This window comes from Paraburkholderia sp. CNPSo 3281 (assembly GCF_024206515.1).
Classification (GTDB): Bacteria; Pseudomonadota; Gammaproteobacteria; order Burkholderiales; family Burkholderiaceae; genus Paraburkholderia; species Paraburkholderia nodosa.
In genome coordinates, this window is record NZ_JAMBPS010000007.1 from 114,901 (window position 1) to 230,243 (window position 115,343).

The window sequence follows — 115,343 nt, forward strand, 5'->3', positions numbered from 1 at the left end:
TGCTGTCGAGCCACAGCCGCCTGCACGGCAGCAAGTCGTATCGCGTTCCATGGCTGTTCGACGACGAAGCCGTGGAGGTGGTGCGCCATTTCACCGAATGGAAGTCACGCCTCATGCCGTACCTGTTCGACGCCGCGCAGCAGGCGGTCGATCGCGGTACGCCGATGCTGCGCGCCATGCTGCTGGAGTTTCCCGGCGACCCGACCTGCGATCATCTGGACCGTCAGTATCTGCTCGGAGATTCGCTGCTGGTGGCGCCGGTGTTCAACGCCGCGGGCGACGTGGATTTCTGGCTGCCTGGGGGGCGCTGGACGCATCTGTTCACCGGCCGGCCAGTCGAGGGCGGCAGGTGGCTGCGCGAGCGGCACGGGTTTCTGAGCCTGCCGGTCTACGTGCGGCCGAATACGCTGCTCGCGATCGGCGCCGAGGACCAGCGCCCCGATTACGACTACGTATCGCGCAGCGAGCTGCATCTGTTCGAACTGGCCGACGGCGCGAGCGCCGCCGCGACGCTGCGCGACCAGCGCGGCGCGCGCGTGACCCACGTGAGCGTGACCCGGCGCGGCGATACGCTCAACGTGCGCTACGACGGCGTGAAGGGATCGCTTCCGCTCACGCTGCGGCAATGGCCCGAACTGCGCGACGCCGGCGGGTTGAATTCGCAAGCTGGGGAACTGGGCGTGGAGGTGCAGTTGCCGGCGGGCGACGGAGAGGTCGTGTTGCGCGTTCAGCCTTAACAAGGGGCAACGCGAGGCGTTGCGAGCGCCAGATACGCAACTGGCCCGCCATCGCAACACACTGCGATGGCGGGCCAGAAGGCAACAACGACAAAGCGCGGCTATTCAGCCGGGCAGCTTACTGCGCTGCCTGACCGGCTTGCGACGAACCGTTGTTCACGCCGCCCACTGCGCTGTTTTGCGCAGCGACGCGAGCTTCGGCAGCTTGAATGTTCGCCGGATATTCATTGGGGTTCGAACGTGCCGGATTGAAGCCGGCCTTTTCGACCTGGATCATGTCTGCGCGGACTTGCGCGCGGGTCACGGGCTGGTTCGACTGGGCGAACACGGCAACGGGAGCGGCGAGGGCGGCAGCGATAACGACGGCTTGGACGAGCGATTTCATGACTAACCTCCAGATTTACGTTCTTCTTTAGCTGCCTACAGGGTTGTAAGCAGCGGTGAAGTCAGTGTAGGAGGGTCGGAGATTAGGGTAAATACCTAATATCCGAATTCACTGTTTCCGCCAGGAGAACAATCCGGGCATAAGCGTGGCGCAAGCCGAGGATTCCCCGAACGCGACGGCAGCAGCGAGTGGGGTCAGACCATGCTGGGCTCGACGCCGACCGTTTCGACGAACTCGGTCTTGCCCATGCCGCGCGACTTGGCCCGGTACATGGCGCTGTCGACGGCGCGCATCAAGGTTCGCGCATCGAGCGAGCGGCTGCCGCTGCCTTGCGTGAGCAGGCACACGCCGATGCTGCACGACACGGTCACCGGATAGCCGCCCACGGTGCGCATGTTGGCGAGAATCGCGTGGATGCTGTTGGCGACGGTAAGCGCGTCGTTCTTGTCGTAGACGTGACGCGCCAGCACCACGAACTCGTCGCCGCCCAGGCGTGCGAGCGTGTCGCCTCGCCGCATGCGGCGCACCAGTGCGGCGGCGAAGCTGCGCAGCAGTTCGTCGCCCACCGCGTGCCCGAAGGAGTCGTTCACTTCCTTGAAGCCGTCGAGGTCGACGAGCAGCATGGCGGTGCGCTCGCCCTCACCGGCGCGCGTAAAGAGCGTGCGTCCAATGGCTTGCTCGAGCCGCACGCGGTTGTAGAGCCCGGTGAGCGGATCGGTCGACGCCTGGCGTTCCAGCCGGTAGACGAGCACCGCCAGATAGACGGACGTCGCCACGATGCTCAGCGCAATGCCGAGCGCGGCCGTGATATTGGCGCGCCACCATGGTTGCCAATGCATCAGTCCCATGATGCCGACGAGCGCCACCACACAGGAAAGGCCCAGCATGCGCTGGCCATAGCGGCAGCCCGCGCCGACCAGAAACCAGAAGGCCACCCACAGGAGCGGCAGCGCGGCCGTTCCGCCCACGGCCAGCGCGGCGGTGACGATGGCCTGATCGGCGAACGTGGAGAGCGTGAGGCGCAAGAGCGAGCGCGTTGGCGCGACGGTGACCGCCACATACGTGATGACGCCGAACGCCACATAAGCGGTGACCGCCAGCAGCGTGGCGTAGACGTGGGTCGAGCGATAGATCGAGCAGGCAACGAGGTAGGCGAGAAGCACGACGGAACCGAGCGTGATGCGCAGTACGGCCTGCTCTTTTTCTGGGTCCTTCGGAAATGCGCGAAACAACGCCTTCCCGGGCCAGGAATGTGTTTCCATTTCGCCCATGGCTGCCACCCCCGCTCTCATTCTGTATTTTGTCGCCCGGTAGTGTACCCCACACGTATTGCGTGTCGAGGCGCGAAAAAAACGAAATTTCAACGCGCATGGTGCCGATACGCAATGCAAGGCAACTTCGCGCCGGATGACCGATACTGTGACGCGCATCGCGTGCAATCCATCGGTTCCGAATACGCTCGATCAATCCATTCAAGGAGGCGTCATGGGTAGGGAAGGTCTGGAAAAGCAGGGCATGTCGTGTGAGCGGCTCGCGCGCATCGAACGTTTTCTCGAAGAGAACTACGTCTCGACCGGCACGCTCGCGGGCGCCGTCACCCAGGTGTGGCGGCGCGGCGAACTCGCGCTGAACTCGGTGCTGGGTCTCGCGGACCGCGAACGGCGCACGCCGATGGCCGAGGACTCGATCTTCCGCATCTACTCGATGACCAAACCTATTACGTCGGTGGCGATCATGATGCTGGTCGAGGAGTGCAAGATCGCGCTCGACGACCCCGTCAGCAAGTACATCCCGTCGTGGGAGAAGCTCGGCGTGTACGCGGGCGGTTTCATGGAGAGCTTCCAGACGCGCGCGAGCGCACGCCCGATGCGCGTGGTCGACCTGTTGCGGCATACCTCGGGCCTGACCTACGGCTTTCAGCAGAACACCAATGTCGATGCGGCGTATCGCAAACTGAAGGTGGGCGAGCTTGCGACCGCGGGCACGCTCGACGAAATGATCGAGAAACTGGCCACGCTGCCGCTGGAATTTTCGCCGGGCGAGGCCTGGAACTATTCGGTTTCCACGGACGTGCTCGGCTATCTCGTCGGCAAGGTCAGCAGCATGGCCTTCGAGGACTTTCTGAAAACGCGGATCTTCGAGCCGCTCGGCATGGTCGACACGGCCTTTTACGTGCCGCAGGAGAAGGTGTCGCGCTTCTGCGCCTGCTATGCCATCGGCGCGCTCGGCTCGAAGGTCGTTTCCGAACAAGGTCCTGAGCTGCAGGACGATCCTCACACGAGCCCGTATCGCGAGCCGCCGTCGTTCGTTTCGGGCGGCGGCGGCCTCGTATCCACAGCGGCCGACTACATGCGGTTCGCGCGCATGCTGCTGCGGGGCGGCGAACTGGACGGCGTGCGGCTGCTGGGGCCGAAGACCATCGCGCTGATGACCGCCAACCATCTGCCGGGCGGCGTCGACCTGCCGCGCCTCTCGCGCTCGATGTTCACCGAAGCGGCTTACGAAGGCGTGGGCTTCGGGCTCGGCTTCGCCACGACGATTGCGCCCGCATCCACGCTGATTCCGGGCAGCGCGGGCGACTTCTTCTGGGGCGGCGCGGCCAGCACCTTCTTCTGGGCCGATCCTCGCGAGGACATGGTCGTGCTGTTTCTCACCCAGCTGTTGCCTTCGACCGCGTACCCGATTCGCCGGCAGTTGCGCACGCTCGTTTACAGCGCGATTACGGAGTGCGAAAGCTAAGCGGCGCGCCTGGCGTTCGCGAATGGCAATGAAATGGCAAGAGGCTTGCCGGCGGCCTCTTCTCCGTTTCCCTCACCGCAATACCTTCCCGATATGTGGAAGATAGATTCCTGATATCGACGGATTCTCTCGTGATTCGTGAGTGCGTAGCATCTGCTGCGGTGCAACTCAATCTTAAAGAGAGAACGTCATGACCCGCCTGAATCTGGCTTCGATTCGCAAAGACGCCTTTGCGATGCCTGTCCACAATCCCGCCTATCCCCGGCCGCCGTACCGTTTCATCAACCGGGAATATTTCATCATTACCTACGAGACCGATTTCGATGCGCTGAAAGCCATCGTGCCGGAGCCCTTGCGCCCGGAAAACAATCTTGTGCACTACGAATTTATTCGCATGCCGGATTCGTCGGGCTTCGGTGACTACACGGAAACCGGTCAGGTCATTACGGTGCGCGATCAGGAAGGGCGCCTCGGCAACTACACGCATTCGATGTACCTCGACGACGAAGGCCCGATTGCCGGTGGCCGGGAAATCTGGGGTTTTCCGAAGAAGCTGGCGAGACCGACCTTGAGCATCGATGGCAACGACACGCTGCTCGGCACGCTCGACTACGGCACCCAACGCGTTGCAACCGGCACGATGGGCTACAAGCATGTGCCGCTCGATATCGAGGCCGAACGCAGGAAGCTTGCAGAGACGCCGAACTATCTGCTCAAGGTCATCCCGCACGTTGACGGTTCGCCGCGCGTCTGCGAACTCGTGCGTTTCTACTTGCGCGACGTGAGCGTGCTCGGTGCGTGGACCGGTCCGGCGGCGCTCGAATTTCATCCGCATGCGCTGGCGCCTGTGGCCGATCTGCCGGTGAAACGGGTGGTCGGCGCGCGGCATCTGATTGCTAATCTCACGCTGGATATCGGCGAGGTTGCGCTCGACTATCTGGCTCAAAGCGAAACCGTGAAGCTCGCGGTCAACGAATAAGTTTGCGTGGATTTACGCGAAGGGAAGCAACATGTCTTTGCACAACAAAGTGGCGTTCGTGCTGCCGCACTACGACGAAGTCGCTCTGGTGCTTCAGGGCGGCGGCGCGCTCGGCTCGTACCAGGCCGGCGTGTACGAAGGCCTGGCCGAGATGGGTGTGCATCCGGGCACGATCTCCGGCATTTCGATCGGCGCGCTCAATACCGCCATCATCGCCGGCAATGCGCCGGAAAACCGCGTGGCGGCGTTGCATGGATTCTGGAACCGGATCTGCCACCCACGCGACTGGGTCGGTGGTCTGGGTGCCTGGATGCCGCCCATGTTCGGCATGCACGATTTCACGCGCAAGTGGGCGAGTGGGTGGGCGGCCGCACGCGCCCTGACCGAGGGCCAGCCGGGGTTTTTCTCGCCGCGCGTGCCGTTGCCGGTCGCCGGGCTCGGCAAGCAAAACCCCAACGTGGTGAGCTACTACGATACGGCCGCGTTGAAGGAGACGCTGCGTGAGTTCGCCGACTTTGACCGCATCAACGACGGCGACGTCCGTGTTTCGGTGGGCGCGGTGAACGTGCGGACCGGCAACCTGGTGTACTTCGACAACACGAAAATGCGTTTGAAGCCCGAGCATTTCATGGCATCCGGGGCGTTGCCGCCCGGCTTCCCGGCGGTCGAGATCGACGGCGAGTATTACTGGGACGGCGGGCTCGTGTCGAATACGCCGTTGACCGAGGTGCTGCGCGATGCGGACCATAAGGATGCGCTGGTGTTTCAGGTCGATCTCTGGAGCGCGCGCGGCAATGCGCCTGGCGACTTCTTCGACATCTCCGCGCGTGCCAAGGACATCCAGTATTCGAGCCGCACGCGCGCGGTGACCAGTATGCTGGCAGATCGTCAGAAGCACGCCCGATTCATCAAGGAGTTGCTCGCGCACATTCCCGCCGAAGTGCGCAGGACCGATCCGCTGTTTCGCCTCGCCGAAGAGGCGGCCGACGGCAGCGCGATCAATGTGGTGCACCTCATCTACAAGAACAAGCCCTATGAAGGTCACTATAAGGACTACGAGTTCAGCATCGACACGATGCGGGAGCATTGGGACAGCGGTCTTGAAGATATTCGCGATTCGTTTTCTCATCGCGAGTGGTTCGACGTGCCGAGCCGCGAGCGGGGTTTCGTGACGCACGACGTGCATCGCTTGCCCGGTTCCGTGCCGCAGGATGATCGTGACGCGCTCATCCCGCCGCTCGCGGAAGTGCGGAAAATCGCCGACGGCGAGCTGGCGATCGAAGCCCGCGAACCGGCTGGAGAGGGCGTATCGTGAGTAAGGAGCTGTTTCGGTGCGCGGTGCGCTGCCTGTGCGAGGAAACCCTGCGGACGCCGTGGGGCTATATTTTTCGCGGCATCGCCATGATCGCGCTGGCGGTTTCGCCGGCGATTATATGCGCCTACCTCGCACAGGCTTCAACACGGTGGGACCTGTTCGAGCGGTCCGGATCGGTCATCACCATCACGGGCCTTTTGTTGGCGTCGCGCCGCTATCTCGAGCATACCGTGACGGATCTGGTGGTGGCCCACGCAAACCAGGCTGCCGGATTCAAGCCGCATCACGCATTGAGCGAGGTACTCGCGGCCAGGCGCGGACTGACGCTTTCCGCGTTCGGCACGCTCATCTGGGGCTGGGGAATATTTCTGCGCTGGTGGAGCTTCGGCGTGCTGGCGTTGTGGATGGCATTCGTGGTCTACCGGGCATTTCACGACCCGGTATTGCAACGCTCCGGCGATGACGATTTGCCGTGACGAGTTGGGGCGGCGCCCACGCCTGGCAGCCGCCATTTTCCGGCGCGAGGGCAGAACTCAGTGACGCTTGCTCAACATCTCCAGCAATGCCTTGGCGGCCGGCCCCGACGACGCGGGATTCTGGCCGGTGAGCAGCAGCCCGTCTTCGAGCACATACGGCTGCCAGTCGGGGCCCTTCGAATAGTTGCCGCCCTTCGCCTTGAGTTCGTCTTCAACGAGGAACGGGACCACCTTGGTCAGGCCGACCGCTTCTTCTTCGCTATTCGTAAAGCCCGTGACCGACTTGCCGTTGACGAGCGGCTTGCCATCGGGACCCTTCACGTGCCGCAGAACCCCGGGCGCGTGGCAGACGAGATCGACAGGCTTGCCGGCTGCGATCGTGCGCTCGATCAGGCCGATGGAGTCCGGGTCTTCTGCGAGATCCCACATCGGACCGTGGCCGCCGGGGTAGAAGACGGCGTCGAATTCGTCATGGGCGACGTCCTTGAGCTTCGCCGTGTTGCCCAGATCCGCCAACGCGGCCGGGTCGCCTTCGAAGCGACGTGTCAGGTCGGTCTGAAAGTCCGGCTCGTTGCTCTTGGGATCTAGCGGAGGTTTGCCGCCCTTGGGCGACGCGAGCACGATCTGCACGCCGGCGTCCTTGAACACGTAGTACGGCGCGGCGAGTTCCTCGAGCCAGAACCCGGTCTTGCGTCCCGTATTGCCCAGTTCGTCGTGCGAAGTCAAAACCATCAGAATCTTCATGACGTTCTCCTTGAATGCGTTTACACAACTTCAGGTTGCAGAGAATTCCGGTCAACGCCCCTGGCGTGCCGAATCCGACTAGCGAACTGCCATCAAGGCAAAGCAGCAAGATGAATCATGGCGTTCACGTTCACGGGAAGGACAGGCGTGCGGGTATAGGGCCGGTAGATGATATCGCCGCGACGGATCGTTTTGCCGCTCACTGCGCACACGCCCGCCCGGCGTGCCTTTGCGCAGACCCAGATCTGATAGCCGTAGTGGCATGAGGCGGAGCACCAGCGCAACGCAACGGTTCGGGGGGAGAGGCGGTCGAGCAGCGTGACGACGGCCGCGCAGGGCGCCTCGCCCGTCGCATCGCGCCCGTTGCGGATGTTGCGGCTTTTGCGGCACCTTCCGTCGTAGCGGTGCGGCTCGGCGATGCGCGGGCCGGGTGCGAGATCAGCGGGGCTCGGGGTCTGTGCGTGGGGTTCCGTCGCGCACAGCCTGTCGAGCAGCAGGAGTGTCTGCTCCCATGGGTCCGGGCGCGAGGCGTGTTTGTTGCCCGCCGCTGCGCCCGCGTTCGCGCCGCGGTTGCGCGAGCGTGTTCGAAGTCCTTCGTCCGTGTTCATGCGAGGCCTCAGATGAAGATTGATGGCGCCACGATGCAACCGGTGCAATTGCGCGCAAAAGCCCGCTCTCGAGCGGGCCGCGCGCGTTCACTTGATGAGTCCCTTCTGTCTTCGATAGACATCGGTAGGCAGGCCGCCCCATCCCCAGTTTTCCGTTGGCACTTCTTCGATGACGACGAAAGTCGCCTCCAGCGGCTTGTTCAGCACGTCGAGCATGAGCTGGCTCACGCCCTTGATGAGCTGGGCCTTTTCTTCCGCCGTGACGGAATCCGCGCCGGGCCGTGTGCCCTCGCGTGTAACCTGAATTGTGACGATCGGCATTGCGCTTTCCTTGATGGTGATCGTTGCAAGGAGCGCCGGCGAGCGGCGCTCCTCGTCGGCCCGGTGGGGCCCGGTAGTGCGCAGCGCGCCTTAGTGGCCGGCGACCTGGCCGCCGTCGACGTGGAGGATTTCGCCCGTCACGAAGGGCGCCGAGTCGAGATAAAGGATGGCGTTCACGATGTCGCTCATCTCGCCCATATGGCCCATCGGATGCAGCGCGCCGAGCGCGGCGTGGGTTTCGGGCGCGTGCATCGGCGACTTGATGATGCCAGGCGATACCGCGTTGGCGCGAATGCCGCGCTTGGCATACTCGATCGCCAGCGAGCGCGTGGCGGCGGCGAGACCGCCCTTGCTCAGCGAGGCCAGCACCGACGGCACGCCGTCGATCGCGTGATCGACGAGCGTCGTCGTGATCGTGACGACGTGGCCGCTCTCGTGCTTTTCCATCTCCGCAATCGCGAGCTGCGTGATATGGAAGAAACCGTCGAGGTTGGTGCCCTTGATCGCCGCGTAGTCTTCCGCGGTGTACTGCGTGAACGGCTTCGCCACGAAAATGCCCGCGTTGTTGACGAGCGTATCGACGCGGCCAAAGCGCGAGACGGCCGTTTCGATGACACGGCGAGCCGTGGCCGGGTCGGCGATATCGCCGGCCACTGCGACGAGATCGCTATCGTCAGTCTGTTTGATGTTGCGCGAGGTCGCGACCACCTTGTGGCCGAGTGCGCGGAATGCCCTGGCCGCTTCGGCGCCGATGCCTTGCGATGCGCCAGTGATCACGACGACTTTGGGGGATTGACTCATATGAACCTCGAAGTAAGTTGGACTCTGTTTTTGATCGGGTTTGCTGCTCCGATGACGACCAATTTACGCATCCATGCCCCCGGTTTGAATACAGGACGCGGACAAACAGTTGTGAGTCACAGGAACAAATGAGGGCGAGTTGGGCGCGATGACGCGCGGCGAAACAGGCCAGGCCAATGACGCCCGTTTCACTTTGGATAACTGACTAAATGGGACCGGCCTGGCCGCGTGTGGGCTCACGCGCGGCTTGCTGCGAGGCTCAGGAGGCCTGCGTGCGCGGATCGTGGTCGAATTCGAGCCTGATCCCGCCCGGCTCGTACACCATGGTGTGGCGTTTCGGCCCCGGGCCCAGGTTCTCCGGCGCGAACTCGATTGTCACGCCCGGCCAGGCGGACACGCGCGAGAAGATATCGTTGAGGGCTTCTTCGCTGCCTACGCGCAAGGCAAGATGATGCAGGCCCACATGGGTCTTGCGGTCGAACTCGACCAGGCGGCCCGGATCGGTCACTTGCCAGAGGGTCAACATGACGTGTCCGTCCGAAACGAACGCAGCCGGATAACTGGGTCGCTCGCCAACCTGTTTCCAGCCCAGACAATTCACGAAGAAGTCACGTGTGAGGTTCAGGTCGCGCACGGTCAGCCCGACATGATCGATGCCCAGCGTAAGCGATTTGTCAGTCATGTTTCGATTCTCCTGAAAAAAGAGTGCGCCGATCCGGACTTCCGCACCTCACGGATCCAATCTCTGCCGAAACAATATAGCGGCCAGGAACGACGTCGATTATCGCTTGCCGTTCACATCACTTTTTACATGATGTATCGCGTCGCCTGCTGAAGGGCGCTCGGGTGCTGGATCGAGGCGCCGGCGCGTCTTTCTGTGGCCGCGGAAACTTCCTTGCACACATCTGCAATGTCAGATATATTCCGCATCAGATATCGAGGAGGGCAATCGATGAACGATCCCGTCAATGAAGATTTCGAGCGCACGCAGAAGCTGGTGTTCGTGCTCGGTCAGGCGCACCACCTGATGGCCACTGAACTCAGGGCAGGGCTCAAGGACGCCGGGCTGAACCTGCAGGAGCGCGGCATTCTGCTGACGTTGGCCGGTGGGAGCGCGAAAACGCCGGCGGCATTGGCGAAGCTCCTTGGCGTCCACCCCGCCCGGATGACCCGGGTGCTGGACAAGCTCGAAACCAGTGGGCTCGTGGAGCGCGCGCGCAATGGCACGGACCGGCGCCTCGTGGACGTCTCGCTGACACGCGAGGGCCACTCGGTCGCGGCCCGCAACGCAGACGTAGCGCCTGGCGCCTGGAGCGAGCGGCTCTCGCACTTCTCGAGGTCCGACTTCGACGCCTTGAGCACGCTGCTTTCCAGACTGCTGCATGGCTAGGGCGGCCTTTTTTTTGCCCAATTATCAGACATGTCAGATAACGGCCCGTGCTTGACGGGACATTCGCATCCAGACGAGAGAACCTAACATGAATCCATCGACCAACCCAGGCGGGCTACCCCAGCTGACGGGCGCGAAGTTCGCGCTCGGCACCTTCGCCGTGGCGCTCGCTACTTTTATGAACGTGCTGGATTCGTCGATTGCAAACGTCGCGATTCCCACGCTCTCCGGCAACCTCGGCGTGTCGATCGACGAAGGCACGTGGGTCATCACGCTGTTTGCCGCGGCCAATGCGGTGTCCATTCCGTTGACCGGGTGGCTGACGCAGCGCGTGGGCCAGGTCAAGCTGTTCGTCTGGGCGATCCTGCTGTTCGTGCTCTCGTCGGCAGCCTGCGGTCTGGCGCCGAACCTGCTGACGCTGCTGGTGGCCCGTATCGTTCAGGGCGCCGTAGCGGGGCCGCTGGTGCCGTTGTCGCAAGCGTTGCTGCTCGCCTCCTTCCCCAAGGAAAAGAGTTCGAATGCGCTGGCGCTGTGGGCGATGACCGCAACCGTCGGACCAATCGCGGGTCCGGCGCTCGGCGGCTGGATCACCGACAGCTACAGCTGGTCATGGATCTTCTATATCAACGTGCCGGTCGGCCTGTTCGCGGCCGGCGTGATCTGGGCGATCTACCGCGACCGCGAGACGCCGGCACGCAAACTGCCCATCGACAAGGTCGGGCTGATTTCGCTCATCGCGTGGGTCGCGCCGCTGCAGATCATGCTCGACAAGGGCAAGGACCTCGACTGGTTCAGCTCGCCGGTCATCTGGGTGCTCACCATCGTCGCCGCGGTCAGCTTCGTGTTCTTCCTGATCTGGGAATTGACTGAGGAAAAGCCGATCGTCAACCTGCGGCTGTTCGCCAAACGCAACTTCCTCGGCGGCACGATTGCGATTTCGGTCGCGTATGCGATCTTCTTTGCAAACCTCGTGATCCTGCCGCAGTGGATCCAGGGCTTTCTCGGCTACCGCGCGGTGGATGCGGGGCTCGTCACAGCGCCGCTGGGGATCTTCGCCGTGATCCTCGCCCCGGTGATGGGCAAGCTCATGCCGCGCTCCGACCTGCGGGTGCTCGCCACCCTCGCGTTCGTTGGCTTCGCCGCCGTGTTTTTCATGCGCTCGAACTACACGACCGGCGTGGACGCGTGGACGCTGATTTTGCCGACGCTGCTGCAAGGCATTCCCACGGCGCTGTTCTTCACGCCGCTCACCGGCATCATCCTGTCGGGTCTGCGGCCCGACGAGATTCCGGCGGCCGCGGGCCTGTCCAACTTCGCGCGCATTTTCGCCGGCGCCGTGGGCACGTCGCTCATGAGCAACGCCTGGAACGACCGCACGATCCTCCATCACGCCCGGCTCGCGGAGCAGACGAGCGTGGAGAATCCGGCGTTCACCGGCGCCATCGCGCACCTGCATGCGACGCTGGGTGGCGGCATTCCCAAGGCCACGGCCTTTTACGAAGCCTCGCTCAACGCGCAAGCCACCATGCTGGGGTTGAACGACATCTTCTGGATATCGGCGGTGATCTTCGTCGTCATCATCCCGCTGATCTGGGTGACGCGGCCGGTCAAGGGCGGTGGCGCGGGCGCGGCAGGCGCTGGCGGACACTGAATTCAGCAGTTGAACCCGGTTCAGACGGCAAACCTGATGGCAAAGCTCGCGTGTTTTTCTTGACAGTATCTGACACTGCAGATATTGTGCTGTTCAACACGGAGGATGTCGCGATGGACCACTACACGACGAGAAATTTCATGCTCACGGAAAGTGTCGGCTTCAGAATCGTCAAGGCGCGCAATCTGGTCGTCGCGGAGATGGACGCGGCGCTCAAGGACCTCGACATCACGGGCCAGCAAATGGGCATTCTGCTTTCGGTGAAGCAGGGTGTGGCGACCACGCCGTTCGAACTGTCGAAGCTGCTCGGCATCGATACGGGCCTCATGACGCGGATGCTGGACAAGCTGGAAACCAAGGGTCTGCTCGAGCGTTCGCGCGACGCAGACGACCGTCGTGTGGTCAATCTGAACCTCACCGCAAAGGGGCTGGAAACGGCGGACCAGATTCCGGACGTCGCGCCGCACGTGTTGAACGCACGCCTGCGCAAGTTCACCAAGGCGGAGTTTGCCGAACTGAACCGCCTGCTTCGCAAGTTCACAGACGACTGAACGGTGCGGCCGTGGTGCCGCGCTTTTTTTCGACCATTAATCTGATATGTCAGAAAATGAAATCTCAGACTTCTAAAGCAAGCATCGGTACCCGTACGCTGAAGCTGGGCGTGTCGGCGATTGCAATGGCCACGCTGGCGGCTTGCGCCAACTACGCGGGCATCCACAGCGACAAGCAGATGGCCCAGCCGCAACAGTACGAGACGGCGCAGAGCCTGCCGCAAGAACAGGGGCACTGGCCGTCCGCCGATTGGGTCGACCAGTTCGGCGACGCGCAGCTGAAGGCGCTGATTGCCGAAGCGCTGCAGGGCAGCCCGAGCGTCGAGCAGGCCAAGGCGCGCGTGGCCCAGGCGCAGGCCTATAGCGAAACCGCGAAGGCGGGCACGCTGCCGCGCGTGGACGCCAGCTATACGCTCACGCGCCAGCAGTACAGCAGCACGGCGCTGATTCCGCCGCCGTACGCCGGCTCGTGGCAGACCGAAAACAAGGGCTTGCTGACCGCTTCCTACGATCTCGACCTGTGGGGCAAGAATCGCGAGGCGCTGCGGGCAGCCGTTTCGGAGACGGCCGCGAGCGAGGCCGACGAGGAAGTCGTCAAGCTCACGCTGGATACCTCGATCGCACGCACCTACAACCAGCTGGCGCGGCTCTATGCATTGCGCGACATCGCGCAGGAAGAAGTCACGCGCCGCGAGCAGATCGACCGCATCACGGCGGGCCGCATTGCCACGGGCCTCGACACGCAGGTGGAGCGCAAGACCGCGCAGGCGAACCTGGCGACCAGCCGCTCGCGGGTGAGCGCGCTCGACGGCAGCATTCTCACGACGCGCTACCAGTTGGCCGCGCTGATGGGCAAGGGCCCCGACCGCGGGCTCGCGATCACGCGGCCGACGCTGGGCGTGGGCGACGAGGTGCGTTTGCCGGACAACCTGCCCGCCGACCTCGTGAGCCGGCGCCCGGATATCGTTGCGGCCCGCTGGCGCGTGGACGCGATTACGCATGAGGTGAAGGAAGCGAAGGCCGAGTTCTATCCGGACATCAACCTGAGCGCCGCGCTCGGTCTCGACGCGTTCGGCTTCGGCCGCTTCCTGACCGCCGCGAGCCGCACGGCCTCGGTGGGCCCCGCGGTCCACCTGCCGATCTTCGACGGCGGCGAGCTGCGTGCGCAGTTGAAGGGTCGCTACGCCGAGTTCGACTACGCGGTGGCCGCTTACGACCAGACGCTCATTGGTGCGCTCAGCGGCGTGGCCACGCAGCTCGCGCAGATCCATTCGAGTGATGCGCAGCTCGTCGATGCCCAAACCGCGCAGCAGGCGGCACGCGACGCCGACCAGCTCGCGATCACGCAATACAAGGGCGGCCTGACCAATCAGCTCACGGTGCTCAACGCCGACGTCACGGCACTGAACGCCGACGAAGCCATCGCCAACCTGAAGATGGATCGCCGCGACGAGCAGATCGCGCTGGCTTCGGACCTGGGTGGCGGCTATGTCGACACCTCGGCCGATACCGGCCACCACGCGGACGCTGCCGCCCAACCCAACCCTCAAGCCAATTCCGTCATTGCCGCCGCGCGTTGAACGGCATGTTTGCAAACCCGTCAGGAGAACTGAAATGAGCGAAACGATCACGACCGACCGCGAGCCGGTGGATCAACGCGACGAGAAAAAAAACGGCGCGCAAGCGGCCCCGGCCAACAATGACCAGCAAGCCACGCCCCCGGGCCGCCGCAAGCGCCTGATCGCGCTGCTCGGCGCCTTCACCTTGATCGCGGGCGCGGCCTATGGCGCGTACTACTTCACGGAAGGCCGCTTTCACGAATCGACCGACGACGCCTACGTGAGCGGCAATCTTGTGCAGCTCACGCCGCAGGTCACGGGTACGGTGGTCGCCGTCAACACCGACGACACGCAGATCGTGAAGGCGGGCGACCCGGTCGTGACGCTCGATCCGGCCGACGCAAGAATCGCGCTGGCCGATGCCGAAGCGTCGCTCGGCCAAACCGTGCGACGCGTGAGCGGCCTCTATGTCAACAACGACTTTTATGCGGCGAACGTGGCGCAACGCGAATCGGACCTGGCGCGCGCCAACGACGATCTGCGCCGCCGCGCCGCGGTGGCGGACTCGGGCGCCGTTTCCGCCGAAGACATTGCCCACGCGCGCGACGCCGTGCAGGCCGCACAGGCCGCGCTCGACGCCGCACGCCAGCAGGGGGCGGCGAATCACGCGCTGACCGATCGCACGTCGGTCGAACAGCATCCGGACGTGCAGGCGGCCGCCTCGAAAGTGCGCGCGGCCTGGCTCGCGTATGCGCGCGATACCTTGCCCGCGCCGGTGACGGGTTATGTGGCGCAGCGCCAGGTGCAGGTGGGCGAGCGCGTGTCGCCCGGCACGCCGCTCATGGCGATCGTGCCGCTCGACGGCGTGTGGGTGGACGCGAACTTCAAGGAAGTGCAGCTCAAGCACATGCGCATTGGCCAGCCGGTGACGCTCACTGCCGATGTCTACGGCTCGAGCGCGAAGTATCACGGTCGCATCGAAGGCTTTTCGGCGGGCACGGGCAGCGCCTTCGCGACACTGCCGGCGCAGAACGCCACGGGCAACTGGATCAAGATCGTGCAGCGCCTGCCGGTGCGCATCGCGCTCGATCCACGCGAACTCGCGGCGCGTCCGTTGCGCATCGGCCTCTCGATGACGGTGGATGCCGATACGCGCGACGACTCGGGCTCGCAGCTCGGCGCGGCGCAAAATACGCGCTATCGCACCGATGTCTTCGCACAGTACGACGCGCAAGCCGACGGCGAGATCGAAAAGATCATCAAGCAGAACGAAATGGCGGCGCCTGCGACTGCATCACAACCCACGCCGCAACGTGTGGCGGCGCGCGCTCATAAGGGAACCGCGGGCTAAGCGAGTCTGGCGGCGCCCCGGCAAAGCGCTTGCGCATCCGCAGCAAGCGCTTTGGGCACCGCCTCGCGCAGGTCATCCATGAACGTCTTGATCTTGGCGTCGAGGTACTTGCGCGAGGCATGCACCGCGTAGGCGGTGAGCCGCTGCAGACGATATTGCGGCAATACACGCACCAGCGCGCCGCTATCGAGCATGGCGAGCGCCGTCGACATCGGCAGCGCGCCGATGCCCACGCCTTCGCGAAGGGCGACGCTTAGCGCATCGGGAAGATTGATTTCGACGGGCGCCTTCGGGAACGCCACCGTCTCCCGGCCGTTGGGGCCGTGCAGATGCCAGCGATCGCGCGGAAAGAACGTCGTGACGAACTGCAGGCACGTGTGAGCCTCCAGGTCGTGCACCGTGCGCGGCACGCCGTGGGTATCCAGATAGGCGGGTGCCGCACACAGCACGTTATGGACATCGCCGAGCCGGTGCGACACGAGCCGCGAGTCCGGCAACTCCGTCGTACTCAATTGAAACATCACGTCGTAGCCGGCCTCGATGATATCGGGCGTGTGCTGCGACAACGTCAATTCGATCGATACCGCGGGATGCCGCTCGCGATAGCGCACGAGCGCCGGGACCACATAGGCCTGGCCGAAGCTCGGTGACGCATGAATACGCAGCCGTCCGGAGGGATTGACCTGCGCATTGGCCGCCTCTGCCTCTGCCTCGTCGACACACGCGAGGATGCGCTCGCATCGCTCCAGATAGCGCTGACCCGCCTCGGTTAGCGAGAGCCGCCGCGTACTCCGATGCAGCAGGCGCGTGCGCAATTGCGACTCGAGTTGCGAGACCGCCCGCGACGCATTGGCGGTTTGAATATCCAGACGCGAGGCCGCGCCCGTAAAGCTTCCTTCTTCCGCTATGCGGACGAAAATCCGCATCATGTCCAGCTTGTCCATTACGCGTCTTCCACGGATAGATCTGTCTCGCACGCAGCTACGACGCAAACTCGCGCCACGCCAGATTCTCCTATAAATGCAGGGAAATCTGTTCGGCGAATGTCCGTATCACTTCTTCGTTACGTGACAGAAACATCCATTGTCCGACTCGCGTCGAAACGAGCAGTCGCGCTTCGACCAGTACGGCAAGATGCGCTGACATAGTGGACTGCGAGAGTCCGCTGCGTGCCTGGATGGCGTGTGCGGGCACGCCGCGACCCAGATCGACATGGCCCTCTGGAAAGGCATCGGCGGGGACCTTCAGCCACGCGAGGATGTCGCGCCGCAGGGGATTGGCGAGTGCTTTGTGAATCCGGTTCGCGTCTATCATGGCGTTCCTTGCGCGTGCAAGCCGTGCTTCAATGCGGCTGCATCAACAGCGTTCTGGCGATGGTTCCCGCGGCACCTTCCCCAAGGTCTTCCCGCACGATCGACAGCGCCAGGTGAATGCCGGCGCTTGCGCCGCCCGATGAATAGAGGTTGCCATCCTTCAGGCAGCCGGGATTGGACATGACGTGCACCCGTGGATATTCGGCCGCGAGGCGGTGAGCGTCGCGCCAATGCGTGGTCAGCCAGCGGCGGTCGGCAACGCCGGCGCGCGCCAGCAGGAACGCGCCAGTGGAAATGCAGGCCAGCCTGCGCGTGGCGGCCCCGGCGTCGCCGAGCCACGTCACGAGTTCGCGATGCTCACGCGCCGAACTGACCACGGGAGACCCGGGCACCACGACGACATCGAACGGCGTGCTCGTTTCGAACAGGCATTCCGTGGTGCCCACCGCCGTGCCGTTGGAAGACAGCACGGGCCCAGGCGAGGTCCCGACGAGGTGCGGTTCATAAAACGCGCCGCCATACAGGCGATTCGCTGCATGAAACACATCCATCGGGCCGCTCACCTCGAGCAGTTGAAACCCCGCATAAAGCATCATCGCGACACGCATGCGCGGTTACCCCATGAACGCCTGCTCGACCAGCGCGGATTGCCGCGCGACGTGCGCCGAATGGTAGCCCGGCGCGGTCGATGCGCCGGCGTCAGGACCGGCGTAGGCCAGCTTCGCACCCGTTGGCAGCAGGTCGCGCAACTGCGGTTCGACGAAACTCCATGCGCCCTGGTTGCGCGACTCCTCCTGACACCAGACGACGGTCTTCAGGTTGGGATAGCGCGCGAGTTCGGCGGCCAACTGTTTTGCTGGAAACGGATATAGCTGTTCGACACGGATGATCGGCGTGTCGGCCGCGTTCGCGCGGCGATGCTCGAGCAATTCGAAGTACACCTTGCCTGTGGCCACGATCACGCGCTCGACGCTGGATGCCCGCGACGCCTCGACCTGCGTATCCGGCAGAACCTCGCGGAATGCGCCCTCGCTCAACTCCTCGAACGTGCTGACCGCTTCCGGATGCCGCAACAGCGACTTGGGCGTCATGACGACAAGCGGGCGGCGATCGGAGGCGAGCGCCTGCATGCGCAGCAGATGGAATAGTTGCGCCGGCGTGGTTGGCTGGGCGACACGCATGTTGTCCTGCGCGCTCAACTGCAGATAGCGTTCGAGCCTCGCCGATGCATGCTCGGGTCCCGCGCCTTCCTGCCCGTGAGGAAGGAACAGCGTCAGGCCGCTGCGTTGCCCCCACTTGGCGGCGGCCGCCGCGATGAACTGGTCGATCACCACTTGCGCGCCGTTGGCGAAGTCACCGAATTGCGCCTCCCAGATCACCAGCGCATCGCGGTTCACCGTCGTGTAGCCGTACTCGAACGCGAGCACCGCCGCTTCGGAGAGGATGGAGTTCGTCACATTGAAGCGGCCCTGCGCTTTGTCACTCGCAACACCGAGATGATCGAGCGGAATATAAACGCCATCTGGCCGGTTCATGCGCGTTTGATCGTGCAACACGGCGTGACGATGATTGAACGTCCCGCGCGCGCTATCCTGCCCGCTCAGTCGAACGCTAACCCCCGCGCCGAGCAGCGAAGCGAATGCCAGATGCTCGCCCATGCCCCAGTCGAGCGGCCGTGTTCCCGAGGCCATTTCCTGGCGCCCGGTCATCATCTTCTTGACCAGCGGATGGAGCGCAAGGCCCTCAGGAACGGTCGAAATCTGATGCGCGAGACGGCGCAGCGTTTCACTCGAAGGGGTGGGGTGAGAAGCCGGGCTCACCGCTTCCTCGCGTGAAGAGGCCGCGTCGGAGCCGTCGGTTTCGTTCGCACGCTTGAGCAGTTCACGCCGCGCGCTGACGTAGCCCTCTGCTTCTTCGGCCGTCAACACGCCTTGCTGGATCAGCTTCTGCGCGTAGCGGGTTCTTACACCGGGATGGCTGGCGATCGCGCGATACATCAGCGGCTGCGTGATGCCCGGCGTGTCCTGCTCCTGGTGCCCGAATTTGCGGAAGCACACGAGATCGATGACCACGCTCCGTCTGAACGCGGTGCGATAGTCGAGGGCAAGGCGCACCGCCATCGCGACGGCTTCGGGGTCGTCGCCGTTCACATGCAGGATGGGCGCCTCGATCATCTTCGCGATGTCGGTGGTGTAGAACGACGAGCGCGTGTCGCGCGGATCGGACGTCGTGAAGCCGATCTGATTGTTGACGACGATATGAAGGGTGCCGCCCGTGCCGTGGCCGCGCGTATAGGAGAGGCTCATGGTTTCCATCACGACACCCTGGCCGGACATCGCCGCGTCGCCGTGTATCTCGACCGGCAGAACCTCGACCCCGTCGGCGCTGCCCAGGACCTCGCCCTTGGCGCGCGCCATGCCTTGCACGACCGGATTGACGATTTCCAGATGTGACGGGTTGAACGCGAGCATCACTTCGACCGGTCCCTCGGGCGTATCGACCGAACTCGTAAAGCCCTTGTGATACTTCACGTCGCCTGCGGCAAGTCGGTCGGGATCCTTGCCATCGAACTCGTCGAACAGCGCACGCAACGGCTTGCCGACGATATTCGCCAGAACGTTCAGGCGTCCGCGGTGCGCCATGCCCATCACCACCGCGCGCAACTTTTTCGAAGCCCCGTAGCGGACGACTTCGTCGAGCATCGGAATCAGCGACTCCGCGCCTTCGAGCGAGAAGCGCGTCTGCCCGACGTAGCGTGCGTTAAGGTATTTCTCGAGGCCTTCTGCCGCGCTCAGGCGTTCCAGCAGCCGGCGTTGTTCCTCGGCCTGCAGCGACGGTCTGGCTCGCGTGGATTCGAGCTGCATCTGCCACCAGCGCCGCTGTCCGGCGTCGGTAAGATGCATGAATTCGGCGCCGAGCGTGCCCGTGTAGGTTTGCTCCAGCGCCGCGACGAGCGCTTGCAGCGTGGCGTCGTCGTCGAACAGGAACGTGTCGGCGGTGCTGAATGTCGTCGCCATGTCCGCGGCCGTCAGGCCGTAATAGGCTGGCGTCAACTCAGCGTAGGCGCGTGGCGGCGTCCACATCAGCGGATCGAGATCGGCCGTGCGCGTGCCGATCATGCGGAACGCGGCGATCAGCGACTGTACCGCGACCTGCTTGCGCGCAAGGCCAAGGCCGGAGTCGTTTGCGACGGTGGTATCGGCCTGGACGATCATGCGCGGCGGCCGCTTGGCAAGCTCCACAAAGCTGGAAATGACGGGGGCGTGCGGCTCGTCATCGCGATCGCTGCCGTCGATAGCGGGCGTTTCGCGCAGTGCATCGAACCACACCCGCCATTCACTGGTGACCGCATCCGGGTCAGCCAGGTAAGTTTCATATTGCTCTTCGACGTAAGGGGCGTTGCCCCCGAAGAGGAAAGAGCTCTGACGTTCTTTCAACATGATGAATCTGCCTTTGGTCGGTGTGCGGTCCAATGTCGGGCGCAACACGTGGAGTGATGGCGATAACGCCTTCCGGTCCGCCCGGGTTGTTTGCCCTGCCGCAGTCGTGAATAGAGTCTAGTTATGCGGGGCAGCGGGCGAAATGCGCGCGTGGTGCCGCCGCCTGCCAACTAGTGGATGTTTTGGGCCACGCTGCCGATTTGTTACACCGACGCAAAATACTTTTTCCGGGGACAGACTGCACCAGCTAATGACGATGCGTTAAGCTGCGCCACGGTCCTGGTTGGGACACCACCTCTGAAGGTCACGGCATGAAAGTCGCCATTGTTGTATTCGATGGTGTGCAGGCGCTAGATGTTGCAGGCCCACTCGATGTGTTCGCCGAGGCGAACACATTCCTCTCCGAGCATCAGCGCTACGAGGTGACACTCGTCGGGCGCGAGGCGGGCGCCGTGACCTGCTCGAACGGCATGCAACTGGCGGTCTCGCTTGGCTATGCCGACAGCGACGTGCAATGGAACTTGCTCCTCGTAGCCGGTGGGCCGCAGTTGCCCGACCTGCATCCGTCGAATGCGTTTCTGGCCTGGCTGCAAAATCAGGCGCGCAGTGCAAGCCGATTTGGTTCGGTGTGCAACGGCGCATTCGTACTCGCTCATGCAGGGCTGCTCGATGGCAAGGACGTGACGACTCACTGGTCGGATGCCGGCCGTCTCTCCAATGAATTCCCGCACGCCAATGTGCAGCCGGACCGGATTTTCGTTCGCGACGGGCGGCTGTTCACGTCGGCGGGCGTGACCGCGGGCATCGATCTGTGCCTGGCGCTGGTGGCGGAAGACTGGGGACACGAACTGGCGGTGCGGGTTGCGAAGCGGCTGGTGGTGTATATCCAGCGCGAAGGCGGGCAGTCTCAGTACAGCCCGTATATCGGCGCCGGTAAGGACGAGGACCCCATACTCAGCAAGGTGTATCGCTACGTGAGCGAACATATCACCGATACGCTTTCGATCGAGGCGCTGGCGAGCGCGGCTGCCGTGAGCCGACGCACCTTGTCGCGCATATTCGCCAAGAACGCAAAGGTCACGCCCTCCGTATTCGTCGAGCAGGTTCGCGTCGACACGGCGAGAAAGCTGCTGGAGGACACGGATGCACCGCTCAAGACGGTTGCATTCAAATGCGGCTTTCATAGCGCCACGCATATGCGCACGACGTTCTCGCGGCGCCTGAACGTCACGCCAAAACAATATCGCCTGCGATTCCGCGGGGAGGCGAGTGCGTAGCGACGATTGCCTGGCGGAGCCGGCGCGCGCCGATTGTGCGCCGTGTCTTCCCGATATCATCGAGCCCGGTCTGTCGATACTGTTTTGCGGGATCAATCCGGGCATGCGTGCGGTCGCCACGGGGCACCACTTCGATGGCAGAGGGAACCGGTTCTGGCGAGTGCTCCATCGCGCCGGCTTTACGCCGGAAGAATTTCGCCCCGAGAACGACCGTGAGTTGCTGCAGCATGGCTTTGGTCTGACTACGGCGGTCTCGCGCGCGACGGCACGCGCGGACGAATTGTCGAGAGCGGAGATTCAGGCTGCTGCGGCGCAATTCGAACGGAAGGTTCAACACTACGCGCCACGGTTTATCGCCTTTCTTGGCAAGATGGCGCTTGCCGAAATGTCGGGCAAGCGAGATATCCAGTGGGGTTTGCAGTCCAGCCAGTGCGGCGGCGCGTGTGCATGGGTTTTGCCGAACCCGAGCGGCTTGAATCGCGCATTCAGCCTCGACGCGCTCGTGAGCGCCTACCGCGAACTTCGCATAGCGGCTCAGATTTCCTCAGTTGTCGATTGAATGAATCAGCGACTGCGGATATTGTGCAGGCGCAGCGGGATGCCTTGCGAGTTCGCGCTTGCCTGGACCGGGCGTACCCTTTCGCCTTCGGTCGTCAAGCCGCTCGCGCATTGAAGATACGCATTGTTTCGCAGCGTTTCGGTCACGAACTCGACGAAGGACCGAATCTTTCCGCTCGTTCCGCGCCGTTCGACATGAAGCAGGTTGACCGGCGCCGATTCGGGCTCGTACGCGCGCAAAATGGGCACCAGATTTCCGGAGGACACTTCGGTTGCGGCCTGGTAAGACAGCAACTGCGTGATACCCACGCCGTCTTCCGCGGCCGAAATCGCGGCGGCCGCCAGATTGACGATCAATCTCGGCTGCAGCCGTACAGGAATCTTCGAGTTATTTTCGTAAAACATCCACTCGAACGGTTGGGAAACGCCGGTAAAGGAAACGCAGTGGTGGCCGACCAGGTCTCGCGGATGCATGGGCTCTCCATGCCCGGCGAGATAAGCGGGTGACGCAAAAGTTTGCCGCCGCACGGATCCCAGGCGCACCGCGAAAGTCGACGAATCTTCGAGATGGCCAATACGTATGGCGATATCCACGCCTTCTTCGAGCAGGCGCGTGGGACGATCGAGGTAAACGGCGTTCACGCTGACGTCGGGGTAGCGCAGCGTGTAGGCGTTGACGAGCGGGGCGATGAAGCGCTGGCCGAGTTGGACCGGCGCGGTAATCGTGAGCGTGCCCACCGGGTTGGCGGGATCCACGGCAATATGCGACTCCGCGTCGGTGATGCCATCGAGCAGCTTGCGGCAGGCCTCGAGGTAAGTGGCGCCCGCGTCCGTGGGCCGGACCGAGCGTGTCGTGCGCGCGAGCAACTGGGCGCCCAGGCGCGTTTCGAGCGAGTTGACCGCCCGCGAGACCGCCGCTCGCGACAAGCCGAATTTTTCGGATGCGGCGCTGAAGCTGCCGCGTTCGACGATGGCTACAAAAACCTCCATCTCGCGTAATCTGTCCATCTTGACTTCCCAATCTGAGTCTCTTGCAAACGGATAACAAAAGTAAAAGCCTTTCGGCGCCTACCGTTGCTGGTTCGTTTTCAAACCTTCGTTAATCGTGTCTACCGCGATTAACCCGCGGCCTGGATGCATACGTCGCGATTCTAAGCATCGTGTGCCGCCTGGTAGCGCCTCGCAACCTGGATTGGCTCAAAAGCGTGCAGAAATGACCCGTGCGTAATCAGTCAGGTTTGCGTTGCCGCAGCGCACACGCGCTGCCGGATCATGACCGGAGGGCCTGGCAAAATTCTCGTACTAGATGGCCCAAAATCAGACCAGGCGAGACTTTAAGAAATTGGGTTCATCTCTGACAATAAAGCACTCAGTGAACAGCAACAATGCGCGGCGCACCGACGGTGTGGTCATCGCATCGCGTGCGGACGCAGGAAGCTGAATTGCCTCGCAGTGAAATAGCTACATCAAACAGCACAGCTAACGAAACCAGAGAAGTTGCCGATCCTCATGACAACTGCTAACCCTTTGACGACTGGACCGGAAGCGGCAACGGCCCCGCAGGCGCAGGAGCCAGGCCCCGTACGCGAAGCCGTGGCGCCGACGCAGCCTGCCCCCGCGCAAATGGCGTTTACGGGGCGCATTGTCGTGGGCCTGCTCGGCATGTTGTTCGCTTCGTTGCTGGCTATCCTCAACGAACAGGTTACCGCGGCAGCGATGGCCGATATCCAGGGCGCGTTCCTGATCGGGCATGACGACGGGACGTGGCTGACCTCGCTCTTCGAAGCCGCCAACGTCGCGACGATGGTATTCGCACCCTGGTTCGGCATCACCTTTACGCTCAAGCGCTTCACGATCGGCGCTGTGCTCGCCACGATGTTGTTTGGATTGCTGTGCCCGTTTGCGCCGAATCTGGCGACGCTCTACGTCTTGCGTATCTTCCAGGGAATCGCGGGCGGCTGTCTGCCCCCCATGCTGATCATCGTGGCGCTGCGTTATCTGCCGCCCAAATTCAAGCTGTATGGGCTCGCAGGCTACGCGCTCACTGCGACCTTCGGACCGGCGCTCGGCACACCGCTCGCCGCGTTGTGGACGGAGTTCGTGAGCTGGCGCATGGCGTTCTGGCAAATCATTCCGCTCGGCGTGCTGTGCTGTATCGCGATTCAGCAGGGGCTGCCCGACGATCCAGTCAAGCTCGAGCGCTTTCGTACGTTCAACTGGATCGGGTTGATGACGGGCTTCCCCGCGTTTGCCATGCTCGTGACCGGGTTCTTGCAAGGTGACCGGCTCGACTGGTTCGAATCGGACTTTATCCGCGTGATGCTTGGCGGCGGCGCGCTGCTGCTCGTGGTCTTCCTCGTCAACGAGTGGTTTCAGCCCGTGCCCTTCTTCAAGCTCCAGTTACTCGAGCGCAGAAATTTCACGCATGGACTCTCGACCTTGCTCGGCACCGTGATCCTGCTGGTCGGCGTCGCGGCGATACCTGGGCAGTTTCTCGCGAAAGTTCACGCGTACCGGCCGCTGCAGACGGCGCCGCTCTCGCTGTTGCTTGCCGTTCCGCTGCTGATTACGCTCCCTTTGACGGCGGCGCTATTGAACACGCGGCGCGCCGATCATCGCTGGGTGATCGCTATCGGTCTGTCGCTGATGTTCACGACGTGCGCACTCGGCAGTTTCATGACGTCCGAGTGGATTCGCGACAACTTCTATGTGCTGCAGGCGCTGCAGATCATCGCGCAGCCCATGGTGATCATGTCGATCCTCATGGGCGTCACGACGGGTCTGCCGCCCGCGGAAGGCCCGTTTGCTTCGGCCATGTTCAATACGGTCAAGACGTTCGCCGCCGCCATCGCGACGGGTCTGATCGAGGGGGTGGGCACCGCGCGCGAACATTTCCATTCGAGCATGCTCGTCGACCAGCTGGGCAACCGCGCGCTGGTGGCAGGCCCCGGCCTCGATACCCCCTACGCGCTGGGGCAACTCGCGCACCGTATTCACGAGCAGGCCGTCGTGCTGACTTCCGCCGATCTCTACCGGGTGATGGCGTGCGTTGCGCTCGTTCTGCTTCTTCTTGTTCCGGTGCTGCCGGTGCGGATCTATCCGCCGTGGAGCACTACGCCGCCCGCTTCGAAATGAGGTCCGTTTTCCATGTCATCGACTAAACCCACCCCCACACCGTCCAGGCTGAAATGGCTTCGTATTGCGGCAGTCGTCGCCATTGTCGGCGTTGCTGCGTGGGGCGGCACGAAGCTCCTGTCTCACTCCAGTTCGGAATCCACGAACGACGCCTACGTCACCGCGGATTTCACGCTCGTCGCGCCGCGAGTCGCGGGGCAGATCACGGACGTACTGGTGAACGATAACGAGGACGTGAAGGCCGGTCAGCTGCTGGTGCGCATCGACGACCGCGACTATCACGCCGCGTTGATGAGCGCCGAGGCGGAGGTGGTGGGCGCGAAGGCGTCGGTGGCGAACTTCGAAGCGGAGATCGCGCGCCAGCCCTCGCTCGTCGATCAGGCGCGCGCCACGCTGCGCGCCGACGATGCGTCGATCGGCTTCGCGCGGGCCAACGCGGCGCGCTACCAGAATCTTTCCACGGCGGGTGCGGGGACCGCGCAGGAGCAGCAACAGGCTTCGAGCACGCTCGCCGAGCAGCTCGCGCAGCAGTCGCACGATCAGGCGGTGCTCACGGCCACCCAGCAGAACCTGGACGTCCTGCGCACCGAGCGCGACAAGGCAGCCGGTGCACTTCAACACGCCGAAGCGGTGCGCGAACAGGCGAAGCTCAACCTCTCCTATACGGAGATTCGCGCGCCGGTCGACGGCAAGGTGGGACGCCGCTCGGCGCGGGTCGGCGCATTCGTGACGCCCGGCGCCCCTGTGCTGGCCATCGTGCCGCTTTCGGATGCGTATGTCGTCGCCAACTTCCAGGAGAGCCAGATCACGCATATGCGGCCCGGCGAAAGCGTGCGGGTGACGGTCGACAGCCTTCCCGGCGTAGTGATCCGTGGCCGCATCGACAGCCTTGCGCCGGCGACCGGCGTGAGCTTCGCGCCGATCGCACCCGACAACGCAACCGGGAACTTTACGAAGGTGGTGCAGCGCGTGCCCGTCAAGATCACGATCGATCGCGGGCAGCCTGCTGCAGCGGCATTGAGCGTTGGGCTCTCGGTGGAAGCCGAAGTGGCCGTTGGCCGGGGCGAACAAGCGTCGGCCGAGGGAGCGGAAAGCAAATGAACACGAGCAACTATGCTATCCGCGCGATCTTTCTCGCGGTTCTCGCATGCCTGGCGTTCCTGACAATAGCCGGTTGCACGGTGGGTCCCAACTTCGAACCGCCAAAGTCGCCGACGCCCGAGGTCTTCAACCGCACGCAGACGGCGCAGGCGCCGAGCAAAGCCGTGGAAGGCCAGTTTGGTCCGGAATGGTGGACACTGTTCAACGATCCGGTATTGAACGGCCTGGAAAAGCAGCTCGCCGACGCAAACCTGGACGTGGCGGCGGCCTCCGCGCGCCTGCTGCAGAGCCGCGCCGAGCGCCGCGTGGCGGGCGCAGCCGAATATCCGACGCTCGACGGCGCCGCATCGTATAACCGCGAACGCGGCAGCGAAAACGGCATCCTCTCGCTGCTTGGCGTGACGCCGACGCAAAGTCAGCCGCAGTCGGCCTCCGGCAGCGCGCCTCTCGGCGTGGCGGCGATGCCGGGGTCCAAGGGTTCGCCCGCCTATAACCTGTATCAGGCCGGCTTCGATGCTTCATGGGAGGTCGATATCTGGGGTCGCGTGCGACGCAGCGTGGAAGCGGCGACGGCGCTGTCCCAAGCCTCGTATGAGGACCGCAACGCCGTCTTGCTGAGCGCGCGCGCGGAGCTTGCGCGCGACTATATCGAACTGCGCGACACGCAGGAACTCCTGCAGATCGCGCATCAAAACCTGGACATCGCCAACGACGCGCTGAAGCTCACGCAGGTGCGCGCGCATGAAGGCGTGACCACGGACCTGGATGTCTCGAACGCTTCGGCGCAGGTGGAGAATATCGAAAGCCTGATTCCCACGCTCGAATCGCACTCCGAAACGACGATCAATGCAATCGGCCTGCTGCTCGGCGAGGAGCCAGGCGCGCTGCGCGAGACGCTCGCTGCAACGCAGGAGGTACCCGTGCTGCCGGCGCAGGTCCCGATCGGCTTTCCTTCCGAACTCGTGCAGCGCCGGCCCGATATCCGCAAGGCAGAAGCGGACCTGCACGCGGCGACGGCGTCGATCGGCGTGGCGAAGGCCGATTTTTATCCGCGCATCATGCTCAATGGAAGCGCGGGCTTTCAGAGTCTTCAGCTTTCGAGTCTGGCCAGTTGGGCGTCCGGACAGTTTGTCGTTGGCCCTTCCATTACGTTTCCCATCTTCGAAGGCGGCCGCCTGAAAGGCACGCTCCAGCTGCGTGAGGCGCAACAGCAGGAGGCCGCGATTGCCTACAAGGAGACGGTGCTGCGCGCGTGGCAGGAGGTGGACGACGCGCTCGTCACCTACGACGCCGAACAGCGCCGCCGCGACCGGCTGGCCCAGGCCGTGACCATGAACGAGCGCGCGCTCTCGGTCGCGAGGGAGCGGTACAAGGCGGGGGCGCTCGATTATCTCGACGTGTTGAACGTGCAGAAGCAGTTGCTCGAAGCACAAAGCAATCTCGAGCAAAGCAGAGCCACGGCCGCTACGAATCTCATTACGCTTTGTAAGGCGCTGGGCGGGGGATGGGAGTCGACATACGGCGGGTAAGCCATAGCCAGAATGCCCGCTAGTCTCGCGCATCATCATTGTTCAGGACAATCGATGACGGTGCGGCGCTCGCCATGGCGCAAAGACAGGCGCGCGTGCAAAATCATTTCCGGATGAAGATCGCATCATGACAGGAGCGTCCGTCATGGATCTCGCTGGATATGAGCTGGAGCCGCTGCGCGACGACGGCGATTTTTCACTGTATCGCGCCCGCAAACGCAGCCATCCCGTCTCGGTGCTCGCGCTGGTGGCCACGCGAGCGGACCCGGTGGGCATGAAGCGCCTCGAGCGCGAATACGGACTCGCCGCGCTGCTCGATTCCAGCTGGGCGGCGCGGCCGCTTGCGCTCTACCGGCACAGAGAGCCGCCCATGCTCGTGCTCGACGACGACGGCGGCGAACCCCTCGATCGCTCGCTTGCCGGCCCGTTCGAACTCGCGCGCCTGTTGCGCATTGCCGTCAATCTGGCGAAGGTGGTCGGCCACGTGCATCGATGCGGCCTCGTTCACAAAGACATCAAGCCAGCGAATGTGCTCGTCGACAGCAGCGGCAACGTGCGGCTCACCGGTTTCGGCATCGCTTCGCAACTGCCGCACGAACATCAGCCGCCCGCGCCGCCCGAGATCGTGGCCGGCAGCTTTGCGTATATGGCGCCCGAGCAGACCGGCCGCATGAACCGGTCGATCGACACGCGCAGCGATCTCTATTCGTTCGGCGTCACGCTGTATGAGATGCTCACCGGGTCGCTGCCGTTCAAGGCCTCGGACGCAATGGAGTGGATTCATTGCCATATCGCGCGCAAGCCCACGCCGCCCCGGGCGCACCGCGACGCGATTCCGCAGGCGCTCGAGGGCATCGTGCTGAAGCTGCTCGCGAAGGCCGCCGAGGACCGCTATCAGACTGCTGCGGGACTCGAGGCCGATCTGCGCTCGTGCCTCGCGGGGTGGGAAGCGCACCATCGCATCGAGCTATTCCCGCTGGGGGAGCACGACGCGTCCGACCAGTTGCTGATCCCCGAGAAGCTGTACGGGCGCGAGGCGCAAATCGAAGCACTGACCAGCGCGTTCGATCGCGTGGTCGGCAACGGGTCGGTCGAACTGGTGCTGATCTCGGGCTATCCGGGCATCGGCAAGTCGTCGGTCGTGAACGAGTTGCACCGGGTGCTGGTCCCGCCGCGCGGTCTCTTCGCTTCCGGCAAGTTCGACCAGTACCGGCGCGGCATTCCGTACGTGCCTTTCGCGCAAGCCTTCCAGACCCTCGTGCGCAACCTGCTGAGCATGCGGGAGGCCGAGGTCGAGCCGTGGCGGCGCGCACTGATGGACGCACTCGGGCCCAACGGGCAACTGATCGTGAATCTGATCCCTGAGCTTGCGCTCATCATCGGCGAGCAGCCGGCTGCGCCGACGCTGCCGCCGCAAGACGCGCAAAATCGCTTCCAGATCGTATTTCGACGCTTTCTCGGTGTATTTGCGCGGCCGAAGCACCCGCTCGCCTTGTTTATCGACGATCTGCAGTGGGTCGATACGGCGACGCTCGATCTGCTCGCGCATCTCGCCACGCATCCGGACGTGCGGCACGTTCTGCTGGTGGGCGCCTATCGGGACAACGAGGTCGACGCTACCCACCCATTCGCGCGCACGCTCGAGTCGATTGCCCGCGCCGAAGGCAAAGTGCAGCAAATCGAGCTTGCGCCGCTCACGAGAGACAACGTGACGCAACTCGTGGCGGATGCGCTGCACTGTGACCGCGCGAGCGCCGGCCCGCTGGCGCAACTGGCGCATGAGAAAAGCGGCGGCAATCCGTTCTTCACGATCCAGTTTCTGACCGCGCTCGCCGATGAAGACCTGCTCACCTTCGACCCGCGCGTCGCGAAGTGGGGCTGGGAACTGCCGCGCATTCGCGCGAAGGGCTACACCGAGAACGTCGCCGATCTGATGGCGGCGAAGTTGAGCCGGCTGCCGCCCGCGGCACGCGACGCACTAGGCCAGTTGGCGTGCCTTGGCAACGTTGCCGAAGTCGCCGCGCTGACCTGGGTTCAGGGCGGCTCCGAAGAGAAGATGCACGCGGACCTGTGGGAAGCCGTGCGAACGGGCCTGGTCTTTCGCGAGGCCGATGTCTATGAATTCGCACACGATCGCGTGCAGGAGGCCGCGTACGCGCTCATTCCGGCCAACGAACGGGCTGCCGCGCACCTGCGCATCGGCCGGGCGCTGGCGTCGCGCACGCCGCCGGACGCTCTCGAAGAGGCGATCTTCGACATCGTGAACCATCTCAATCGCGGCGCGGCGCTGATCGTGGACGAAACGGAACGTGAGCAGGCGGTTGCCGTGAATCTCGTCGCGGGCAGGCGGGCCATGCGTTCGACGGCCTACGTGGCCGCGCGCGGCTATCTCGCGCAAGGCGTGGCCTTGCTGTCGCCCGCTGCGTGGACGCTGCGCTACGAGAGCACGTTTGAACTCTATCTCGCGTTTTCGGAGTGCGAATATCTGGTGGGCGACTTTGCAAAAGCAGATGCCCTGGCGGACATGATGCTAGCCACGGCGCGCTCCAGTCTCGATCGCGCCAAGGTCTACAGCTTGCGCATCGAGTTGTATCAGCTTGCCGGAAGATACGACGAAAGCTTCGCGGTCGCGCTCGTTGCGCTGCGCGGTTTCGATATCCACTTTCCTGAAACCGATGAGGCGATTCAGGCGGCGTTCCATGCCGCCCTGCACGACGTTCGCGTCAATCAGGCAGGCCGTTCCATCGGCGAACTCGTCGAGTCGCCGGTGGCGACGGACCCCGCGATCCACGCGATCGTCAATCTGCTCCTGCAGGCGATGAACTGCGCGTTTGCCGCGCGGCCCGCGTTTTATCCGCTCGTCACGCTCGAGGCGGTCAATCTCTCCTTGCAGCACGGCATGACCGATAACTCGAGTTTTGCGTTCGGCAACTACGCGCTCATGCTGGTCTCGCTGATCGGCGATATTCCCACGGCGGTTCAGGTGTCGGAGATGTCACTGAAACTGAACGAGAGATTCGGCAATCGGCACCTGAATGGAAAGCTGCTTCATCTGTATGGCGCCCACGTCAATTTCTGGCGCCGCCACATCGCCGCGAATCTCCCGGTGCTGGAACGGGCGACAGCCGAGTGCATGGAAGTGGGCGATTTCGTTTTTGCCGGCAACGTGGCGTTCAATGCCGTCTGGCAGTCGCTCGAGAGCGGGGCCGCGCTCGAAGACGTGCAGGCGATTGCCGAAAAGTACGCGGCGCTCATGCGGCAGAGCCACAACGACGCGGTCTACGAACTGATTCGGGTCGAACGGCAATGCGTCATTAGCCTGCGAGGCAGGACGGCCAAACCGTTCGATCTGAATGACGAGACGTTCGACGAAGCCGCCTGTTCCGAGGCGATCGTCAAGTCGAATTTCGGTTGCGCCATTGGCGTCTATCGAATCATCAAGGTCATGCTCGCGTTTCTCGATGGCCGCTATGTCGACGCGCTGGAGGCAGTGCAGCAGGCGCAAGCCGTGCTGAGTTCGGTGATGGCGCTGGCGATCGAACCGACCTTTCACTTTTTTCATATGCTCACCTTGACGGCGCTTTATCCCGAGTCCTCTCCCGAGCAGCAGGAAATTGACAAACGCCTGCTCGCAGAGACACTCGAGAAGTTTGAAACGTGGGCCGGACATTGTCCGGAAAACTATCAGAACCGCCATGCGTTGCTCAGCGCGGAACTCGCGCGTCTGGAGAGGCGCGAACTCGACGCCATGCGCCTGTACGAGGAGGCCATTCGCTGCGCTCGCGAGAATGGCTTTGCGCATCACGAAGGCATGGCCAGCGAACTGGCTGGCCGTTTCTATTTGCGCATGGGCCTCGCGACGAGCGCCGAAGGTCATTTGCGCAATGCGCGCCGGTGTTTCGGCGCCTGGGGCGCGCAAAGCAAGGTCGTGCAGCTCGACAGCGAATTCCCGCGCCTGGCCGATCTGGAAGGGAGCACGCTGACGTCGACGCTCAGCTTCGACTGGCGTCAGTTCGACGCAGCAACGCTGCTCAAGGCCTCTCACGCGCTTTCCAGTGAGATCGAACTGAAGCGCCTGGTCGAGCGCCTGATGACGATCGCGCTGGAAACCGCAGGCGCGGACCGTGGTCTGCTGATCGTGCCCGAGCAGCCGGACGGCTACCGCATCGAGGCGGAAGCGTGTGTCGACGGCAACGGGATCGAGGTGAAGCGCTCGCCGGACACCGGCGCGGCCACGCCCGCGGCGCTGCTGCGTTACGTCATGCACACGGGCAAGCGCGTCATCATCGACGATGCCGTGACGTCCAGTCTCTTTCCCGAAGACGCGTATCTGGCGAGCGGCGCCACGCGGTCCGTATTCTGCCTGCCGCTGGTCAGGCAGGGAAAACTCAGTGGGTTGCTGTATCTGGAGAACACCGAGACCTCGCATGTGTTCACCGCACGCCGCTCGGCACTGCTCGACTTGCTCGCCTCGCAGGCCGCCATTTCACTGGAGAATACGCGCCTGTATGCCGATCTTCAGGAACGCGAAGCAAAGGTCCGGCGCCTGGTGGACTCCAATATCATCGGCATCCACATCTGGGACTTCGAAGGCAATGTCGTCGAGGCCAACGACGCATTTCTGCGCATTGTGGGCTACACCGCGGCAGATCTGCGATCCGGGCAGATTCGCTGGCCCGATCTGACTCCGCCCGAATGGCATGAGCGCGACGAACGGGTGAAGGCGGAATTGCAGGCCACGGGTAGCGCCAAACCGTTCGAGAAGGAATACTTTCGCAAGGACGGCAGCCGGGTTTCCGTGATGGTTGGTGCAGCGGCGTTTGGCGACCGCGCGGGGCAGGGCGTCGCGTTCATACTCGACCTGACCGACCAGAAGCGCGCGCAACAGGACGTGCAAGACAGCGAACGACGCTACCGCGAACTCCAGACGGTGCTGGCGCATTCGAACCGCGTGGCGACGATGGGGCAGCTATCGGCGTCGATCGCGCATGAAGTGAAGCAGCCGATCACCGCCATCGCGGCGTACGCGAGTGCGGCCTTGCGCTGGCTCGCGGCCCGCCCGCCGAATTTCGACGAAGCGCGTCTCGCGCTCACCCGCATCGTCGCGGACAGCGACCGCGCCAACGGCATTGTCGACAGGACCCGTGCCTACTTCAAGAAAGAGCCGCTGCGCACCGACGGGCTCGATGTCAACGACATGATTCGGGAACTGATCGCGCTCGTGCGCGGCGAAGCCAGCAAGTCCGGGGTCGAACTCACGGTGCAACTCGCCGAGGGGTTGCCACGCGTTCAGGGCGACCGGGTGCAATTGCAGCAGGTCATGCTCAATCTGATGATCAACGCCCTCGAAGCGATGAGCGAACTGAAAGCCGGCGAGCGCTCGCTACTGATCCGAACCGGCAGGGCCGACGAAAACGAACTTTGCATTACCGTGCAGGATTCCGGACCGGGACTCGCCGCCGGCAATCTCGAGGGCGTATTCGAGGCCTTTTTCACGACCAAGCCCGACGGTCTCGGCATGGGCCTGCCCATCTGTCGCTCGATCGTGCAGAGCCACGGCGGCCGCTTATGGGTGACGCCGAACGTCCCCGGTGGCGCAAGCTTCCATTTCACGCTTCCCGCACAAGGCAACGCCTCGCTGCCAGCGCGTAGTTAGCGCCGCCCCGCCAAGTCATACGACCCTTCAGATCGCCACGATTTCCGCGTTGTCGCCATGGCCGGAAACGCGCCGGGAATGTCCCCAAACCGTCGCAGCTAGCCCCTCGGCCAGGAGCCGCAAAACGTAGACTGTTCTGGTCGGCGGTCAATGACTGCCGGTCCTGGCGGGGAGTCGTGGAGATACCCGGCCACTTGACTTGACGCGCGCTACAACGCGGGCTCTCTTCGATCCGCGCGCAGCGCCCAAACCCCCTAAAGGAAGGACGTATGAGCGAAGCAAACCAGGGCGCGGTGCGCCAACTGAAACATTTCATCGACGGTCAAAACACGGCTGGCGTGAGCGGCCGGTTCAACGACGTCTACGATCCCGCGCAGGGCCGCGTTACGGCGCGCGTGCCGGTTGCGAATCCCACTGAGGTTGCCGCCGCCGTCGCGGCCGCGAAAACCGCGTTTGCAGCCTGGAGCGAAACCCCGCCGCTCAAGCGCGCGCGTTTGATGTTCAAGTTCAAGGAACTGCTCGAGGCGCACCAGGACGAGGTTGCCGAACTCATTACACGCGACCACGGCAAGCTCTTCTCGGACGCTAAGGGCGAGGTGATGCGCGGCATCGAAATCGTCGAATTCGCGTGCGGCATTCCGAACCTGCTCAAGACCGATTTTACCGACCAAAGCAGCAGCGGCGTCGACAGCTGGAATTTGCGTCAGCCCGTGGGCGTGATTGCAGGCGTCACACCGTTCAATTTTCCGGTGGTGGTGCCGTGCTGGATGTTCGTCATGGCCGCCGCGACCGGCAACACATTCATCCTCAAGCCTTCGGAGCGCACGCCGTCGTCGTCGATCCGGCTGGCGGAACTCTTTATCGAGGCAGGCTTTCCCAAAGGTGTGTTCAACGTGGTGAACGGAGACAAGGGCACCGTCGATGCGCTGATTCAGCATCCCGACGTGGCCGCGATGTCCGTCGTCGCCTCCACGCCGGTGGCCGAATATATCTATGCAGAGGGCGCCAAACGCGGCAAGCGCGTGCAGGCGTTGGGCAGTGCGAAGAATCATCTCGTCGTCATGCCCGACGCGAATCTCGATCAAGCCGTCGATGCGCTGATCAATTCGGCGTATGGCTCGGCGGGCGAGCGCTGCATGGCGACCTCGGTCGCGGTGGCGGTAGGCAGCATTGGCGACGAACTGATCGAGCGTCTCGCGCCGCGCGTGCGTGCGCTGCGCATCGGCGCGGGCATGGAGCCCGATCTGGACATGGGGCCGCTCATCAGCGCCGCGCACCGCACCAAGGTGCTGGGTTATATCGATGCGGGCGTCGCCGCTGGCGCGAAGCTCGTGGTGGACGGGCGCGGCCATACCGTGGCCGGGCACGAAGAGGGCTTCTTCCTCGGCGGCTCGCTCTTCGACGACGTGCAACCCGATATGAAGATCTATCGGGAAGAGATTTTCGGGCCGGTGCTTTCGGTGGTGCGCCTGCCCGATCTCGCCAGCGCAATCGAGCTTGTCAACGCGCACGAACTCGGCAATTGCGTCACCCTGTTCACGGCCGATGGCGCCGCGGCACGCACGTTTACACGGCAGATTCAGATCGGCATGGTGGGCATCAACGTGCCGAGTCCGGTGCCGTCGGCGTGGCATTCGTTCGGGGGCTGGAAGCGCTCGCTGTTCGGCGATCATCACGCTTACGGCGAGGAAGCCGTGCGCTTCTACACGCGCTACAAGAGCGTGACGCAGCGCTGGCCCGACAGCATCGAGAAGGGCGCGGAATTCGCCATGCCCGCGTCGAAATAAGGTAAGCGCGGCGTGAAAACGCCGCGCGTTTGAAGATAGCCGGCGCGGGTATGGCCGGCTATCAGTCGCTTTTCAGCTTGCGCAATCGATCTTTCGATGCGGATGTTAGCTGGTCGTGATCTTCTGAACCCATTGGCTGCGCCAGCCGGGCGCTTCAAAGGATTCCGAAAAGTATTGGGTCTCGTGAACGACCTTGCCGTCACGGAATTCCATGATGCTCACGGTGAAAGCGGATCGCCCCTGGTAAGCGATGGTGTATTCGGTCACCCAGAGATTGCCTTCGCCCTGCATGCGTCTGATTTCGAAACTGGACGGCTTGCCGGGATGATGTCCCCGCAGGGCCTGCAGATTCCTGCGCCCGAGAATGCGTTCGCCCGACTGAGGGTAGTCGCAGATGGCGTCGTCGGCGTAGATGTCGTGTTCGGCTTCGAGGTCGCCGGCCGCCGACGCCTGCCAGTGCGCATTCAGCGCGTCACGTATGTTCGCGTGTTGCATGAAAAACCTCCGGGATAAAGTACGGCAGCACTTCGCTGTGCAACTCGTCGAGTACGTCGGCATACGGGCGCGGCGTGACTTTCGGATTCAGCGCGACGTGGCTGACACCCGCTTCGCGTGCCTGCTCGAGGAAATGCCTGAGCGAGCGGCTGCCGATAGCGAAGCCGCCCTTGATGGCGCGGAACGGGTAATCGGGCCGCGGGTGCAGATAGAGGTAGCCGCCAAAGGCAATCGGCCTGAAGGCTTGGCGGCCCATCGACTGGGCGACCTGGTCTTTCCAGCTCTGCACGAACGCGTCGAGCGCGGCGGGGCCGGGCACGAAGCCGAGGTAACCGTCCATGTGCGCGGCAATCCATTCGAGACTCTGCTGTGCCCGGCCGACGGCAATGGCCGGGGTACGTCCATAAGGCGGCTTGGGCAGCATGTCGAGCGTGCCGCCCGATTTGCCGAAGCGCGGCGAGGAGAACACCGGAAAAGGCTGCTCGCTGACCGTGCGGTAAGTCTCGAACGCGTCGCGAAACCGCTCGCCACGCGTATCGAAGTCGATGCCGAAGACAGGATACTCGGAAGGTCGATCTCCCGAAGACATCCCTAACAGCAGCCTTCCATTCGTCAACTGGTCGAGCGAATTCACCTGCTTGGCCAGCAAAAGCGGCTCGCGCATCGGCAAGACGATGCCGGTCGTGCCGAGGGCGATCTCGCTCGTCACTGCCGCGAGGCTCGCGATATACACCAGCGGTTCGAAGATCTGGCCCGCATCGCCGTACGCAGGGTCGTAGAACGGGATGTCGCGCATCCACAATGCGGCCACGCCCATCGCCTCGGCGCGCTGCGCCATGGCGACATGATCGCGCATGGTCGGGACGGGCGAGTCCGGATGCGTTTCGAGCGGCAGGATCAGGCCGACCGTGAGCGCGTCCTCGCGAAACACGCGGCGCCACGCGGGCTGCTCCGAAAGCGCGTGTTCGACGGGCGCGGAAGCCTTCATTGCATTGATTGCTGACATATCCATTGCGTTTCCCCTATTACCAAGCAAGGTTACGCACGATCGACGCTGGCAAAAACCACCTGAGATGAACAACAGTTGATACTCGCGGTCAATAACGCGGCAAATTCAGACGGCGGACATGCGCGTCTTGAGGCGCGGCGACATGAAGTCGAGAAACGCGCGCAGCTTGAGCGGCAGCGGCGTTTGGCCGGCATGGACGAGATGGATCGGCATGGGCGCCAGCTCGAAGGTTTCCAGAACCAGCTGCAAGCGGCCTTCCTGCACGGCGCTCGAGACCTGATAAGACAGAACCCGCGTCAAGCCGGTCCCGAGCGTTGCGGCGTCGATGGCCGATTCCGCCGTGTTCGTTACGAGCCGCGCGTGGATCGGCACGTTCTGTTCCGATTTCCCGCCGGAAAACGTCCACGCGCGCGACGAATTGATTCCCTCGAAACCGATGCACGCATGATTGGCGAGATCGGCCGGGTCGTGCGGCGTGCCACGCTCGGCGAGATACGCGGGGCTCGCGCACACCACGGGGCGCGTTTCGCCCAGGCGTATCGCAACGAGGCTGCTGTCCGGCAATTGGCCGATACGCACCGCAACGTCCACGTGGTCTTCGAGAAAATTGACGTTGCGATCGGTCAGCACGAGGCGGGCGTCAATCTCCGGATAGTGCGCGAGAAATGCCGCCATGACAGGGACGACGTGCAGCCGCCCAAAGACCACGGGTGCCGTGGCCACGAGAGAGCCTTTCGGGGCCGCATACTCGCCGGTCACGGCGCGTTCGATTTCGCCGATGTCCTCGAGAATGCGCCGGCACGAAGCGACATAGGACTCGCCGGCCTCGGTGAGCGAGAGGTGCCGCGTGGTGCGATGGAGCAGGCGGGTCTTCAGGTGCGCTTCGAGGTCGCCGACCTTGCGGCTGACGGTCGCCAGCGGCTGGCCGAGCTGCCGGGCCGCGGCTGACAAACTGCCTGCATCGACGACTGCGATCAGGATGGACATCCCTTCGAGACGGTCCATGATCTTCTCGATAACTGGAAGGGAGATTCCCGATGCTAACGGATTCGCTCCCGGTGCGAGCGCGGAGCGCCTTTACGCGGGTGGCTCAGGTGCTCACGCGGTCACAGCGTTTGCGAGTTCGCCCGACGTGCGCTCGCGCAGGCGCGGCGACGCGAAGTCGAGGAACGCGCGCAGCTTCAGCGGCAGGGGTGCTTGCCCCGCATGCACGAGATTGACGGGCAGCGGCGCGGCTTCAAACGCGTCGAGCACGACGCGAAGCTCGTTGGCGCGAACGGCGCGTGCAACCTGGTAGGACAGCACGCGTATCAGCCCCACGCCGAGGATCGCGGCTTCGATAGCGGCGTCCGCCGTATTCACGGCAAGCCGCGAATGAACGGGCACGGACTGCTCCGACTTGCCGGAGCCGAAAGCCCAGGCGCGCAGCGACGCGAGCGCCTCGAAGGTAATGCATTGATGGCCGGCGAGGTCCGCGGGCTCAGCAGGCACGCCATGCTTCGCGAGATAGGCGGGGCTGGCGCAAATGACCCGTCGCACCATGCCCACTCGGGTCGCGATCAAGGTGCTATCGGGCAACTCGCCAATACGGACCGCGACGTCCGCGTGTTCATCCATCAGATGAACTACGCGATCCGTCAGCAGGAGATTGATGTCGATCTCCGGATAGTGCGCGAGGAATTCCGCCACCACCGGCACCACGTGCAAGCGGCCAAACGCAACGGGCGCGGTGACCACGAGTTCGCCTTTGGGCGCGGCGTATTCCCCCGTTGCGGCGCGCTCGGCTTCGCCGATGTCTTCGAGAATGCGCCGGCAGGCGGCCACGTAGGCGCTGCCGGCTTCCGTCAATGAAAGCTTGCGCGTCGTGCGGTGAAAGAGACGCGTCTTCAGGTGCGCTTCCAGTTCCCCAACCTTGCGGCTGACCGTGGCGAGCGGCATGTCGAGGCGCCGTGCGGCAGCCGAGAGACTGCCCGCGTCGGCGACCGAAACGAGGATGGCCATGGCTTCGAGGCGATTCATGGACCCTATCAAATAGTGGAAGGATGAATCTTGATCGTGAGGGATTCTCTTCGGAAATGCAAGCGCGTAACGTTCGACCTCAATCTGGATTGCGGCAAACCGCTGCAAAGACCGGAGAAATTCAACGAACAAGGAGGTTGTCGTGAGCGGCTTACCCAGCACCCCAGAAAGTGCAGCTACGCCCGCCGTCGCATCGCGCGGCAAGATCGTCATGATGGCGATCATCGCAGGAGCAGTGATCACCAACATCTATTGCACGCAGCCGATCCTGCCGCTGATCGCCGCGGGCCTGCGGGTCAACATCACAACAGTCGATTTCGTCGCGGGAGCGGCGCTGCTCGGCTTCTCGACCGGCCTCGCGCTGCTGTTGCCGCTTGGCGACCGCTTCGACCGGCGCAAGCTCGTGCTCACCCAGATCGCCCTCGCACTCGTTTTTGCGGCGACGGCGGCGGTTGCGCCCGGCATCTGGGCACTGATCGCGGCTTCGTTTGCGCTTGGTATCGTGAGCTGCGTGCCACAGCAGCTCGTGCCCTTTGCCGCCGTCATGTCGTTGCCGAGCGAGCGGGGGCGTAACGTCGGCACCGTCGTGAGCGGCATCATGGTCGGCATCCTGGTCGGCCGCACGATCGCCGGTGTGATCGGCGCGGCGTGGGGTTGGCGTGCGGTCTACGGCGCGGAAGCCGCGTTCATGGTGCCGGTCTTTATCGCCGCCGCGACGCTTCTGCCGAAGGGCGTGCCGTCCACGAATCTTTCGTATGGGCGTCTGCTCGCTTCGTTGTGGCCGCTCGTACGCGACAATCGTCCGATTCGTGAATCGATGATTATCCAGGCGTTGCTTTGGGCCTGTTTCAACGCCTTCTGGGTCAATCTCGCGGCGCTGCTCAAAAGCGGGCCGTGGCACCTCGGCAGCGCCTGGGCGGGCGGCTTCGGCATCATCGGCGCAGCTGGCGCGTTCGCCGCATCGTTGGGTGGTAATGCCACCGACCGGGTGGGATTTCGCAAGGTCATCGGCGCGAGTATCGGCATTGCAACGCTTGCCTACCTGCTTCTTTCCGGCGCGGCCACGTCGCTCACGCTGCTGATCGTGGGCGTGATCGTGCTCGACATCGGCGTGCAGTCCGGTCTCGTTTCTAACCAGACTCGCGCTTTTTCGGTCGATCCGAAAGCGCAAGGCCGAATCAACAGCCTCTATATGACGGCCACCTTTTTCGGCGGCGCCTTCGGTGCGACGGTCAGCGGCTGGCTCATGAGCCGCTTCGGCTGGTCGGGCATCGTCGTCTTTGGTGTCGTGCTCGGGATCGTTGCTTCCGCCATCCACTGGATCGGTGCGCCTCGCGAGTCCGCGGGCCAGGTCCCATCAAACGCAGATTGATTCAGGGCATCGCGAATCTGCTTGCTGGAATCCGCCGCGCTCAGGTCGATGCCAGCTTCGAATACTGGAATTATTATGATTGGCATCGTGCGCGTGGCGCTGAAACGGCCTTATACATTCGTCGTTCTGGCCGTGTTTATCCTGATCGTTGGCGTTCTGTCGGCGTTTCGTACCCCTACGGATATTTTTCCTCCGATCAATATCCCGGTGATTAGCGTGGTGTGGCAGTACACGGGGCTTTCGCCCGACCAGATGGAAGGTCGCGTGATGGCTCCGTACGAGCGGGTGTTGACGACCACCGTGAACGGCGTTCAACACATCGAGGGCACCTCGCTTACCGGCTACGGTATCGTCAAAATCTTCTTTCAGCCGGGCACCAATATCGGTACGGCGAATGCGCAGGTGACGGCCATTTCGCAGGAGATTTTGAAGCAGTTGCCGCCTGCGGCAACGCCGCCGTTCATCATCAATTACAACGCTTCGACCGTTCCGATTATTCAGCTTGCGCTTTCGGGCAAGGGCCTCTCGGAACAGAATCTGGCGGACCTCGGCAAGAACCAGTTGCGGCCCATTCTCGCTACGGTGAACGGCGCTGCGATTCCGTTTCCGTTCGGTGGCAAGGACCGGCAGGTTCAGATCAACATCAAGCCGTCTGAACTCGAAGCGCGCTCCTTGTCGGCTGAGGATGTGCTCAATGCGCTCACTGCGCAGAATCTCGTGACGCCGGTCGGCACCGAAAAGATCGGTAACTACGAGTACACGCTGCAGTTGAACGATGCGCCGGCGACGATCGCGGCCATTGCGAACCTGCCGATCAAGTCGGCCAATGGCACCGTCGTGCATATGCACGACGTCGCCGACGTGACCGACGGCAGCCCGCCGCAGCCCAATATCGTTCACGTGGAAGGCAAGCGTTCGGTGCTGCTCACCGTGTTCAAGAACGGTTCGGCATCGACATTGTCGATTATCGGCGGCATTCGTCAGAAGGTTGCCGATGCAAAGGGCTCCTTGCCCGACGCGCTTCAAATCGATGCGATTGGCGACCAGTCGATCTTCGTTCGGTCTGCGATCAAGGGCGTGGCGCGCGAGGGCTTGATTGCCGCCTTGCTAACGAGCGTGATGATCCTGCTGTTCCTGGGTAGCTGGCGCTCGACGGTCATCATTGCGACCTCGATTCCGCTCGCGATTCTGGGGTCGATTTCCGTGCTCTCGGTGCTCGGCGAAACGCTCAATATCATGACGCTCGGCGGGCTCGCGTTGGCGGTGGGCATTCTCGTGGACGACGCGACAGTGACCATCGAGAACATCAACTGGCACCTGGAGCAAGGCAAGGAGGTCGAAAGCGCGATTCTCGACGGCGCGGCACAAATCGTGACCCCGGCGTTCGTCTCGCTGCTTTGCATCTGCATCGTATTCGTGCCGATGTTCTTCCTGAATGGCGTGGCGAGGTTCCTGTTCGTGCCGATGGCCGAGTCGGTGATCTTCGCCATGATTTCATCGTTCATTCTGTCGCGCACTCTCGTGCCGACGATGGCGAAATACCTGCTGAAGACCCAGACGCATGAACAGGGACATCGCGAGTCTTCCAGCGTGTGGGCGCGCTTTCACCGCGGATTCGAGCAGCGCTTCGAGCGCGTGCGCGCGAACTACGCCGCGATGCTCGAACGGGTGCTGGAACGTCGCCGCACGTTCGTGGTTGGCTTCTTTGCATTCGTTGTGGTGTCGTTCGCGTTGATGCCGCTGCTCGGGCGCAACTTCTTCCCGGACGTCGACGCCGGCCAGATCCTGCTGCATGTGCGTGCGCCCGTGGGTACGCGTGTGGAGAGAACCTCAGAGATTTTCGCCGAAGTGCAAGCCCAGGTTCGCGCCACGATTCCGCCGTCCGAACTCGGCACCGTGGTGGACAACATTGGACTCTCCACCAGCTCCATCAATACGGCCTACAACAACACGGGCACGATCGGCCCGCAGGACGGCGACATTCAGATCTCGCTGAAGGAAGGCCATGGGCCGACGGCCGCCTACGTGCGCAAGTTGCGCGAAACGCTGCCGCGCGCGTTTCCAGGCGTGACGTTCTCGTTCCCGCCGGCGGACATCGTGAGCCAGATCCTGAACTTCGGCTCGCCCGCACCGATCGACTTGCAGATTCGCGGCAACAATCTGCCGGCCGACTTTGCCTACGCCAACTCGCTGCTGCGTCAGATCCGCCACGTGCCCGGCGTTGTCGATGCGCGCATCGAGCAATCGCAGGCCAATCCGCAATTCAATATCGACGTCGATCGCGACCGCGCGTCGCTTCAGGGCCTGACCGAACGCGACGTGACCAATAGTCTCGTGGTGCACATGGCGGGTTCGAGCCAGATCGACCCGACCTACTGGCTCAATGCGGCCAACGGCGTGGAGTATTCGATCGTGCTCCAGACGCCGCAGTACAGCGTCGATTCGCTCTCGTCGCTCGTGAATCTGCCGATGAGCGGCGGGGCCGAGGCCAACGATGGCCAGATTCTCGGCGGGGTGGCGAGCATTCACCGCACGGCGAGCAACGAAGTGGTGAGCAACTACAACGTGCAGCCGATGGTCGAGGTGTTCGCCACGACCCAGGGCCGCGATCTCGGCGCCGTCGCCGCCGACATTCGCCACATCGTTTCGGCCAACGCCAAGGACGCGCCCAAGGGGGCGAAGGTCGTGCTTCTCGGCCAGGCGCAGACGATGAACAACGCGTTCGGCGGTCTGTCGTTCGGGATTCTGGGCGCCGTAGTGCTGATTTACCTGCTCATCGTCGTCAATTTCCAGTCGTGGTCCGATCCGCTCGTGATCGTGGCGGCCTTGCCTGGCGCGTTGGCCGGCATCGTCTGGACGTTGTTTGCGACGGACACCACGCTTTCGGTGCCCGCACTGACCGGCGCAATCATGTGCATGGGCGTGGCGACGGCCAATTCCATTCTGGTGGTGAGTTTCTGCCGCGAACGTCTGGCCGAGCACGGCGACGCGTTCAAGGCGGCGTTGGAAGCCGGTGCGACCCGGTTTCGGCCGGTCCTCATGACGGCGCTCTCGATGATCATCGGCATGGCGCCGATGGCATTGAGTCTTGGCGAGGGCGGAGAGCAAAACGCGCCGTTGGGCCGAGCGGTGATTGGCGGGCTGCTGTTCGCCACTGCCGCGACGCTTTTTCTCGTGCCCGCTATTTTTTGCATGATCCACTCGCGTCGGGGTCGCACTTCGACGGCCGCGCAGCTTACCGGAGATTCGATCCATGTCCTCTGAACCCACAACGCGCGGCGCACTCGCGCAACGTCAGCTCTCTTTTACCGGCATTGTCGGCGGTGCGCTCGCCGTCCTCATCGTGGTTGGCGGCGTCTCGCTTCGCATGAAGCATGAGCATCAACTCAAAGACTGGACCGAGGCGCAAGCCGTGCCGTCCGTGAATGTCGTCGTGCCCGCCCCGGAGGCGCCGGGTGGCTCGCTGGACTTGCCTGGCAGACTGGAGGCCTTCGAAAGCGCGCCCATCTACGCACGCGTGAGCGGATACCTGAAATCGTGGAGCGTCGACATCGGCACACCGGTGAAGGCCGGCCAGACGCTCGCCGAGATCGAGACGCCCGAACTCGATCAGCAGTTGATTCAGGCGAAAGCCGACCTCACGAGCGCGCAAGCCGATGCCGCGCTTGCGAAAACGACCGCCGCACGCTGGCAAAGTCTTTTGGACTCCGATTCAGTGTCGCGCCAGGAGGTGGATGACCGCACGCAGGACTACGTGGCGAAGCAGGCTCGCGTAGCGGCGGCGCAGGCCAATCTGGACCGGCTGGTCGCGACCAAGAGCTTCGCGCGGATCGTCGCCCCGTTCGACGGCGTGATCACCGCGCGCAACACGGACGTTGGCGCGTTGATCAATGCGGGTGGCGGGACGGGGCCGCAACTTTTCTCCGTATCGAGCGTGGACAAGCTGCGCGTGTACGTGCGCGTGCCGCAGGAATACGTGCCGGCGGTCAAGCCGGGGGGAACCGGCACTTTCACCGTGCCGGAGTATCCCGGCAAGACGTTCACCGCCACGGTCGTGGGCCTGGCCGACTCGGTGAACGCCGCATCGGGCACGTCGCTCGTCCAGTTGATGGTCGATAACCCCGGTCATGTGCTGTTGCCGGGTGACTTCGTCAATCTGCACTTTGCGCTGCCGGCACGCGCCGACGCGTTGCGGGTGCCGGCCAGTGCGCTGATATTCGACAACCGCGGGCTGCGGCTCGCCACCGTCGATCGCAGCGATACCGTTCGGTTCAAACCCGTTTCGATCGTGCAGGACCTCGGCAACGCGGTCGATATCGGCTCGGGGCTGGCGCAAAGCGACCGCGTGATCGATGCGCCGCCCGATGGACTCGTCGAAGGCGACCATGTTCAGGTGATCGCGCCTACGGCCAAAGGTGGCAAGCATGACTAAGTATCTAAAACTGGCCGCGCTGGTGAGTGCCGTGGCGCTCGCTGCGTGCTCGCTCGCGCCGCATTACGAGGTGCCCGAAACGCCCGTCGCGGCGCAGTACCAGACCCAGGGGCCGTGGACCGTGGCGAGCCCCGCTGACCAGCTAGACCGCGCGGGATGGTGGAAGCTGTACAAGGAGCCCGAACTCGACGACCTCGAGCAACGGCTGATCGCGAATAACCCCGACCTGAGCGCGGCGCTGTTTCACTATGAGCAGTCGCAGGCGTACATCAGGCAGGTCAAGTCGCAGATGTACCCGCAGGTTTCTGCTGCCGGCAATGTCCAGCGCGAGCGCGAGTCGGACACGCGGCCGTTGCGCAGCCCGACTGGGCCGACCGATTACAACTCGGCCACGCTGGGCGTCGAAGTCGACTACGAAGTGGACCTTTGGGGACGCGTGCGCGACTCCGTTGCCGCAAGCAAGGACGAAGGGCAGGCGTCGAAAGCGGATCTCGCGTCGACGCAGCTGAGCCTCGAAATCGAGCTGGCCCGAAGCTATATCGACCTGCGCGGTCTCGATCAGCAGATTCAGCTGATCGAGGGGACCCAGGACGCGTACCAGAAGGCGCTCGACTTGACCCGCAACCGCCATGGCGCGGGCATCGTGTCGGGTCTCGACGTGGCGCGCGCCAGCAACCAGTTGTCGTCGGTCCAGTCCGAACTCACCCAGGTCAGGGCCAGGCGCGCATTGCTGGAACACGCGGTGGCGGTGCTGGTCGGCGCGTCGCCTTCGGAATTCCAGCTCGCGCCGAGTACCGAATCCATCACGCTGCCCGTCATTCCGGTCGGGGTGCCGTCGACCTTGCTGCAAAGGCGGCCTGATGTCGCCGCAGCCGAGCGGCGCATCGCGGCGGCCAATTCAAAAATTGGCGTGGCACGCGCGGCGTATTTCCCGACGCTCACGCTCAGCGCACAAGGCGGCGTGCAAAGCTCGGTGCTCGGGAATCTGCTCAGCCTGTCCAGTTCGTACTGGGCGATCGGACCGTCGCTGGCGGTGTATCTGCTGGACGGCGGCAAGCGCCACGCGCAGCTGGATTCCGCGAAGGAGGCCACGGCCGAGGCGGGCGCACGCTATCGCAGCGTGGTGCTGGGTTCGTTCAGGCAGGTGGAGGACAACCTCACGTTGCTCGACGATCTGGGCACCGCGACGAATCAGCAGCAGGACGCTGCCAGTGCCGCCCAAACCGCGCTCAACCTGGCGCTCGCGCGCTATCAGCGCGGCGCGGTGAGCTATCTGGACGTGGTCGAGGCGCAATCCGCCCAGCTTGAGGCGCAACGCAGCGTAATCGCGCTACGCACGCGGCAACTCGATGCGAATGTCGACCTCATTCACGCGCTCGGCGGCGGCTGGACCACGGACGACCTGAAGGCCGGTTGAATTTCATACATCAAGGACAGCAACGTCATGAACCTGCTTGACATGATCGATTTCCCGAACAATCTGCGCGATCTGGAGGAGCGTGAGCTTCAGCGCCTCGTGGACGAGGTTCGGGAATTCGTGATCGAAAGTGTGTCGAGTACCGGCGGCCACCTGGCATCGAACCTCGGTGTGGTGGAGTTGTCCGTTGCGCTTCACTATGTATTCGACACGCCGCGCGATCGCCTGGTGTGGGACGTGGGACATCAATGCTATCCGCACAAGATATTGACCGGCAGAAAAGCGGGCATGGCAAGCGTGCGGAAAGTGGGTGGGATGGCCGGTTTCCCGGCGCGTGACGAGTCTCCCTACGACGCGTTCGGTGTCGGGCACGCCGGCACGTCCATTTCGGCGGCAGTCGGCATGGCCTTGGGCCTGCGCGGTCGAGACGCCCGCGTCGTTGCGGTGATCGGCGATGGCTCATTGTCCGCGGGCATGGCCTATGAAGCGCTGAATCACGCGGGGTCCTGCGAAGCGCTGCCGCTGACGATTGTTCTGAATGACAACCGCATGTCGATTTCACCGGCAGTGGGCGGACTGAATGATCATCTCGAGTCGCTGGTTACGCGTTGGCGCGACGAAGCGAAGGTCCCTCTAGCCAACCTGTTCGAAACACTGGGTCTGGATTACGTCGGTCCCGTCGATGGCCACGATATGGCGAAACTACTCGCCGCGCTGCGGGACGCGAAGACACGCAACCGGCCGCACGTCATCCACGTGGTGACGAAGAAAGGAAAGGGTTATCGACCGGCGGAACGCGAGCCCGTTGCTTATCACGGGCCCAGTCCGTTCAAACCTGAGACAGGGCTCGTGCGTCCGAGAGGCGGCAAGCTGACCTATAGCCAGGTATTTGGCCAATGGCTGTGTGACTCGGCGACGACGGATGAACGAATCTTCGGCATCACGCCCGCGATGAGCGAAGGGTCCTGTTTGACCGAATTCGAGCGTCGTTATCCGGATCGCTACATCGACGTGGGTATCGCGGAACAGCACGCTGTCACGCTGGCGGCCGGCCTCGCCGTTGAGGGTATGAGGCCCGTTGTCGCCATCTACTCGACGTTTCTTCAGCGCGGGTATGACCAACTGATTCACGATGTTGCCCTGCAGAATCTGCCGGTTTTGTTCGCGTTGGATCGCGCGGGGATTGCCGGGGGCGATGGTGCTACGCATCTGGGTGCGTTCGACATCGCGGCGCTGCGCTGCGTCCCGAATATGGTGGTGATGACCCCGTCCGATGAAAAGGAATGTTATCGCATGCTGAACACGGGTCTTGCGTGGCCTGGACCGTGCGCCGTGCGATACCCGCGGGCGACAACCGGATCTGAGGTCATTGAGCAGACAAAAGAGACGCTGCCGCTCGGAAGAGGCGTGATTTGCCGGGTGTCTGGCGAGCAGGGCGGCGCGCGGGTGGCGTTTCTGGCGTTTGGGCCCTTGCTCTCGGTCGCGATGGAAGTCGCAAAGGAGATCGATGCGACCGTGGTCGATATGCGCTTCGTGAAGCCGCTCGATGAAGATTTGTTGCTGACGGTTGCAAACGAGCACGAGGTGATCGTGACACTCGAAGAAGGCACCGTGATTGGCGGAGCGGGTGCCGCATGCGCCGAACGGATCGCGGCGGAAGGGTGGGCTGTACGAATGCTACGGCTCGGACTTCCCGACGAGTTCGTCCAGCACGGCGACCGTTCTGAACTGCTCCGATTGAATGGCCTGGGTGTCGCAGGCGTGCGGGCAGCGGTCATGGCATTCACCGAAGAGGTGGACGTACTCGACAAAGTTGGATGATCGCCTCGTGCCGCTGGTTTTGGTTACGCGATGTAAAGAGTGAATTGAGGCTGGCCTGGTTGGCGGCATTGGGCGTTGATCTTATAGTTATCCAGACTGGTTATCCAGACAGAGAGGTGAAAAATGAAGTTCGCGATGAAAACTGAAATCCGTACGGACGATCTTCCGACGATCGTGCATGCGATGAAGTCCGTGGACGCCGACGCGAAGGTCGATGTCGATGTTGGCGCGCAAACCGTGAGCGTCGACTCGTGGTTGATGCCCGAAGAGTTTCTGGTTGCGTTCTACGACGAGGAGCTGGACGTGGGCATTGCCGAATGGTAGGAGTAGGCAACGGTCAGCCGTCGTGGCCCGGATGCGACTCATCCTGGCCCACAGACCACCTAATTGCCGACGCACACCGCTTCAATCGTTGTCAGAATCTTCAGAGCCCTTTCTCACGGTATTTCCAGGCGCACGTCAAAAGAGTGCCGGGTGGACTGTGCTTCGTGCGGAGAACCCGCTGAAGCCGTCGTCCACGAACTGGTAGGGGACATACGCTGTTCTTGAGTCGGAAGGGAAATGATCTGTTATGTTTGGCCGCTGATCGCATCAGCGCCCGTTTCCGTGCGAGTCAGGTATGACCCAGAACCCAAAAATAGCTTCAGAAGCCCCCCATAAAGCGCCGCTTCCCGGCGAACCGATGTCAGGCGCCGACATCATCTTGCGCGTACTGAGCGAACAGGGTGTCGATACCGTGTTCGGCTATAGCGGCGGCGCGATCTTGCCGACCTACGACGCGGTGTTTCGTTTCAACGAACTGCATGCCGACGAGCCCGAGCGTCAGATTAACCTCGTCGTACCCGCCAACGAACAGACCGCCGGTTTCATGGCCGCGGGGTACGCGCGCGCGCGCGGAAAGGTTGGTGTGTTCATGGTGACGTCGGGTCCCGGCGCGACCAATGCGGTGACGCCGATTGCCGACTGCAATGGCGATTCGGTCCCGGTGGTCCTCATCTGCGGGCAGGTGCCGCGTGCTGCGATCGGCAGCGACGCGTTCCAGGAAGCGCCGGTGTTCAACATCATGTCGGCGTGCGCCAAGCAGGTGTTTCTGGTGACCGACCCGGACAAGCTCGAACAAACGCTGCGCACTGCGTTCGAAGTCGCGCGCACCGGTCGTCCCGGCCCGGTTGTCGTGGATGTGCCCAAAGACATCCAGAACTGGACCGGCACCTGGCAGGGGCACGGCACGTTGGCGTTTCGCGGCTATTCCGACCGGCTTCGCAAGGTGGCGAAGGGAGCACGTCTCGAAGAGAGCAAGCGCCATGAATTCTTCGATCTGCTGGCGCAAAGCAAGCGCCCGCTGCTCTATGCAGGCGGGGGCATCATTACGGCCGGCGCCACGGCGGAGTTGCGCCAGTTCGCCGAGCGCTACCGGATTCCCGTCGTGAACACGTTGATGGGGCTCGGCTCGATATCCGTGAAGCACGAGCTGGGGCTCGGCATGCTGGGCATGCACGGCGCGGCTTGCGCGAACTACGCGGTGGAAGATTGCGACTTCCTGATTGCCGTGGGCGCGCGATTCGACGATCGCGTCGCCGGCGGCCGCCCTCACGCCTTTGCGCCGCGAGCGCGCTATGTCGCGCACATCGATATCGACGAAGCGGAGATCAACAAGGTGAAGCGCGCGCACTGGACTCATGTGGGCGACGCGAAGGACACGTTGCTTTCGCTGATGAAACACGAAGCGCAGGTCCAGGCGCCTTTGGCGTGGCTCGACCACATCGCGGAGCTCAAACAGCGCTACGGCATGAACTACGACCGCCAGAGCCCGCTCATTCAGCCGCAATTCGTCGTGGAGAAGTTGAGCGAGATTACCGGCGGGCGGGCTATCGTCACTACGGGCGTGGGCCAGCACCAGATGTGGGCCGCGCAGTTCTTCGACTTCGTCGAGCCGCGAAGCTTTCTCACCTCGGGCAGCATGGGGACGATGGGCTTTGGCTTGCCCGCTGCGATCGGCGCCCAGTTGGGACGCCCGGATGCCCTCGTGATCGACATCGACGGCGACGGCAGCATGCGCATGAATATCGGCGATCTGGAAACCGCGACCACGTATGGCGTGCCGGTCAAAGTGCTGCTGTTCAACAATGTCGGTGACGGGATGATCCGGCAGTGGCAGCGTCTCTTTTACGACGGGCGCCTGTGTGTGAGCGACAAGTCGCTTCATCGAAAGGACTTTGTCATGGCCGCGCGTGCCGACGGGTTCGAGTTCGCGCAGCGCGTCGAGGCCCTGGGCGAAGTCGAGGAAAAACTCAGGGCTTTCGTGGCGTTTGACGGTCCGGCTTTCCTCGAAGTCATGATCGATCAGGATGCCGATGTGTTTCCGATGGTCGGGCCTGGCATGAGCTATTCGGACATGATCACCGGGCCGTTCATCCCGTCGAGGGATGCAGAGGAGTCCGGGGGCACGCGTGCAGGTCATCAAACGCCTTCGGACATGTTCTAGGCCAGTACGACCGCGCCAGTCTGCTCGTGAGGCGCATTTCGTCTTTCCGCCATGTAACAAAAGAAGTTCTGGCTACGGCGTTTATCGAGTCAGGCCGGAACCCTATAGTGACGCTGATGGCTGGGAGCGATGCGGGGCATGGGGTCCTGCGGGCCCTGCGTTGTCTCTTCATTTGAGCGAGCAAGAATGAAACTGATCTATGTTGGCGATCCGATGTGTTCGTGGTGCTATGGCTTTGGCAAGGAGCTTTCGGCGCTCGTCGCGCGCGTGCCGGATCTGAAACTGGAAATCGTGGTCGGCGGTATTCGCGCTGGCGCGACCGATGTTCTCGACGCAACCGGCAAGCGTTTCCGGCTGCAGCACTGGCAGCGCGTGGAAGCGCTGAGCGGCTTGCCGTTCAACCGCGAAGCGTTCATGGGGCGCGAGGGGTTCGTCTACGATACCGAGCCCGTGTGCCGTGCCGTCGTGGCGGCGCGCCGCTTCGCCAGTGGCGACGCCTTGCTCTCGGTGTTCCGCGCGCTCCAGAACGGGTTCTATGTGCAAGGGCTCGATACGACCGACGGTCGCGTGTTGAGTGAACTCGCCGCAACGGCGCTGGACGCCGTGGGCGTTCAGGTCAGTGCCGACGCGTTCTACCGGGCATGGGCGGCAGCAGAAACGAAAGAGGAGACGCAGCGCGATTTCGCCCGCGCACGAGCGCTTGGCGTCGCGTCGTTCCCGACCTTGCTGCTTGAAGAACAGGGCCGGACCTACGCCGTGCATTCGGGCTATGCGAGCGTCAACGCGCTCGAAGAAAGACTCAACGAGATCGAGGGGCCGCTTGCCTGATCGTGTTGGATCCAGGTTGTTCGAAGCGGGCTGCGCGAGCGATTGCGCAGCCCGCTTCGACTTCCCGGACCGAGGCTTGAATCCATAAGGAGAGTGATGCAATGAACGATAGCAACGAAATCGTCGAACTCGTCCAGCGCTATTTCGACGCCACCTGGCGCGGCGATGTGGAGCAGTTGAGAACGGTGTTCGATGCGCGCGCGCTCGTGGCGGGGGAGGTGAACGGCGAGCCCTACTACAAGACGATCGACGAGTATCTTGCGGGTGTCGCAAACAGGAAATCGCCGGCCGAATTAGGCGAGCCGGTCGAAACGGAACTGCTGATGCTCGATGTTCAGAAGAACATCGCGACGGCGAAATTGCACGTACGCATGCTGGGTTTCAACTACTACAATTATTTTTCGATCATGCGCCAGCGCGACACATGGCTCGTCATTACGAAGACGCTAACCAACGTGGCATAAGCGGCCGCCTCGCACCCACGCCCCGACGGCCCATCCAGGCCGGGGGCGCGGGCGATGCTCAAGCGCTTATTGGCCTGCGCTCTGGCCGCCGTCCACGTGCAGGATCTCGCCCGTCACGAACGGTGCCGAGTCGAGATAGAGAATGGCATTGACGATGTCGCTCATTTCGCCCATGCGACCGACCGGATGCATCGCGCCGAGCGTGGCGTGCGTTTCGGGCGCATGCATTGGCGACTTGATCACCCCAGGCGAAACCGCGTTGGCACGGATGCCCGCACGCGCATACTCGATTGCGAGCGACCGCGTCGCAGCGTTCAGGTCGCCCTTGGTGAGCGACGCAAGAACGGACGGGACTTTACTGTTCGCCTTGTCGGCAAGCGTGGTGGTGACGCTCACCACGTGGCCGCTGCCGTGCTTCTGCATCGCTTCGATCGCATATTGCGTGATGTGGAAGAAGCCGTTCAGGTTGACGTTCAGGATCGCGGCGTAGTCGTCGGCGGTGTACTGCGTGAAGGGCTTCGCAATGAAAATGCCCGCGTTGTTGACGAGCGTATCGACACGGCCGAAGTGCTCGATGGCGGCCTTCACCACGCGGCGAGCCGTGGCGGCGTCGCCGATGTCGCCGGCCACGGCGACATAGTTGGCCTCGGCGGCCGGCGTGATGGAACGGGCCGTGGCAACCACGCGATGGCCTTGCGCCCGGAACGCCTTGACGGTTTCCGCGCCGATGCCTTGCGATGCTCCGGTGACGATGACGACCTTGGAAGTGCTCATTGTGTGTCTCGCATTATGGGTAAGCTGGCCGGTTGGCCGTTCGAATCGACGGATCCGATGGGGATGCACTGTAGGCGCATCCGTTGCGAGTGCGAACACACACCATGGACAAAGAGTCTTGCGCCGCGAGAACAAATCGCGGCGGGATCGCGAGGCTGTGCACGCGGCGATCACTCAGGCGGCGGCCTCGGTAGTGTGGGACTGTTGGCGGTATTGCCGGGGAGTGAGCTTGAGGCGCCGTTGAAACACCATGCGCATGTGCGTAGCGTTATGAAAGCCACAGTCGAACGCAACGGTTTTCATCGGGATGTTGCGCTCCTGCAATAGCCGCTTTGCAGCACCGACGCGGACCTGATCCACGAATGCGGAAGGTGTCGTGTGGAGATACTTCGCAAAGATTCTCGATAGCGTGCGCCGGCTCACGTAGACCGCCTCGGCGAGTTGCTCTATCGAAAGCACATCGGAAAGATGGTCGTCGATATGGCGTTGTACTTTGCCGATAATCGAACTTTCATCGGTGAGCGGCGCATCGTAAGGATTTCGTTGGCAGGGCTCGCTCTGCAGATTGGCGCCAAGACGTCGTGCCACCTGTTCGGCGAGCTTCTGGCCCCAGTCTTGCGCGATGAGCGCGAGGCCAAGATCGAGTCCGGCGGCCGCGCCGGCAGACGAAATCAGGCGTCCATCGCGAATCAGGTTCTTGTCGGGACGGATGCGGGCACGCGGGAATTCGCTGGCCATCCGGCTCGCGTCGCTCCAGCGCGCGGCAATCTCCTTGCCATCGAGCAGACCGGCTCTCCCGAGCAGCCATGCGCCGTTGCAAACGCAGCCGTATCGCTTCGACTCGAATGCGCGGCGCCGCAGCCAGTCCAGCAAATCCTGTTTCGGCCGGGCATGCGTTGTGTGGGCGGCGCCTGTTACCAGCAGCACATCGATGTTTGCGCGAAAGTCGGCATAGGCCCATGGCACGCAAAGCTGCATCGCGTTCGAACAGGCAACCTCGCCTGCGTGCACGCCAATGAGGGGCAGCTGATACTGGCGCGTCTCGCCGAGCAACCGATTCGCTTCGGAGAACACGTCGAGCAGGCCCGCCATATCCATGGCCTGTACACCATCCAGCACCACAATAGCGACTTTCATTTTGCGCACCCAACCTGACCGATGATCCCGATAGCGCGATGACCCGCTGAAAGAAGGTTAAGCGTGCAGCGTCAGGCTGACCATTCTCCGAATGGCTGAAGCTGCATCTTGCTGGCATGTGGTCCCTCATACGCAGGGATGAGCCGTGTAGTTCCCAGGCGTGGTGCGCCAAAAGCCGCCGGGCTACCGGGCATGATTTATGGGGGCGCCTGCTTCAAAGGAAGACACGGCTTACCGTGCGCAAGCGGTGGCGATACGTCTTGCTATTGCTTACCATATGGCGAGCATCGGCACTTTTTCGCCATCACGAACTTTTCGAAGATCGAGCGATGAAACACGATAGCGTTGGGACGCGAAGTGAACAACTACCGGACTCGCTCGTGTACGTGATCGACGACGACGAGTCCATTCGAGGCGCGCTAACCAGTCTGCTCATGTCCGTGGGCATCGAGGTGCGTGCGTTCGAATCGGCTGACGAATTTCTCGCCGGGAAAATGCCGGACGTGCCGAGCTGTCTCATTCTCGACATCCGGTTGCGCGGCGAGAGCGGTCTCACGTTGCAGCAGGAAGCTTTTAAAGAGAGCATTCGATTTCCCATCGTGTTCCTGACGGGACATGGCGATATCGGCATGACAGTCAAGGCGATGAAAGCGGGCGCTTTCGATTTCATGACAAAGCCATTCAAGGATCAGGATCTGCTTGATACGATCGCCGCGGCGCTCAAACGCGATGGCGAATTGCGGCGCCAGGCGAGGCTCGTTGCGGGCATCCGTCAAGCGTACGATTCGCTCACCGCACGCGAGCGCGAAGTGATCGGGCTGGTGACGGAAGGTCTGCTAAACAAACAGATTGCCGACCTCCTGTGCCTGAGCGAAGTCACGGTCAAGATCCATCGGGCCCAAGCCATGCACAAGCTCAATGCGCGCTCCGTGGCCGAACTCATCAGGAAGTTGCAACAGGTGCAGCAAGCCCCCCAGAACGCGAGATAGGCATTGCCGTCTCGCTGCGTGTTCCCTTCGTCAGCGCGCGGATCTCGCCCCGCTAATACGGACTGTCGCAAGAATCATCCGAAGGTGTGATTGCTGGCCCCTCGGCGGGCCTGTATTTTGCAGAAAGATTCAACCTCTCTGCATCTTTCGATGGCCACCGGACCCCAGATAACACCCGCGCGCTCGTCTGCAACCATCGCCATGGTGGACGACGATGAATCCGTCCGGATGGCGCTGTCCAGTTCGCTGCGTTCGGCGAGCTGGAACGTCGTCGACTACGCGTCCGCCGGCCAGCTTCTGGGCGATACGCGCCGTTCGAAACTGAAACTCGTCGTTGCCGATATCCAGATGCCGGGCATGGACGGCTTTGCGCTGCTCGAGTCGATCAAGCGATGGAAGCGTCCGATCCCCGTCATTTTCATTACCGCGTACGCGAGCCGGGAAGTGCTGGAGCGCGCAAAACGTAACGGCGCGGCAGGCTTCTTCTCGAAGCCCGTGGATGACGCGGGACTTCTCGCACTGGTTAGTGAATTGCTGAAGACGTGACGTGGCCGCAGGTCCGGAATTCGGGCGCGGCCGGGTCTGACGCAAGCGGCGCTATGCCGGCCGCTCGTTCAGGCCATCCGAATGTATTAACCGCGCACGCGCCTGCATAAGGCATCACACCACATCGGACGATACCGTCGCACGGCTTGCGCGCCTACGCTTGACTCGTCGGCCAGGCAATAAACTTGTGAGGTGCGAGATGGATCAGCTTTACATGTTGCGCGCATTCGTCGCCGCTGCGCGGTATCAGAGTTTCAGCAAGGCCGCCGAATCGTTGAACGTGACCACCGGTTCCGTTTCGAAAGCGATCGCCAGGCTCGAAGAATGCGTCCAGACGAGAGTCTTGCTCAGGACCACGCGGTCGGTTTCCTTGACGGACGCCGCGCAATCGTACTACCTGATTTGCTGCCGTTTGCTCGAAGAGCTTGACGAGGCGAACCGGCGTATTGCGATGGAGCATGAGGTCAACGGCGGAAAGTTGCGGCTTGTCGTGCATCCTATGCTGGTGAGCGGAACGTTCTCGCGGTTGGTACGGCGCTATCGCGCGATCGCGCCTCATGTGAGTCTGGTAGTTTCCGTTCAGGATCACGCCACGAACCTGTTCGACGGCCGGTTCGATATCGCCATGCTTCCGCCTCAGCTCGTGGAGCAGTCCACGGTGATTCGCCGGACGCTATTGCGGTCGCCTCGCATTCTCGTGGCCTCTCCCGCGTATCTCGAGCAATACGGTGCACCGGAATCCGCTGCGAAGCTCGCCAGTCATTTTCTGCTGATCGATCCGGAAACGAGAAAGAAGAGTGCGGACTCCATCGATCTGCATGAGGGCGGCCGGAAAGTGAGCATAGCGCCCATGTCGTCGATGGAAGGCAACGAGGCGCTGCTGCGCGCGGCAGCGCTCGACGGCACCGGCATTGCCACGCTGCCGGAAGCCATGGTTCGCGAAGATATCGATATGGGGGATCTCGTGCACGTCCTGCCGGAGTGCACGGTATCGGATAGCAGCGTTGAACTGTGCCTCTTCTATGCTCACCGGGAACTGATCCCGGTGCGGCTCAGGATGTTCGTCGACTTCTGCACCGAGTTCTATCGGGCGCCCGCGAAGGCGGGTGCCGATGACGTGATACGCGTACCGCAACCGATCAAGCGAAGCGAAGCGCTCGCGATGATGGCATGACGGCTTCCCGCGAGAGGCAAGCGAGGGCGTTCAGCGCCGAAGAGGTAGCGAAGTCTTACGTATTGCACAACTGGATATTCGTTGGCAGTACTGCTTATGACGAACACGCCGGCTTCCCCGATACTCCCATGAAATGGAAGGATCATTCCCGCGGTTGCGGGATTCTCTTGACTAGTGAAAGTGATTAATCTGGCCAGGCTGTTTCCCCGGAGGCGTCGCCTCCCTCACCTTGCTAGAGAGATTGAAATGAAATTGCTTACTGCTGTCCTTTTTGCTTGCTCGCTGTCGGCCAGCTTCGCTGTCCACGCCGAATCCCTCGCTCCCGCGCATTCGGAAGCTCAACAAACGGCCCAGGCCGATACGTCCCGGGCGAATACGTATCAGGCGCCGCGGCGTCCGGCTACGACGCCGGCGCGGGACGCCAATACGTGTGTAGGCCCGGCAAGCTTCTGCAACCTGTTCTTTGGCAGTTAAGGCTGCCATGGGTTGGCGCCGCGCGCATCGATCGAACGCGATCAGGCACACACATCGGGATGAACGAGCAGTTCGCCCAGTGTGCGGATCGCCTCATCGATGCGCGCCGACCAGGGATGCCCGTAATTGAGCCGTATGCAGTTTTCGAATGCACGTGACGCGGAAAAGAGCGGGCCGGGCGCGACACTGATCCCGCGTTCGATCGCGAGACGATGGAGCGCCATGGCGTCGATGCGCTCGCGGAACGTGAGCCACAGAAAATAGCCGCCCTCGGGCCGCGTGTACTGCGTGCCTTCAGGCAGCCATCGGCGGATCGCCTCGATCATCGCATCGCGCTGCGTCTGCATGGCTAGCCGGATCTTCTTCAAATGACGCTCGTAGCCGCCATGCTCCAGGTAGTCGGCAATGCCGGCCTGGGCGGGAATGCTCGCCGAGATCGTCGTCATGAGCTTCAGGCGCTGCACGCGTTCTGCGAAGCGCCCAGCGCTCGCCCAGCCCACGCGATAACCCGGCGCCAGATTCTTCGAAAACGAGCCGCAGTGCATGACGAGGCCACGCCGGTCGAACGCGATGGCCGGCGGCGGATAGTTCGGCGCGTAGTGCAGCTCGCCGTACACATCGTCTTCGATGAGCGGGACCTCATGTTTCGCGAGCAGTTCGACTAGCGCTTCTTTCTTTGCCGCCGACAGCGTGACGCCCGTGGGGTTCTGGAAATTCGTCATGAACCAGCAGGCGCGGATGGGGTGCTTGTCCAGCGCTTGCGCCAGCGCGTCGAGGTCGAGCCCCGTGGCGGTATCGACGGGAATTTCGACCGCGCGCAGGCCGAGCCGCTCGATCGCCTGAAGCGCGGCATAAAAGCCCGGCGACTCCACAGCGACGATATCGCCGGGCTGCGTGACCGCCATCAGACAAAGGTTGAGCGCTTCCAGCGCGCCGTTGGTGATGATGATTTCCTCGGCCGGCTGCGAGATGCCGACCCGCATGTAGCGCAGCGCAATTTGCCGCCGCAGGTTCTCGTTGCCGGGCGGCAGATCGACCACCGTGCTCCACGGGCTCACGCTGCGCGCCGCCTGGCCGAGCGATTTCGCCAGGCGCGACAGCGGAAACAGCAGCGGGGAAGGGAAGGCGGAGCCGAGCGGCACGATGCCGGGGCGCTTGGCGGCATCGAGCACGGAGAACACCAGCTCGCTGATATCGACGGTGGCGGATTCGCCCGTCGTTGCGCGCGATTCCGTCTTGCTGGGCTTCGAGGGCGGCGCGACGTAGTAGCCCGAACGTTCTTCGGCGCGCACGAGGCCCCACTGTTCGAGCACGTAGTAAGCACGCGCCGCTGTGGACTGACTCACGCCGTGCTGCGCAATGATCTGCCGCAGCGACGGCATGCGTGAGCCCGGCTTCAGGTTGCCGGAGCGAATCTCGGCGGCCATGCTCTGCGCGAGGCGTTCATAGCGTGTCATGCGTCCGGGGTCTTCCAGAGAGGTCATGGATGGACTCGTGCTTCGATCGATTTTCTCATGGCGCACCGGACGGGAAATCCGGTCTGCTACGCTCAATTATGCGTCGACTGCTTCTATACGTGCTTGCGCCGGGGGCGGATCATTGCGGGCAGTGCGTATCGCAGTCCGGGTCTGTTCTCCCGGGATGCGCCGGGATTACTGCGCGAGTGCCTGGATCATCACCTAAACCCGCAGAGCTTGCGGCTCTTTTTGCCTGTAGCGTGGCAAGCCTTTCGCCCCGGTGCGCGAGTACCGGGGCGTTTCTTTTTCTGTTCGTTCGTTGCGCACAGGCAGCCAGCGCGTGCATTGGCTGCATCGCTCGAATCGTTCGTAACTGCTGCTTTTTTTGTGAGTGCGCAAGGTTGAAGATCACGGTATCCGATCGACCTGATCGACGTAACCGGAGTCAATGATGGAACTCGTTCGAATGATGCGCATGGTTCTGTGGAGCTTCTTCGGCGTGCGCAAGAGCGCGTCGCACGAAGCCGATCTCGCCAGCGTGAACTTCAAGTGGCTGCCGTTCGTGGCGGTTGTGCTGGCCGCGATGATTGGGGCTTGCATACTGGGTGTCGTGCTGCTGGTCGCGCATTCTACCGGAACCGCACAAGGCTTCTGAGCATCCGGTGCCGCCGAAAACATAAGGGGCGCAGGCGAATCATCGTGAGACGTGTGATTGTTCGGCGTTTCATAACGGTGATTTCGTCCGCGCCGCGTTGATCTTTGTGGTGCCGCGCGTAATCTCACTACCAGGAAGCGCTGCATTCACGCGACGCGATTTACCCAGTTTTCAGGCAAGGAGTGTGAGATGGATATCCTCAATCTCGCCCGGCAATCCGGCATGACAATTGTGCTCGACGCACGTATCGGCCAACAGGAATACCACTCCGTTCACAGCAGCGTGGCCGCGTTGGAACGGTTCGCCGCGCTGCTCGAGGCGCACAGGCAAGCCGAATCCGGCAAGCGTATCTGATTGAATCGTGACGGGAAGCGCCACGCTTCACTCAAACAGATTGCAGCCATCACGAAACATCATTTGAGGAGATTGTTGGTTCGACCTATTGTGAAGTTCACGAGAAGCGGCAGCCCCCGGTGGATCGACGGCGATATCACGGGAGAGGGCAAGCCGGATAGCTTCCATGAACGGAGACAATCGGATGAACCCCACGACCCTGCACGGGATTCGTAGCAATCCCGTGTTCGCCACGCTGGTCAAACGCCGGCGCAGATACATTGCCTGGCTGACGGCTATCACGCTGATTCCCTATTGCGGCTTCATTGTGCTAGTCGGATTCGCCCCCGCTTTGCTGGCCATCCGGCTTTCCGCAGACAGTATCGTCAATATCGGCTGGCCGATCGGCGTCGCGCTGATCGGCGGCAGCTGGTGCCTCACGGGCCTGTACGTTCGCCGCGCCAATGGCGAATTCGACGCGCTCACTGCCCAGATCCTGGCGGGAGCGAAACCATGAAGCGCGCCGGTCTTGCTCTCGTCTTCCCGCTGCTGCTGGGCGTCGCGACTCGCGCGGCGGCCGCGGAGGTCCTGCACGAGGTTGAACAGCGTCCCCTCAATCTCACGGCGATCGCGATGTTCCTGGTCTTCGCCGTGGCGACGCTGGGCATCACGTACTGGGCGGCGTCGCGCACTCGTTCCATGGACGACTTCTACACCGCCGGGGGAGGCATCACCGGATTCCAGAACGGCATGGCGCTGGCCGGCGACTATATGTCGGCGGCGGCGTTGCTGGGCGTGACCAGCATGATCTTTTTCCACGGCTACGACGGTGTGATCTACGCGATCAGCTTTTTCGTCGCCTGGCCGCTGCTGCTGTTCCTGTTCGCGGAGCGCATCCGCAATCTGGGCCGCGTCACGATCGCCGACATCGCGTCGTACCGGCTCGACCAGAACCGGATTCGCACGATGACCGCCTTCGGTTCGTTGACCGTTGTCTGCTTTTACCTGGTTGTCCAGATGGTCGGCGCGGGGCAATTGATCCAGTTGCTGTTCGGTCTTCCCTATAACGACGCGATTGTCGTGGTCGGCCTGCTGATGGTGGTCTATGTGACCTTCGGCGGCATGGTGGCCACCACATGGGTGCAGATCATCAAGGCCGCGCTGATGCTGTTCGGCGGCACGCTGCTGGCCGTTCTCGCACTGTACCGGTTCGGCTTTTCGCTGAACGCACTGTTCGAGCAGGCGGTCGCCGCGCACAGGAGCGGCATGCACATCCTGCTGCCGAGCAAGCTGGTGTCCGATCCCGTTGCGCTGATATCGCTCGCGATCGGACTGGTGTTTGGCACCGCGGGGTTGCCCCACATCCTCATGCGCTTTTTCACCGTGCCGGATGCGAAAGAAGCGCGCAAGTCGGTGTTCGTTGCCACGGGCTTCATCGGCTTCTTCTATCTGGTCATCATGGTGCTCGGCGTGGCGGCGATCGCGATTGTCGGCCGCAACCCGTCGTTCTATGTAGGTGGCCTGACCGGAGGCAAGCTGATCGGCGGCAGCAATATGCCGGTCATGCATCTCGCCCAGGCGCTCGGCGGCAATTTGCTGCTGGGTTTCCTGTCGGCCGTTGCGTTCGCGACCATCCTTGCCGTCGTGTCCGGGCTCACGATGGCGGGTACGTCAGCCATCTCGCACGACCTCTATGTGATGGTGCTCAAGAAGAACCGGGCCGATCCCGCGAGCGAGCGGCGGGTGTCCAGAATCGCGTCGGTTGGCATTGGCGCGGTCGCGGTGCTGCTGGGCATCGTGTTCAAGGATCAGAATATCGCCTTCCTCGTTGCACTGACGTTCGGCGTCGCCGCTTCGGTGAATTTTCCGGTTCTCGCGCTTTCGATGTACTGGAAGGGGCTGACGACGCGCGGCGCGCTTGCCGGCGGCATCGCGGGCCTCGTGAGCGCCGTCACGCTCGTTATTCTGTCGCCCGCCATCTGGGTCACGGTGCTGGGCCATGCGAAAGCGATCTTTCCCTACGATTATCCGGCCATCGTGTCGATGACCATCGCGTTCCTGTTCGCCTGGCTGGGTTCCGTCACGGACCGCAGCGAGCAGGCGCAGCGCGAGCGCGACAACTTCGGCGAGCAGGCCATCCGCGCGCAGACCGGGTTCGGCGCGTCCGGAGCGGTCAGCCACTAGAGAACGCCAACAAGGAGACAATCATGCAAATGCGTGACAACGGTCTGGGCTTTTCGCCCATCACGATCGCGCTGCACTGGATCGTCGCAGCGCTGCTGCTGTCGATCGTCGGATGCAGCATCGCGCTCATCCTTGGCGCGGATGACGCGCAACGACTGAGCCTCGTGCGTACGCAGAATCTGCTGGGCACCGTGCTGTTCGTCGTGTCGATCTATCGGCTCTGGGCACGGCTTTCTTCGTATCATCCGCTGCCGGTGGGCTCGCCGAACCCCGTCGAAGTGATCGTCAGCCGCTCCGTGGCGGTGGGCCTCGCGCTCGCCATGGTGCTGCTGCCGGTGGCCGTATGGCTTTCCAGGGCGGCAGCCGGTGTCGCCGTCGAGTTGCCGGGGGGATTGACGATCCCCACGCTCATCGAGCCCAGCGTGGCAGTGCAACGGGTCGTGGACATTCTCTTCGATATCGGGGCGACGGCTTTTCTGCTGGGCTTCGCGTTGCATCTGTTCGGAGCACTGAAGAATCATTTCGCGCTGGGAAATGACGCCCTCAAGCGGATGCTTGGCAAACACGTGGAGCTTTGAGCGATGAGCGAATTCAAATCGGCCTTTGGCGGCAACGCGGTCACGCAGCTGTGCGGCGTCCGGTATCCCGTCTTTCTCGGCGGCATGGCGGCGATTTCCGGCCCGAAGCTGGTTGCCGCGGTGGCGAATGCCGGCGGCATGGGGACGCTTGGCGGGCTGCGTTTGCCGCCGCTCGCGCTGCGCCGGTGGATACAGGAAACGCGGGAGCTGACGGACAAGCCCTTCGGCGTGAATCTCGTGCCGAAGTTCGGCGGCCCGACCGTGTTCGAAGCCCAGTTCCAGGTCGTGTTGCAGGAGCGGCCGCGCATGCTGTCGTTGTTCTACGCCGAAGACTATGCGGCGGACATGATCCCGCGCGCCAAGGATGCCGGCATGATCGTCATGGTCCAGGTGGGCTCGGTTGCGCTCGCCCGGCACGCGATCCGGAACGGCGCGGATATCGTCGTCGCGCAGGGTAGCGAAAGCGGCGGCCACCTCAACCGGGGGACGATCGGCGTCATGTCGCTGTTGCCCGCGATCTGCGAGGTCGCGCAGGGGCGTCCCGTGCTGGCGGCCGGGGGCATGACGACGCGCGACGACGTCCGGGCCGCGATGCTGCTCGGCGCCTCGGGGGTGCTCGTGGGCACCGCGTTCGTTGCGACCGACGAATCGAATGCGCATCCGCTCTACAAGCAAAAGATCGTCGAAGCCAGCGTGGACGACATCGAGTATCGCACCGGATATTCGTTCGGTTGGCCGTACGGCACGCCCCATTGCGTGATTCCCAATCGCGACAGGTGGAACCTGCTGCGTTTCGTTGGCGGCGGCGCACGCTTGATCGACAAACCGCGCATGGCGCAGAAGCTCTCGCTCTATGCGGGGCAGGGCGTCAGCAAGATCGGCAGCGTCGTGCCTGCGGCGGAGCGCATGGCAGAGCTGGTGGCGGGCCTGCCGGCGTCGGCGGATGCGGCGCATGCCCGGGCGATGCCCAATGGCCTGGTAGACGTCGCAAGCCGTGCGTTGGCGCAGGGGGAGCCGGCCGAGTGCCGCGCCGCATACTGACCCTGATGCGGTGTTCGGCGGCGCTCAGGCGGCCGCCGTCGAACGCCGCGTGCTCTTGCGATTCGTCGTACTCGTGCGCGTCGCTTTCGTGTTGTCAGTGGAAAGCGCGAGCTGGTCGCGCGCGAGCGCGACAAACTCGCTCAATGCCGGTGTCGCCAGTGTGCCGTTGCGGCGGATGAATACCGTCTTGACGTTGGCGAACTCGCGCGGAAGCGCGTGGAGGGCGATGGCCTGGCGCGCTGCGTAGTTTTGCGCAACGGCCTTTGGCAACAGCGTCACGCCCATGCCCGCGGCCACGCACGAGAGGATGCCGTCGAGCGTGCCCAGTTCGAGCACCTGGTTGGGCACGAGTCCGACCTGATAGAACCAGTGTTCGAGCGTGGAGCGATAGAAACAGCCCGTGCGGAAGACCAGCACCGTCTGCTGTGGCATGACATGGATGAGGTCGTCGAGCGAGGCGAACTCGCAGCTGCTCACGAGGACCAGTTCCTCCTGGAAGACCTCGTCTTGCGCGAGCACCGGATTCTGGTGAAGACCGCCGACGAATGCGCCATCGAGGCGATGACTCTCGACAGCCTTGATCAGCTCGGCGGTCGTGCCGGTGAGCAGTGACAAGTGGACCTGAGGATACTTCTCGCGGTATTTGGCCAATACCTGGGGCAGGCGTATTGCCGCGGTCGTCTCCATCGAGCCGAGCCGTAACGTGCCTGCCGGCGTTGCGGTGTCGAGCAGCGCGTTGCGGCTCTCTTCGGTGAGCTGGAGGATGCGCTGGGCGTAGCCCAGAAAGGTTTGCCCGGCCGAAGTGAGCACCACGCCGCTCTTTTGCCGGACAAACAGTGGCTGACCGAGTTCGGCTTCGAGTTCCTTGACGCGCATCGTGACGTTGGACTGCACGGTGTGCACTTTCTCGGCCGCCGCTGTGAAGCTGCCGTGCTCCGCCACCGCACAGAAAATCTTCAGTTGACGCATCTCCATGGCGAATTCCAGAAATCACAAATAATGATGGAGTTCATCATTTACCATCACTTTACTGGATCGAACGGCGCGAGCACAGTGTCGTAAACGCGAAGGGGAGGATGCGTGTGGCGATGACGACGACTACGAACGTTGAGTGCCTGTTCGGCGGGGGGATGGGTTATCTGGACCACGAAGGGCAGCGCAGCGGTATTTTCAAGCGGCGCATGGCCGGGCCGGTGCGCGTGGAAGCGCAGGGGATTGTCGGCGACGAACAAGGCGATCCGCGCGTGCACGGCGGCCCGGAAAAGGCTGTTCATCACTACGCGGCGGAGAATTACGCACGCATTGCGCAGGCGTTCGCGGAGTGCGTAGAGGCCCTGGTGCCCGGCAGTCTTGGCGAGAACATCTCGGCTTGGGGTCTGTCCGAACGCAACGTGCACATTGGCGATATCTACGAGGTCGGCAGCGCCATGCTGCAAGTTTCGCAACCGCGCAGCCCGTGCTGGAAGATCAATCATCGCTTCGGCGTTGAGCGCATGTCGATGCATATTGCAGAGGGGCGAATCACCGGCTGGTATTACCGTGTCCTAAGCCCGGGCGTGATTGCGCCGGGCGACGCCATCACGCTCGTCGAACGGCAAACGGAACATTTCTCCATCGACGAGTTCTGGAAGGTGCAGTTGTCGCATCGTCCGTCCATCGATACGTTGGTCGAGCTGATTGCCATTCCGGGCCTTGCGCCCGACTGGAAGCGGCGCCTGGGCGAGCGGGAAAAATGGCTGCGTGCGCGTCGATGACCCGTTCGGTCATGCTAGTGCACAGAGGTCACCCGCAGATACGCAAACAGCAGCGACAGCCCAACCACAATGATGCCCGTCGCAACCACGAGGCGATTGGCCAACAGTCGACGCATCGCAAATCTCCTAGACGAAGCTGTAGCGTTCGGAATGGTATCGGGAAAGCGGCACTTTCATTTCGCCGAGCGCGGACTCGATTGCATCCATCATCGGGTCGGGCCCACAAATGAAATATTCATGATCGGCATACTCGGGGGGAAGATGACGCCGGAACAATTCCGCGTCAATGCGACCGGTGTCTCCGTCCCAGCCATCGGGCGGATTTGCCAGCACGTAGGCAATCCGCAGATCGAGGCGAGTCTTCAGAGTGTCCAGTTCCTCGCGGAACGTGAGCGAGTCCCAGGTCTTCGCGCCGTATATCAGCACGAGCGGACGCTTGTCGCCGCGATCGGCGAGCGTACGGATCATGCTCATCATCGGGGTGATGCCGATGCCACCCGCAATCAGCACATGCATATCGGTTGGATTGCCGATCGTGAAAGCGCCATACGGTCCATCGAGATACACACGCTTGCCGACGGATATCTTGTTCACGGTACTCGTGAAGTCGCCGAGATTGCGGATCGTCATTTCGACGCGGCCGTCCGGCGCCTCCGCGCTCGACGAAAAAGAGAAGGGGTGTCCCGTGACCCTGAATGGTCCGCCCCACACGGTTAGCCAGCCGAACTGCCCCGGTTTGAAGCGCCAGCCTGCATGGCCGTCGGGCAGCATCACGAGCGTCGTTGTGTCGCCGCGTTCCGTGCGCACCTCCGAGATCCGGTAGGGGCGTCGCAGCATGAAAAGCGGCTTGAAGAGACGCACGTAGAGCAGCAGGCAGATCCAGAAGATCGCAACGCAGATCCAAAGCGTCCGCTTGAATGGATCGGTCAGATAGAAGCCCCAGCCGAACATGTGAAGCATGCCCGCGCCGATTGCCGTCAGCGCGAGCACGATATGAGACAGGTGCCATATCTCATAGCGGATTTTCAGTTGTTTGCGCCATAGAGCGGTGATCACGAGAACGATGAGCGAGCCAATCGAGAGGACAGCGAACCAGGCACCCCACGGCACCTCACTGAGCGATTTTGGCATTGCGACTGATTCGGAACGAATGGCGACCAGAATAAGCGGATGAACGATGACGAGGCCGACTGCCAGCAGCGAAACCCGTCGATGAAAGTGATAGATGACGTCCTCGCCCCATGGCTCGGTTACATGACGAAAGCGCGCGGTCAGGCCAAATTGCAGGCCCATTATGGCAAGCCCGGAGTAACCGAGCGCAACCGAAAACTCGGTGCCGAAGTTTCGCGCGGGCGGCAGTGTGCCTGCAAGCAACGCGAAGAGCGGGGCGAGTATGAAGAGCAGATAGATGGCGGACCAGATGGCCCTGCGTATGAGATCACGAGACTGCATGAAATGCCTCTCTATCTCTGCAGCGACATAAACGGGCGTCTTGCTGTCCGGGGCGCCGTCTCTCGCATGAAAGAGGCCGCGCGTCGCTCGCCTGCCGCTCAGATGCACGTGGTGAGCAGAAGTGCGGGGCCAAAGGTAATGACGGTCGCCGCCAACGCCGAAATCAGGGTCCAGATAACGACCGAGTGCATGAACGTGCTGATGCGCTCGGGTCCAGGATCACGGCGCGCCGCGGCACGGTAGCGCCACAGCCAGCCAATCGCGACCAGGTGCAGGAGCAGTACGATCGCGAGACTCGCGCGCAGCGGGCCGGCGGCCCAGCCGAATGCGCAGCCGATCGCATGCAGCGCGTAAAGAACGGCAAGCGCGAGGCACCAGACAGTGAAGCCCGCAGCTAGCCACCACAAGCGCCGGGGCGCAAGCGGACGCGCATTCATGGTCTGGCTCCGAGCATGCCCACGAGGCCGGGCAGCGCGAGCACGAGGCCCAAAGCGATGATGGCCGTCGCCAGCGTGTAGTCGACCCAGAGGCGCGTGAGGCGCAGGTCCGTCAGGCGTCGTGCGGATATGAAGCCGGCGCCGAGGCGCAGCAGATTGCTGATGAGGAACAGCAGGCCGATACCCGCATGTACCGCGACATACGCGAGCAGTGCCGCAGCCGTCGCGCCGAGTGCATGTTCGCGAGGGTTCGGCGTGACACCGTTGATCAGCGCGACGGCAGCGGTCAGCGCGACGGAGAGCGCCAGCACAGTGAGGCCGATCGTCGTGTATGGCTTGCGTTCGCTGGCGGCGGCGCGCAGCGAGCCCCGCGCCGCCGCCGCCGCGATGGCCAGCGCGGCGATCGTGACGAACGCGAGCAGGCGGCTGGGTTGCGGCGTCACCGCAGCCGGCCAGTTTGGCGCGGCGATCCACAAATAGAATGTGCCGAACACGAGCGACGTAAAGAGCGTGCCGTTCGCGACCAGCGTGCAGGTCAGCGCGAGCCAGGCTGGCGCGCCCGAAACTTCCGTATGCGGCGGAACGCTCACGCCACGGCCAACCGGCAGCGCGCCATAGTCGCGTGTGAGCCCTGCGCTCTGTCCTGCATAGATGAACAGGCCGAACGTCACGAACGCGAACGCGAGCGACACCAGATAGAACTTGAACAGCATCGCGAGCACGGCCGCGCAGGTCACGAGCGCGGTGACGAGCGGCAGATAGGTCGCGCGCGGCAACACGATCAACTGCTCGGGCTCGCCTGAAGTCATGTGTACGCCGAGCGTTTCCTGCCAGCCATTGCGCGTGAAGCCGAGATAGCCTTCGCCGCGCGCGAGCGAGGTCGCCAGCAGGCCGGGGGCGACACCTTCCGTTTCTGCATCGATACGCGGGATCGACGCAAATGCATACGGTGCGGGCGGAATCGGCATGGCCCATTCGAGCGTGGTCGACTCCCATGGGTTGCGGCGCACGCGCCGGCCGAAGCGCACCTGCACGACGATGTCGATCACGACCAGCGCGAAGCCGATCGTCATCACGAAGCTGCCCACCGACGACAGCAGGTTGAGCCAGTTCCAGCCTTCATCGCCGCTATACGTATAGATGCGCCGCGGCATGCCGAGCAGGCCGGTCAGGTGCATCATGAAGAATGTCATGTTGAAGCCGATGAAGACCAGCCAGAAGGCCGGTACGGACAGCCTGTACACTGCCGTGCGTCCGGTAAGCAAAGGCAGCCAGTAATAGAACGCGGCGAGCATCGGGAACGCGAGCGCACCTGCCACCACGTAATGCATGTGTGCGACGACGAAGTACGTATCGTGCGCTTGCCAGTCGAATGGCACGATCGCGAGCATGACACCGGTGAGCCCGCCTGCCGTGAACACGAAGAAGAAGCCGAAGATGTACAGCATCGGCACGTCCCAGCGCGGCCTGCCGTGCGACAGCGTGGCGAGCCAGGCGAAGAACTGGATCGCAGTCGGCACCGCGACGATCGCGGAGCCGGCCGAGAAAAACGCCAGCGCGAGATGCGGTATTCCCACCGTGAACATGTGGTGAACCCAGATGCCGAAGCTCAGGAACGCGAGTGCGATGATCGCGACGACGATGACCCGGTAGCCGACGAGTGGACGTCCCGCAAAAACCGGAATGATGGTCGACAGCACACCCGCCATCGGCAGGAAGATGATGTACACGTCCGGGTGGCCGAACAGCCAGAACAGATGTTGCCAGAGCAACGGGTCGCCGCCACGGGTCGGATCAAAGAACGGCAGATTGAACGCGCGTTCCACCTCGAGCAGGATCGAGCCGAGAATGAGCGGGGGAAAGGCCACGATCATCATCATCGCGGTCACGAGGATATACCACGCGAAGATCGGCATGCGATCGAGCGACATGCCCGGCGCCCGCATCTTGAGGATCGACACGACGATTTCCATTGCGAGCGACAGCGCCGAGATTTCGACAAACGTGATCCCGAGCAGCCAGACGTCCGCGTTGATGCCGGGCGTGTAGACGTTCGAGCTGAGCGGCGTGTACATGAACCAGCCGCCGTCCGGCGCGCTACGCAGGATCAGCGAGATCGCCAGGATCGTGCCTCCCAGCAGATAGCACCAGTAGCCGTACGCGGTCAGCCGCGGAAACGCGAAGTCGCGCGTGCCGAGAATCTTAGGCGTGAGGTAGACCGCGAAGCTCTCCACCATGGGAATGGCGAACAGGAACAGCATCATGGACCCATGCATCGTAAAGACCTGGTTGTAGGTCTCCACGTCCATGAAGGCCGCATGCGGCGTGGCGAGCTGGACGCGCGTGAGCATGCCGAGAACGCCAGCGATCGCGAAGAACACGAACGAGGTGATCATCATGCGCATACCGAGGACCGTGTGATTCACGGCGGCAAGCTTCTGCACACCCGGCCCGGTAGCCCAGATCGCGGTGAGCTGGCGATGCAGCCGTAGCGCGCTCATGCCCTCTGAAGGCGGCTCGACGGGCACACTCATTTCTTCACCTCCGCGGCGGTGGCGGCGCTTTTGACGGCAGCAGAAAAATCTTCAGGACGGTCGACGACCACGGCGAAATGCATCTCAGCATGGCCGATGCCGCAAAACTGGTTGCATTGTCCAGCGTATTGGCCCGGCTGATCGGCCTGGATTCGAAGCCGGGTTTCATGACCCGGCACGGCATCGATCTTGCCGGCAAGGCGCGGAATCCAGAATGCGTGCACGACGTCCTTGCTGGTGACGACGATGTCGACCGGCACTCCCGCCGGCATATGCAGCACGTTCTCCATTTCGAGTCCGCCCTGGTCCGGGTAGCGGAAGGTCCAGCGCCATTGCTGCGCAATCGCCTCGATGCGCACCGGTGCCAGCGCTGGCAGCGGCAGCAGCCGTTCACCCGCGAGCAGTGCATAGCCGATCAGCGGGATGAGGATGACGGCAGGCAGCACCAGGCCGCCGAGCACGATCCAGCGCATGGGCGACACCCGCGAACCCCAGCCCGGACGCCAGATCACCATGCAGAACAGGATGAGCACCATCGCGAATAGCACCGCCGCCCCGGCGAGCATGACCCACCACAACCCGGCGATGGACCTCGCCGAGCGGCCTGACGGGTCCAGTGCCGAAAGTGGACCGGCGCAGCCGGAGATGCCGACTGCCGCCAGGAGCAATCCTGCTTGGACCGATGCGCTCAAGAAGCTATGATGGTTTGCGGCGTCCCTCATTCGACGCGAGGAGCTTCCGTCATGGCAAAGCAAGGCGATACCGGAGCCGAAACCAGGAGCGAAGTGCTCCTGGAACTGCTGCGTTTCGATGCGGGTTCCGCCGTTGCACTCGTTGGTCATCCGGTTCACGTGATGATGGTGCATTTTCCGATCGCGTTCGTCGTCGCTACCCTGGGGGTGGACGTGATCTACTGGTGGACGGGCGATCCGTTCTGGGTGCGGGCGGGTCTGTGGGCCGCCGGATTCGCGTTCTGGAGCGGCGTGGGTGCAAGCGCCGTCGGCACGGCCGAATTGTTGCTCGTGCGCGGTATCCGGCTGCGCGAGGCGAGCTGGTCCCATGCGGTCGCCGCCATGACGCTCGTTGCCATCGCGGGCGCCAACTGGGGCGTGCGTCTCCTTTTCCCCAACGAGGTTCTGCCGCATGGGCTTGCACTGTCGGCACTGGCCTCGGTGATGACGGGCTTCGCCGGCTGGCATGGGGGCAAGCTCGTCTTCGATCATGGCGTGGGTATTCTCGTATCGCCGAAGGACTGATGCAGCCACCGGCCGAGCCCGCCGGGTTCGAACAGATGCGGGGCGATCAGGGTCGAGTCGATGTGCGGCTTGGCCAGCACGACCCAGATGATCGCTAAGATGACGACGACGTAGGCCGTGGTCAGCCCGATCTCCGAGAACCGGCTGAAATGTCCGTCGGGCGAATAAAGTTGATGCAGCACGAGGCCGGCCACCACGTGCAGCATCGCCATGATGCCGACCAGCACCATCTTCGCGGAAAACCATTCCACGAACGTAGCCTGCAGAAAGATCAACGCGGTGCCGCTGGCGATCGCCACGAAAGCGGCAGGCGAGGTCAGTTCCACGTAGACCAGCCGCGTGACACGGTGCAGCCGGTCGAGGTCGGCGGTGGCCGTGAGCGCGCGGCGCTGCCCGAACAGGAAGGGCAACGCGATGAGGCCGCCCGACCAAATGGCAATCGCGCCCAGATGGATGAATTTGAGAACGGTCGTCACAGATGAGGCTCACTGACGCGCAGGCCTGACCAGGCGATCCGCAACCCCGCGACGAGATAGGGGACCATCGCCAGCACCCACATCAATAGACCGGCTAGTTGCTGATCGGCGAGCGGAGTCAGTCCCCAGGCGGCCGTGGTATCGAAATGCACGGCATACAACGGCACGGGCGCGAATACGATCAGCGCGCCGAGTAGACCCATGTGCCCGATCGTTGCGACGAGCGCCATCAATGCGGCGCCTGTCTGCACGGACGCCGCGAAGATGCCGCGCCACATCAGCCAGGCGCTACCAAGCAGCGTGATCTGCATTAGCCAGTAAGCAGGTGCCGTAGAAAGTCCCCATGCGTAGAGCCCTGGCGCATGCCAGAGCCAGATGAAGCACGCATGCGCGGCGACCACCGGCGCGAGCGGGGGATAGACGAGGCGCGGCATCGGAAAGGCAATGGCGAGCAGCGGCGCGACAGCCGCGATTAGAATGACGTGATGAGTCACGCGTGCCGAGAACAATGCCGAAGACAGGGCGCAGAGTGGAGAAACGAATACGACGGCCAACAGTGCGATCGCTGCCCAGCCTGCTCGCGCATTCGCCGACCAGCCACGCCCTACGAGGAACGCGAGCGCAGCAAGCGACGCGAGTAGCAGCGGGTCCAAATTCCAGCGTATCCAGAAGCTGTCGGGGACACTCGCAGGGCCACAGTAAGCGACCGGAAAATATGGCATGGCGCAATATCTTCGGCTAGTCCGGGTTCAGTACCATGCGCTGAAGCGCAAAGGAAGAGAAACCTGGAGCGTTTGGCGGGACGGCAACGATCGTGTCGACTGCAGAAGCACTGTAGCTCAAATAACTCGCTCGGGCCTCCCAATATGCTTACGCTGCCCTTGAGGATTGCGAATAGATTACGATTCCCATCGGCAAATGTTCGTATCCGCCAGGCAAAGTCCCGCTACGGGCGTAAGCCCGATACCAGGGATGCGTGCCAGATGTTTGCAGCGCTCACGTTCCGCTCGCGTGGCCCCAATTTCGTGAAATGCAGTGCAGGGAGGGCGTCCGTGCCGTCTTCGCTGACCCATGAGTGCTTCATGAGAAGGCTGTTTTTGCAGTTTCGTCGCCAACATTACAGTGGATATTGTGAAGGGAAAGACCGGTTCCCTTATCGATGGCGGATCAAAATACGGCTTTTAAAAAAAATCGGCTAGTCTCTACGCCTATACGACCGGAATACAGGGGCGACGGCAGGTTCGAGAATAAAGCACCAATAGCGCGGCGCGAATCTGGTTTGCATATTGCCGCTCAGCGTCGTGTTTTCCTGCGACCGTAACACCCGTGCGAATTCACCCCTTCGTAAGGTGTTTGCGGGGGAGTGCACCCGCGCGCCCAGCGGGGCTGCTACAGGGCGCGCTATCAGATCAGGGTGGATTCTGGCAGCCTGTTCAGGAATCCAGAGGAAAACGCCAGTGTTTGCGAACCATGCAACGGGTCGAGCGGTATCCCTGCCTTTCGCCGTGACGCTGTGTGTATTGGCAGCAGGTGCACTGTTGGCGGGCTGTCGCAAGGGCGAAGAGGCGCCGGTGGCAGAAGTGCGTCCGGTACGTGTAATCCGGATAGAGAAGCAGGAGGCGGGGAGTACCATCGCCTTGACCGGCCGGCTGCAGGCACAGGCCGAGATCAATCAGTCGTTCCGTATCGACGGAAGAATGGTTTCGCGCAACGTCGATGTCGGAGACCGCGTCAGGGCTGGCCAGGTGCTGGCGCGGCTCGACCGGATGAACGAAGAAAGCAGCCTGGAGTCCGCTCGCGCACAACTGGCCGCAGCTCAGGCGCAAGCCCTGGAGGCGCGCACCATGTTCACCCGCATGCGCGATCTGCTTGCGGAACATGCGGTGTCGCGTGCTTCCTTTGAGCAGTCCGAAGCGATGGCCAAGATCACACAGTCGCAAGTCGATTCGGCGCAGTCACTGGTGAGCATCGCACAGAACCGCCTGAGCTATACCGATCTGGTTTCAGATGTCGCGGGCGTGGTGACGGCGCGCGGTGCGGAGCCGGGGGAGGTGGTTCCGGCGGGCCGCATGATCGTGCAGATCGCTCGCGAAGGCGCGGTGGATGCCGTGTTCGACGTCCCCGCCGCAATCAAGGACGCCGCCCCGGAAAACCCCGACATTGTCGTCGCGCTCGCCAGCAACCCGGAGGTGACCGCCATTGGTAAGGTGCGCGAAGTATCGCCCCGCGCCGATCCGGTGACCGGGACTTTTGCGGTCAGGGTGCGATTGATCAATCCACCCGCGACCATGCGCCTGGGCAGCACGGTCATTGGCCACATGAAGGTCCAGCGGCCGCCCGCCATCGAAATTCCCTCGAGTGCCTTAATCCAGCCCGGCGGCAAACCGGCGGTCTGGGTGGTCGATACGAAGACGGGCACGGTTTCGGCGCGTGAGGTGCAGCTTCAGGCGTATGGCGAGGACCGCGTTCAGGTATCGCAAGGCCTGGCCACAGGCGACGTGGTCGTGACTGCCGGCGTGCAGGCATTACGGCCGGGACAAAAAATTCACTGGACCGAGGCAGCCAGGTGATTGGCCCGAATCTATCCGAGTGGGCGCTTTCGAAGCGCCCCCTGGTCGTGTTCCTCATGATCGCTGCGCTCGCCGCGGGAACCCTGTCATTTTTTCGGTTGGGGCGCGCCGAAGATCCGCTCTTCACATTCCGCACCATGGTGGTGTCCGCCGTGTGGCCGGGTGCCACGGTCGACGACACGCTCTCACAGGTGACCGAGCGGCTCGAACGCACGCTACAGGAGACCCGTCACCTGGATCGCATACGCAGCTATACGACCGCGGGTCAGACGACGATCTTTGTCGATCTCCTGCAATCCACGCCGCCTTCCGAAGTGCAGGACATCTGGTATCAGGTTCGCAAGAACGTGGGCGATATGCGCCAGACGCTCCCGGCCGGAACGCTCGGGCCGTTCTTCAACGACGACTTCGGCGACACCTTCGGCATCATCTACGGATTTACTGCCGACGGCTACAACATGCGGGAGTTGCGCGATCGCGTTGAGGCGATCCGCTCGCGTCTGCTGCTGGTGCCGGACGTTTCGAAGATCGAGGTGCTGGGCGCGCAGGACGAGCAGATCTACATTGAATTCTCGACCACGCGTCTGGCGGGTTTGCGTCTGGATTACCCGTCCATCGTCGCGGCGTTGCGATCGCAGAATGTCATCAGGCCGACTGGCGTCCTGCAAACCGGGCAGGAGCGGGTGTTCTTCAGGGTCACGGGCGCCTTCGATTCCGAACGCGATATCGAAAATGTCAATCTGGTGTTGGGAGGACGCATCGTTCGCCTGGGCGACATCGCCACCGTGAGACGCGGCTTCGCCGACCCCCCACAGCCGATGTTCCGCGTCAACGGCAAGCCAGCCATCGGCCTCGCCATCGCCATGCGCGATTCGGGCGACATCCTCGCACTCGGCCATAACCTGAAGGCCGAGATGGCTGACGCGACCGCGAACCTGCCTGCCGGCATCGAGCCATTCCTGGTCGCCAATCAGTCAGAGACCGTCGATGTCGCCATCAACGACTTCATGGCGTCCCTCTGGCAGGCCATCATCATCATCCTCGCGTGCAGTTTCGTGAGTCTGGGCATCAGGCCTGGGACGGTGGTGGCGTTGTCGATTCCGCTCACGCTGGCGATCGTATTCGCGATCATGGACGTCGTGCATATCGACCTGCACCGCGTGTCGCTGGGGGCGCTGATCATCGCGTTGACGCTGATGGTCGACGACGCCATGACCACGGTCGACGCCATGATCAACCGGCTCGCCGCGGGGGACAGCAAAGATCAGGCAGCGACGTTCGCATACCGGACCCTGGCCGCGCCGATGCTGATCGGCACGCTCGTGTCGATTTCGAGTTTCGTGCCGATTGGCTTCGCAAAGAGTTCGGCTGGTGAGTATACGTTTTCCATTTTCGCGGTGGTCGCGATCGCACTGCTCGTGTCGTGGTTCGGCGCCGTGATTTTCTCGCCGCTGGTGGGTCAGGCAATCCTGAAGGCACCCAAGGCAGGCAAGGAGCCGCAGAAGCCCGGCAAGATGCTCATGGCGTATGACCGCTTCCTGCGCGGCGCGCTGCGCATGAGGTGGTTGACCATTGCCGTTACGCTGGCTGCGTTCGTGGTATCGATTTTCCTGGTTCGCTTCGTGCCGCAGCAGTTTTTCCCGGCGTCGGATCGTCCCGAGTTGACGGTGGATCTGACCTTGCGCCAGAACGCGTCGATCCACGCCACCGAGGCGCAGGTCGAGCGCATCGAAGCGATTTTGAAAAGCGATCCCGATGTCGATCACTTCAGCAGCTATGTAGGGCGTGGCGCGGTGCGCTTTATTCTCACGCTCAATGTCCAGTTGCCCAATCCGTTTTTCGCGCAGATCATCGTGGTGGCGAAAAATCTGGAGGCGCGCGACCGGCTGCAACTGAAACTGGAGAAGGTGCTGAGCGACCAGTTTCCCGGCATCGTGGCTCGGGTGTCGCCGCTGGAACTGGGGCCGCCGGTGGGTTGGCCGCTGCAGTATCGCGTCTCGGGACCCGATCCGGCACAGGTGCGCAGAGTCGCACTCGATCTCGCCGGTATCGTGGGTGCGGACCAGCGCACGCGCCATATCAACTTCGACTGGATGGAGCCGGCCCGGCAGATCCGCATTCACATCAACCAGGATGAAGCGCGCCAACTCGGCGTGAGCAGCGCTGCGCTGGCCGCCATCATGAACACCGTCGTGACCGGCACGCCGATCACGCAGATACGCGACGATATTTATCTCGTCAATGTCGTGGCGCGAGCGCAGGAGGAACAGCCACTGACGGTGCAGTCATTAGGCACTTTGCAGGTGCCCACGCCGAGCGGCCGGATGGTTCCGCTCAGCCAGTTCGCGACGTTCACGGAGGAACAGGAGTCGCCGCTGGTATGGCGGCGAAACCGCGTACCGACGCTCACGGTTCGAGCCGACGTGATGCATGGCGGGCTGCCCGACGAAGTCGTCGCGACCCTGGCGCCGAAACTCGTCGAGTTCAATGCGAAGCTGCCCAAGGGCTATCGGGTCGAGACTGGCGGCATATTCGAGGAAAGCGCGATCTCGCAGGCATCGGTGTTTGCCGTGGTCCCGGTCATGATCGTGTTGATGCTCACGACCATGATGGTGCTGCTGGTGAGCTTCCGACGCCTCGCCATGGTGGTTTCGGTCATGCCATTGGGCCTGATAGGCGTGGTGCTCGCGCTGCTGGTCTTCAACCGGCCGCTTGGCTTCGTCGCCATTCTGGGCATTCTCGCGTTGATCGGCATGATCGCCAAAAATGGCCTGATCCTGATCGTGCAGATCGAGACCTATCGCCACGAGGGCATGGGCGTACTGGAGGCCGTGGTCGCCTCGGGCACTTCGCGCATACGGCCCATGATATTGACCTCGATCTCGACCGTGCTCGGCCTGATCCCGATTGCGCCCACGGTGTTCTGGGGCGCGATGGCCTTCGCGATCATGGGCGGATTGCTGGTGGCGACGCTGTTGACGCTGGTGTTTCTGCCCGCCCTGTACATGGTGGTGTTCAGCAAGGAAGACCGGCCCGGCGCGTCTTCCCTGAAGGAGGCGCCTCTTTGATGAGCTCATCGCCGCTGCGTGCTTTCCTGCTCGACTGGCGTTCGCACTGGCGCGTCGGGCTGACCCGCGCGCTGTGTTTTCTGGCGATATGGTTCATCCTGATGCCGAGCGTGAAGCCGGCCGATCTCGCATGCGGCCTGATCGCGACGATCGTCGCGACGCAGATGAGCCTGCGTCTGCTTCCTCCCGCCGCAGGACGGTTGCGCCTGGGGGCTTTACTCGTTTTCGCGCCGCATTTTCTCGCGCAGTCCGTGCTGGCGGGCATCGACGTGGCGCGCCGCGCATTGGACCCGCGCCTGCCTTTGCAGCCGGGGATCGTTGTCTATCGAACCGGCTTTCCGCCGGGGACGGCGCGCAACGGTTTCGCCATCATCACGAGCCTCTTGCCGGGCTCGCTCCCGGTAGGCGAGACCGCGGACGGGCTCGTCTACCACTGCCTCGACATCTCGCAGCCGATCGCCGAGCAACTGGCGGACGAGGAGCGGTGCCTCGCCGGCGCGCTGGTCAGCGGTGAACGTCATGGCTGACGTGCTGATCGCCGTCTGTGCATTGGTGCTGCTAATGGTGGCCGTGGGGTTGCTGAGCGTGCTGCGCGGGCCCACGCGCGCCGACCGCATGATGGCCGCGCAACTGTTCGGCACGGGCGGGATTGCGGCGCTGCTGCTGGTCGGCACGGCAACCGGCGTGGATTCGGTCGTGGATGTCGCGTTGACGCTTGCCGTGCTCGCGGCGTTCGCTTCGGTCGCCTTCGTGAAGGCCGATCTCCAGTCAGAAGGCGATAGCGCGAATGAGGACCGGAAATGAAAATCGCAGCCGACGTTTTTACGATCATTGCCATGCTGGCCGGCCTCTTCTTCTTCGTGGCCGGCACGGTTGGGCTGTTGCGGTTCCCGGACACGTACACGCGGCTGCATGCGCTCACCAAGGCCGATAATCTGGGCCTCGGCATGGTGGTGGTGGGGCTGTTGCCCCAGGCCGGTCATATCGTGGTCGCCCTCAAGCTGATCGTGGTCTGGCTGCTGGTGATGCTGACGTCGTCCGATGTGTCGCAGCTCATCGCGCGCGCCGCGCGCCGGCAGGAGAAACGCACGTGATCTCCGCCATCTCCGTCGGCATCGGGATTCTGTTGCTGGCGCTCGCGCTCTGGACTGTCGTTGTGCGCGATACGTTCGCTGCGGTCGCCGGGTTCATTCCTTACGGCCTGCTGCTCACGCTCGCCTGGCTGGTGCTTCGCGCAGTCGACGTGGCGTTGACCGAGGCGGCCATCGGCGCGGGCTTGACCGGCGCGCTGCTGATCCGCGCGGCTTCGCGGCTGCGTCCAACCGAAGCGGCTGCCCAAGCCGAAACGCCGGGCCTCGGAATGCGTGTTGCGGCCGGCGTCGCCGCCGCGGCTGTGGCCGTCGTGATCGCCTTGTGCCTGCTGCGCTTGCCGGACCCCGCGCCGACACTCGCGCCCGAGGTGGCGCGGCACATTCAGGCAACAGGCGTCGGCAACCCGATCACGGCGGTCCTGCTGTCGTTCCGCGCGATCGACACGCTGCTCGAAGCGATCGTGCTGCTGTTCGGCGTGGTCGGCGTCTGGTCGCTGGCGCCGGACCGCTGTTGGGGCGGCAGGCCGGGACTGGCGCAGGTGGTCGGCCCCAACGACATTCTGGTGTACCTGGCGCGAGTATTGCCGCCGATAGGCGTCGTAATCGGCATCTACATTTTCTGGGTCGGCGCCGATCATCCGGGCGGCAAATTTCAGGGCGCCACGGTGATTGCGGCAATGTGGCTGCTCGTCATGATGTCCGGTCTGCGCGACGCGCCTGCGGTCAGCCGGCGCTGGTTGCGCGCCGTGCTGATTCTCGGACCGGCTGTCTTCATCGCGCTGGGCCTGCTTGGCGCGGTCATGGCCGGGGCGTTTCTGGCGTACCCCGATGGGTGGGCGAAGCTGTGGATCATCATCATCGAAGCCGCGCTGCTCCCTTCGCTTGCCGTGACCCTGGTACTCCTGCTTGTCGGGCCGCCGCAGCGGCCGGAGGTGCGCCCATGAACGTCTCGCACCTGTTCGGCTTGACCGCCGCCGCTCTGGTGGGTTTGGGCGTGTATGGCCTGATCGTCAACCCGCAGCCCTTGCGCAAGGTGCTGGCTTTCAACCTCATAGGCAATGGCGGTTTTCTGGCCTGTGCCGTGATCGCGCAGCGTGGCGCGGGCGCCGGCATGTCCGGTGATCCGGTGCCGCAGGCGCTGTTGATCACGGCGATCGTCGTATCGTTCGCCGCTTCCGCGCTCGCGGTCGGACTCATGCTGCGCCGGTTTGCGGAAACCGGCACGAATTCGCTTTCGGCGGACGGCGATGCAGCGCCGGGCGAGGCGCGCACCAATGCGGAGGCCAGGTGACGACGCTGGCGCTCACAGGGCAATCGACGCCGGGCGGCCTGCTGCTGGCGCTCGCCGTGCTATTGCCTTTTGCCGGCATGCTGGCCGGGTTGACGCCAGGTGGCCGCCACGCGCAACGTGTAGCGTGGGTAACGATCGTCTTCGGCATAGGCATCGTGCTGGAGATCGCGGCCAGGCTGCTGGTCTCGGGCGACGCATTGCGCTATGCGCTCGGCGGCTGGGCGCCGCCGCTCGGCGTCATGCTCCGCGCGGACGGCCTATCGGTCTGCATGATGCTGGTGGTTGCCGTGGTGGTTGGCGCGGTGGCCATATACGCCAACGGCGATTTCGGCACGCCGGCCGGCACGCGCGAGGCGCGCGCGCCGCTGGCCTTCTGGCTACTGCTGCTAGCGGTATGGGGCGCGCTCAATCTGGTGTTCGTGAGCGGCGACATCTTTACGCTCTACGTCGCGCTCGAACTGCTGACTTTTGCCGGCGTCCCTTTGGTGTCACTGGACGGTCGCGCCGAAACCTTGCAAGCGGCGTTGCGTTATCTGCTATATGCGCTGATCGGCTCGATGCTGTATCTGCTGGGCGTATTCCTGCTTTACGGCGCGTATGGCACGCTGGACATCGCGCTGCTGGCCCGGAGGATCGCTCCCGGCCCGCTAGCGTGGACGGCGGTGGCCTTGATGACCGCTGGCATGCTTGCCAAGACCGCGCTGTTCCCGCTGCATCTGTGGTTGCCGCCTGCCCACGCGGGTGCGCCTGCCGCCGCGAGCGCGCTGCTGTCGGCATTGGTCATCAAGGGATCGTGGTTCGTGGTGGTGCGGTTGTGGGTCGATGTCTTCGGTGGCATGGTGAGCGGGTCCGTCGCGCAACTGCTTGCGGGCCTGGGCGCCATGGCTATCCTCTTCGGCAACGTCGTGGCGCTGCGCCAGGTGCGCCTGAAGCTCCTGATCGCGTATTCAACGGTTGCCCAGATCGGCTATCTGTTCCTGCTGTTTCCGCTCGCCGCGCAGCATGAGAGCGCCCGAGCCGTCACGGGCGGCTTGTTGCAGGCCGTCTCGCATGCGAGCGCGAAAGCGGCCATGTTCCTCGCGGCCGGTCTGATCTATAGCACGTTGGGTCACGACCGTCTGGCCGACCTGCGTGGCGCGGCGCGCGCCTTGCCTATGACGCTGACCGCATTCGCGCTGGCCGGGGCCACGTTGATCGGCTTGCCGCCTTCGGGAGGCTTTCTGGCCAAGTGGCTGTTGATGTCGGCGGCGCTGGCGACCGGGCAATGGTGGTGGGCGCTGGTGATGCTGCTCGGCGGCCTGCTCACGAGCGTCTACGTCTTCATGGTGGTCGTGCGTGCGATGGAGCCCGCCGCATCCGGCTGGTCGCCGAAGAAGCAGGTGCCCCGTTACCAGCAGCTTGCGGTGCTCGGCCTCGCCACGGGCTCCTTCCTGCTGGGACTGGCCGTGCTGCTGCCCGTCGACGTGGCGCAGATTGGCCGCACGGTGATACTGCCGGCGGGGATGCCATGAACCTGTCCCAGAGTCTGCTGGCCACAGCCGTTGGCTTGCCGTTGCTGATGCTGCTGCTCTGTGCGTCGGCGACTATTCGCCGACGCTTGCCGTCATGGTTCGCGATCGCTCCGCTGCCCGCGTTGGCGGCGGCCGTCGGCGCTAGCCCGAGCGAAATGTTCGTGCTCGGCAACAGCCGTTTCGCTCTGCGTTTCGCCATCGATATGCCGGGCGCGTTGTTGCTCGGCACGGCGGCGCTGTTGTGGCTCTTCGCTGGCATCTATGCCGCGCGCTTCGTGCGCGACCGGGAAGTCGAAGGCGAGGGCGTCGCTGGATTCGTCGTCTGCTGGTTCATGGCGATGACCGGCAGCGTAGGCGTGTTCCTGGCGGCGGATCTGATCGGCTTCTATCTGATGCTGGCGGTGTTGAGCGTCGGCGCCAGCGGGTTGGTGCTCCAGGGAGGGGCGCCCGATGCGCGGTATGCGGGCGGCTTCTATCTGGGCATTGCCCTGCTGGCCGAAGCGTTCGTGCTGGGGGCGCTGATCCTGCTGGCACAGGCCGCGCCCGGCGGCAGCCTGCTGATTCGCGATGCGGCAGCGGCGTTGCCGGGCTCGCCCTGGCGCGACGCCACGCTGCTCTTGCTGCTCGTTGGCCTCGGCATGAAGGCCGGGCTGGTGCCGCTGCACTTCTGGATGCCATATGCCTATCGCGCGGCGCCAGTTCCCGCGGCGGCGGTGATGAGCGGCGCGGTGGTCAAGGCCAGCGTGATCGCCCTGGTTCGCTTTCTGCCATTCACGCTCAACGACGCGACGCCGCACTTCGGCATTCCACTGGCGGCGCTGGGCATGTTGGGGGCGTTCTACGGCGTGGCGATTGGCATCACGCAGTCTCAGCCGAAGGTCGTGCTCGCCTACTCGAGCGTCAGCCAGATGGGATTTCTGATGGCGGTGATCGGCATGGGGCTGGCCGCAGGAGACCCCGCTACCGTCGTGGCGGCCGCCTACTATGCCGCGCACCATCTGCTGGTGAAAGGCACGCTGTTTCTGGCCGTGGGCGTGGTCGCGCTGACGGGCGCCGGATCGCTGCGCTGGGTTCTGGCGCCTACGGCAGTTATCGCGCTCGGGCTGGGCGGCTTGCCGTTGACTGGCGGCGCACTGGCAAAATACGCGGCCAAGGATCTGCTGGGCGGGGATCTCGCAGGCTCGTTGGCCGTGGCGTCTTCCGTCGCGACGACACTGCTGATGCTTCATTTCGTGCGCTGTCTGAGTGCCACCGCAGCGGCGCATCGCAATGCCTGCGCTCCCGCACCGATCACAGCCGCATGGCTGGCCATGGTGCTGGCCTCGCTGATCGGGCCCTGGGTGTTGTATCTGCATATCCCTGTTGGCACGTTGCCTGAGGCGCTCGCGCCTGCGGCGTTGTGGTCGGCGCTCTGGCCTGTCCTCGCTGGCGCGGCGCTCGCCATTGGCTGGGATCGATGGAGGAAGAACGCCCCCCCAATACCGGTAGGGGATGTGGGTGTGATCCTGCGCGAACTCCAGCGGGCCGCAGCGGCGGCAGGCCGGTTCGCTCAGTCTACGGATGCATTCGTGCGGGGATGGTCCGTGTCGTGTCTGACGCTGTTGCTTGCAGCGCTGCTGTTCGGTGGCCTGCTCGCCCTGGCGGCCTGATGTGTGTGTCGCAAGCGACTGCGGCGCCGGCGCATAGCGTACGCGGTCGAAGCAGAACCTGGAGTCCGTCATGAGAACGCTGACGCGTGCTGCACTATTTGCCGCCGCTACCAGTTGCCTGGCCGGCTGCATTACCGTGGGACCCGAATACAGTCGCCCCGAAGTCCAGGTGCCGGCAACGTGGCGAATCGACTTGCCACAGGCTGAAGAGGTCGTGAACACGGCATGGTGGGAGCAGTTCGACGATCCGGTGCTGAACGACCTGATTCAATCCGCGCTGCAGGGCAATCTGGACGTGCGCGTCGCGGCGGCGCGCGTCGACCAGTTCATCGGCGTGCTGCGCTCCGCGCGCTCGCAGGGCCTTCCGCAGATCGGCTACGGCGCCAGCGTGAGCCGCAACCGGGCCAGCCAGGTCGGCATGCCACCGCTGCCACCCACGCTCGACCCCGTATTCAATCTCTATCAGGGCATGCTGTCCGCCTCATGGCAAATCGATTTGTTCGGGCGCGTAAGGCGCCTGACCGAAGCCGCACAGGCGCAGGTCTATGCCAGCGAACAGGCTCAGCGGGGCGTCGTGCTTTCGCTCGTGACAGGCGTGGCGACCAGCTACATCACGTTGCGCGGGCTCGACCGGCAACTCGAAGTCGCGCGGGCCACTGCGAGCAATTTCAGCGAAACACTCCGCATATTCGAGTTGCGCTATCGGGACGGCCTCGTTTCCCAGACGGAGCTTTCGCAGGTGCGCTCCCAGTACAAGCTGGCACAAACTGCGATCCCGGCCATCGAGCAGCAGATTGACATCGTGGAAAACGGCATCTCCATTCTGCTTGGGCGCAATCCTGGGCCGATTCCGCGAGGCAAGTCGGTGAACGAGCTCGTGCTCCCCGTGATTCCGGCGGATCTGCCTTCAACACTGCTCGAGCGCCGTCCCGATATTTTGCAGGCCGAACAGAATCTGGTGGCGGCGAACGCGAATGTAGGCGCTGCCCGCGCACTTTACTATCCGACGATCTCGCTGACGGGGGCGCTTGGCTCGGTCAGCACCGCATTCGGCGACTTCCTTTCCGGCCCGGCGCAGGTCTGGTCGCTCGCGGCGGGGCTGACCGGGCCGATCTTCACGTCGGGCGCCATCGGTGGTCAGGTGCAGTCGGCCGAGGCACAAAAGAGCCAGGCCGAACTGGTCTACCGGCAGGCGGTGCTGGGTGCGTTCGGCGATGCCAACAATGCGCTCGTCAGCTCGCAGAAGACCATCGAGCAGGCCGAGCTTCAACAACAGCGCGTCGATGCGTTGCGTGAATATGCGAGATTTTCGCGGCTCAAGTTCGAAGACGGTCTCATCGGCTATCTGGAAGTGCTGGTTTCCGAAAACGACCTGTTCTCAGCCGAGCTTGCCCTCGCGAGCCTGCAGGCCGCGCGCTATAACCAGGTGATCGGTGTGTATCAGGCAATGGGCGGCGGCTGGGTGGATGTCGCTGATTCGCGTACGCCCGTGTCCCTGGGTGCCGAGCGAAAGGGTGTTGCCCCGCAGGGAAGGTGATTTTACGCTCGCCTTAAGGACATCTTCGTGCGTTCATGGAAAGACTCCGTAATACTTTCGGCCACGCTGTTGATATTGCCTGGCGAATGTGCGACGCGGCCCGTGAACCCACCGATCATTCAATAGTTGGCCAGCATGTTTGCGGATGACTGAAAAAGCTGGCCGGTCGACTCGCCTTCGTCGGAGTCGACGCGCAAGCGCGGCGGAGTGGTGATTGCTCATTTTCCCGGGTCTGTTGTGCAGGGGCAGTCATGCTTGCCGCGTTGCCGGAGATATGAAGGTTATCTTTGCAGTTTACCTTCATATCTCCTAGAATGCGGGGATGACCGATCGCGCCCAAACTCCCCCTCCCGACCTCGCCGCGGCGCTTGCCGGCGACCTGCGCGCACTGGTCGGGCAGCTGCGCCGCCGTTTTCGCGAGCAGGCGATCCTCGGCGACTTCACGCCTTCCCAGATGGCCGTGCTGCAGCGGCTCGAACGCGAGGGGCCGTCCACGGTGTCGAGCCTCGCGCGCGCGGAGGGCATGCGCCCGCAGTCCATGGGCACGCTCATCGCGCCGCTCGAAGCGGCGGGCCACATCAGCGGTGAACCGGACCCCAATGACGGGCGCCAAACGCTCTGGTCGCTCACTCACGCCTTTCGGGAGTGGCTCAAGGAAGGGCGGGCGGCGCGCCAGGACTGGCTCTCGCGCAGGATCGACACGCGCCTTTCGGCCGCCGAGCAACAGCAGCTAGCCGCGGCAGTCGAACTGCTCAAGCGGCTCGTGGCCGACTAAGGCGAGGCGGGCACATGGGCGCTCCAGCTTCCGGGTTCTTTCGTTCGCTCAGGACTTACAACTATCGCGTGTGGTCCGCGGGCGCGCTCGTCTCGAACGTCGGCACGTGGATGCAGCGCACGGCGCAAGACTGGCTCGTGCTCACCGGGCTCACGCATCACAGCGCGGCCGCGGTTGGCATCGTGATGGGCTTGCAGTTCGGCCCGCAAATGCTGTTCATGCCCTGGTCGGGCTTCGCCGCCGATCACTTCGACCAGCGCAAGCTGCTCATGGTCACGCAGGCGCTGCTCGGCACGCTGGCCATTGCACTGGGCGTGCTCACGGCAACGGGGCTCGTGCAGCTTTGGCACGTATACGTGTTCGCGTTCCTGTTCGGCTGCACGACGGCATTCGATTCGCCGGTGCGCCAAACCTTCGTCTCGGAGCTGGTGGGCGACGCCGATCTCTCCAACGCCGTCGCGCTCAATTCCACCTCGTTCAACGCCGCGCGCATGATCGGCCCGGCCGTAGCGGGACTCGTCATTGCATCGGTGGGCGTGGGCTGGGCCTTCCTGCTCAACGGCCTTTCGTTCGTCGCCGTGCTGATCTCGCTCACGCGTCTGCGCGTGGACGAACTGCGTTCGGCGAGGCGTGCACAACCTGCGAAGGGCGGCATTGCCGCGGGGTTCCACTACGTGTGGGCGCGACCGGACCTGCGGGCCATTCTCGTCATGCTGTTCCTGATCGGCACCTTCGGGCTGAACTTTCCGATCTTCATCTCGACGATGGCCGTAAACGTCTTTCACGCCGACGCGGGACGCTACGGACTCCTGTCTTCCATGATGGCGGTGGGCACCATGAGCGGCGCCTTCTTCGGCGCGGGGCGCAGCCATCCGCGTTTCGTCTCGCTGCTGTTCGCGGCGGCGGCGTTCGGGGTGGGGTGCGTGCTGGCGTCGGTTGCGCCCGGCTACTGGTGGTTCGGCGGCGCGCTCGTGCTGATCGGCATCGCGGCGCTCACGTTCACCACCGAAACCAACAGCCTCATGCAGCTTTCCACCGAGCCTGGCATGCGTGGCCGCGTGCTGGCGATCCGCCTCGCCGTGGCGCTGGGCGGCACGCCCATCGGCGCGCCGATCGTGGGGTGGGTCGCCGACCACTGGGGGCCGCGCTGGGCCTTGCTGGTGGGCGCGGCGTCCGGCTTCGCGGCGGCGATCGTCGCGGCTCGCACCCTCGCGCGGCGGGCCCACGAGAAGCCGTAGCGCGCCGCACGATTACACACGATCACGCGGCCTTCAACTCCACGCGCTTGATGTCCTTCACGATCACGAGATAGCTGATCACCGTAACGATCGCGTTGATGCCGACAAAGGCGAGCGCGCCGTTGAACGAACCGGTTTCCGCCACGAGATAGCCGATAACGATCGGCGTGACGATGCCGGCCACATTGCCGAACATGTTGAAGATCGAGCCCGACAGTCCGATGGCTTCGCGCGGCGCGGTATCGGCGATCACGGCCCAGCCGAGTGCGCCCAGGCCCTTGCCGAAGAACGCGAGCGACATGAGCGCGACCACGATCCAGTCGCTGTTCACGTAGTTGCAGCCGACGATGCACGACGACAGCACCATGCCGCCGACGATCGGCACCTTGCGCGCCATGGTCAGGGAGCGGCCGGAGCGGATCAGGGCGTCCGAAGCGACGCCGCCCAGCACCCCGCCCAGGAAGCCGCAGATAGCCGGCAGCGAAGCGATCAGCCCCGCCTTCAGGATGGTCATGTGGCGCGCCTGCACGAGGTAGATCGGGAACCACGTGAGGAAGAAGTACGTGAGCACGTTGATGCAATACTGCGCGAGATAGATGCCCAGCAGCATGCGGTTGCCGAGCAGCTGGCGGATGACCGCCCAGTTCGCGCCCTTGCGTTCTTCACGCTCTGCACGCGCTGCGCGTTGATGCCCGTTCACGATGCCGCCGCCCGCCTCGATGTATTCGAGTTCCTGCTGGTTCACGCCCGGATGATCGGCCGGATTCTTCATGAACCTGATCCACGCGAAGGCGAGCACGAGGCCGCCCAAGCCCATCACGATATAGACGTGATGCCAGCCATACGCGTGCGTGAGCCACGCCATGAGCGGCGTGAACACCACGGCCGCGAAGTATTGCGCTGAATTGAAAATGGCCGAGGCCGTGCCGCGCTCCCTGGCCGGGAACCAGCTCGCCACCACTTTCGCGTTGGCGGGGAAGGCGGGCGCTTCGGCCGCGCCCATCGCGAAGCGCAGCGCGAAGAGGCCCGCAATCGCGGCGCCCGCGCTGCCGAGCAGACCAATCGAGCTTTGCAGGAGCGTGAAGAGCGACCACAGGAAGATGCTGCCCGCGTACACGCGGCGCGCGCCGAAACGGTCGAGCACCCAGCCCGCGGGCACCTGCGCGAGCACATAGGCCCAGCTGAACGCCGAGAAGATGTAGCCCATGTGGATGGCGTCGAGACCGAACTCGGTGCGCATGGCCGAACCCGTGACCGAGAGCGTGGCGCGGTCCGCGTAGTTGAGCGTGGTGATGATGAAGATCAGCGAGAGGATCAGGTAGCGCACCCTGGTGCGCCTGGCGACATCGGACTGCGTGGCGGTGCGGCTCAACGACATGTGGATCGACCTCTCTCGTGCGCGAGATTCAGACCGCCTGGGTCACGATGCGGCCTGAATCTGTTGTCTCCAGACGGCGCGCCTCGTGCGCGCCGCATCTACTTACGCAAGAACGCGCCTGACTCGCGTCAAGCGCGTTCCGTTTGCGGACTTGATCCGCTGCTTGTTCAGCCAGTTGTCATCAAGTTGTTTGACATCATGGCTGGTTGTCAGAGCCAATCGTACAACGCTACGGAAGCCAAAGCAACCGGACCGTGCGGCTCCTGAGTCGAGATCAGGGTTAACCCGAATTTCAGAATAGCCGCGCGACTGTGGGATGATGCGGACAAGTTGTTGGACAACATGGCGGGCGTACCCTCAAGACTCCGGCGTTTCAGCCGTAAAGAAGAACACCATGGAAACCGGGGATTGAAGCAACATGCGCAACACGACGGTACGAGCCAGCCTCCTTGCAGTGCTGGTGATCTTTGGCGTGATGATCCTGATTGGCGGCTTCGCGGGCGTGCTTTCGCTCAGGGAGTCGAACGTCAGCGCCCAACGCCTGCACGAAATCGCGCGCCAGACCATTCTGGTCAACGACGCCTACAAGGACACCACGCGCACGCGTTCGGCGCTCGTGCGCGGCTATAGCGCGCTCAAGGAGCGTAACGACACGGCCACGCGCGACTCCGCGCTGAAGAGCGCGGCGCATAGCTTCGAGCTTTCGACGAGCGAGACGCAGGCCTTCGCCAACGCCCCGGCGTTCGACGGCATGGACGCTGACCTCAAGCGTCAGTTGCTCGAGTCGGCTGCGCAACTCTCGAACACGCTCACGCGCGCGACCGACGCGCTGCGTAACGGTGACACAGCGGCTTACGTGGCGGTCAACGACACCGACATCACCGCCGCGGGCGCAGCCTATTCCGTGAACGTGGAGAAGTTCCAGAAGCTCGCCAGTGCACTCGCCGAGGCAACGCTCGAAGACGGCAACGCGCGCTACGCATGGATCGTCACGCTCGTGGTCGTGGGCGTGGCCATTGCGCTGGCGCTTGTCGTCGTCACGCATTTCGCCTTGAAGCGCATCGTGTCGCGCCCGCTGGCCGAAGCCGCGGCGGTGCTCGACCGCATCGCTTCGAACGATCTCACCGTGCGCGTGCCCGAAGCGGGCCGTAACGAAATCGGCCTGCTGTTCGCGGCAATGCGCCGGATGCAGGCGGGGCTCTCGCGCACCGTGGCCGGCGTGCGCGATAGTTGCGATGCGATTCACACGGCCGCGCGCGAGATCGCTGCGGGCAATCTCGATCTGTCGAGCCGCACCGAAGAGCAGTCCGCCTCGCTCGAAGAAACCGCCGCGAGCATGGAAGAACTCACCTCCACCGTGAAGCAGAACTCCGCGAACGCATCCGAGGCCAGCACGCTCGCCACGGGCGCGGCCGAACTCGCGCAGCGCGGCGGCGACGTGGTGGGCCGTGCCGTGCAGACTATGCAGGACATCAGCGCCAGCTCGCAGAAGATCGCCGAGATCACGAGCATGATCGACAGCATCGCGTTCCAGACCAATATTCTCGCGCTCAACGCCGCCGTGGAATCGGCGCGCGCGGGCGAGCAGGGACGCGGCTTCGCCGTGGTCGCGGGCGAGGTGCGCACACTCGCGCAACGCAGCGCGGGCGCCGCACGCGAGATCAAGGAACTGATTGGCGCCTCGATGGAAGACGTGCGCAACGGCAACGCGCTCGTCGCGCAGGCCGGCGAGGCGATGAACGAGATCGTCAACTCGGTGCGCAATGTCGCCACCATCATGGCTGAGATCACCACGGCCACCGCCGAACAGAGCACGGGCATTCAGCAGGTGGGCATGGCCGTGAGCCAGATGGATCAGGTCACCCAGCAGAACGCCGCGCTCGTGGAGCAGGCGGCCGCCGCCGCGAGCGCGCTGGAGCACCAGGCGCAATCGATGAAGAAAGCGGTTTCGGTGTTTCGCGTTGGCGCGCTTGCGTGAAGACTGAAACGCGCGAGACCATTCAATATAACTAACAAACCTGAAAGGACGACATGAAGAAGAAGGCAATGGTGCGCAGCGTGGTGGGTGCCGTTTTCGGGTTCGCGGCATCGGTGGCCGTGCATGCGGCTAGCTATGTGTATGTGTCGAACGCCGATAGCCAGGACATTTCGGTGTTTCGCCTCGATGCGCAAAACGGCGCGCTGGCCGCGGTCGAGACCGTGCCGGTGGGCGGCACGGTGATGCCGATGGCGTTCTCGCCCGACCATCACCACCTGTATGCGGCGCTGCGCTCGAAGCCGTATCGCGTGGTGAGCTTCGCCGTGAATCCGCTCGACGGCCGTCTCGTCGAACTGGGCCGCGCGCCGCTCGCGGAGAGCATGGCCTATGTTTCCACCGACGGCACGGGGCGCTATCTGCTTTCCGCTTCGTACGGCGGCAATCTGCTGGCGGTGAACCGTATCGGCGAAAACGGCGTGGCCGGCGACGTGCAGCAAACCGTGAAGACGGGCCCGATGGCGCACATCATTCGCACCTCGCCGGACAACCGCTATGCGTTCGCCTCGGTGCTCGGCGCCGACGCCTGGCTGCGCCTGAAGTTCGACGCCTCGACGGGCGCGCTCACCGAAGACGCGAAGCCCGCGTACTCGCTGCCCAAGGATTCCGGCCCGCGCCACTTCCAGTTCTCGCCGGACCAGCGCTTCGTCTATTTGATCGACGAACTCGACGGCAAGCTGCACGTGCTCGCCTTCAACGCGGCGAACGACTCGGTCAAGCCGATCCAGACGATTTCGATCCTGCCCGCCGGTTTCTCCGGCGACAAGCCATGGGGCGCCGACGTCCACCTCACGCCCGATGGCTGCCACCTGTATATCTCGGAGCGCACGTCGAGCACGCTCGGCGCGTACCGCGTGAACCAGGAAACGGGCAAGCTCACGCGCGTCGGCACGTACGCCACCGAGAAGCAGCCGCGCGGCTTCAATATCGATCCGTCGGGCCAGTATCTGTTTGCCGTGGGCCAGCTCTCGCCCACGCTGAGCGCGTACCGCATCGAGGCGAAGAGCGGTGCGCTGCATGAGCTTGGCAAGTACCCGGTGGGCAAGGGTGCGAACTGGGTCGAAGTGGTGGACTTCGACGGTTCGAATGACTAGGCAATGAGTGGCGACTTCGGTCGCCTCACTCCTGCCGGTTCTCAGCCGCGAAGCGCATTGCCTGCATGTTGCGCGGTTCGGCCCGCGCGGCATCGAGACCTTCGATCGTGCGCAGCCGCGCGGGCGCCGAGCACACGATGATCGCGAGCTGAAGGGCGAAACCGCACGCGGCGCCGACGAGACAACTCGTCATGCCAAGGCGCGTGCTCAGGAACGCGCCGAGCAGGGCGCCGAGCGGGCGCGCGCCGAACGTCGCCATCATGATGACCGACGAGACGCGCGCGATCAGATCGCGAGGCGTGACGACCTGGCGCAACGCCGTGGTCGAGATGGTCCAGACGATCGGCCCGAAGCCAAACAGAAAGAACGCCAGAAACACGCTGGCGCGCGAATGCGTGAGGGCGGTGCTCGCCATGAGCAGCGAGGCAAGCGCAACGCTTGCCGGGCCGAGCAGGATTTGCCGCCCGAAGACGAGGCGCTTTGCGATGATCTTGTAGAGAAACGCGCCGCCCACCATCCCGAAGCCATATACGCCGAGCGCAACGCCTACGGCCGATGGCGCGAACGCGAGCCGGTGTATCGCGTACCACGCGAACACGGCGAGCAGCAAATACCACGACGTATTGAAGACGAAGGCCGTCGCCACGATGGGCCGCAGATGCGTGCTGCTCGCGATGAACTGCACGCCGTCGAAGAGTTCGCGTGCAAGCGCGCGACGCGAACGCGGGCGCAGCGCCTCGGCGGGCAGGCGTGCGAGACACCATGCGCTGGCGAGCGACAAGGCGAACGCCGCGAGAAACGCGAACACGCCCGACGCCCAGCCCGCAAAAATACCGCCCACCGAAGGCCCCGCCGTATAGGCGATGCTGCGCGCGATTTCGAGCCGCCGGTTGGCGGCGAGCAGGTCGCCTGTTTTGACCATGGCCGCGACGAGCGAGGGCGCCGTCACGCTGAACACCACGGTGCCGGTCGCAATGGCGAAGCCCAGTGTGCCGAGCGTGTAGAGCGACAGCACGCGCGCATGGAACAACGCGAACAGCACGAAGAGGGCGGCCGCGCGCAGCAGTTCGGTTGCGATCATGAGCGGCTTGCGCCGGCTGCGATCGGCAATGAGGCCGGCGGGCAGCGAGAGCAGCAGGAAGGGCAGGGTATTGACGGCCTGCAGCGAGGCACTTTGCTGTGCCGTAGCGCCCAATGCCACCACAGCGACGATCGGGATGACCGCAATGGCCATCTGCTCGCTGAATTGCGCGGCGAGACTCGCGTGCGAAAGATTGACGACGACGCGCTGTGGCGCGGCGATTCCTGTTGTGATGCCCATTGTCGATGTCCCGAAGATCGATCCGGCGCGGGCCGGATGCGGTGGTTTGAGCTTCGGGATCGAGTCTACGCAGGGCGCCCGGGTGGGGATATCCGGATCTTGTGGTGATATTCGATGCGCCGGGCGACCGCAGGTCAGTCCGCCTCGATACGATCCGCGTCGTGCGCATCGCTGCGCACCGGCGCATGCGTCGCCGATTCACCGCGCGATGCGTCGACATCGCGAACCGCGCGACTCCCCGCAAAGCACACCGCGAGCGTCGCGAGCACCAGCACGCCGAGCGCGAGTTGCAGCCCCACTAGCCCCGCGCCAAAGCCGATGATCGGCGGTCCCACGAGAAAGCCCGCATACCCGGCAGTGGCCGCCATCGACACACCGGTAACGGGCGGATCGGTCGTGCGCCCGGCTGCGCTGAAGATCACCGGGACCACATTGGCAAGCCCAATGCCCACGCAGATGAACCCCACCACCGCCGTAGCGAGCGCCGGCGCAGCGAGCACGGCGGCAAGACCCGCAGCCGAAAGCAGGCCGCCCAGCGCGACCACGCGCACCGCGCCCAGCCGCCGCACGAACGCGTCGCCCACCACACGGCACGCCGCCATGGCGAACGCGAACGAGGTATAGCCGATGCCAGCGCTATCCGCATGAGCGGGCAAGGCGGTTCGCAGGTACACGGCGCTCCAGTCGGCAATGGCGCCCTCGGTCATCATGCAAAGGAACGCGAGCGCGGCGAGCTTCACGACGCCCGCCTGTGGCCACGCGAAGCCGCCGCCCGACGCGGCCTCCGGGCGCGTGCCCACGTCGCGCAGCGAGAACAGCGCCGCACCGACGATCAGCACGGCGATGGGAATGGCCGGCAGCGCGAGACCGCTTAGCACACCGAACCCTGCTTTCTGCAGCACCGTGCCAACGGCCGCGCCCGCCAGACCGCCCGCGCTCCATGCCGCGTGGAACGACGACATGATCGGCGCATGCCACACTTTTTCGATCGCGCTGGCGTGGCCGTTCATGGAAACGTCGAGCGCGCCGTTGAGCGCGCCGAGCAGCAGCAACGCGGCACACAGCAGCGGCGCGTTGGGCGCGAGCGCGGGCATTGGAAACGCGGCGACGAACAGCACGCCGAGCAGGGCGGTCGCGCGGCCGCTGCCGATCTTCGGCGCGAGACGCCCCGCGAGCGGCATGGCGACGATGGCGCCCAGCGCGAAGGCAAAGAGCGCGACGCCGAGCAGGGAGTCGCCAAGGAGCAGCTTGTCCTTCACGCGCGGCACCTCGACGGCCCACGCGCCGATGCCGAAGCCGTTCGCCAGAAAGATCGCCGTGGTGGCGTAGCGTTCGCGCAGGGGCATCATCGCGCCACCGCCACGTCGCCGCATGCGGCTTTCAGCTGCTTCAGATGGAGTTTCGGTACGTCGGTATCGACGACCAGATAGTCGAGCGAAGCGCACGGCGCAATGACGAACGGCGCGGACGTCATGAGCTTTTCCGTGGTGACCGCCGCCGCGATCTGGCCGCTTGCTGCGACCATCGCGCGTTTCATTTCGGCATCCTCCGCATCGAAGGCTGCAATGCCTTCGGACGGATCGAGTGCGCATGCGCCGAGAAAGCAGAGATCGGCCTTGATCTGCTGAATCTGCACGAGCGCGGTCGCTCCGAGCGCGCCCGCGGCCTGCGCGCTCACGCGGCCGCCGATCAGGATGACTTCGATGCCTGGGCGCTCGAGCAGGCGCACACAGGCCTGCGGCGAAGTGGTGACCACCGTGAGGCCGGCGTTCTCGGGCAGTGCGGCCGCGATCTCGACGTTCGTGGAGCCCGCGTCGAGCAGGATCACCTGGTTGGGCTTGACGAGCGCAGCGGCGGCGCGCGCAAGGCGCACCTTGGCCGGCAGTTGCTCGCGCATGCGCACGGAGGCGGGCTTGTTGGCGGGCGAGGTGAGCAGCGCCCCGCCATACACGCGCTTGCAGTGGCCTGCCTCGGCCAGGTCGCGCAAATGGCGCCGGATCGTGTGCTCCGAGGTGTCGAGCTGCGCGGCGAGTTCGGCGGCCAGCACACGGCCCTCGGCGCGCAGTTTTTCGAGGATCAGGCGCTCGCGCTCGTCTGGGAGCAGGCCTTCACTGGCCTCCTGGCGTGTTCGTTGCATGGGTTCGGCTCCCGCTTGCTCGTTGGCTTGCCCGTCGAATCGAGCAAAAACGAGCATAAAGTATCGTAAACGGGTGATGCATGCAACCGGTGGCGCAAGGCTGGTTGCGCAGCCGCTTCAGGCGCTTCAGGGTAGGGAGTAGCGCGAATACGTCTCGATCGGCACGAGCGCCTGCGCAGGCGGCGCGCCGCCTGCCGCCGCGTGGCGCATCTGTTCGACGGCTGTGCGCAGCAGCAGACGCAAGTCTTGAGAGAGCAGATAGTCGATCACGTCCGCCCGCAACAGCGGCTCCGTCACGGCGTTCACCTCATGCGTCACATAGAGCGTGTGGCCCGCAAGCCCGCGCTCGCGCAGCGCCGCTGCGAGTCCTTCGTTGCCGCCCGCCACGTTGTAGATGCCGTCGAGCGCGCCGTGCATTTCCATGCAGCGCCGCGTGGCCTCGTAGGTCGCCGGACCCGAGTCGGCGCCCTTGATCACTTCGACCACGTTCACGCGGGGAAAGCGCTGGCGCAACAGCGAACGAAAGCCGATCTCGCGGTCTTCGTGACAGGTGTACGAGAACGTTGCGACCACAACGGCCACGGAAGGCGAGGGCCGTCCCTCCAGGTGCCGGCCCACGAGGAACGCGGCCGACTGGCCTGCGGCGCGGTTGTTCACGCCCACGTAGGTGTGGCGCGCATCGGCGTCGACGTCGGTGATGAGCGTCACCACGCCCAGGCCCCGCGCCATGCATTCGCGCAGCGCCGAGGTAATCGGCGGTGTGTTCGTGCAGATGATGCCGATGGCGTCGGCAGCGCCTTGCGCCGCATCGCGCACGCGCAGCGCGACGTCTTCGTCGCTGGCGCCCACGCAATTGACGACCTCGACCGTCACGCCCGCCGCAGCGAACTCGGCTTCGAGGCTCGTTGCCGTGCGCGTGAGTTCCGCGCTGAAGGCGTCGCCGGCCTGGAGGAGCAGGCGCACGCGCAGCGCATTGGACGAAGTACGCGATGCGGGGGGCAGCGCCTCGCTGTCGCCCGCGCCCAGTTGTCTGAGCGCCGCTTCCACGGCGCTGCGCGTGCGCGGGTGCACGCCAGGTCGGTCGTTGAGCGCCCGGTCGATGGTCGCGCGGCTCAGCTGCGTGAGTTCCATTAACTGCTTCAGCGTCGGGCGGCTCTTCATCGGGGTTCCGCAGCGAGTGAGGATGATCTCATTTTGCCTCAAAATGAGTCTTTCATCGCACATATTTGGATTTTATCTCCACGTGGAGAACGTTTTCAGACACCATGAGTTTAGGTAAAAACCCTTTAATGATCAAAATGAGTCATTTTAGTCTTTGACGATGGCTCATTTAGAGCCTGTAATTCGACTCATGGATGAGCGAAGTTAAAGCGGCTCATCAGCGTTCAATGTCATGCACGGGAGTTCGATTCATGTCCGCACAGCCAGGCTCGCCGCAGGTCATCACGATGGACGATTGGTACCGTTGTCCGCTCGACCGCAAGGTGCTCAAGGAGGTCACGCGGCGCAACGACCGGGTTGCCCTGACGTATTTCGGCGGCTTCATGGCACTCGTGCTCGCCACCGGCACGCTCGCCTGGCTTTCGTTGGGCACCCTCTGGTGCGTTCCGGCCTTTGTGCTGTACGGCACGATCTACGCGTTCGCCGAGGCGATGGAGCACGAGCTGCGCCACCGCACGCCGTTCAGGAGCGAATGGCTCAACGAGTCCGTGCACTGGGTCATCTGCTTCATGACCTGGCGCGAGCAGATCTATAGCCGCTGGTCGCATGCGCAGCATCACACCTATACGCACCTCACGGCCACGGTGCCCGCCGACGTTGAAATCGCCGTCAAGAGGCCGCCCAATTACTTCAAGCTCGCCACCGACTTCCTGCGTGTCTCCCATGGCATTCATCATCTCGGCAACATCGTGCTGCATAGCCTTGGCATCGTGACGCGGAGCGCGAAGGCCGTCGTACCGGTGGTCGAATATCGGGCGATGCGTCGCAATTCGCGGGTCATGCTCGCGCTCTACGTGGCCGTTGGCGTGTGGGCCTTCGCGGCGCATAGCTGGCTGCCCGTGGTGTTCATGCTGCTGCCCCGCGCATACGGCGCCTGGCTGCACGAACTGCTGGCCATGACCCAGCACACCGGCCTGCGCGAGAACGAACTCGATCACCGCTTTTCCACCCGCACGCTGCGGCTGAACCCCGTGCTGCAGTTTCTCTACTGGAACATGAACTATCACGTCGAACACCATATGTTCCCCAACGTGCCGTTTCATGCGCTGCCCAGATTGCGCAAAGCGATCGAGGCCGACTTGCCGCCCGCTTATGACGGTCTGTTCGACGCGTGGGCCGAGATCGTGCACGTGTTGCGCAGGCAGCGCCGCGACCCGGACTACACGATCACACCGCAGGTGCCCGGCAAGACGGCGGGCGCGATGCGCGAGGCCGCCGGTTCGAACGCCTTTGCCGCCGATACGCAATGACGCCTGGGCCACCCGCTAATTTTCGAAAGATGAAGACGCAGGAGACGACTATGAACATTCTTCAATGGCACGAGGTGTGCGCGAGCGACGAACTCGAAGAAGAGGACGTGATGGAGTTCGAGCACGAAGGCGAGCTTTACGCGATCTACCACACGCCCACGGGCTACTACGCGTCCGCGGGGGTCTGCACACACGAAACGGCGCGTCTCGCGCAAGGTCTCGTGTTCGGCGACATCATCGAATGTCCGATGCATATGGGGCGCTTCCACATTCCATCGGGCGCGGCCAAAGGGGCGCCGGTCTGCGTGAACCTCGCCACGCACCCGGTCAAGGTGGAGGCCGGCACGATCTACCTCGGGCTCGCAACGGATTGATTTGGCATACGAATCGTTGAATCACCACGATAACGACGCAATTTAGGAGACAGCCGTGAATGTTCCTTTCCTGAAGGTATTGCCGCTGGCGGCTACGGCGTTCGCACTCGCGCTGAGTCCTGCGGCGCACGCGGACCCCGTCGCGCATTTCGACTTCATTTCGCACGCGCCCGATTCGGACGCATGGTGGAACACCGTCAAGAACGGCATCAAGCAGGCGGATCAGGACTTCAATGTCCAGACCGATTACCGGAATCCGCCCAATGGCGATATCGCCGACATGGTGCAGCTCGTGAATCAGGCGGCCGCGCGCAATTACGACGGCGTGGTCACGACCATTGCGGATTTCGATCTGCTCAAGGGCGCCGTGGCGCGCCTGAAAGCGAAGAACATTCCCTTCATCACCGCGAATACGGGCACTGAGCAGCAAAGTGCCGAGCTTGGCGCGCTCATGCACGTGGGCCAGCCCGAGTATCTCGCGGGCAAGGAGGCGGGGCTGCGCGCGAAGGCGGACGGCGTGAAGACGTTCCTGTGCGTGAACCACTACGCCACGAATCCGCTCTCGTTCGAACGCTGCCGCGGCTTTGCCGATGCCATCGGCGCGAACATGAAAACCTCGGTGCTCGATGCGGGCACCGACCCCACGGGCATAGAATCGAAGGTGAGTGCGTATCTGCGCAACCACCCGGACACGCAGGCCGTGCTCACGCTCGGTCCGACCTCGGCCGATCCGACGATACGCGCGGTGAAGAGCCTCGGGCTTGCCGGCAAGATCTGGTTTGCGACCTTCGATATCGACTCGGACGTCGCGAAGGGCATCAAGGACGGCACGATCAAGTTCTGCACCGACCAGCAGCCGTATTTGCAGGGGTATATCCCGGTAGCCCTGCTGGCGATCATGCATCAGAACCACAACAACGATGTGCTGCAGGCGCGCACCGCACTCGAGCAGAACCCGAAGTTCCAGCAGCGTCTAAAGGACTATGGGCTCAAGCCCGTGTATGAGGCACGCAATATCAGCTCCGGGCCGGGCTTCATCACGCCGCAGAACATTCAGCAGGTGTCTGCGCTCGCGGGGCAGTATCGTTGAGCGCGCAAGGAGTCAGCATGAGTGCGGGCGATGCCATGGTGGTGATAGGCGGCGGCCAGTGCGGTGCACGCGCCGTGCAGGTTCTGCGCGAAGGCGGCTGGCAAGGCGCGATTTCGCTGATCGCCGGCGAAGCCGCAGCACCGTACGAACGGCCGCCGCTTTCCAAAGCGGTGCTGCTGGGCGAGCGCACGCCGGAACAGGGCGCGATACACCGCGAGGCGTTTTATCGCGAGCAGGGTGTCGATCTGCGCAGCGGTTGCGCTGCGCGCGCGATCGATTGCGCCGCGCATACGGTAACGCTCGCGAACGGCGCGACGCTTGCTTACCGTCGCCTGCTGATCGCGACCGGTGCCGAGCCTCGCCGCATGAGTGTGCCTGGCGCCGGTCTCGCGGGCGTGCACGTGTTGCGCACTGCCGGCGACGCGCTCGCCATCGCGGGAGAACTCGGGCCGGGGCGTCGCATTGCGGTGGTCGGCGCGGGCTTTATCGGGCTCGAAGTCGCGGCCTCGGCGGTGCAGCGCGGCTGCGAAGTCGTCGTGCTCGAAGCCGCGCCGCGCGCGTTGATGCGCGCGGTGCCTGCGGAGGTGGCGCAGTGCCTCGTGGACCTTCATCGCGAGCGCGGCGTGGACGTGCGCTTCGACGTGCACGTGGCACGCTTCGAGGGTGAAGGGCGCGTCAATGCCGTCGTGCTCGGCGACGCAACCGTCGTGCCTTGCGATGCCGTCGTGGTCGGCATTGGCGTCGCGCCGCGTGTCGCGCTCGCACAGGAAGCGGGTCTCGCGATCGACAACGGCATTGCCGTCGATCCCATGCTGCGGACCAGCGACCCGGATATTTACGCCGCGGGCGACGTGTGTTCGTTCGTGCATCCGCTGTACGGACGGCGCATTCGTCTCGAATGCTGGCGCAACGCCGAGGATCAGGCGCGCGTGGCCGCGCTCAACATGCTCGGCCGCGACGAGGCGCACAGCGCCGTGCCGTGGTTCTGGTCCGATCAATACGACATGACGATCCAGATCGCGGGCTTGCCCGCGTTCGGCTCGACCAGGGCCGTGCGTGCAACGGGCACCGCATCGAAGGTGTTCTTCGCGTTCGACGACGCGGGCGTGCTGGTGAGCGCGAGCGGCGTGGGGCAAACGGGCGAAATCGCCCGCGACGTACGCATTGCGCAGGAACTGATTGCGCGCCGTGCGCGCATCGAACCCGAGCGTCTCGCCGACAGCGCGACCCAACTCAAATCGCTGCTCGCCGCTGCCGTGCACTGAACGGCCGGATCGATCTGCTCGGCCGGTGGCTCCACCCGCCGGCTTTTTTCCACTCTGGTTCGAGTGGGGCGATATGGGCTTGATGCCCTATCGCTTTCTTTTATTCTTCGTCCGCGCTGTAGACGCTGAGTCCTTCTATCGGGTCCATCGGGGCGTCCCAGGGTCTCGCTTCGATCGCGCGCATGGCGGCCACGTAGCCCGCGCGCCGGCGCGCGGCAATGCCCGACGGGGTGAAGTCGATGTCCTTCAACTGATCGTCGCCGTCGAGTCGTGGCGCCGCGAGCTTGATAAGCCGCATGGTGGTCTCGCAGCCCCAGGCTGCCAGCTCCCGCACATCGATTGTGTCGCGTTCGGACTCGGGTACGCGCTTCGCCAGTTCGCGGATCACGTGGCGCAAGCGGTGGATCTGCTGTTGGCGCGCGATATGGCTTTCGGTGCGGCTGGCGTACTGAATATCCTTTTGCCGCTCTGCGATCTGCCAGAGGCTTTCCGGCTCCGGGCCCGCTGGATTCCACACCTGCACCGAGAAGATGACCGAACTGTTGCGCGGCTTGTCGTCCAGCACGACCTCCACCGGCGTGTTGGAATAGATGCCGCCGTCCCAGTACGGCTCGCCGTCGATGCGCACCGCCGGGAACGCGGGCGGCAGCGCGCCCGAACTCATGATGTGTTCGACGTTCAGGCGCTGGTCGCGCGAATCGAAATAGCGCATCGCACCCGTGCGTGCGTTCACCGCGCCCACGGTGAGGCGCGGGTGCCCGGCGTTCAGCAATTCGAAGTCGACCAGTGAAACGAGCGTATCGCGCAGCGGTGCAATCCTGTAGTAAGACGCGCGATCGACGCCGAGGTGCGCGAGCGGACCGAACCACGATGCCGGGTTGGGCTGAAAGAACCCCGCAATGCCGCCGCCGATGATCATCAGTTTTGCAAACGTCTTGTCCCAGCCTGGCGCGAAGCCTGGCCACGCGGCCGCCACGTCGAGGCGGGTGTGGTCCGTGACGCGGTGCCAGAATTCGTCCAGACGCTCGAAGCGGTGCTCCGGTGCGTTGCCGGCGATCAACGCAGCGTTGATGGCGCCGATGGAGGTGCCGATCACCCAGTCCACATGGATACCGGCTTCGTGCAACGCCTCATAAACGCCGAGTTGATAGGCGCCCAACGCGCCGCCGCCCTGCAACACGAGTACGACTTGCCCTGGCAACGCCAGGCTTGCCGGCTGCTTCGCTGTCATCGATCGCCTCGCTGTTGTGCTCTACCGACGCGCGCTTTCGTGACCTGCATTCTTCATACGCGTCACCGTTTTCTCCGCACCATTGTAGTGGCGTTCGGAAAAGACGAGCGTTGCGTGGCAACGGCCCAATCAGCCGCCGTCCTTCAGCCTGCTGAGGCGATTTGCCCTTCGAACGTCACGCAGTTGCGGCCGCCGCGTTTGGCGGTGTAAAGCGCGGAATCGGCGAGTCCGTACGCCGTGTCGAAATCGGTGCCGGCCGGATTGTCGCTGACGCCGAAACTGGCGGTAATGAGGCGGCACACCGGCGCGGGGAACGCGTGATTCGCAATGGCCGCGCGCATGCGCTCGGCAAGTTGCAAGGCATCGGCAATCTCGAAGCCCGGCAATACCACCGTGAACTCTTCGCCGCCCACGCGTCCGATGATGCCGGTCTCGCCGAGTATGCGCCGCAGGCAGTTCACGATGCCCGAGATCACGCTGTCGCCGGCCGGGTGCCCGAAGTCGTCGTTGACCTTCTTGAAGTCGTCGATGTCGAGCAGGATCATCACCGCCCGATTCGCGCGCAGCGCCTTCACCGTGCGTTCGATCACGGCGCTGCGATTCAGGACGCCGGTCAGCGCGTCGTGCGTCGCACGATATTGCAGTTGCTGCGTGAGCGCCTGCATTTCGCGCTCGGCGCGATCGCTACGCCCGATCAGGCGGCGGGTTTCGCGCATCAGGCGCTCGTAATGCTGGATCAGCTCGATGAGCGCCTCGCGATGACTGTGCGCGTGCGACTCCGGAGCCTCGGCAATCGCGCGGGCCCGCTCCAGCGCCTCGCTTTCGCTGCGGAACAGGTCGAGGTAATGATCCTTCATGGTGTCCCGCAAGCCAGTCGTTTCCACGCGCATCGTCCTCAAAGCGTCCTCACGTTGCAACCGGGCAATCATTGAACTTGATTGCGGTGAAGTCGGTTTGCAGTTCCTCGCCGAATTCGAGGATCGTTTCGTCTTCTTCGTCGCGATACCAGTTCACCTGCACCTGGTTGCCCGCCGCTGCGGCGCGGTCCAGTGCGTCGAACACGCTGAACAGCATTTTCGTGCTCGAGCTGTTGAAGTAGGTGAGCGTGACCTCGACCGTGATCGCGGCGTTTTCGCAAGCCTTGAGCCAGAGATTGAGCCGCTCGATGATGGGCGCATAAAACGCGGCGGCATTCTCGGGATACGATTCGCCTCGCAGTGACAGCACGTTTTCGTCGAAGCGGAAGTCGATTTCCGGCGACGTTGCCGTGGCGGCGATAAAAAGGTTTTCCATTTTGTGCGCGTGCCCTGGTCAGATGATGGTCTTGAGGCAAAACAGTGTGGTGCCCGTATCGTCTTCGCGTGGATGAAACGCGAATTCGAGCGGCGCACTGGCGTCGCGCGCCATCGTCAGAAAACCCAGTCCCGCGCCTTTGCTGTCGGCAGGCGTGTCCGCGCGCAGGGACATCTTGTAGGCTTGCTTGATTTCTTCGATCGACATGTTGCGCAGCGGCTCCAGCTTCTCGCGCAAGTCGTTCACGGCCGCCGTGGCGATGGGATTCACGCAGACCATGAGGTGGCGCTCGCCTTCGGCGGAAATGCACATCGCGCCTTCGCGTATTGCACCGCCCTGGCCTTGATCTTCTGAGAGCGCGTCGCACGAGTAGTGCACGATATTGTGCGAAAGCTCGATGAACGAGGAGAAGATCCTCCTGCGCGTGGACGAGCTCAATCCCGCCACTTCCAGTTGCAGCTTGACGACCTCGCTCATCGCCGCGACGATGCTGTGCGAGAAATAGCCTTTGTGATAGAAGAGCAAATTGCGCTTCTGTGCGATTTCGAAGAAGCAGCAGTTTTGATCCAGAATTCCAGACATATTGGTGAACTACCTCAAACTCGTGCAAAGAAAAGCGTGACATCGTCGCGGCGCGCCTGTGAGCCCTGCCATTCGGCGAAGGTTTCGAGCAGGCGTGCGCAGATGAATGAAGAAGCGTTCTCGCGCTCGGCGAGAATCCGGTCGAGCGTGCGGAGTTTGCCGAAGGCGATCTTGCGCGGGCCGCCGATCTGATCGGTCAGGCCATCGGTAGAAACGAACAGCAGGCTGCCGTGCGGCACGGCGACGGCGTGCTGGGTCCACGCGTAATCGGCGAGGCTGTCGACATAGCCCACGCCCATGCGGTCGCCGGCAATGCTTTCGAACTGTGGTGCGTCGGCACGCAAGACATGCAGCGCGACCCGTGCACCCGCAAAGTGCAGCACCTGGCTGGCGGCGTCGAACCAGAAGAACGCGGCGTCCAGACCGTCGTTAGACTGCGGGGCGTCGCCTGCGCCGTTGATTTGCCCGAGCAGGCCTTTCACATTGCGATTGACGGCTGCGAGCAGCGCGGAGGGGTTGCGCGGTCCGATCTGTTCGAGCGCCTGCGAAAGCGACGCCGAGGCGAGCAAGGTCATGAACGCGCCGGGCACGCCGTGCCCCGTGCAATCGGCCACTGCGCCAAACCAGCCGTCGGCGAACGCCGCGAAATGGTAGAAGTCGCCGCCCACCACGTCGCGCGGCTCCCATACGAGAGCGGCATCGGGCAGCATGGTCGCGAGCGTTTCGCGCGAGGCGCGCAGCATGGCTTGCTGGATCACGCTCGCATACTCGATGCTCTGCATGATCTGACGATTCTTTTCCGCCTGCATTTCCGCCACGACGGAAAGCAACCTCAAGCCGTTGCCCACGCCAGCGAAACGGCCCTCGCGCGTCACGATGAAACCGTCGACCAGCGCCTTTTCGCCGACTTCAACGGTTTTGAATGTGAGCGCCTCGATGCTCATGGCCGCGTCGACGATCAATGGCTCCTTGTCCATGAACGCGATGCAGCTCTTCTTGTCGTATAGCTCGCGATGAAACGGCTTGCTCATTTGCGACAGAAAAATATCGCGGTTGATGAGCCCGACGGGGCGATCGTTTTCGATCACCGCGAGACTGGCCATGTCGCGCCTCGAATAGAAAATCTCCATGACGAGAGAGTTCGAATCCGAGGCGTCGATGGCCGGCACTTCCAGAGCCAGTTCTCCGGCGCTGCGCGGGCCTGCGGGAAGACCCGGACGACGAAACTGCGCGAGCGCGGGATGCATGACTATCCATTCCGATTAATATGGAGATTCAGCACGCTAATGGCTATTTGTGTCATTCTCGTTACATGGACGAGAGTAAGCGCTCAAGTTCGCTTGTTTAATACACCGTAATGATCGGCGAACGCCGCGCTAACGTTTGCGCGTTTTCTTCGCTTCCCTCGCGCAGGGTTTCGGTGCATCACACTTCAATATAGATCCGTCCACCTTCGACCTTGGCAGCATACGTTGCGAGCTTCTCACATACTGGTGCACAAAGCGGCTTGCCGTCACGCACGTCGAAGCGGCCATTGTGCTTCGGACATTCGATCACATGGCCCATGACGAGCCCGTCGCTCAGGTGAACGTGTTCGTGCGTGCAAAGCCCGTCGCTCGCGTAGACCTTGTCTTCCACGCGATAGATCGCAAAGGTGCGTGCGCCGTGGTCGAAGCGCATGACGTCTTCGTCTTCGATATCGTCGAGTGCGGCTGCGTCGATCCATTGGGTCATGGGGTGTCTCCAGATTGGTATTGAAAGTTGTGTGCGCAACGGGTCAGGCTTCGGCGTGGCCCGGAACCGGGCGCGCCACGTGATAGGAGGGATCGCGTGTTTGCCGCACGAGCGCGGGAATGATTTCCGCGTAGGCGGCAAGGCTGCTGCGATAGGGCGGCGGCATATCCGGTTTCACGACTTCGTGCAGGCGCGGCAGCGCGTGAAACGGAACCATCGGAAACATGTGATGCTCGACGTGATAATTCATGTTCCAGTAGAGAAAGCGGAACACGGGATTCATCATCACCGTGCGGCAGTTGCGCCGGTGGTCGAGCACGTTCTCGGGCATGCCCGCGTGCTGCGTGAGGCCGAAGTAGAGATAAAGCCACGCGCCGTAGAGGCTCGGCAGGCCGATATACAGCAGCGGCAGGAGGGTGCGAAAGCCGATGCACGCGCCAATCACCATCGCGTACACGAGCAGGCTCAGGCGCGCTTCGCGAATGGCCTTGGGCCATTCGGAGGCGGGCACGAAGCTTCGTTCTTCCGCGCCGAGGCGGCCGCACGCCGCGGAGATCATGCGCGGCAGCTCGCGCGAGGCGTGCTTGAGCGCGAAGAGGTTGAGGGCGAGCGAGAGCCAGTCGGTGGGGCGCGGCGCGGCGATCTCGGGATCGCGGCCCACCACCAGCGTGTCGGTGTGATGGCGCGCGTGGCTCCAGCGCCAGATCGTCGCGCAGCGGAACACCTGGAATGACGCGATCTGATAGAGCACGTCGTTCATCCAGCGCGTCTTGAATGCGGTGCCGTGACCCGCTTCGTGCCAGCGCGAATCGGCGGGGCTGCAATAGAGCGTGCCGTAGAGCAGGAACGCGGGCACCGCCCACCACGAATGCGCGTGCCAGAGGAAGCCGGCGAGCACGCCGCTCGCGACGATGGCCGCATACCAGATCGCGGTGTCGCGTATGGCGCGCGCGTCGCTGCGCTGCATCAGCTGCTTCATCACGGGGCGCGGCACGGCGCACCGGTACCAGTCCGCATTGACGAGGCCCGCTGCGCGCGCGCGTTCGCCTGCACCGGCGATGAGCCGGTAGTCCGCATGATGCGGCGCGTAGGCGTGAGTCTCCTGGTCGGCCACGAGTGTCTCCTTGAAGTGTTGGCAGCGCGCGGTGTGCAATGCGCCGCGCGTGTCAACACAAAAATAGGTGACGCAAGGCCGGGGCTCAACCGGAAGTTTGACGAAATTTCGTCAGCGAGCTTTCGGCGCAGTCAGGCTGCCGCGCACTCGCCGTGCGCTTGCGCGGCGCGGGACGTATCCGTGCCATCGGCCACGACCACCGGCACGCGCAGCGCGAGTGCGCACATCAGCTCATAGCCAATGGTGCCTGACGCTTCGGCCACGTTGTCCACGCGCACCTGCTCGCCCCACAGTTCGACGCTCGAACCGATGCCGGCCTGCGGGCACGGCGTGAGATCGACGGTGAGCATGTCCATCGAGACGCGCCCGACCACGCGCGTGCGCACGCCATCCACGGCAATCGGCGTGCCGGTGGGCGCGTGGCGCGGATAGCCGTCCGCATAGCCGCACGCCACCACGCCGACGCGCATGGGCCGGTCGACCGCGAAGGTGCGGCCGTAGCCGATGGTTTCCTGCGGTGCGAGCGTTTGCACGCCGATGATGCGGCTCGTGAGCGTCATGGCCGCGCGCAGCCCGAAGCCTTCCACGTGCCGCGCCACGCCCGTGGGCGACGCGCCATAGAGAATCGTGCCGGGCCGCACCCAGTCGCGATGCGCGCGAGGGTGCCAGAGCACGCCCGCCGAATTCGACACCGACTGCTCGCCGGGAATGTCCTGCAGTGCCGCGTCGAAGGTGTCGAGCTGCCAGTCGATGTGGCCGTCATCGGCGTTCGCGAAGTGCGTCATAAGGCCGATCGCGCCGATCGACGCAATGCCGCGTGCGCGCTCCCACGCGGCGCGATAAGCATGGGGGCGGAATCCCAGGCGGTTCATGCCCGAGTTCATCTTCAGCTGGATATCGATGGGATGTTGCGGCTTCGCTGCCGCGAGCAGATCGAGTTGCTCGTCGCAGTGCACGGCCACGGTGAGCCGGTGCGCTGCGGCCAGCTCGACGTCGGCGGGTTCGAACACGCCTTCGAGCAGCAGCAGCGGTTTGGTCCAGCCCAGTTCGCGCACGCGCACGGCTTCATCGAGGTCGAGCAGGGCGATGCCGTCGGCGCCCGCGAGCGCCGGATAGATGCGCTCGATGCCGTGACCGTACGCGTTGGCCTTGATCACGGCGAAGGCGCGCGAGCCGGCCGCGATCTGCTTCACGAGCTGCAGGTTGTGACGGATGGCGTCGGGTTGGATGCGGGCGACGATGGGGCGCGGCATAGGCGTTCCTCGGGGTTGAATGGCGACGGGCTAGTAGTTTGTGCAATCGTATTGATTTCCGACCAGTTATTTTTAACGTATTTTTTGGATGAATTAGTTGAAACGACTGCCGCCCGTCCCGCAGGGCAACGGATCAGTGCGCCATCAAATGCGCATCCACGAGCGGCGCCAGCGCTTCTGCGTGGACGCTCGCGAGATCGTGCTCGCCGCCGCGCACCACGTGCAGCGTGGAATTGGCGAGCAGGGCGTTGAGCCGCTCGCCGACCGCGACGGGGCTCAACGGATCGTTGTCGCCCCAAAGCAGCAGGGCCGGCTGGTTGATGCGGGCGATGGGGTTCGAAAGATCCGTATGGAACGAGACGAACCACTCGGGGAACGCGCTCGTGTCGCCCGCGCGCCAGTTCTGCGCGCCGAGCGCCGCGGTGTCGATGCCGCCCGACGTGACCGAGAGCACCAGATGCGTGACGAACTGCGGCTTCTCGAGCGCCGCGCGCACGGCGATGACGCCGCCCATCGACTGGGCGATCAGCGCCGTGGGCCGATCGAGCATGGCCAGCACGCGCTGCACGACGTCGTCGATGCTGGCGACTGCCGGGTCCGCCGGTTCGCCGCCAAAACCCGGATAGCCCACGAAGCGACGCGCCGCCGGCGTGGCGAGGCGATCGGACAGCGGTTGCCAGAAGGCCTTGTTGCCCGAAGCGCCGGGCAGGAAAAGCAATTGTTCGGGAGTGCTCACGTGTGCTTCTCCGGTGGGCCTGCAAGGCATGATGGGTTCATTGCGCCTCGCCCGCCGGCTGTTGCTCACGGGCGCGCGATTCGAGCAGCTGGATCAGCAGGCGCGCGGGCTCGCTCAGTGTGCCCGGCGCGCGATGCACGAGGCCGACGTCGCGGTGAAACGTGTGCTGCCCGAGATCGATCGCGCGCACTTTGGCGGGCCAGCGCAGCCACGCCGACGTTTGCGGCACGAGCGCGACGCCCACGCCGTTCGCAACGAGCCCGACGATGGCCTCCAGTTCGTCGAGTTCGCTCAGGTCCTGCACGGTGTAGTGCATGCGGCGCAGGAAGCGGTCTACCTGGCGTCCGCCGAACGATGCCCGATCGTAGCGGATGAAGGGTTGCGTCGCCAGCAGTTCGGCCCAGTCGTGGCCTTTCACGTGACGCGGCACGATGAGCCGGAACGGCTCGCGCGCGAGCGTGGTCCAGCGCAAATCGCTTTGCAGTGCGAAGGGTGGCCGGATGATGGCCGCCATGTCGATTTCGCCCGCATCGACGAGATTGTGAAGCTCCATCGAAACGCCCGGGATCACGCGCGTGCGGCAGCCGGCACAACGGCGGTGGAATTCGGCGAGCGCCTCGGGCACCAGTGCGCGCTGCACGGAAGCGATCGCGCCGAGCGTGACGCGCCCGGTCGCCGCGGGCCCGGCCGCGCTCGAACTCAGGTTTTCATAGAGCCGGATGACTTCGTGCGCCTGGGCGAGGATCTGCTGGCCCATCGCGTTCAGGCGCGCAGCGCGCCCCTCGCGGTCGAACAACGCGAAACCCAGCTCTGCCTCGAGTCGCTGCATTTGCGCGCTCACGGCAGCTTGAGTCAGGCCGATCTTCTGTCCCGCCGCGGCGAACGTGCCTTCTCTCGCCACCGCAACGAGAGTTCTGAGTTCGCGTATCATTCATCAAGAATATTTGTGTATCAGAAAATTATATATTGATTTTGTTTTTGATTCGGCCTGTCTACCATGGCGGGATCGCTCTCGAAGACAGTGGAGACACGTATGTCGCTTTCCCCCTTTCACCTCGCCATTCCCGTTTATGATCTCGCCGCCGCGCGCGACTTCTACGGCCGCGTGTTCGGCCTCGCGGAAGGGCGCTCCAGCGCGCAGTGGGTCGACTTCGACTTTTTCGGCCATCAGCTCGTGATTCACGAGCACCCGAAAACGGCCTCGCAGGACCATGCGCACACGAACCCCGTGGACGGCCACGACGTGCCGGTGCCGCATTTCGGCGTCGTGCTGAGCTGGGGCGACTGGGAGGCGCTGGCCGAGCGCCTCAAGACCTTTGGCGTGAAGTTCGTGATCGAACCTTACGTGCGCTTCAAGGGGCAGGTGGGCGAGCAAGCCACGATGTTCTTCCTCGACCCGTGCGGCAACGCGCTCGAATTCAAGGCATTCAAGGACATCGGCCAGCTGTTCGCCAAATAAACGTGAACCGCCGCGCGGCGATCAAGACGCCGGCGCGGGCATGAATTTGAACGAAGGCGTCGCCACGAAATTGCCCGACGCCTCGCCTGAATACACCTGGCCCGAATCGATCGCGAGCTTCATCACGGGCGCGCCGGGCTTGAGGTCGAGCTTGCTCAGCGAGATCCAGAACGTGTCGGGGCGCGTGGCGGAATCGAAGTAATAGACGCGGTTCGTCTGATCCGCGACCGTGCGCCAGATCGTCGACGAAAGATTAGGCATGTTGGGCGTGGTAATGCCGAGCGGCACGCTCACCGAGCGCATGAGGCTCATCACGCTCGCCACGGCCTGATAGTTAGGGTTCTGCTGCGGCACGCCCGCCATATAGGCAGGGTCGGGCTTCCTGGGAATGGCGTCGAGCAGAAACGAGGTGCGCACGAAACGGTCGGCCGCGCGGTTCGTGCCAGGCAGAAAGGCGAGACCGCCCACGCCTTTCCAGTACGTGTCGAGCGCGAGCTGTTCGGGGTAGATCGGTGAGTTGGTCATCACCTTGTACGCCTTGTCGTGCATGATCACGAGCTTGCCGTCGATATATTCGAGGATGGCCGAGTCGCCCTGCGAATCGGAAAGCGCGAGGTGGATCGAGATTGGTTTGCCGTCGGGCAGGGGCGGCGCAATGATCTGGAACGGCTCGTGGCCAAGCGCAGCGACGGCTTCGCCAACGGTGGCGAAATTGTCGAGCGCGTATTGCGCCCACAGGCTGATGGCGAGCGGCAGCCGCCCCGAGTTGGGCTTGCCGTAATCGGTTTCGGCCAGATAGAGCGCGCCGGCCACGAGGCCGCGCTCGTTCATGCCGTCCACACTGCCGATGTCGTAGCCCGAGACCACCACGCTGCCGTATTTCGAGCGCCAGTGCGGCGAGCGCGGGCCTGCGTTGCCGTCGCGCTCGATCCCGGCCGGAAAGACCCAGAGGTTCGAGCGCATGTCCTCGGACCAGTCCATCGAACGCCCCGTGATGACGAGACCGCTGTCGCTCACGTAGAGCGCGCGCGTGCAGGCAAGCGCGGGGTCGATGACGAGCGGCGCAACCAGCAAGGCGAGCGACGCGGCAAGCACACAGGCTTTCAGGCGCAGAGGCGAACGAACCAGACGGGACATGATGGCGTTCCAGTTGCAGGACGCGCCGATCATGTCATGGAACGCCTTTTGGGCCGTTCGAACGTGGCACGAGGTGCAAGCATGCCCCCGTGCGCATTATGCGGCGCGGATATTCAGGTGCGGTTGTCGCTGGCCGGCTGGCGGTTTGTCGGCGGCTCAGTGGTGCAGATAAAGCGCGGCGCGTGTTCGCCGCGATGCCGCCGGCGAAGGACCTGGCGGCTCGCAAGACGAGCATAGGAGCGGATTCTTAACCGTAGATTAATGCTGGCGCCTGCGTGGCAAACAGCGGATTCCGGCGGCTCACACAAATAATCAGTAAAGCTGATTATCTGGCAGGTTCAGTGCAGCAGAATGCAGGCGCTAAGGCTGCTGCCAGTGGAAACGATCGCCGCGCAGGGGCGTGCCGTTATCGTCGAGGTTTTTATCGCCGCCCGGGAGCGTTTCGAAATACGACTTGTCGTCTTTCTGGGTCCCCGTATGCAACGCCGCGCGCGAAATGCCCGGCGGGATGGACGAGGGCGAGGCGGGCGGCCAATGCAGCGTGGCAGGCGCCGCGCTCTGGGGAGAGGGCAGATCCGTGTTTTCGTTCGCCGCGGCGAGGCCCATGGCCCATGCGGCCGGGACCGAAGCCAGAACGATCAGCACGGGGAACGTAGCGTGTTTCATACGCGGTCACCACGTGAATGCACTAACTGGGCCTGTATTTTATGTCGCGGCTTAGCGTATTTCCAGGCGCCGGCATCGCGCAAAGCAGCAAGCCGGGCGCGAGCGCGCTACCTTTCGCGTGGCTGTCCAATCCAGACGATTTCCGGTGATTCTTGCGCCAGATAGACATTATCCGGTCGCCTTGAGTCCGTTTTGAGCAGTATTTCGCGAGAATCCATCCAATCCGACGAATGAGCCGCGGGTTCTAGGAAAAGTCGTAAGGGTTTGTTAATATCGCCCGCCAGTGATAATGAGAATGCTTCTCATTGCTGTATCCGGCAAGCACTGGCGAGACGACCCTTCCAAAACGACATGAACAACCGAGAACACGCGCGGCACGCGCGACGCACGCTGCCGCGGCCGTTGCATATTGCGGCCTGGCTTACTTTCGCAGCGGCTCAGGCCGCTGTTGCCCAAACGTCGACGCAGGACAGCGCCGCGACGAGCGCAAAGGCGCCGCCTCAGGCCGCCGCCACCGGCACAGCCGGTACAGACCAGGCGCTGCCCGCCGTGAAGGTGAGCGCGAGCCAGGTCGCCGATTCGCCGCTGAACCTGAACACGCCGGTGAACAGCGGCGCGCTCGGCACGCGCTCGCAACTCGACACGCCGTTCTCGACCACCGTCGTGACGGGCGAGAATCTGGCCGAGCGCCAGGTCTACAAGCTCGGCGATGTGTTCGCCGGCGACGCCTCGGTCACCAACAACAGCAACGCCTATAACGCGTGGGCCACCTACATCACCATTCGCGGTCTCCCCATGGACTGGCAAAACGGCTTTCGCATCGACGGCAATCCGTTCATTTCGTACGGCATCACCATGCCCTACGAGCAACTGGAGCGCGTGGAGCTGCTCAAGGGCCTGGGCGGCTTCATGTACGGCTTCGCGCAGCCGGGCGGCCTCGTCAACTACGTGACGAAGCGGCCGGAGAAGGACCCTGTCACGAGCCTCGACGTGGGCTATCGCATGGACGGCGTGCTGAGCACGCACGTCGACCTGAGCCGCCGCTTCGGCCCGGACGACATGTTCGGCGCGCGCCTGAACTACACGAAGGAAGCGGGCAAGACCTATAACGCCGGCGATATCAACCGCAACTCGGTTTCGCTCGCGCTCGACGGGCAGCTTACGCGCGACCTGCAGGTGTGGTTCAACGCGCTCTACCAGACGATCCGTTCCAGCGGCCAGACGCCCGCGATCTACACGGGCAGCTACACGGCGTCGAGCCTGCCGGCGGTGATCAGCGGCGGCAGCAACCTGCTCGGCGGCACTGATCAGCATATCAACACGAACCTGCAGCTTTACACGGCGGGCGTGCGTTACCAGATCACGCCCGACTGGTCGTTCACCACCTCGGGCAGTTACAGCAAGTCGGCGCGCGACCGCAACGAGAGCACGCTCACGCTGCTCAACCAGGAAGGCGACTACACCGACGCGCGCTGGAACGGCGACGAAGGCCATCAGGACGTCTACTGGCAGGGCATGTTCGAGGGCAAGGTGAAGACCGGGCCGTTCACGCATCAACTCGTGATTGGCGGCGCATACCAGCATCAGACCAACAACTACGCGTTGAACTCGATCTATACGGTGCTCGGCAACGGCAACCTGTATCAGCCCAACCCGTGGCGCTTCTATTCGGGCGGCGGGCTCGAAACGTACCGCACGAGCGACATCACGCAGGCTTCGGCTTTCGTGAGCGACACGATGCAGATCACGAGCCGCTGGTCGGTGCTCGCGGGCCTGCGTTACACGAACTATAGTCAGAACAACTACGCAACCACGGGCGAGAAGACGTCCCAGTACAGCCAGAACGGCGTGCTCACGCCGACCTTCGCGCTCATGTACAAGCTCGAGCCGAATACGACGCTGTATGCGAGCTACGTCGAGGCGCTGGAGCAGGGCGCGATCGTGGACAGCATCTATGCGAACGGCGGCGCGATGCTGCGCCCGCTGCGCTCGCGCCAGTATGAAATCGGCATCAAGAGCGAGCACGAGCGCTGGAGCGCAACGGCGGCGCTGTTCCGCATCGAGCGTGGCGCGGCTTACGCGAACAGCGACAACGTTTACGTGCAGGACGGCAATGCGATCTACGAAGGCGTCGAGGCGGCCGGCAGCGTACGGCTTGGCCGCAGCTGGCAGGTGGCCGGCAGCGTCACGCTGCTCGATACGTGGTACGCGAAGGGCCAGTCGTTCAACGGCAATCGCGTAGCCGGCGCGCCGACGTTCGTCGCCGCGGGCCGCGTCACTTATGACGTGCCTTACGTGCAAGGCCTGCAACTGGCCGCGGATGCGAAGTTCACGGGCAGCACCCAGGTGCGTCCGGCAAACAATCTGGAAACGGGCGGCTACATGCTCGTGAACGTGGGCGCGAACTACTTCACGCGCATTGGCGGCCACGACGTGACGCTGCGGGCGGCGATCGACAACATCACGAATCGCCGTTACTGGATGTACCAGTACTCCGATTACATTGCGCCAGGCGATCCGCGCACGGTCAGCCTCAACGCGAAGATCGACTTCTAAATCATCGATCTGCAACAACGAGCGGGCGCATGGCGGGATTCCGGCATGCGTCCGCGCGCCGTTTACGAAATCGGCTGCGAATCCGGCGTGGGGTTGCCGAGATTGTCGGTGGGCACGTATTGCTGATCGAACGCCGCCACATACAGGGCCCATTCAGGGTCGCCCAGATCCACGAGCAGCGCGCCGTCCTGCCAGATGTCGTTGTGGTCGTTCGCGTCGTTGCCCGCCTTGTGGATGAATTCGCCTTTCGAGCCCTGGTTCATGTGGACGTCGTGGATGCCGTCGCCTTCGCTGTAGAAGCGGCCAAACACGTAGACGTCGAGCGACGCTTGTTGCGCGCGCAACAGCAGGCGCTGCAGCGAGGCGACGGGCTCCACCTGGTCGGAGCCGTCCATCACGTCGCTGTTGCGCCACGCGCCCGTATTGGCGAGGAAGTCGCTGCGCTCGAAGTCGATGGCCGGCAGCGCTTCGGTGCCCGTGAGATCGGTCGAGCCTTCGGCCGCGCCCTCGAGCGTGGTGAGCACGTTATGGTTGAAGTCGAACACGAGCTTGTACTTGAGCAGGTCGTCCGCGTCCGTGGTGCCCACGTTCACAGCGATGTCCCAGCGTGCGCCGTTGACCGTCACGCCGAAGTGCAGGTGATACTGGACTTCGTGCGGCCGCCGCGTGGCCTTCAATTGCGGCGCGGAAACAATTTTCGCCTTGACGTAGCCGTAAGGAAGGGCCATCGCGCGCTCCTCTAAGTTCGGGTGGGTTCGCCATTGTGCCGCGCGAACGTGAACTTGCGCTTACAGCGTGCGCGCGATGCCCCGCCCATCGCTTTACGGTTGCTCGACTGCGGCTGTCGGCGCGCTTTCACGGCGGCGCCGGCAGCCTCACGCGGCGCTCAGCCCAGCGCCACGACCGCGATTTCCACGAGCAGTTGCGGCGATGCCAGCTGCGCCTGCACCGTCGCGCGCGTGGGCGCGCAGCCTTCGGGCACCCATGCGTCCCATACCTCGTTCATGCCGGCGAAGTCGCGCGCGATATCGGCGAGCCAGACCTGCGCGGAGACGAGCCGCGTCTTGTCGATGCCGGCTTTGGCGAGAAAGCCGTCGATTTTCGCGAGCACGGCGGCGGTCTGGATCTTCACGTCGGGCGACGGATCGGCCGACGTTTGGCCGCCCACGAACACGAGTCCCGCGGCCTTCACGACGCGGCTCATGCGCTGATTGGTTTCGATGCGAACGATAGCGTTCATGTGTCTGCAAGCTCCTTCGCCGCAATGGCGATACGGGGTGAGGGATTCGATGGCGTCAATGCGCGGCAACGCCGGCCAGCGGCGCCTGCACCGCGGCGCGCGCGAAGCGGTCGATCGCGAACGCATCGAGCGAAAGCGAAGGCGCGCCGTCGAGCACGAGTTCGGCAACGAGCCGCCCGCACGCGGGCCCAAGTTGAAAGCCGCTGCCGCAATAGCCGAACGAGTAGTAGAGATTCGCGGCGCGCCGGCTCGCCGAAATGATCGGCAGCGAGTCGGCCGTGAACGCTTCCACGCCGGCCCACGCGCGGTTCACGCCCAGATGGCGCAGATGCGGAAACAGATCGACGACGGTCTGCGCGCTTTTCACGAGCCGCATGAAATCGACTTCGCCGTGGCGCCCCGGCAGATCCGCGATGCCGATCAGCTTGCCGCCAATCACCACCGTGCCGTTGTCGAACTGCTTGAACGAAAGCGGGCGGCCCGTCGCGCCGAGCGTCGCGCGGCAGAAGGGCGCCACGCGGTGCGTGACCATCAGCATGAGCCCTTCGGGGCGCACGGGCACGGGCTCGCCGGCCTGGCGCGCCAGCTCGCCCGACCACGCGCCTGCGGTGACGAGCAGCCTGCGCGCGGCAAAGGTGCCGCGCGGGGTTTGCGCGAGCCAGCGCTCGCCGCGCGGCGCGATGTGCGTGACCGCCGTGCCTTCGTAAAAGCGCGCGCCGTGCTTTTGCGCGGCGAGTCGAAACGCCGTGGTGGTGCGAAACGGCAGCGCATAGCCGTCGCGCTCGACCCAGATGCCGCCCGTCACGTGCTTCGCCAGTGCCGGTTCGAGTTCGAGCACGGTCTCGCGGTCGATCAGCTTTTCATGCGTGAAGCCGAGCGATTCGAGCAGCGCGACGCGCTCGCGGCACGCTTCCAGTTCGGCCTCGGTTTCGGCAATCTTCAGTTGCCCGGAAGGAACGAAACCGCCGTCGTCGCCGATGGTGTCGGGCAGCGCGTGCCAGATTTCGCGCGACATGAGGGCGAGCGGGATCTCGGGGAGCGGGCGGCCGAGCGTGCGCACGCCGCCCGCGTTCACGCCCGACGAGTGGCGGCCCACGTAGTCGGCTTCGAGCACGATCACGCTCGCGCCGCGCCGCGCCATGTGAAAGGCGCTGCTCGAACCATGCAGGCCGCCGCCGATCACGAGCACGTCCGCTTCCTGGATGGCGCTCGCGGGAGGAGTTCGGGCGTCATTCACCGGCGAGTTCTCCGAGCGTAAGCGGCTTGATCGGCGGGCGGATGCGGTAGTAGCCCACCTCGGCAGGTGGCACCTTGCGTGCCTCGGCGATCACTTCGGTCACGGTGAGGCCGCACATGCGGCCCTGACACGGCCCCATGCCGCAGCGGCCGAACGACTTCGCCTGGTTCGGGCCGAGGCAGCCCAGGCCGACGAAGCCGCGCAGCTCGCCCGC

103 protein-coding genes and 1 pseudogene (2 of these 104 only partly in view) are annotated in these 115,343 nt (G+C 63.7%); 57 read left to right on the forward strand and 47 right to left on the reverse strand.

Features of this window, described 5'->3' with window-relative positions; all coding sequences use genetic code 11:
• Positions 1-737, forward strand: partial view of an alpha-xylosidase gene (gene yicI / locus M3I56_RS10735; protein WP_254353791.1) — the 3' portion only. 1,594 nt of this gene lie to the left of the window's left edge; the window shows 737 of its 2,331 coding nt (coding positions 1,595-2,331); its start codon lies off the left edge, out of view; the stop codon is at positions 735-737.
• Positions 738-855: 118 nt separating this feature from the next.
• Here the strand turns inward: yicI and M3I56_RS10740 are convergent, their stop codons facing one another.
• On the reverse strand, positions 856-1,122 hold the full coding sequence (locus M3I56_RS10740) for a DUF4148 domain-containing protein (protein WP_254353792.1): 267 nt from the start codon (positions 1,120-1,122) through the stop codon (positions 856-858).
• A gap of 194 nt (positions 1,123-1,316) precedes the next feature.
• On the reverse strand, positions 1,317-2,384 hold the full coding sequence (locus M3I56_RS10745) for a GGDEF domain-containing protein (RefSeq protein ID WP_309249145.1): 1,068 nt from the start codon (positions 2,382-2,384) through the stop codon (positions 1,317-1,319).
• A 223-nt stretch (positions 2,385-2,607) separates the two neighbouring features.
• Between M3I56_RS10745 and M3I56_RS10750 the strand changes: the two genes are divergently transcribed.
• From M3I56_RS10750 to M3I56_RS10765, 4 genes are all read left to right on the forward strand, one after another.
• The gene (locus tag M3I56_RS10750; RefSeq protein ID WP_254353794.1) at positions 2,608-3,861 is read left to right on the forward strand and encodes a serine hydrolase; all 1,254 of its coding nucleotides are present in this window, start codon (positions 2,608-2,610) and stop codon (positions 3,859-3,861) included.
• A gap of 190 nt (positions 3,862-4,051) precedes the next feature.
• Positions 4,052-4,840, forward strand: coding sequence for an acetoacetate decarboxylase (locus M3I56_RS10755; protein WP_254353795.1), 789 nt, complete (start codon positions 4,052-4,054; stop codon positions 4,838-4,840).
• A gap of 31 nt (positions 4,841-4,871) precedes the next feature.
• A complete protein-coding gene (locus tag M3I56_RS10760) occupies positions 4,872-6,155 on the forward strand; it encodes a patatin-like phospholipase family protein (protein WP_254353796.1) in 1,284 nt (427 codons plus the stop codon).
• Positions 6,152-6,631, forward strand: a complete 480-nt coding sequence (locus M3I56_RS10765; protein ID WP_254353797.1) for a hypothetical protein — start codon at positions 6,152-6,154, stop codon at positions 6,629-6,631. The genes M3I56_RS10760 and M3I56_RS10765 overlap by 4 nt, the downstream gene beginning before the upstream one ends.
• A gap of 57 nt (positions 6,632-6,688) precedes the next feature.
• Here the strand turns inward: M3I56_RS10765 and M3I56_RS10770 are convergent, their stop codons facing one another.
• From M3I56_RS10770 to M3I56_RS10790, 5 genes are all read right to left on the reverse strand, one after another.
• Entirely contained in the window at positions 6,689-7,375 is a 687-nt protein-coding gene (locus tag M3I56_RS10770; RefSeq protein WP_254353798.1) for a type 1 glutamine amidotransferase domain-containing protein, read from the reverse strand.
• A gap of 92 nt (positions 7,376-7,467) precedes the next feature.
• A complete protein-coding gene (locus tag M3I56_RS10775) occupies positions 7,468-7,983 on the reverse strand; it encodes a DUF3331 domain-containing protein (RefSeq protein ID WP_254353799.1) in 516 nt (171 codons plus the stop codon).
• An 87-nt stretch (positions 7,984-8,070) separates the two neighbouring features.
• Positions 8,071-8,304: a 4-oxalocrotonate tautomerase family protein gene (locus M3I56_RS10780; RefSeq protein WP_028202285.1), complete on the reverse strand. Its 234-nt coding sequence runs from the start codon at positions 8,302-8,304 to the stop codon at positions 8,071-8,073.
• 90 nt (positions 8,305-8,394) lie between these two features.
• Complete coding sequence (locus M3I56_RS10785; protein WP_254353800.1) at positions 8,395-9,105, reverse strand: SDR family NAD(P)-dependent oxidoreductase; 711 nt, start codon at positions 9,103-9,105, stop codon at positions 8,395-8,397.
• 259 nt (positions 9,106-9,364) lie between these two features.
• Positions 9,365-9,787: a VOC family protein gene (locus M3I56_RS10790; protein ID WP_254353801.1), complete on the reverse strand. Its 423-nt coding sequence runs from the start codon at positions 9,785-9,787 to the stop codon at positions 9,365-9,367.
• A 270-nt stretch (positions 9,788-10,057) separates the two neighbouring features.
• Here M3I56_RS10790 and M3I56_RS10795 point away from each other — a divergent pair, with 270 nt between their 5' ends.
• From M3I56_RS10795 to M3I56_RS10815, 5 genes are all read left to right on the forward strand, one after another.
• Positions 10,058-10,495, forward strand: a complete 438-nt coding sequence (locus tag M3I56_RS10795) for a MarR family winged helix-turn-helix transcriptional regulator (protein WP_028202282.1) — start codon at positions 10,058-10,060, stop codon at positions 10,493-10,495.
• Between the two features lie 88 nt (positions 10,496-10,583).
• The gene (locus tag M3I56_RS10800; protein WP_254353802.1) at positions 10,584-12,146 is read left to right on the forward strand and encodes a DHA2 family efflux MFS transporter permease subunit; all 1,563 of its coding nucleotides are present in this window, start codon (positions 10,584-10,586) and stop codon (positions 12,144-12,146) included.
• Positions 12,147-12,259: 113 nt separating this feature from the next.
• Complete coding sequence (locus tag M3I56_RS10805) at positions 12,260-12,697, forward strand: MarR family winged helix-turn-helix transcriptional regulator (protein WP_254353803.1); 438 nt, start codon at positions 12,260-12,262, stop codon at positions 12,695-12,697.
• A 56-nt stretch (positions 12,698-12,753) separates the two neighbouring features.
• On the forward strand, positions 12,754-14,277 hold the full coding sequence (locus tag M3I56_RS10810; protein ID WP_254353804.1) for an efflux transporter outer membrane subunit: 1,524 nt from the start codon (positions 12,754-12,756) through the stop codon (positions 14,275-14,277).
• A gap of 34 nt (positions 14,278-14,311) precedes the next feature.
• On the forward strand, positions 14,312-15,607 hold the full coding sequence (locus M3I56_RS10815) for an HlyD family efflux transporter periplasmic adaptor subunit (RefSeq protein WP_254353805.1): 1,296 nt from the start codon (positions 14,312-14,314) through the stop codon (positions 15,605-15,607).
• On the opposite strand, the gene M3I56_RS10820 is transcribed toward M3I56_RS10815, so the two are convergent.
• The 4 genes from M3I56_RS10820 to M3I56_RS10835 all read right to left on the reverse strand — a co-directional run bounded on the left by M3I56_RS10820 (position 15,604) and on the right by M3I56_RS10835 (position 20,360).
• A complete protein-coding gene (locus M3I56_RS10820; protein WP_254353806.1) occupies positions 15,604-16,551 on the reverse strand; it encodes a LysR family transcriptional regulator in 948 nt (315 codons plus the stop codon). The two genes, M3I56_RS10815 and M3I56_RS10820, sit on opposite strands and share 4 nt — an antisense overlap.
• 70 nt (positions 16,552-16,621) lie before the next feature.
• The gene (locus tag M3I56_RS10825) at positions 16,622-16,921 is read right to left on the reverse strand and encodes a helix-turn-helix transcriptional regulator (RefSeq protein ID WP_254353807.1); all 300 of its coding nucleotides are present in this window, start codon (positions 16,919-16,921) and stop codon (positions 16,622-16,624) included.
• Between the two features lie 28 nt (positions 16,922-16,949).
• Positions 16,950-17,528, reverse strand: coding sequence for an AraC family transcriptional regulator (locus M3I56_RS10830; RefSeq protein WP_254353808.1), 579 nt, complete (start codon positions 17,526-17,528; stop codon positions 16,950-16,952).
• Positions 17,529-17,534: 6 nt separating this feature from the next.
• Positions 17,535-20,360, reverse strand: a complete 2,826-nt coding sequence (locus M3I56_RS10835) for a 2-oxoglutarate dehydrogenase E1 component (RefSeq protein WP_254353809.1) — start codon at positions 20,358-20,360, stop codon at positions 17,535-17,537.
• 311 nt (positions 20,361-20,671) lie between these two features.
• On the opposite strand from M3I56_RS10835, the gene M3I56_RS10840 reads away from it, so the two are divergent.
• Together M3I56_RS10840 and mug are read left to right on the forward strand one after the other, a co-directional pair.
• Positions 20,672-21,637, forward strand: coding sequence for a GlxA family transcriptional regulator (locus tag M3I56_RS10840; RefSeq protein WP_254353810.1), 966 nt, complete (start codon positions 20,672-20,674; stop codon positions 21,635-21,637).
• The gene (mug, locus tag M3I56_RS10845) at positions 21,630-22,196 is read left to right on the forward strand and encodes a G/U mismatch-specific DNA glycosylase (RefSeq protein ID WP_254353811.1); all 567 of its coding nucleotides are present in this window, start codon (positions 21,630-21,632) and stop codon (positions 22,194-22,196) included. The genes M3I56_RS10840 and mug overlap by 8 nt, the downstream gene beginning before the upstream one ends.
• A 5-nt stretch (positions 22,197-22,201) precedes the next feature.
• Here mug and M3I56_RS10850 read toward each other — a convergent pair whose 3' ends face one another.
• Positions 22,202-23,203 carry a LysR family transcriptional regulator gene (locus M3I56_RS10850; RefSeq protein WP_254353812.1) on the reverse strand — a complete coding sequence of 334 codons (1,002 nt, stop codon included), beginning with the start codon at positions 23,201-23,203 and terminating at the stop codon, positions 22,202-22,204.
• 501 nt (positions 23,204-23,704) lie between these two features.
• On the opposite strand from M3I56_RS10850, the gene M3I56_RS10855 reads away from it, so the two are divergent.
• The 5 genes from M3I56_RS10855 to M3I56_RS10875 all read left to right on the forward strand — a co-directional run bounded on the left by M3I56_RS10855 (position 23,705) and on the right by M3I56_RS10875 (position 35,403).
• The gene (locus M3I56_RS10855) at positions 23,705-25,330 is read left to right on the forward strand and encodes an MFS transporter (protein ID WP_254353813.1); all 1,626 of its coding nucleotides are present in this window, start codon (positions 23,705-23,707) and stop codon (positions 25,328-25,330) included.
• Between the two features lie 12 nt (positions 25,331-25,342).
• The gene (locus M3I56_RS10860) at positions 25,343-26,431 is read left to right on the forward strand and encodes an HlyD family secretion protein (RefSeq protein WP_254353814.1); all 1,089 of its coding nucleotides are present in this window, start codon (positions 25,343-25,345) and stop codon (positions 26,429-26,431) included.
• A complete protein-coding gene (locus tag M3I56_RS10865; protein WP_254353815.1) occupies positions 26,428-27,960 on the forward strand; it encodes an efflux transporter outer membrane subunit in 1,533 nt (510 codons plus the stop codon). Before M3I56_RS10860 ends, M3I56_RS10865 begins: the two co-directional genes overlap by 4 nt.
• A gap of 145 nt (positions 27,961-28,105) precedes the next feature.
• A complete protein-coding gene (locus tag M3I56_RS10870; RefSeq protein WP_254353816.1) occupies positions 28,106-33,616 on the forward strand; it encodes a trifunctional serine/threonine-protein kinase/ATP-binding protein/sensor histidine kinase in 5,511 nt (1,836 codons plus the stop codon).
• A 269-nt stretch (positions 33,617-33,885) separates the two neighbouring features.
• Positions 33,886-35,403 (forward strand): CoA-acylating methylmalonate-semialdehyde dehydrogenase, encoded by a 1,518-nt coding sequence (locus M3I56_RS10875; RefSeq protein ID WP_254353817.1) that lies wholly within the window; start codon positions 33,886-33,888, stop codon positions 35,401-35,403.
• A 105-nt stretch (positions 35,404-35,508) separates the two neighbouring features.
• Here M3I56_RS10875 and M3I56_RS10880 read toward each other — a convergent pair whose 3' ends face one another.
• The 4 genes from M3I56_RS10880 to M3I56_RS10895 all read right to left on the reverse strand — a co-directional run bounded on the left by M3I56_RS10880 (position 35,509) and on the right by M3I56_RS10895 (position 38,926).
• Entirely contained in the window at positions 35,509-35,898 is a 390-nt protein-coding gene (locus tag M3I56_RS10880) for a nuclear transport factor 2 family protein (RefSeq protein WP_254353818.1), read from the reverse strand.
• Positions 35,876-36,910: an LLM class oxidoreductase gene (locus M3I56_RS10885; RefSeq protein ID WP_375541705.1), complete on the reverse strand. Its 1,035-nt coding sequence runs from the start codon at positions 36,908-36,910 to the stop codon at positions 35,876-35,878. Before M3I56_RS10885 ends, M3I56_RS10880 begins: the two co-directional genes overlap by 23 nt.
• Positions 36,911-37,012: 102 nt before the next feature.
• Complete coding sequence (locus M3I56_RS10890; RefSeq protein ID WP_254353819.1) at positions 37,013-37,912, reverse strand: LysR family transcriptional regulator; 900 nt, start codon at positions 37,910-37,912, stop codon at positions 37,013-37,015.
• A 93-nt stretch (positions 37,913-38,005) separates the two neighbouring features.
• Positions 38,006-38,926, reverse strand: a complete 921-nt coding sequence (locus M3I56_RS10895) for a LysR family transcriptional regulator (protein WP_254353820.1) — start codon at positions 38,924-38,926, stop codon at positions 38,006-38,008.
• A 142-nt stretch (positions 38,927-39,068) separates the two neighbouring features.
• Between M3I56_RS10895 and M3I56_RS10900 the strand changes: the two genes are divergently transcribed.
• From M3I56_RS10900 to M3I56_RS10940, 9 genes are all read left to right on the forward strand, one after another.
• Positions 39,069-40,298, forward strand: coding sequence for an MFS transporter (locus M3I56_RS10900; protein ID WP_254353821.1), 1,230 nt, complete (start codon positions 39,069-39,071; stop codon positions 40,296-40,298).
• 75 nt (positions 40,299-40,373) lie between these two features.
• Positions 40,374-43,562, forward strand: a complete 3,189-nt coding sequence (locus M3I56_RS10905) for an efflux RND transporter permease subunit (RefSeq protein ID WP_254353822.1) — start codon at positions 40,374-40,376, stop codon at positions 43,560-43,562.
• Positions 43,552-44,730 (forward strand): efflux RND transporter periplasmic adaptor subunit, encoded by a 1,179-nt coding sequence (locus tag M3I56_RS10910; RefSeq protein ID WP_254353824.1) that lies wholly within the window; start codon positions 43,552-43,554, stop codon positions 44,728-44,730. The genes M3I56_RS10905 and M3I56_RS10910 overlap by 11 nt, the downstream gene beginning before the upstream one ends.
• On the forward strand, positions 44,723-46,147 hold the full coding sequence (locus M3I56_RS10915; RefSeq protein ID WP_254353825.1) for an efflux transporter outer membrane subunit: 1,425 nt from the start codon (positions 44,723-44,725) through the stop codon (positions 46,145-46,147). Before M3I56_RS10910 ends, M3I56_RS10915 begins: the two co-directional genes overlap by 8 nt.
• A gap of 27 nt (positions 46,148-46,174) precedes the next feature.
• Entirely contained in the window at positions 46,175-47,968 is a 1,794-nt protein-coding gene (gene dxs, locus M3I56_RS10920; RefSeq protein WP_254353827.1) for a 1-deoxy-D-xylulose-5-phosphate synthase, read from the forward strand.
• Between the two features lie 123 nt (positions 47,969-48,091).
• On the forward strand, positions 48,092-48,292 hold the full coding sequence (locus M3I56_RS10925) for a copper chaperone (RefSeq protein ID WP_254333541.1): 201 nt from the start codon (positions 48,092-48,094) through the stop codon (positions 48,290-48,292).
• Positions 48,293-48,587: 295 nt separating this feature from the next.
• Positions 48,588-50,453: a biosynthetic-type acetolactate synthase large subunit gene (gene ilvB, locus M3I56_RS10930; RefSeq protein ID WP_254353828.1), complete on the forward strand. Its 1,866-nt coding sequence runs from the start codon at positions 48,588-48,590 to the stop codon at positions 50,451-50,453.
• A 186-nt stretch (positions 50,454-50,639) separates the two neighbouring features.
• Entirely contained in the window at positions 50,640-51,281 is a 642-nt protein-coding gene (locus tag M3I56_RS10935; protein WP_254353829.1) for a DsbA family protein, read from the forward strand.
• A 101-nt stretch (positions 51,282-51,382) separates the two neighbouring features.
• A complete protein-coding gene (locus tag M3I56_RS10940; protein ID WP_254353831.1) occupies positions 51,383-51,745 on the forward strand; it encodes a nuclear transport factor 2 family protein in 363 nt (120 codons plus the stop codon).
• Between the two features lie 66 nt (positions 51,746-51,811).
• Here the strand turns inward: M3I56_RS10940 and M3I56_RS10945 are convergent, their stop codons facing one another.
• Complete coding sequence (locus M3I56_RS10945; protein ID WP_254353833.1) at positions 51,812-52,519, reverse strand: SDR family NAD(P)-dependent oxidoreductase; 708 nt, start codon at positions 52,517-52,519, stop codon at positions 51,812-51,814.
• 174 nt (positions 52,520-52,693) lie between these two features.
• A complete protein-coding gene (locus tag M3I56_RS10950) occupies positions 52,694-53,656 on the reverse strand; it encodes a GlxA family transcriptional regulator (RefSeq protein ID WP_302056774.1) in 963 nt (320 codons plus the stop codon).
• Positions 53,657-53,985: 329 nt separating this feature from the next.
• On the opposite strand from M3I56_RS10950, the gene M3I56_RS10955 reads away from it, so the two are divergent.
• From M3I56_RS10955 to M3I56_RS10965, 3 genes are all read left to right on the forward strand, one after another.
• Positions 53,986-54,645 carry a response regulator transcription factor gene (locus M3I56_RS10955; RefSeq protein WP_254353962.1) on the forward strand — a complete coding sequence of 220 codons (660 nt, stop codon included), beginning with the start codon at positions 53,986-53,988 and terminating at the stop codon, positions 54,643-54,645.
• A gap of 150 nt (positions 54,646-54,795) precedes the next feature.
• Complete coding sequence (locus tag M3I56_RS10960) at positions 54,796-55,191, forward strand: response regulator (RefSeq protein WP_254353836.1); 396 nt, start codon at positions 54,796-54,798, stop codon at positions 55,189-55,191.
• Positions 55,192-55,390: 199 nt separating this feature from the next.
• Positions 55,391-56,365 (forward strand): LysR family transcriptional regulator, encoded by a 975-nt coding sequence (locus M3I56_RS10965; protein WP_254353838.1) that lies wholly within the window; start codon positions 55,391-55,393, stop codon positions 56,363-56,365.
• Positions 56,366-56,880: 515 nt separating this feature from the next.
• Here the strand turns inward: M3I56_RS10965 and M3I56_RS10975 are convergent.
• Positions 56,881-58,296, reverse strand: a complete 1,416-nt coding sequence (locus tag M3I56_RS10975) for a PLP-dependent aminotransferase family protein (RefSeq protein WP_254353964.1) — start codon at positions 58,294-58,296, stop codon at positions 56,881-56,883.
• Positions 58,297-58,747: 451 nt separating this feature from the next.
• Between M3I56_RS10975 and M3I56_RS10980 the strand changes: the two genes are divergently transcribed.
• The 6 genes from M3I56_RS10980 (at position 58,748) to M3I56_RS11005 (ending at position 63,087) form a co-directional block, all read left to right on the forward strand.
• Entirely contained in the window at positions 58,748-58,951 is a 204-nt protein-coding gene (locus tag M3I56_RS10980) for a DUF2970 domain-containing protein (RefSeq protein ID WP_028202250.1), read from the forward strand.
• A gap of 189 nt (positions 58,952-59,140) precedes the next feature.
• Positions 59,141-59,305 (forward strand): hypothetical protein, encoded by a 165-nt coding sequence (locus M3I56_RS10985; RefSeq protein ID WP_254353841.1) that lies wholly within the window; start codon positions 59,141-59,143, stop codon positions 59,303-59,305.
• A 166-nt stretch (positions 59,306-59,471) separates the two neighbouring features.
• On the forward strand, positions 59,472-59,801 hold the full coding sequence (locus tag M3I56_RS10990) for a DUF485 domain-containing protein (protein ID WP_254353842.1): 330 nt from the start codon (positions 59,472-59,474) through the stop codon (positions 59,799-59,801).
• Entirely contained in the window at positions 59,798-61,468 is a 1,671-nt protein-coding gene (gene actP, locus M3I56_RS10995) for a cation/acetate symporter ActP (RefSeq protein WP_254353844.1), read from the forward strand. Before M3I56_RS10990 ends, actP begins: the two co-directional genes overlap by 4 nt.
• A 23-nt stretch (positions 61,469-61,491) precedes the next feature.
• Entirely contained in the window at positions 61,492-62,046 is a 555-nt protein-coding gene (locus M3I56_RS11000; RefSeq protein WP_254353846.1) for a cytochrome b, read from the forward strand.
• 3 nt (positions 62,047-62,049) lie between these two features.
• On the forward strand, positions 62,050-63,087 hold the full coding sequence (locus M3I56_RS11005) for a nitronate monooxygenase family protein (protein ID WP_254353847.1): 1,038 nt from the start codon (positions 62,050-62,052) through the stop codon (positions 63,085-63,087).
• A gap of 24 nt (positions 63,088-63,111) precedes the next feature.
• Here M3I56_RS11005 and M3I56_RS11010 read toward each other — a convergent pair whose 3' ends face one another.
• Positions 63,112-64,062 (reverse strand): LysR family transcriptional regulator, encoded by a 951-nt coding sequence (locus M3I56_RS11010; RefSeq protein WP_254353849.1) that lies wholly within the window; start codon positions 64,060-64,062, stop codon positions 63,112-63,114.
• A 113-nt stretch (positions 64,063-64,175) separates the two neighbouring features.
• Here M3I56_RS11010 and M3I56_RS11015 point away from each other — a divergent pair, with 113 nt between their 5' ends.
• Positions 64,176-64,841 carry an MOSC domain-containing protein gene (locus M3I56_RS11015; protein WP_254353966.1) on the forward strand — a complete coding sequence of 222 codons (666 nt, stop codon included), beginning with the start codon at positions 64,176-64,178 and terminating at the stop codon, positions 64,839-64,841.
• A 126-nt stretch (positions 64,842-64,967) separates the two neighbouring features.
• Here M3I56_RS11015 and M3I56_RS11020 read toward each other — a convergent pair whose 3' ends face one another.
• From M3I56_RS11020 to coxB, 4 genes are read right to left on the reverse strand one after another with little or no spacing between them, the layout of a single operon-like run.
• Positions 64,968-66,401, reverse strand: coding sequence for a ferric reductase-like transmembrane domain-containing protein (locus tag M3I56_RS11020; protein WP_254353851.1), 1,434 nt, complete (start codon positions 66,399-66,401; stop codon positions 64,968-64,970).
• The gene (locus M3I56_RS11025; RefSeq protein WP_254353853.1) at positions 66,392-66,730 is read right to left on the reverse strand and encodes a hypothetical protein; all 339 of its coding nucleotides are present in this window, start codon (positions 66,728-66,730) and stop codon (positions 66,392-66,394) included. Before M3I56_RS11025 ends, M3I56_RS11020 begins: the two co-directional genes overlap by 10 nt.
• Positions 66,727-69,264: a cytochrome c oxidase subunit I gene (gene ctaD / locus M3I56_RS11030; protein ID WP_254353855.1), complete on the reverse strand. Its 2,538-nt coding sequence runs from the start codon at positions 69,262-69,264 to the stop codon at positions 66,727-66,729. The genes M3I56_RS11025 and ctaD overlap by 4 nt, the downstream gene beginning before the upstream one ends.
• Positions 69,261-69,956 (reverse strand): cytochrome c oxidase subunit II, encoded by a 696-nt coding sequence (coxB, locus tag M3I56_RS11035; protein ID WP_254353857.1) that lies wholly within the window; start codon positions 69,954-69,956, stop codon positions 69,261-69,263. The genes ctaD and coxB overlap by 4 nt, the downstream gene beginning before the upstream one ends.
• A gap of 51 nt (positions 69,957-70,007) precedes the next feature.
• On the opposite strand from coxB, the gene M3I56_RS11040 reads away from it, so the two are divergent.
• A complete protein-coding gene (locus M3I56_RS11040) occupies positions 70,008-70,520 on the forward strand; it encodes a DUF2231 domain-containing protein (protein ID WP_254353858.1) in 513 nt (170 codons plus the stop codon).
• Here the strand turns inward: M3I56_RS11040 and M3I56_RS11045 are convergent.
• Both M3I56_RS11045 and M3I56_RS11050 read right to left on the reverse strand, forming a co-directional pair.
• Positions 70,484-70,996 (reverse strand): CopD family protein, encoded by a 513-nt coding sequence (locus M3I56_RS11045; RefSeq protein ID WP_254353860.1) that lies wholly within the window; start codon positions 70,994-70,996, stop codon positions 70,484-70,486. The genes M3I56_RS11040 and M3I56_RS11045 overlap by 37 nt on opposite strands.
• Entirely contained in the window at positions 70,993-71,649 is a 657-nt protein-coding gene (locus M3I56_RS11050; protein WP_254353861.1) for a cytochrome c oxidase assembly protein, read from the reverse strand. The genes M3I56_RS11045 and M3I56_RS11050 overlap by 4 nt, the downstream gene beginning before the upstream one ends.
• A gap of 804 nt (positions 71,650-72,453) precedes the next feature.
• Here M3I56_RS11050 and M3I56_RS11055 point away from each other — a divergent pair.
• The 12 genes and pseudogenes from M3I56_RS11055 to M3I56_RS11110 all read left to right on the forward strand — a co-directional run bounded on the left by M3I56_RS11055 (position 72,454) and on the right by M3I56_RS11110 (position 85,726).
• Complete coding sequence (locus tag M3I56_RS11055; protein ID WP_254353862.1) at positions 72,454-73,566, forward strand: efflux RND transporter periplasmic adaptor subunit; 1,113 nt, start codon at positions 72,454-72,456, stop codon at positions 73,564-73,566.
• On the forward strand, positions 73,563-76,634 hold the full coding sequence (locus M3I56_RS11060; RefSeq protein ID WP_254353863.1) for an efflux RND transporter permease subunit: 3,072 nt from the start codon (positions 73,563-73,565) through the stop codon (positions 76,632-76,634). Before M3I56_RS11055 ends, M3I56_RS11060 begins: the two co-directional genes overlap by 4 nt.
• Positions 76,634-77,161 (forward strand): Na+/H+ antiporter subunit E, encoded by a 528-nt coding sequence (locus M3I56_RS11065; protein WP_254353865.1) that lies wholly within the window; start codon positions 76,634-76,636, stop codon positions 77,159-77,161. The genes M3I56_RS11060 and M3I56_RS11065 overlap by 1 nt, the downstream gene beginning before the upstream one ends.
• Positions 77,162-77,252: 91 nt before the next feature.
• A pseudogene (locus tag M3I56_RS41605) lies at positions 77,253-77,378 on the forward strand (hypothetical protein); the annotation flags it as partial.
• Positions 77,379-77,470: 92 nt separating this feature from the next.
• Positions 77,471-77,728, forward strand: coding sequence for a monovalent cation/H(+) antiporter subunit G (mnhG, locus tag M3I56_RS11075; protein ID WP_375541706.1), 258 nt, complete (start codon positions 77,471-77,473; stop codon positions 77,726-77,728).
• Complete coding sequence (locus M3I56_RS11080; protein ID WP_254353868.1) at positions 77,725-78,669, forward strand: hydrogenase subunit MbhD domain-containing protein; 945 nt, start codon at positions 77,725-77,727, stop codon at positions 78,667-78,669. The genes mnhG and M3I56_RS11080 overlap by 4 nt, the downstream gene beginning before the upstream one ends.
• The gene (locus tag M3I56_RS11085) at positions 78,666-79,016 is read left to right on the forward strand and encodes an NADH-quinone oxidoreductase subunit K (RefSeq protein WP_254353870.1); all 351 of its coding nucleotides are present in this window, start codon (positions 78,666-78,668) and stop codon (positions 79,014-79,016) included. Before M3I56_RS11080 ends, M3I56_RS11085 begins: the two co-directional genes overlap by 4 nt.
• Positions 79,013-80,527: a proton-conducting transporter membrane subunit gene (locus tag M3I56_RS11090; RefSeq protein ID WP_254353871.1), complete on the forward strand. Its 1,515-nt coding sequence runs from the start codon at positions 79,013-79,015 to the stop codon at positions 80,525-80,527. Before M3I56_RS11085 ends, M3I56_RS11090 begins: the two co-directional genes overlap by 4 nt.
• A 47-nt stretch (positions 80,528-80,574) precedes the next feature.
• Positions 80,575-82,176 carry a proton-conducting transporter membrane subunit gene (locus tag M3I56_RS11095; RefSeq protein ID WP_254353968.1) on the forward strand — a complete coding sequence of 534 codons (1,602 nt, stop codon included), beginning with the start codon at positions 80,575-80,577 and terminating at the stop codon, positions 82,174-82,176.
• Positions 82,177-82,246: 70 nt separating this feature from the next.
• Positions 82,247-83,713 carry an efflux transporter outer membrane subunit gene (locus M3I56_RS11100; protein ID WP_254353872.1) on the forward strand — a complete coding sequence of 489 codons (1,467 nt, stop codon included), beginning with the start codon at positions 82,247-82,249 and terminating at the stop codon, positions 83,711-83,713.
• Positions 83,714-84,035: 322 nt separating this feature from the next.
• The gene (locus tag M3I56_RS11105; protein ID WP_028202230.1) at positions 84,036-84,488 is read left to right on the forward strand and encodes a MarR family winged helix-turn-helix transcriptional regulator; all 453 of its coding nucleotides are present in this window, start codon (positions 84,036-84,038) and stop codon (positions 84,486-84,488) included.
• Between the two features lie 14 nt (positions 84,489-84,502).
• Positions 84,503-85,726, forward strand: a complete 1,224-nt coding sequence (locus M3I56_RS11110; protein WP_254353873.1) for an MFS transporter — start codon at positions 84,503-84,505, stop codon at positions 85,724-85,726.
• A 22-nt stretch (positions 85,727-85,748) separates the two neighbouring features.
• Here the strand turns inward: M3I56_RS11110 and M3I56_RS11115 are convergent, their stop codons facing one another.
• Positions 85,749-87,104 (reverse strand): MFS transporter, encoded by a 1,356-nt coding sequence (locus M3I56_RS11115; protein WP_254353875.1) that lies wholly within the window; start codon positions 87,102-87,104, stop codon positions 85,749-85,751.
• 418 nt (positions 87,105-87,522) lie between these two features.
• Here M3I56_RS11115 and M3I56_RS11120 point away from each other — a divergent pair, with 418 nt between their 5' ends.
• Complete coding sequence (locus tag M3I56_RS11120; RefSeq protein ID WP_254353877.1) at positions 87,523-89,082, forward strand: methyl-accepting chemotaxis protein; 1,560 nt, start codon at positions 87,523-87,525, stop codon at positions 89,080-89,082.
• 53 nt (positions 89,083-89,135) lie between these two features.
• Positions 89,136-90,233: a beta-propeller fold lactonase family protein gene (locus tag M3I56_RS11125; RefSeq protein ID WP_254353879.1), complete on the forward strand. Its 1,098-nt coding sequence runs from the start codon at positions 89,136-89,138 to the stop codon at positions 90,231-90,233.
• Between the two features lie 25 nt (positions 90,234-90,258).
• On the opposite strand, the gene M3I56_RS11130 is transcribed toward M3I56_RS11125, so the two are convergent.
• The 4 genes from M3I56_RS11130 to M3I56_RS11145 form a co-directional block, all read right to left on the reverse strand.
• Positions 90,259-91,554, reverse strand: coding sequence for an MFS transporter (locus tag M3I56_RS11130; protein WP_254353881.1), 1,296 nt, complete (start codon positions 91,552-91,554; stop codon positions 90,259-90,261).
• 134 nt (positions 91,555-91,688) lie between these two features.
• Positions 91,689-92,903 (reverse strand): MFS transporter, encoded by a 1,215-nt coding sequence (locus M3I56_RS11135; protein WP_254353884.1) that lies wholly within the window; start codon positions 92,901-92,903, stop codon positions 91,689-91,691.
• Positions 92,900-93,691 (reverse strand): DeoR/GlpR family DNA-binding transcription regulator, encoded by a 792-nt coding sequence (locus M3I56_RS11140; protein WP_254353885.1) that lies wholly within the window; start codon positions 93,689-93,691, stop codon positions 92,900-92,902. Before M3I56_RS11140 ends, M3I56_RS11135 begins: the two co-directional genes overlap by 4 nt.
• Before the next feature lie 126 nt (positions 93,692-93,817).
• Complete coding sequence (locus M3I56_RS11145) at positions 93,818-94,852, reverse strand: LacI family DNA-binding transcriptional regulator (protein WP_254353887.1); 1,035 nt, start codon at positions 94,850-94,852, stop codon at positions 93,818-93,820.
• Positions 94,853-95,103: 251 nt separating this feature from the next.
• On the opposite strand from M3I56_RS11145, the gene M3I56_RS11150 reads away from it, so the two are divergent.
• The 4 genes from M3I56_RS11150 to M3I56_RS11165 are packed head-to-tail and all read left to right on the forward strand — an operon-like array spanning position 95,104 to position 98,891.
• Complete coding sequence (locus tag M3I56_RS11150; RefSeq protein ID WP_254353889.1) at positions 95,104-96,162, forward strand: fatty acid desaturase; 1,059 nt, start codon at positions 95,104-95,106, stop codon at positions 96,160-96,162.
• Positions 96,163-96,212: 50 nt separating this feature from the next.
• Entirely contained in the window at positions 96,213-96,536 is a 324-nt protein-coding gene (locus M3I56_RS11155) for a Rieske 2Fe-2S domain-containing protein (RefSeq protein WP_254353891.1), read from the forward strand.
• A 55-nt stretch (positions 96,537-96,591) separates the two neighbouring features.
• A complete protein-coding gene (locus M3I56_RS11160; protein ID WP_375541707.1) occupies positions 96,592-97,626 on the forward strand; it encodes a sugar ABC transporter substrate-binding protein in 1,035 nt (344 codons plus the stop codon).
• Between the two features lie 17 nt (positions 97,627-97,643).
• Positions 97,644-98,891, forward strand: a complete 1,248-nt coding sequence (locus tag M3I56_RS11165) for an NAD(P)/FAD-dependent oxidoreductase (protein ID WP_254353892.1) — start codon at positions 97,644-97,646, stop codon at positions 98,889-98,891.
• 100 nt (positions 98,892-98,991) lie between these two features.
• Here the strand turns inward: M3I56_RS11165 and M3I56_RS11170 are convergent, their stop codons facing one another.
• From M3I56_RS11170 to M3I56_RS11215, 10 genes are all read right to left on the reverse strand, one after another.
• Positions 98,992-100,122, reverse strand: coding sequence for a patatin-like phospholipase family protein (locus tag M3I56_RS11170; RefSeq protein WP_254353893.1), 1,131 nt, complete (start codon positions 100,120-100,122; stop codon positions 98,992-98,994).
• Between the two features lie 143 nt (positions 100,123-100,265).
• On the reverse strand, positions 100,266-101,006 hold the full coding sequence (locus M3I56_RS11175; protein WP_375541708.1) for a GGDEF domain-containing protein: 741 nt from the start codon (positions 101,004-101,006) through the stop codon (positions 100,266-100,268).
• A 22-nt stretch (positions 101,007-101,028) separates the two neighbouring features.
• A complete protein-coding gene (locus M3I56_RS11180; protein ID WP_254353895.1) occupies positions 101,029-101,415 on the reverse strand; it encodes a DUF1987 domain-containing protein in 387 nt (128 codons plus the stop codon).
• Positions 101,416-101,433: 18 nt separating this feature from the next.
• Positions 101,434-101,997, reverse strand: coding sequence for a SiaB family protein kinase (locus M3I56_RS11185; RefSeq protein WP_254353897.1), 564 nt, complete (start codon positions 101,995-101,997; stop codon positions 101,434-101,436).
• 14 nt (positions 101,998-102,011) lie between these two features.
• Positions 102,012-103,127 (reverse strand): SpoIIE family protein phosphatase, encoded by a 1,116-nt coding sequence (locus tag M3I56_RS11190; RefSeq protein ID WP_375541712.1) that lies wholly within the window; start codon positions 103,125-103,127, stop codon positions 102,012-102,014.
• Between the two features lie 295 nt (positions 103,128-103,422).
• Positions 103,423-103,731, reverse strand: a complete 309-nt coding sequence (locus M3I56_RS11195; protein ID WP_028202215.1) for a non-heme iron oxygenase ferredoxin subunit — start codon at positions 103,729-103,731, stop codon at positions 103,423-103,425.
• 43 nt (positions 103,732-103,774) lie between these two features.
• Positions 103,775-104,845: a fatty acid desaturase family protein gene (locus M3I56_RS11200; RefSeq protein WP_254353901.1), complete on the reverse strand. Its 1,071-nt coding sequence runs from the start codon at positions 104,843-104,845 to the stop codon at positions 103,775-103,777.
• A 131-nt stretch (positions 104,846-104,976) separates the two neighbouring features.
• Entirely contained in the window at positions 104,977-106,098 is a 1,122-nt protein-coding gene (gene alr / locus M3I56_RS11205) for an alanine racemase (RefSeq protein WP_254353903.1), read from the reverse strand.
• A gap of 133 nt (positions 106,099-106,231) precedes the next feature.
• On the reverse strand, positions 106,232-106,834 hold the full coding sequence (locus tag M3I56_RS11210) for an alpha/beta fold hydrolase (RefSeq protein ID WP_254353905.1): 603 nt from the start codon (positions 106,832-106,834) through the stop codon (positions 106,232-106,234).
• A gap of 37 nt (positions 106,835-106,871) precedes the next feature.
• Positions 106,872-107,765, reverse strand: coding sequence for a LysR family transcriptional regulator (locus tag M3I56_RS11215; protein WP_254353907.1), 894 nt, complete (start codon positions 107,763-107,765; stop codon positions 106,872-106,874).
• A 102-nt stretch (positions 107,766-107,867) separates the two neighbouring features.
• Here M3I56_RS11215 and M3I56_RS11220 point away from each other — a divergent pair, with 102 nt between their 5' ends.
• Positions 107,868-108,293, forward strand: coding sequence for a VOC family protein (locus M3I56_RS11220; protein ID WP_254333429.1), 426 nt, complete (start codon positions 107,868-107,870; stop codon positions 108,291-108,293).
• 21 nt (positions 108,294-108,314) lie between these two features.
• Here the strand turns inward: M3I56_RS11220 and M3I56_RS11225 are convergent, their stop codons facing one another.
• Together M3I56_RS11225 and M3I56_RS11230 are read right to left on the reverse strand one after the other, a co-directional pair.
• Complete coding sequence (locus M3I56_RS11225; RefSeq protein ID WP_254353909.1) at positions 108,315-109,430, reverse strand: linear amide C-N hydrolase; 1,116 nt, start codon at positions 109,428-109,430, stop codon at positions 108,315-108,317.
• 360 nt (positions 109,431-109,790) lie between these two features.
• Positions 109,791-110,096 (reverse strand): hypothetical protein, encoded by a 306-nt coding sequence (locus M3I56_RS11230; protein WP_254353910.1) that lies wholly within the window; start codon positions 110,094-110,096, stop codon positions 109,791-109,793.
• Between the two features lie 351 nt (positions 110,097-110,447).
• Between M3I56_RS11230 and M3I56_RS11235 the strand changes: the two genes are divergently transcribed.
• Entirely contained in the window at positions 110,448-112,652 is a 2,205-nt protein-coding gene (locus tag M3I56_RS11235; protein ID WP_254353912.1) for a TonB-dependent siderophore receptor, read from the forward strand.
• 62 nt (positions 112,653-112,714) lie between these two features.
• Here M3I56_RS11235 and M3I56_RS11240 read toward each other — a convergent pair whose 3' ends face one another.
• The 4 genes from M3I56_RS11240 to M3I56_RS11255 form a co-directional block, all read right to left on the reverse strand.
• A complete protein-coding gene (locus M3I56_RS11240) occupies positions 112,715-113,380 on the reverse strand; it encodes a DUF2278 family protein (protein WP_254353913.1) in 666 nt (221 codons plus the stop codon).
• 158 nt (positions 113,381-113,538) lie between these two features.
• Entirely contained in the window at positions 113,539-113,892 is a 354-nt protein-coding gene (locus M3I56_RS11245; RefSeq protein WP_254353915.1) for a RidA family protein, read from the reverse strand.
• Between the two features lie 55 nt (positions 113,893-113,947).
• Positions 113,948-115,129, reverse strand: a complete 1,182-nt coding sequence (locus tag M3I56_RS11250) for an FAD-binding oxidoreductase (protein ID WP_254353917.1) — start codon at positions 115,127-115,129, stop codon at positions 113,948-113,950.
• Positions 115,122-115,343, reverse strand: partial view of an FAD-dependent oxidoreductase gene (locus M3I56_RS11255; protein WP_254353919.1) — the 3' end only. The gene runs 1,209 nt beyond the window's last position; 222 of the gene's 1,431 nt are visible here — the last part of the coding sequence; the start codon falls outside the window, past its right edge; it ends in the stop codon at positions 115,122-115,124. Before M3I56_RS11255 ends, M3I56_RS11250 begins: the two co-directional genes overlap by 8 nt.

Bases quoted from the DNA above. Each gene is read 5' to 3' on its own strand.
- M3I56_RS10740 (WP_254353792.1), bottom strand. From the start codon at position 1,122: ATGAAATCGCTCGTCCAAGCCGTCGTTATCGCTGCCGCCCTCGCCGCT.
- M3I56_RS10745 (WP_309249145.1), bottom strand. From the start codon at position 2,384: ATGGAAACACATTCCTGGCCCGGGAAGGCGTTGTTTCGCGCATTTCCG.
- M3I56_RS10750 (WP_254353794.1), top strand. From the start codon at position 2,608: ATGGGTAGGGAAGGTCTGGAAAAGCAGGGCATGTCGTGTGAGCGGCTC.
- M3I56_RS10755 (WP_254353795.1), top strand. From the start codon at position 4,052: ATGACCCGCCTGAATCTGGCTTCGATTCGCAAAGACGCCTTTGCGATG.
- M3I56_RS10760 (WP_254353796.1), top strand. From the start codon at position 4,872: ATGTCTTTGCACAACAAAGTGGCGTTCGTGCTGCCGCACTACGACGAA.
- M3I56_RS10770 (WP_254353798.1), bottom strand. From the start codon at position 7,375: ATGAAGATTCTGATGGTTTTGACTTCGCACGACGAACTGGGCAATACG.
- M3I56_RS10775 (WP_254353799.1), bottom strand. From the start codon at position 7,983: ATGAACACGGACGAAGGACTTCGAACACGCTCGCGCAACCGCGGCGCG.
- M3I56_RS10780 (WP_028202285.1), bottom strand. From the start codon at position 8,304: ATGCCGATCGTCACAATTCAGGTTACACGCGAGGGCACACGGCCCGGC.
- M3I56_RS10785 (WP_254353800.1), bottom strand. From the start codon at position 9,105: ATGAGTCAATCCCCCAAAGTCGTCGTGATCACTGGCGCATCGCAAGGC.
- M3I56_RS10790 (WP_254353801.1), bottom strand. From the start codon at position 9,787: ATGACTGACAAATCGCTTACGCTGGGCATCGATCATGTCGGGCTGACC.
- M3I56_RS10795 (WP_028202282.1), top strand. From the start codon at position 10,058: ATGAACGATCCCGTCAATGAAGATTTCGAGCGCACGCAGAAGCTGGTG.
- M3I56_RS10800 (WP_254353802.1), top strand. From the start codon at position 10,584: ATGAATCCATCGACCAACCCAGGCGGGCTACCCCAGCTGACGGGCGCG.
- M3I56_RS10805 (WP_254353803.1), top strand. From the start codon at position 12,260: ATGGACCACTACACGACGAGAAATTTCATGCTCACGGAAAGTGTCGGC.
- M3I56_RS10810 (WP_254353804.1), top strand. From the start codon at position 12,754: ATGAAATCTCAGACTTCTAAAGCAAGCATCGGTACCCGTACGCTGAAG.
- M3I56_RS10815 (WP_254353805.1), top strand. From the start codon at position 14,312: ATGAGCGAAACGATCACGACCGACCGCGAGCCGGTGGATCAACGCGAC.
- M3I56_RS10820 (WP_254353806.1), bottom strand. From the start codon at position 16,551: ATGGACAAGCTGGACATGATGCGGATTTTCGTCCGCATAGCGGAAGAA.
- M3I56_RS10825 (WP_254353807.1), bottom strand. From the start codon at position 16,921: ATGATAGACGCGAACCGGATTCACAAAGCACTCGCCAATCCCCTGCGG.
- M3I56_RS10830 (WP_254353808.1), bottom strand. From the start codon at position 17,528: ATGCGTGTCGCGATGATGCTTTATGCGGGGTTTCAACTGCTCGAGGTG.
- M3I56_RS10835 (WP_254353809.1), bottom strand. From the start codon at position 20,360: ATGTTGAAAGAACGTCAGAGCTCTTTCCTCTTCGGGGGCAACGCCCCT.
- M3I56_RS10840 (WP_254353810.1), top strand. From the start codon at position 20,672: ATGAAAGTCGCCATTGTTGTATTCGATGGTGTGCAGGCGCTAGATGTT.
- M3I56_RS10850 (WP_254353812.1), bottom strand. From the start codon at position 23,203: ATGGACAGATTACGCGAGATGGAGGTTTTTGTAGCCATCGTCGAACGC.
- M3I56_RS10855 (WP_254353813.1), top strand. From the start codon at position 23,705: ATGACAACTGCTAACCCTTTGACGACTGGACCGGAAGCGGCAACGGCC.
- M3I56_RS10860 (WP_254353814.1), top strand. From the start codon at position 25,343: ATGTCATCGACTAAACCCACCCCCACACCGTCCAGGCTGAAATGGCTT.
- M3I56_RS10865 (WP_254353815.1), top strand. From the start codon at position 26,428: ATGAACACGAGCAACTATGCTATCCGCGCGATCTTTCTCGCGGTTCTC.
- M3I56_RS10870 (WP_254353816.1), top strand. From the start codon at position 28,106: ATGGATCTCGCTGGATATGAGCTGGAGCCGCTGCGCGACGACGGCGAT.
- M3I56_RS10875 (WP_254353817.1), top strand. From the start codon at position 33,886: ATGAGCGAAGCAAACCAGGGCGCGGTGCGCCAACTGAAACATTTCATC.
- M3I56_RS10880 (WP_254353818.1), bottom strand. From the start codon at position 35,898: ATGCAACACGCGAACATACGTGACGCGCTGAATGCGCACTGGCAGGCG.
- M3I56_RS10885 (WP_375541705.1), bottom strand. From the start codon at position 36,910: ATGGATATGTCAGCAATCAATGCAATGAAGGCTTCCGCGCCCGTCGAA.
- M3I56_RS10890 (WP_254353819.1), bottom strand. From the start codon at position 37,912: ATGGACCGTCTCGAAGGGATGTCCATCCTGATCGCAGTCGTCGATGCA.
- M3I56_RS10895 (WP_254353820.1), bottom strand. From the start codon at position 38,926: ATGAATCGCCTCGAAGCCATGGCCATCCTCGTTTCGGTCGCCGACGCG.
- M3I56_RS10905 (WP_254353822.1), top strand. From the start codon at position 40,374: ATGATTGGCATCGTGCGCGTGGCGCTGAAACGGCCTTATACATTCGTC.
- M3I56_RS10910 (WP_254353824.1), top strand. From the start codon at position 43,552: ATGTCCTCTGAACCCACAACGCGCGGCGCACTCGCGCAACGTCAGCTC.
- M3I56_RS10915 (WP_254353825.1), top strand. From the start codon at position 44,723: ATGACTAAGTATCTAAAACTGGCCGCGCTGGTGAGTGCCGTGGCGCTC.
- dxs (WP_254353827.1), top strand. From the start codon at position 46,175: ATGAACCTGCTTGACATGATCGATTTCCCGAACAATCTGCGCGATCTG.
- M3I56_RS10925 (WP_254333541.1), top strand. From the start codon at position 48,092: ATGAAGTTCGCGATGAAAACTGAAATCCGTACGGACGATCTTCCGACG.
- ilvB (WP_254353828.1), top strand. From the start codon at position 48,588: ATGACCCAGAACCCAAAAATAGCTTCAGAAGCCCCCCATAAAGCGCCG.
- M3I56_RS10935 (WP_254353829.1), top strand. From the start codon at position 50,640: ATGAAACTGATCTATGTTGGCGATCCGATGTGTTCGTGGTGCTATGGC.
- M3I56_RS10940 (WP_254353831.1), top strand. From the start codon at position 51,383: ATGAACGATAGCAACGAAATCGTCGAACTCGTCCAGCGCTATTTCGAC.
- M3I56_RS10945 (WP_254353833.1), bottom strand. From the start codon at position 52,519: ATGAGCACTTCCAAGGTCGTCATCGTCACCGGAGCATCGCAAGGCATC.
- M3I56_RS10950 (WP_302056774.1), bottom strand. From the start codon at position 53,656: ATGAAAGTCGCTATTGTGGTGCTGGATGGTGTACAGGCCATGGATATG.
- M3I56_RS10955 (WP_254353962.1), top strand. From the start codon at position 53,986: ATGAAACACGATAGCGTTGGGACGCGAAGTGAACAACTACCGGACTCG.
- M3I56_RS10960 (WP_254353836.1), top strand. From the start codon at position 54,796: ATGGCCACCGGACCCCAGATAACACCCGCGCGCTCGTCTGCAACCATC.
- M3I56_RS10965 (WP_254353838.1), top strand. From the start codon at position 55,391: ATGGATCAGCTTTACATGTTGCGCGCATTCGTCGCCGCTGCGCGGTAT.
- M3I56_RS10975 (WP_254353964.1), bottom strand. From the start codon at position 58,296: ATGACACGCTATGAACGCCTCGCGCAGAGCATGGCCGCCGAGATTCGC.
- M3I56_RS10980 (WP_028202250.1), top strand. From the start codon at position 58,748: ATGGAACTCGTTCGAATGATGCGCATGGTTCTGTGGAGCTTCTTCGGC.
- M3I56_RS10985 (WP_254353841.1), top strand. From the start codon at position 59,141: ATGGATATCCTCAATCTCGCCCGGCAATCCGGCATGACAATTGTGCTC.
- M3I56_RS10990 (WP_254353842.1), top strand. From the start codon at position 59,472: ATGAACGGAGACAATCGGATGAACCCCACGACCCTGCACGGGATTCGT.
- actP (WP_254353844.1), top strand. From the start codon at position 59,798: ATGAAGCGCGCCGGTCTTGCTCTCGTCTTCCCGCTGCTGCTGGGCGTC.
- M3I56_RS11000 (WP_254353846.1), top strand. From the start codon at position 61,492: ATGCAAATGCGTGACAACGGTCTGGGCTTTTCGCCCATCACGATCGCG.
- M3I56_RS11005 (WP_254353847.1), top strand. From the start codon at position 62,050: ATGAGCGAATTCAAATCGGCCTTTGGCGGCAACGCGGTCACGCAGCTG.
- M3I56_RS11010 (WP_254353849.1), bottom strand. From the start codon at position 64,062: ATGGAGATGCGTCAACTGAAGATTTTCTGTGCGGTGGCGGAGCACGGC.
- M3I56_RS11015 (WP_254353966.1), top strand. From the start codon at position 64,176: ATGACGACGACTACGAACGTTGAGTGCCTGTTCGGCGGGGGGATGGGT.
- M3I56_RS11025 (WP_254353853.1), bottom strand. From the start codon at position 66,730: ATGAATGCGCGTCCGCTTGCGCCCCGGCGCTTGTGGTGGCTAGCTGCG.
- ctaD (WP_254353855.1), bottom strand. From the start codon at position 69,264: ATGAGTGTGCCCGTCGAGCCGCCTTCAGAGGGCATGAGCGCGCTACGG.
- M3I56_RS11040 (WP_254353858.1), top strand. From the start codon at position 70,008: ATGGCAAAGCAAGGCGATACCGGAGCCGAAACCAGGAGCGAAGTGCTC.
- M3I56_RS11065 (WP_254353865.1), top strand. From the start codon at position 76,634: ATGAGCTCATCGCCGCTGCGTGCTTTCCTGCTCGACTGGCGTTCGCAC.
- mnhG (WP_375541706.1), top strand. From the start codon at position 77,471: ATGCTGGCCGGCCTCTTCTTCTTCGTGGCCGGCACGGTTGGGCTGTTG.
- M3I56_RS11085 (WP_254353870.1), top strand. From the start codon at position 78,666: ATGAACGTCTCGCACCTGTTCGGCTTGACCGCCGCCGCTCTGGTGGGT.
- M3I56_RS11095 (WP_254353968.1), top strand. From the start codon at position 80,575: ATGCTGCTGCTCTGTGCGTCGGCGACTATTCGCCGACGCTTGCCGTCA.
- M3I56_RS11100 (WP_254353872.1), top strand. From the start codon at position 82,247: ATGAGAACGCTGACGCGTGCTGCACTATTTGCCGCCGCTACCAGTTGC.
- M3I56_RS11105 (WP_028202230.1), top strand. From the start codon at position 84,036: ATGACCGATCGCGCCCAAACTCCCCCTCCCGACCTCGCCGCGGCGCTT.
- M3I56_RS11110 (WP_254353873.1), top strand. From the start codon at position 84,503: ATGGGCGCTCCAGCTTCCGGGTTCTTTCGTTCGCTCAGGACTTACAAC.
- M3I56_RS11115 (WP_254353875.1), bottom strand. From the start codon at position 87,104: ATGTCGTTGAGCCGCACCGCCACGCAGTCCGATGTCGCCAGGCGCACC.
- M3I56_RS11120 (WP_254353877.1), top strand. From the start codon at position 87,523: ATGCGCAACACGACGGTACGAGCCAGCCTCCTTGCAGTGCTGGTGATC.
- M3I56_RS11125 (WP_254353879.1), top strand. From the start codon at position 89,136: ATGAAGAAGAAGGCAATGGTGCGCAGCGTGGTGGGTGCCGTTTTCGGG.
- M3I56_RS11130 (WP_254353881.1), bottom strand. From the start codon at position 91,554: ATGGGCATCACAACAGGAATCGCCGCGCCACAGCGCGTCGTCGTCAAT.
- M3I56_RS11135 (WP_254353884.1), bottom strand. From the start codon at position 92,903: ATGATGCCCCTGCGCGAACGCTACGCCACCACGGCGATCTTTCTGGCG.
- M3I56_RS11140 (WP_254353885.1), bottom strand. From the start codon at position 93,691: ATGCAACGAACACGCCAGGAGGCCAGTGAAGGCCTGCTCCCAGACGAG.
- M3I56_RS11145 (WP_254353887.1), bottom strand. From the start codon at position 94,852: ATGAAGAGCCGCCCGACGCTGAAGCAGTTAATGGAACTCACGCAGCTG.
- M3I56_RS11150 (WP_254353889.1), top strand. From the start codon at position 95,104: ATGTCCGCACAGCCAGGCTCGCCGCAGGTCATCACGATGGACGATTGG.
- M3I56_RS11155 (WP_254353891.1), top strand. From the start codon at position 96,213: ATGAACATTCTTCAATGGCACGAGGTGTGCGCGAGCGACGAACTCGAA.
- M3I56_RS11165 (WP_254353892.1), top strand. From the start codon at position 97,644: ATGAGTGCGGGCGATGCCATGGTGGTGATAGGCGGCGGCCAGTGCGGT.
- M3I56_RS11170 (WP_254353893.1), bottom strand. From the start codon at position 100,122: ATGACAGCGAAGCAGCCGGCAAGCCTGGCGTTGCCAGGGCAAGTCGTA.
- M3I56_RS11180 (WP_254353895.1), bottom strand. From the start codon at position 101,415: ATGGAAAACCTTTTTATCGCCGCCACGGCAACGTCGCCGGAAATCGAC.
- M3I56_RS11185 (WP_254353897.1), bottom strand. From the start codon at position 101,997: ATGTCTGGAATTCTGGATCAAAACTGCTGCTTCTTCGAAATCGCACAG.
- M3I56_RS11190 (WP_375541712.1), bottom strand. From the start codon at position 103,127: ATGGAGATTTTCTATTCGAGGCGCGACATGGCCAGTCTCGCGGTGATC.
- M3I56_RS11195 (WP_028202215.1), bottom strand. From the start codon at position 103,731: ATGACCCAATGGATCGACGCAGCCGCACTCGACGATATCGAAGACGAA.
- alr (WP_254353903.1), bottom strand. From the start codon at position 106,098: ATGCCGCGCCCCATCGTCGCCCGCATCCAACCCGACGCCATCCGTCAC.
- M3I56_RS11215 (WP_254353907.1), bottom strand. From the start codon at position 107,765: ATGATACGCGAACTCAGAACTCTCGTTGCGGTGGCGAGAGAAGGCACG.
- M3I56_RS11220 (WP_254333429.1), top strand. From the start codon at position 107,868: ATGTCGCTTTCCCCCTTTCACCTCGCCATTCCCGTTTATGATCTCGCC.
- M3I56_RS11225 (WP_254353909.1), bottom strand. From the start codon at position 109,430: ATGTCCCGTCTGGTTCGTTCGCCTCTGCGCCTGAAAGCCTGTGTGCTT.
- M3I56_RS11230 (WP_254353910.1), bottom strand. From the start codon at position 110,096: ATGAAACACGCTACGTTCCCCGTGCTGATCGTTCTGGCTTCGGTCCCG.
- M3I56_RS11235 (WP_254353912.1), top strand. From the start codon at position 110,448: ATGAACAACCGAGAACACGCGCGGCACGCGCGACGCACGCTGCCGCGG.
- M3I56_RS11240 (WP_254353913.1), bottom strand. From the start codon at position 113,380: ATGGCCCTTCCTTACGGCTACGTCAAGGCGAAAATTGTTTCCGCGCCG.
- M3I56_RS11245 (WP_254353915.1), bottom strand. From the start codon at position 113,892: ATGAACGCTATCGTTCGCATCGAAACCAATCAGCGCATGAGCCGCGTC.